Origin of the sequence: Rhizobium redzepovicii (genome assembly GCF_019793435.1) — a bacterium.
GTDB classification, from domain to species: Bacteria; Pseudomonadota; Alphaproteobacteria; order Rhizobiales; family Rhizobiaceae; genus Rhizobium; species Rhizobium redzepovicii.
Genome location: NZ_JAILYH010000006.1, coordinates 111,656 through 225,856, shown reverse-complemented (window position 1 = coordinate 225,856; position 114,201 = coordinate 111,656). Strand labels below are relative to the sequence as shown.

105 protein-coding genes, 4 tRNA genes, 2 pseudogenes and 1 riboswitch (2 of these 112 only partly in view) are annotated in these 114,201 nt (G+C 61.3%); of the genes and pseudogenes, 45 read left to right on the top strand and 66 right to left on the bottom strand.

Going from position 1 to position 114,201, the window contains the following annotated elements; translation table 11 throughout:
- The 13 genes from nuoH to K6N12_RS11720 all read right to left on the bottom strand — a co-directional run.
- On the bottom strand, window positions 1–620 hold the 5' portion of the coding sequence (nuoH, locus tag K6N12_RS11780) for an NADH-quinone oxidoreductase subunit NuoH (protein WP_003587271.1). 424 nt of this gene lie to the left of the window's left edge; 620 of the gene's 1,044 nt are visible here — the first part of the coding sequence; it begins with the start codon at window positions 618–620; its stop codon lies off the left edge, out of view.
- A gap of 12 nt (window positions 621–632) precedes the next feature.
- Entirely contained in the window at window positions 633–2,714 is a 2,082-nt protein-coding gene (gene nuoG, locus K6N12_RS11775; protein ID WP_131711061.1) for an NADH-quinone oxidoreductase subunit NuoG, read from the bottom strand.
- A gap of 223 nt (window positions 2,715–2,937) precedes the next feature.
- Window positions 2,938–3,606, bottom strand: a complete 669-nt coding sequence (locus tag K6N12_RS11770; RefSeq protein WP_097627206.1) for a 5' DNA nuclease — start codon at window positions 3,604–3,606, stop codon at window positions 2,938–2,940.
- Window positions 3,607–3,608: 2 nt separating this feature from the next.
- Window positions 3,609–4,913: an NADH-quinone oxidoreductase subunit NuoF gene (gene nuoF, locus K6N12_RS11765; protein ID WP_003558451.1), complete on the bottom strand. Its 1,305-nt coding sequence runs from the start codon at window positions 4,911–4,913 to the stop codon at window positions 3,609–3,611.
- Between the two features lie 10 nt (window positions 4,914–4,923).
- Window positions 4,924–6,090, bottom strand: a complete 1,167-nt coding sequence (locus K6N12_RS11760; protein WP_097627204.1) for an NADH-quinone oxidoreductase subunit E — start codon at window positions 6,088–6,090, stop codon at window positions 4,924–4,926.
- Window positions 6,091–6,106: 16 nt separating this feature from the next.
- Window positions 6,107–6,379, bottom strand: a complete 273-nt coding sequence (locus K6N12_RS11755) for a hypothetical protein (protein ID WP_097627202.1) — start codon at window positions 6,377–6,379, stop codon at window positions 6,107–6,109.
- A complete protein-coding gene (locus tag K6N12_RS11750) occupies window positions 6,379–7,569 on the bottom strand; it encodes an NADH-quinone oxidoreductase subunit D (protein WP_012557331.1) in 1,191 nt (396 codons plus the stop codon). Before K6N12_RS11750 ends, K6N12_RS11755 begins: the two co-directional genes overlap by 1 nt.
- Before the next feature lie 63 nt (window positions 7,570–7,632).
- The gene (locus K6N12_RS11745; RefSeq protein WP_097627200.1) at window positions 7,633–8,022 is read right to left on the bottom strand and encodes a four helix bundle protein; all 390 of its coding nucleotides are present in this window, start codon (window positions 8,020–8,022) and stop codon (window positions 7,633–7,635) included.
- Window positions 8,023–8,056: 34 nt separating this feature from the next.
- Window positions 8,057–8,659, bottom strand: a complete 603-nt coding sequence (locus tag K6N12_RS11740; protein WP_097627198.1) for an NADH-quinone oxidoreductase subunit C — start codon at window positions 8,657–8,659, stop codon at window positions 8,057–8,059.
- Window positions 8,660–8,677: 18 nt separating this feature from the next.
- Window positions 8,678–9,262, bottom strand: a complete 585-nt coding sequence (locus tag K6N12_RS11735; RefSeq protein WP_097627196.1) for a NuoB/complex I 20 kDa subunit family protein — start codon at window positions 9,260–9,262, stop codon at window positions 8,678–8,680.
- The gene (locus K6N12_RS11730) at window positions 9,253–9,618 is read right to left on the bottom strand and encodes an NADH-quinone oxidoreductase subunit A (RefSeq protein ID WP_007626195.1); all 366 of its coding nucleotides are present in this window, start codon (window positions 9,616–9,618) and stop codon (window positions 9,253–9,255) included. The genes K6N12_RS11735 and K6N12_RS11730 overlap by 10 nt, the downstream gene beginning before the upstream one ends.
- A 247-nt stretch (window positions 9,619–9,865) precedes the next feature.
- Window positions 9,866–9,942: transfer RNA gene (locus K6N12_RS11725), tRNA-Asp, on the bottom strand.
- Between the two features lie 82 nt (window positions 9,943–10,024).
- Window positions 10,025–10,101: transfer RNA gene (locus tag K6N12_RS11720), tRNA-Asp, on the bottom strand.
- 383 nt (window positions 10,102–10,484) lie between these two features.
- Between K6N12_RS11720 and K6N12_RS11715 the strand changes: the two genes are divergently transcribed.
- Window positions 10,485–10,560: transfer RNA gene (locus K6N12_RS11715), tRNA-Val, on the top strand.
- A gap of 771 nt (window positions 10,561–11,331) precedes the next feature.
- On the opposite strand, the gene K6N12_RS11710 is transcribed toward K6N12_RS11715, so the two are convergent.
- Both K6N12_RS11710 and K6N12_RS11705 read right to left on the bottom strand, forming a co-directional pair.
- Window positions 11,332–11,880: a glutathione peroxidase gene (locus K6N12_RS11710; protein WP_012557329.1), complete on the bottom strand. Its 549-nt coding sequence runs from the start codon at window positions 11,878–11,880 to the stop codon at window positions 11,332–11,334.
- Window positions 11,881–12,011: 131 nt separating this feature from the next.
- Complete coding sequence (locus tag K6N12_RS11705; RefSeq protein WP_097627195.1) at window positions 12,012–12,371, bottom strand: hypothetical protein; 360 nt, start codon at window positions 12,369–12,371, stop codon at window positions 12,012–12,014.
- Window positions 12,372–12,534: 163 nt separating this feature from the next.
- Between K6N12_RS11705 and K6N12_RS11700 the strand changes: the two genes are divergently transcribed.
- Window positions 12,535–13,140 (top strand): class I SAM-dependent methyltransferase, encoded by a 606-nt coding sequence (locus tag K6N12_RS11700; RefSeq protein WP_097627193.1) that lies wholly within the window; start codon window positions 12,535–12,537, stop codon window positions 13,138–13,140.
- On the opposite strand, the gene K6N12_RS11695 is transcribed toward K6N12_RS11700, so the two are convergent.
- On the bottom strand, window positions 13,141–13,542 hold the full coding sequence (locus K6N12_RS11695) for a (R)-mandelonitrile lyase (protein ID WP_097627191.1): 402 nt from the start codon (window positions 13,540–13,542) through the stop codon (window positions 13,141–13,143). It abuts the gene before it with no gap.
- A gap of 250 nt (window positions 13,543–13,792) precedes the next feature.
- Here K6N12_RS11695 and K6N12_RS11690 point away from each other — a divergent pair, with 250 nt between their 5' ends.
- The gene (locus K6N12_RS11690) at window positions 13,793–14,779 is read left to right on the top strand and encodes an aldo/keto reductase (protein ID WP_097627189.1); all 987 of its coding nucleotides are present in this window, start codon (window positions 13,793–13,795) and stop codon (window positions 14,777–14,779) included.
- Window positions 14,780–15,036: 257 nt separating this feature from the next.
- Here the strand turns inward: K6N12_RS11690 and K6N12_RS11685 are convergent, their stop codons facing one another.
- The 6 genes from K6N12_RS11685 to clpP form a co-directional block, all read right to left on the bottom strand.
- Entirely contained in the window at window positions 15,037–17,235 is a 2,199-nt protein-coding gene (locus K6N12_RS11685) for an esterase-like activity of phytase family protein (RefSeq protein ID WP_097627283.1), read from the bottom strand.
- A gap of 82 nt (window positions 17,236–17,317) precedes the next feature.
- Window positions 17,318–18,238, bottom strand: coding sequence for a DMT family transporter (locus tag K6N12_RS11680; protein WP_425517716.1), 921 nt, complete (start codon window positions 18,236–18,238; stop codon window positions 17,318–17,320).
- An 84-nt stretch (window positions 18,239–18,322) separates the two neighbouring features.
- Window positions 18,323–18,475: riboswitch (FMN riboswitch) on the bottom strand.
- A 120-nt stretch (window positions 18,476–18,595) separates the two neighbouring features.
- Window positions 18,596–18,871: a DNA-binding protein HupB gene (gene hupB / locus K6N12_RS11675; RefSeq protein ID WP_003573937.1), complete on the bottom strand. Its 276-nt coding sequence runs from the start codon at window positions 18,869–18,871 to the stop codon at window positions 18,596–18,598.
- 206 nt (window positions 18,872–19,077) lie between these two features.
- Window positions 19,078–21,495 (bottom strand): endopeptidase La, encoded by a 2,418-nt coding sequence (lon, locus tag K6N12_RS11670; RefSeq protein WP_097627185.1) that lies wholly within the window; start codon window positions 21,493–21,495, stop codon window positions 19,078–19,080.
- 421 nt (window positions 21,496–21,916) lie between these two features.
- Window positions 21,917–23,194, bottom strand: coding sequence for an ATP-dependent Clp protease ATP-binding subunit ClpX (clpX, locus tag K6N12_RS11665; protein ID WP_003573940.1), 1,278 nt, complete (start codon window positions 23,192–23,194; stop codon window positions 21,917–21,919).
- Window positions 23,195–23,495: 301 nt separating this feature from the next.
- Complete coding sequence (clpP, locus tag K6N12_RS11660) at window positions 23,496–24,125, bottom strand: ATP-dependent Clp endopeptidase proteolytic subunit ClpP (protein ID WP_003573944.1); 630 nt, start codon at window positions 24,123–24,125, stop codon at window positions 23,496–23,498.
- A 416-nt stretch (window positions 24,126–24,541) separates the two neighbouring features.
- Between clpP and K6N12_RS11655 the strand changes: the two genes are divergently transcribed.
- Window positions 24,542–25,795 carry a GGDEF domain-containing protein gene (locus K6N12_RS11655; RefSeq protein ID WP_097627184.1) on the top strand — a complete coding sequence of 418 codons (1,254 nt, stop codon included), beginning with the start codon at window positions 24,542–24,544 and terminating at the stop codon, window positions 25,793–25,795.
- 128 nt (window positions 25,796–25,923) lie between these two features.
- On the top strand, window positions 25,924–27,168 hold the full coding sequence (locus K6N12_RS11650; RefSeq protein WP_097627182.1) for a cytochrome P450: 1,245 nt from the start codon (window positions 25,924–25,926) through the stop codon (window positions 27,166–27,168).
- Window positions 27,169–27,364: 196 nt separating this feature from the next.
- Here the strand turns inward: K6N12_RS11650 and K6N12_RS11645 are convergent, their stop codons facing one another.
- The 4 genes from K6N12_RS11645 to K6N12_RS11630 form a co-directional block, all read right to left on the bottom strand.
- On the bottom strand, window positions 27,365–29,494 hold the full coding sequence (locus tag K6N12_RS11645; protein WP_097627180.1) for a bifunctional diguanylate cyclase/phosphodiesterase: 2,130 nt from the start codon (window positions 29,492–29,494) through the stop codon (window positions 27,365–27,367).
- A 234-nt stretch (window positions 29,495–29,728) separates the two neighbouring features.
- Window positions 29,729–30,073 carry a cupin domain-containing protein gene (locus K6N12_RS11640; protein ID WP_097627178.1) on the bottom strand — a complete coding sequence of 115 codons (345 nt, stop codon included), beginning with the start codon at window positions 30,071–30,073 and terminating at the stop codon, window positions 29,729–29,731.
- A gap of 23 nt (window positions 30,074–30,096) precedes the next feature.
- Window positions 30,097–31,380, bottom strand: coding sequence for an O-acetylhomoserine aminocarboxypropyltransferase (locus K6N12_RS11635; protein ID WP_097627177.1), 1,284 nt, complete (start codon window positions 31,378–31,380; stop codon window positions 30,097–30,099).
- Window positions 31,381–31,523: 143 nt separating this feature from the next.
- Window positions 31,524–31,952: a CoA-binding protein gene (locus K6N12_RS11630; protein WP_097627175.1), complete on the bottom strand. Its 429-nt coding sequence runs from the start codon at window positions 31,950–31,952 to the stop codon at window positions 31,524–31,526.
- Window positions 31,953–32,070: 118 nt separating this feature from the next.
- Here K6N12_RS11630 and K6N12_RS11625 point away from each other — a divergent pair, with 118 nt between their 5' ends.
- Together K6N12_RS11625 and K6N12_RS11620 are read left to right on the top strand one after the other, a co-directional pair.
- A complete protein-coding gene (locus tag K6N12_RS11625) occupies window positions 32,071–32,394 on the top strand; it encodes a hypothetical protein (protein ID WP_097627173.1) in 324 nt (107 codons plus the stop codon).
- A 475-nt stretch (window positions 32,395–32,869) separates the two neighbouring features.
- Complete coding sequence (locus tag K6N12_RS11620; RefSeq protein WP_097627171.1) at window positions 32,870–33,706, top strand: EamA family transporter; 837 nt, start codon at window positions 32,870–32,872, stop codon at window positions 33,704–33,706.
- Here the strand turns inward: K6N12_RS11620 and K6N12_RS11615 are convergent, their stop codons facing one another.
- Both K6N12_RS11615 and K6N12_RS11610 read right to left on the bottom strand, forming a co-directional pair.
- Window positions 33,707–34,531, bottom strand: a complete 825-nt coding sequence (locus tag K6N12_RS11615; protein ID WP_097627169.1) for an enoyl-CoA hydratase — start codon at window positions 34,529–34,531, stop codon at window positions 33,707–33,709. It lies immediately after the preceding gene.
- A gap of 96 nt (window positions 34,532–34,627) precedes the next feature.
- Window positions 34,628–34,858, bottom strand: coding sequence for a DUF1127 domain-containing protein (locus K6N12_RS11610; RefSeq protein WP_097627167.1), 231 nt, complete (start codon window positions 34,856–34,858; stop codon window positions 34,628–34,630).
- Between the two features lie 22 nt (window positions 34,859–34,880).
- Between K6N12_RS11610 and K6N12_RS11605 the strand changes: the two genes are divergently transcribed.
- The 3 genes from K6N12_RS11605 to rpsI all read left to right on the top strand — a co-directional run bounded on the left by K6N12_RS11605 (window position 34,881) and on the right by rpsI (window position 37,093).
- Window positions 34,881–35,831 (top strand): LysR family transcriptional regulator, encoded by a 951-nt coding sequence (locus K6N12_RS11605; protein WP_179867136.1) that lies wholly within the window; start codon window positions 34,881–34,883, stop codon window positions 35,829–35,831.
- A 328-nt stretch (window positions 35,832–36,159) separates the two neighbouring features.
- Entirely contained in the window at window positions 36,160–36,624 is a 465-nt protein-coding gene (gene rplM / locus K6N12_RS11600; RefSeq protein WP_003573970.1) for a 50S ribosomal protein L13, read from the top strand.
- Between the two features lies 1 nt (window position 36,625).
- Entirely contained in the window at window positions 36,626–37,093 is a 468-nt protein-coding gene (gene rpsI / locus K6N12_RS11595; protein WP_003587370.1) for a 30S ribosomal protein S9, read from the top strand.
- Between the two features lie 220 nt (window positions 37,094–37,313).
- On the opposite strand, the gene K6N12_RS11590 is transcribed toward rpsI, so the two are convergent.
- Window positions 37,314–39,284 (bottom strand): acyltransferase family protein, encoded by a 1,971-nt coding sequence (locus tag K6N12_RS11590; protein WP_097627165.1) that lies wholly within the window; start codon window positions 39,282–39,284, stop codon window positions 37,314–37,316.
- A gap of 382 nt (window positions 39,285–39,666) precedes the next feature.
- Here K6N12_RS11590 and cml point away from each other — a divergent pair, with 382 nt between their 5' ends.
- The 4 genes from cml (at window position 39,667) to K6N12_RS11570 (ending at window position 43,868) form a co-directional block, all read left to right on the top strand.
- Window positions 39,667–40,857 (top strand): CmlA/FloR family chloramphenicol efflux MFS transporter, encoded by a 1,191-nt coding sequence (gene cml / locus K6N12_RS11585; protein ID WP_097627163.1) that lies wholly within the window; start codon window positions 39,667–39,669, stop codon window positions 40,855–40,857.
- Between the two features lie 261 nt (window positions 40,858–41,118).
- Window positions 41,119–42,081 (top strand): agmatinase, encoded by a 963-nt coding sequence (gene speB / locus K6N12_RS11580; protein WP_097627161.1) that lies wholly within the window; start codon window positions 41,119–41,121, stop codon window positions 42,079–42,081.
- 58 nt (window positions 42,082–42,139) lie between these two features.
- Window positions 42,140–43,072: an N-acetyl-gamma-glutamyl-phosphate reductase gene (gene argC, locus K6N12_RS11575; RefSeq protein ID WP_097627159.1), complete on the top strand. Its 933-nt coding sequence runs from the start codon at window positions 42,140–42,142 to the stop codon at window positions 43,070–43,072.
- Window positions 43,073–43,076: 4 nt separating this feature from the next.
- A complete protein-coding gene (locus tag K6N12_RS11570) occupies window positions 43,077–43,868 on the top strand; it encodes a sulfite exporter TauE/SafE family protein (protein WP_097627157.1) in 792 nt (263 codons plus the stop codon).
- A gap of 19 nt (window positions 43,869–43,887) precedes the next feature.
- Here K6N12_RS11570 and K6N12_RS11565 read toward each other — a convergent pair whose 3' ends face one another.
- Window positions 43,888–44,991: a COX15/CtaA family protein gene (locus K6N12_RS11565; RefSeq protein ID WP_097627155.1), complete on the bottom strand. Its 1,104-nt coding sequence runs from the start codon at window positions 44,989–44,991 to the stop codon at window positions 43,888–43,890.
- Between the two features lie 115 nt (window positions 44,992–45,106).
- On the opposite strand from K6N12_RS11565, the gene K6N12_RS11560 reads away from it, so the two are divergent.
- Both K6N12_RS11560 and K6N12_RS11555 read left to right on the top strand, forming a co-directional pair.
- A complete protein-coding gene (locus K6N12_RS11560; protein ID WP_003573983.1) occupies window positions 45,107–45,316 on the top strand; it encodes a DUF2842 domain-containing protein in 210 nt (69 codons plus the stop codon).
- A gap of 118 nt (window positions 45,317–45,434) precedes the next feature.
- Window positions 45,435–46,676 carry a GNAT family N-acetyltransferase gene (locus K6N12_RS11555; protein ID WP_097627154.1) on the top strand — a complete coding sequence of 414 codons (1,242 nt, stop codon included), beginning with the start codon at window positions 45,435–45,437 and terminating at the stop codon, window positions 46,674–46,676.
- A 62-nt stretch (window positions 46,677–46,738) separates the two neighbouring features.
- Here the strand turns inward: K6N12_RS11555 and K6N12_RS11550 are convergent, their stop codons facing one another.
- Window positions 46,739–48,913, bottom strand: a complete 2,175-nt coding sequence (locus K6N12_RS11550; protein ID WP_222148810.1) for a GumC family protein — start codon at window positions 48,911–48,913, stop codon at window positions 46,739–46,741.
- 192 nt (window positions 48,914–49,105) lie between these two features.
- Between K6N12_RS11550 and K6N12_RS11545 the strand changes: the two genes are divergently transcribed.
- The 4 genes from K6N12_RS11545 to K6N12_RS11530 are packed head-to-tail and all read left to right on the top strand — an operon-like array spanning window position 49,106 to window position 53,703.
- Window positions 49,106–49,681, top strand: a complete 576-nt coding sequence (locus K6N12_RS11545; RefSeq protein ID WP_003573986.1) for a polysaccharide biosynthesis/export family protein — start codon at window positions 49,106–49,108, stop codon at window positions 49,679–49,681.
- A gap of 3 nt (window positions 49,682–49,684) precedes the next feature.
- A complete protein-coding gene (locus K6N12_RS11540) occupies window positions 49,685–50,854 on the top strand; it encodes a glycosyltransferase family 4 protein (RefSeq protein ID WP_097627150.1) in 1,170 nt (389 codons plus the stop codon).
- A 54-nt stretch (window positions 50,855–50,908) separates the two neighbouring features.
- The gene (locus K6N12_RS11535; protein WP_097627148.1) at window positions 50,909–52,474 is read left to right on the top strand and encodes an undecaprenyl-phosphate glucose phosphotransferase; all 1,566 of its coding nucleotides are present in this window, start codon (window positions 50,909–50,911) and stop codon (window positions 52,472–52,474) included.
- Entirely contained in the window at window positions 52,471–53,703 is a 1,233-nt protein-coding gene (locus tag K6N12_RS11530) for an O-antigen ligase family protein (RefSeq protein WP_222148809.1), read from the top strand. Before K6N12_RS11535 ends, K6N12_RS11530 begins: the two co-directional genes overlap by 4 nt.
- Before the next feature lie 18 nt (window positions 53,704–53,721).
- On the opposite strand, the gene K6N12_RS11525 is transcribed toward K6N12_RS11530, so the two are convergent.
- The 3 genes from K6N12_RS11525 to K6N12_RS11515 all read right to left on the bottom strand — a co-directional run bounded on the left by K6N12_RS11525 (window position 53,722) and on the right by K6N12_RS11515 (window position 56,911).
- A complete protein-coding gene (locus tag K6N12_RS11525) occupies window positions 53,722–54,552 on the bottom strand; it encodes a carbohydrate ABC transporter permease (RefSeq protein WP_097627144.1) in 831 nt (276 codons plus the stop codon).
- Complete coding sequence (locus tag K6N12_RS11520; RefSeq protein ID WP_097627142.1) at window positions 54,552–55,445, bottom strand: carbohydrate ABC transporter permease; 894 nt, start codon at window positions 55,443–55,445, stop codon at window positions 54,552–54,554. The genes K6N12_RS11525 and K6N12_RS11520 overlap by 1 nt, the downstream gene beginning before the upstream one ends.
- 131 nt (window positions 55,446–55,576) lie before the next feature.
- Entirely contained in the window at window positions 55,577–56,911 is a 1,335-nt protein-coding gene (locus K6N12_RS11515) for an extracellular solute-binding protein (RefSeq protein WP_097627140.1), read from the bottom strand.
- Between the two features lie 177 nt (window positions 56,912–57,088).
- Between K6N12_RS11515 and K6N12_RS11510 the strand changes: the two genes are divergently transcribed.
- A complete protein-coding gene (locus tag K6N12_RS11510) occupies window positions 57,089–57,703 on the top strand; it encodes a GNAT family N-acetyltransferase (protein ID WP_097627138.1) in 615 nt (204 codons plus the stop codon).
- A 20-nt stretch (window positions 57,704–57,723) separates the two neighbouring features.
- On the opposite strand, the gene K6N12_RS11505 is transcribed toward K6N12_RS11510, so the two are convergent.
- Window positions 57,724–59,481, bottom strand: coding sequence for a glucosidase family protein (locus tag K6N12_RS11505; RefSeq protein ID WP_097627136.1), 1,758 nt, complete (start codon window positions 59,479–59,481; stop codon window positions 57,724–57,726).
- 360 nt (window positions 59,482–59,841) lie between these two features.
- On the opposite strand from K6N12_RS11505, the gene K6N12_RS11500 reads away from it, so the two are divergent.
- From K6N12_RS11500 to K6N12_RS11490, 3 genes are all read left to right on the top strand, one after another.
- A complete protein-coding gene (locus K6N12_RS11500) occupies window positions 59,842–61,023 on the top strand; it encodes an ROK family transcriptional regulator (protein WP_097627134.1) in 1,182 nt (393 codons plus the stop codon).
- A 49-nt stretch (window positions 61,024–61,072) separates the two neighbouring features.
- Window positions 61,073–61,366 (top strand): helix-turn-helix domain-containing protein, encoded by a 294-nt coding sequence (locus tag K6N12_RS11495; RefSeq protein ID WP_097627132.1) that lies wholly within the window; start codon window positions 61,073–61,075, stop codon window positions 61,364–61,366.
- A 92-nt stretch (window positions 61,367–61,458) separates the two neighbouring features.
- A complete protein-coding gene (locus tag K6N12_RS11490) occupies window positions 61,459–61,608 on the top strand; it encodes a hypothetical protein (RefSeq protein ID WP_097627130.1) in 150 nt (49 codons plus the stop codon).
- A gap of 3 nt (window positions 61,609–61,611) precedes the next feature.
- Here the strand turns inward: K6N12_RS11490 and K6N12_RS11485 are convergent, their stop codons facing one another.
- Window positions 61,612–61,824, bottom strand: coding sequence for a hypothetical protein (locus K6N12_RS11485; RefSeq protein ID WP_029872887.1), 213 nt, complete (start codon window positions 61,822–61,824; stop codon window positions 61,612–61,614).
- A 196-nt stretch (window positions 61,825–62,020) separates the two neighbouring features.
- On the opposite strand from K6N12_RS11485, the gene K6N12_RS11480 reads away from it, so the two are divergent.
- Entirely contained in the window at window positions 62,021–62,254 is a 234-nt protein-coding gene (locus tag K6N12_RS11480; RefSeq protein WP_097627128.1) for a DUF982 domain-containing protein, read from the top strand.
- A 2-nt stretch (window positions 62,255–62,256) separates the two neighbouring features.
- On the opposite strand, the gene K6N12_RS11475 is transcribed toward K6N12_RS11480, so the two are convergent.
- Window positions 62,257–62,475: a hypothetical protein gene (locus K6N12_RS11475; protein WP_165503912.1), complete on the bottom strand. Its 219-nt coding sequence runs from the start codon at window positions 62,473–62,475 to the stop codon at window positions 62,257–62,259.
- 564 nt (window positions 62,476–63,039) lie between these two features.
- On the opposite strand from K6N12_RS11475, the gene K6N12_RS11470 reads away from it, so the two are divergent.
- On the top strand, window positions 63,040–63,672 hold the full coding sequence (locus K6N12_RS11470) for a class I SAM-dependent methyltransferase (protein ID WP_097627127.1): 633 nt from the start codon (window positions 63,040–63,042) through the stop codon (window positions 63,670–63,672).
- Window positions 63,673–63,752: 80 nt separating this feature from the next.
- Here the strand turns inward: K6N12_RS11470 and K6N12_RS11465 are convergent.
- The 7 genes and pseudogenes from K6N12_RS11465 to bcsN all read right to left on the bottom strand — a co-directional run bounded on the left by K6N12_RS11465 (window position 63,753) and on the right by bcsN (window position 73,872).
- A tRNA-Pro gene (locus K6N12_RS11465) sits at window positions 63,753–63,829 on the bottom strand.
- Window positions 63,830–63,925: 96 nt separating this feature from the next.
- Window positions 63,926–64,594, bottom strand: a complete 669-nt coding sequence (locus K6N12_RS11460; RefSeq protein ID WP_097627125.1) for an HAD family hydrolase — start codon at window positions 64,592–64,594, stop codon at window positions 63,926–63,928.
- A 101-nt stretch (window positions 64,595–64,695) separates the two neighbouring features.
- Window positions 64,696–67,101 carry a cellulose synthase gene (locus K6N12_RS11455; RefSeq protein ID WP_097627123.1) on the bottom strand — a complete coding sequence of 802 codons (2,406 nt, stop codon included), beginning with the start codon at window positions 67,099–67,101 and terminating at the stop codon, window positions 64,696–64,698.
- On the bottom strand, window positions 67,098–68,141 hold the full coding sequence (locus K6N12_RS11450; protein WP_097627121.1) for a family 8 glycosyl hydrolase: 1,044 nt from the start codon (window positions 68,139–68,141) through the stop codon (window positions 67,098–67,100). Before K6N12_RS11450 ends, K6N12_RS11455 begins: the two co-directional genes overlap by 4 nt.
- On the bottom strand, window positions 68,138–70,591 hold the full coding sequence (locus tag K6N12_RS11445; protein ID WP_097627119.1) for a cellulose biosynthesis cyclic di-GMP-binding regulatory protein BcsB: 2,454 nt from the start codon (window positions 70,589–70,591) through the stop codon (window positions 68,138–68,140). The genes K6N12_RS11450 and K6N12_RS11445 overlap by 4 nt, the downstream gene beginning before the upstream one ends.
- Window positions 70,588–72,776: pseudogene (gene bcsA / locus K6N12_RS11440) on the bottom strand (UDP-forming cellulose synthase catalytic subunit). Before bcsA ends, K6N12_RS11445 begins: the two are co-directional and overlap by 4 nt.
- A 109-nt stretch (window positions 72,777–72,885) precedes the next feature.
- Complete coding sequence (gene bcsN / locus K6N12_RS11435) at window positions 72,886–73,872, bottom strand: cellulose biosynthesis protein BcsN (RefSeq protein WP_097627117.1); 987 nt, start codon at window positions 73,870–73,872, stop codon at window positions 72,886–72,888.
- A gap of 326 nt (window positions 73,873–74,198) precedes the next feature.
- Here bcsN and K6N12_RS11430 point away from each other — a divergent pair, with 326 nt between their 5' ends.
- Window positions 74,199–74,513: a DUF1236 domain-containing protein gene (locus K6N12_RS11430; protein WP_097627115.1), complete on the top strand. Its 315-nt coding sequence runs from the start codon at window positions 74,199–74,201 to the stop codon at window positions 74,511–74,513.
- A gap of 148 nt (window positions 74,514–74,661) precedes the next feature.
- Here K6N12_RS11430 and K6N12_RS11425 read toward each other — a convergent pair whose 3' ends face one another.
- Window positions 74,662–76,308, bottom strand: coding sequence for an ATP-binding protein (locus tag K6N12_RS11425; protein ID WP_097627113.1), 1,647 nt, complete (start codon window positions 76,306–76,308; stop codon window positions 74,662–74,664).
- Window positions 76,309–76,578: 270 nt separating this feature from the next.
- On the opposite strand from K6N12_RS11425, the gene K6N12_RS11420 reads away from it, so the two are divergent.
- Window positions 76,579–76,926: a response regulator gene (locus K6N12_RS11420; protein WP_097627111.1), complete on the top strand. Its 348-nt coding sequence runs from the start codon at window positions 76,579–76,581 to the stop codon at window positions 76,924–76,926.
- 192 nt (window positions 76,927–77,118) lie between these two features.
- Here K6N12_RS11420 and K6N12_RS11415 read toward each other — a convergent pair whose 3' ends face one another.
- From K6N12_RS11415 to K6N12_RS11390, 6 genes are all read right to left on the bottom strand, one after another.
- Window positions 77,119–77,658, bottom strand: coding sequence for a MerR family transcriptional regulator (locus K6N12_RS11415; RefSeq protein ID WP_097627109.1), 540 nt, complete (start codon window positions 77,656–77,658; stop codon window positions 77,119–77,121).
- Between the two features lie 150 nt (window positions 77,659–77,808).
- A complete protein-coding gene (locus K6N12_RS11410; RefSeq protein WP_003578475.1) occupies window positions 77,809–78,147 on the bottom strand; it encodes an integration host factor subunit alpha in 339 nt (112 codons plus the stop codon).
- A 105-nt stretch (window positions 78,148–78,252) separates the two neighbouring features.
- Complete coding sequence (locus K6N12_RS11405; RefSeq protein WP_037073922.1) at window positions 78,253–79,224, bottom strand: beta-ketoacyl-ACP synthase III; 972 nt, start codon at window positions 79,222–79,224, stop codon at window positions 78,253–78,255.
- Between the two features lie 20 nt (window positions 79,225–79,244).
- Window positions 79,245–80,291: a phosphate acyltransferase PlsX gene (gene plsX, locus K6N12_RS11400; RefSeq protein ID WP_012557284.1), complete on the bottom strand. Its 1,047-nt coding sequence runs from the start codon at window positions 80,289–80,291 to the stop codon at window positions 79,245–79,247.
- A 98-nt stretch (window positions 80,292–80,389) separates the two neighbouring features.
- Window positions 80,390–80,944, bottom strand: a complete 555-nt coding sequence (locus tag K6N12_RS11395; protein ID WP_097627106.1) for a YceD family protein — start codon at window positions 80,942–80,944, stop codon at window positions 80,390–80,392.
- Window positions 80,945–80,954: 10 nt separating this feature from the next.
- Window positions 80,955–81,560: a ubiquinol-cytochrome C chaperone family protein gene (locus K6N12_RS11390; RefSeq protein WP_097627104.1), complete on the bottom strand. Its 606-nt coding sequence runs from the start codon at window positions 81,558–81,560 to the stop codon at window positions 80,955–80,957.
- Between the two features lie 186 nt (window positions 81,561–81,746).
- Between K6N12_RS11390 and K6N12_RS11385 the strand changes: the two genes are divergently transcribed.
- Window positions 81,747–82,280 (top strand): outer membrane protein assembly factor BamE, encoded by a 534-nt coding sequence (locus K6N12_RS11385; RefSeq protein WP_097627102.1) that lies wholly within the window; start codon window positions 81,747–81,749, stop codon window positions 82,278–82,280.
- A gap of 91 nt (window positions 82,281–82,371) precedes the next feature.
- Here the strand turns inward: K6N12_RS11385 and K6N12_RS11380 are convergent, their stop codons facing one another.
- The 4 genes from K6N12_RS11380 to K6N12_RS11365 all read right to left on the bottom strand — a co-directional run bounded on the left by K6N12_RS11380 (window position 82,372) and on the right by K6N12_RS11365 (window position 85,864).
- Window positions 82,372–84,510 carry a sodium-translocating pyrophosphatase gene (locus K6N12_RS11380; protein WP_097627279.1) on the bottom strand — a complete coding sequence of 713 codons (2,139 nt, stop codon included), beginning with the start codon at window positions 84,508–84,510 and terminating at the stop codon, window positions 82,372–82,374.
- A gap of 198 nt (window positions 84,511–84,708) precedes the next feature.
- Window positions 84,709–85,191, bottom strand: coding sequence for a transcription antitermination factor NusB (gene nusB, locus K6N12_RS11375; protein ID WP_054181836.1), 483 nt, complete (start codon window positions 85,189–85,191; stop codon window positions 84,709–84,711).
- Between the two features lie 3 nt (window positions 85,192–85,194).
- Window positions 85,195–85,650 (bottom strand): 6,7-dimethyl-8-ribityllumazine synthase, encoded by a 456-nt coding sequence (locus tag K6N12_RS11370; RefSeq protein ID WP_097627100.1) that lies wholly within the window; start codon window positions 85,648–85,650, stop codon window positions 85,195–85,197.
- A gap of 46 nt (window positions 85,651–85,696) precedes the next feature.
- Window positions 85,697–85,864, bottom strand: coding sequence for a hypothetical protein (locus K6N12_RS11365; protein ID WP_165503913.1), 168 nt, complete (start codon window positions 85,862–85,864; stop codon window positions 85,697–85,699).
- A gap of 130 nt (window positions 85,865–85,994) precedes the next feature.
- Here K6N12_RS11365 and K6N12_RS11360 point away from each other — a divergent pair, with 130 nt between their 5' ends.
- The 9 genes and pseudogenes from K6N12_RS11360 to rfbA all read left to right on the top strand — a co-directional run bounded on the left by K6N12_RS11360 (window position 85,995) and on the right by rfbA (window position 94,339).
- Window positions 85,995–86,354, top strand: coding sequence for a hypothetical protein (locus K6N12_RS11360; RefSeq protein WP_097627098.1), 360 nt, complete (start codon window positions 85,995–85,997; stop codon window positions 86,352–86,354).
- 175 nt (window positions 86,355–86,529) lie between these two features.
- Window positions 86,530–87,048, top strand: coding sequence for a cupin domain-containing protein (locus tag K6N12_RS11355; RefSeq protein ID WP_097627096.1), 519 nt, complete (start codon window positions 86,530–86,532; stop codon window positions 87,046–87,048).
- Window positions 87,049–87,058: 10 nt separating this feature from the next.
- The gene (locus K6N12_RS11350) at window positions 87,059–87,574 is read left to right on the top strand and encodes a GNAT family N-acetyltransferase (RefSeq protein ID WP_097627094.1); all 516 of its coding nucleotides are present in this window, start codon (window positions 87,059–87,061) and stop codon (window positions 87,572–87,574) included.
- Between the two features lie 294 nt (window positions 87,575–87,868).
- Entirely contained in the window at window positions 87,869–88,675 is an 807-nt protein-coding gene (locus tag K6N12_RS11345; protein ID WP_097627092.1) for a hypothetical protein, read from the top strand.
- A gap of 253 nt (window positions 88,676–88,928) precedes the next feature.
- A pseudogene (locus K6N12_RS11340) lies at window positions 88,929–90,940 on the top strand (CgeB family protein).
- A complete protein-coding gene (rfbC, locus tag K6N12_RS11335) occupies window positions 90,930–91,508 on the top strand; it encodes a dTDP-4-dehydrorhamnose 3,5-epimerase (protein ID WP_097627088.1) in 579 nt (192 codons plus the stop codon). The pseudogene K6N12_RS11340 and the gene rfbC overlap by 11 nt, the downstream one beginning before the upstream one ends.
- A 6-nt stretch (window positions 91,509–91,514) precedes the next feature.
- Window positions 91,515–92,570: a dTDP-glucose 4,6-dehydratase gene (gene rfbB, locus K6N12_RS11330; protein ID WP_097627086.1), complete on the top strand. Its 1,056-nt coding sequence runs from the start codon at window positions 91,515–91,517 to the stop codon at window positions 92,568–92,570.
- A gap of 1 nt (window position 92,571) precedes the next feature.
- Window positions 92,572–93,459, top strand: a complete 888-nt coding sequence (gene rfbD / locus K6N12_RS11325) for a dTDP-4-dehydrorhamnose reductase (protein WP_097627084.1) — start codon at window positions 92,572–92,574, stop codon at window positions 93,457–93,459.
- 10 nt (window positions 93,460–93,469) lie between these two features.
- Complete coding sequence (rfbA, locus tag K6N12_RS11320) at window positions 93,470–94,339, top strand: glucose-1-phosphate thymidylyltransferase RfbA (RefSeq protein ID WP_097627082.1); 870 nt, start codon at window positions 93,470–93,472, stop codon at window positions 94,337–94,339.
- A gap of 38 nt (window positions 94,340–94,377) precedes the next feature.
- Here rfbA and K6N12_RS11315 read toward each other — a convergent pair whose 3' ends face one another.
- From K6N12_RS11315 to K6N12_RS11285, 7 genes are all read right to left on the bottom strand, one after another.
- Window positions 94,378–94,989 carry a riboflavin synthase gene (locus tag K6N12_RS11315; protein WP_097627080.1) on the bottom strand — a complete coding sequence of 204 codons (612 nt, stop codon included), beginning with the start codon at window positions 94,987–94,989 and terminating at the stop codon, window positions 94,378–94,380.
- Window positions 94,989–96,203, bottom strand: a complete 1,215-nt coding sequence (gene ribD, locus K6N12_RS11310) for a bifunctional diaminohydroxyphosphoribosylaminopyrimidine deaminase/5-amino-6-(5-phosphoribosylamino)uracil reductase RibD (protein ID WP_131711064.1) — start codon at window positions 96,201–96,203, stop codon at window positions 94,989–94,991. Before ribD ends, K6N12_RS11315 begins: the two co-directional genes overlap by 1 nt.
- Before the next feature lie 3 nt (window positions 96,204–96,206).
- Complete coding sequence (nrdR, locus tag K6N12_RS11305; RefSeq protein WP_003547190.1) at window positions 96,207–96,683, bottom strand: transcriptional regulator NrdR; 477 nt, start codon at window positions 96,681–96,683, stop codon at window positions 96,207–96,209.
- A 9-nt stretch (window positions 96,684–96,692) separates the two neighbouring features.
- The gene (glyA, locus tag K6N12_RS11300) at window positions 96,693–97,991 is read right to left on the bottom strand and encodes a serine hydroxymethyltransferase (protein ID WP_097627076.1); all 1,299 of its coding nucleotides are present in this window, start codon (window positions 97,989–97,991) and stop codon (window positions 96,693–96,695) included.
- A gap of 215 nt (window positions 97,992–98,206) precedes the next feature.
- On the bottom strand, window positions 98,207–99,508 hold the full coding sequence (locus K6N12_RS11295) for a L,D-transpeptidase family protein (RefSeq protein WP_097627074.1): 1,302 nt from the start codon (window positions 99,506–99,508) through the stop codon (window positions 98,207–98,209).
- 444 nt (window positions 99,509–99,952) lie between these two features.
- Window positions 99,953–100,468 carry a transcriptional regulator LdtR gene (gene ldtR, locus K6N12_RS11290; protein WP_003574072.1) on the bottom strand — a complete coding sequence of 172 codons (516 nt, stop codon included), beginning with the start codon at window positions 100,466–100,468 and terminating at the stop codon, window positions 99,953–99,955.
- 129 nt (window positions 100,469–100,597) lie between these two features.
- Complete coding sequence (locus K6N12_RS11285; RefSeq protein ID WP_041671367.1) at window positions 100,598–101,035, bottom strand: DUF6163 family protein; 438 nt, start codon at window positions 101,033–101,035, stop codon at window positions 100,598–100,600.
- 220 nt (window positions 101,036–101,255) lie between these two features.
- On the opposite strand from K6N12_RS11285, the gene hemB reads away from it, so the two are divergent.
- From hemB to K6N12_RS11265, 4 genes are all read left to right on the top strand, one after another.
- Window positions 101,256–102,269 (top strand): porphobilinogen synthase, encoded by a 1,014-nt coding sequence (hemB, locus tag K6N12_RS11280; RefSeq protein WP_012557209.1) that lies wholly within the window; start codon window positions 101,256–101,258, stop codon window positions 102,267–102,269.
- Window positions 102,270–102,449: 180 nt separating this feature from the next.
- On the top strand, window positions 102,450–102,908 hold the full coding sequence (locus K6N12_RS11275; RefSeq protein WP_003574079.1) for an RDD family protein: 459 nt from the start codon (window positions 102,450–102,452) through the stop codon (window positions 102,906–102,908).
- A 204-nt stretch (window positions 102,909–103,112) separates the two neighbouring features.
- Complete coding sequence (locus K6N12_RS11270) at window positions 103,113–103,889, top strand: arginyltransferase (protein WP_097627072.1); 777 nt, start codon at window positions 103,113–103,115, stop codon at window positions 103,887–103,889.
- On the top strand, window positions 103,890–104,771 hold the full coding sequence (locus tag K6N12_RS11265; protein WP_097627070.1) for a DMT family transporter: 882 nt from the start codon (window positions 103,890–103,892) through the stop codon (window positions 104,769–104,771).
- A gap of 10 nt (window positions 104,772–104,781) precedes the next feature.
- On the opposite strand, the gene K6N12_RS11260 is transcribed toward K6N12_RS11265, so the two are convergent.
- Both K6N12_RS11260 and parC read right to left on the bottom strand, forming a co-directional pair.
- Window positions 104,782–105,240 carry an SRPBCC family protein gene (locus tag K6N12_RS11260; RefSeq protein ID WP_012557206.1) on the bottom strand — a complete coding sequence of 153 codons (459 nt, stop codon included), beginning with the start codon at window positions 105,238–105,240 and terminating at the stop codon, window positions 104,782–104,784.
- Between the two features lie 243 nt (window positions 105,241–105,483).
- Complete coding sequence (gene parC / locus K6N12_RS11255; RefSeq protein WP_097627068.1) at window positions 105,484–107,739, bottom strand: DNA topoisomerase IV subunit A; 2,256 nt, start codon at window positions 107,737–107,739, stop codon at window positions 105,484–105,486.
- Between the two features lie 234 nt (window positions 107,740–107,973).
- Between parC and K6N12_RS11250 the strand changes: the two genes are divergently transcribed.
- Complete coding sequence (locus K6N12_RS11250; RefSeq protein WP_097627066.1) at window positions 107,974–109,161, top strand: YdgA family protein; 1,188 nt, start codon at window positions 107,974–107,976, stop codon at window positions 109,159–109,161.
- Between the two features lie 87 nt (window positions 109,162–109,248).
- On the opposite strand, the gene K6N12_RS11245 is transcribed toward K6N12_RS11250, so the two are convergent.
- Entirely contained in the window at window positions 109,249–109,890 is a 642-nt protein-coding gene (locus K6N12_RS11245) for a TetR/AcrR family transcriptional regulator (RefSeq protein ID WP_097627063.1), read from the bottom strand.
- 66 nt (window positions 109,891–109,956) lie between these two features.
- Here K6N12_RS11245 and K6N12_RS11240 point away from each other — a divergent pair, with 66 nt between their 5' ends.
- Window positions 109,957–111,126 (top strand): serine hydrolase domain-containing protein, encoded by a 1,170-nt coding sequence (locus K6N12_RS11240; RefSeq protein WP_131711065.1) that lies wholly within the window; start codon window positions 109,957–109,959, stop codon window positions 111,124–111,126.
- Window positions 111,127–111,194: 68 nt separating this feature from the next.
- Here K6N12_RS11240 and aspS read toward each other — a convergent pair whose 3' ends face one another.
- Window positions 111,195–112,985: an aspartate--tRNA ligase gene (gene aspS / locus K6N12_RS11235; RefSeq protein ID WP_097627059.1), complete on the bottom strand. Its 1,791-nt coding sequence runs from the start codon at window positions 112,983–112,985 to the stop codon at window positions 111,195–111,197.
- Between the two features lie 255 nt (window positions 112,986–113,240).
- Here aspS and K6N12_RS11230 point away from each other — a divergent pair, with 255 nt between their 5' ends.
- Window positions 113,241–114,201, top strand: partial view of a multicopper oxidase family protein gene (locus K6N12_RS11230; protein WP_097627057.1) — the 5' portion only. 431 nt of this gene lie beyond the right edge of the window; the window shows 961 of its 1,392 coding nt (coding positions 1–961); its start codon is at window positions 113,241–113,243; its stop codon lies off the right edge, out of view.

Sequence of the window (114,201 nt, the reverse complement as noted above, 5' to 3'; positions counted from 1 at the left end):
AAGAGCGACAGCCAGTGCCAGTCGAGGAACGACGCCGGCAGGCCGAGCATGGTGCCGAGGCCGGTATGCTGCGCATTGACGATATCGGTCAGGTTCAGCGAACCGACGCAGAGAAGCACGGTGACGATGACGAAGCCGATCGAGACTTCATAGGACACCATCTGTGCGGCCGAACGCAGCGCGCCGAGGAACGGATACTTCGAGTTCGAAGCCCAGCCGCCCATGATGATGCCGTAGACCTCGAGCGAGGAAATCGCGAAGATGTAGAGGATGCCGACATTGATATTGGCAATCACCCAGCCGTCGGCAAGCGGCACCACCGCCCAAGTGGACAGTGCCAGAAGCACCGTCACCAGCGGGGCAAGCAGGAACACCGCCTTGTTGGCGCCGGCCGGAATGATCGGCTCCTTGAAGACGAATTTCAGAAGGTCGGCGAAAGACTGGAAAAGGCCGAAGGGGCCGACGACGTTCGGGCCGCGGCGCAGCTGCACGGCCGCCCAGATCTTGCGGTCGGCGAGCAGAACATAGGCGATGAAGACGAGCAGGCAGACCAGAAGCAGCAGCGACTGACCGATCATGATGATCGCCGGCAAGACATAGGTCGAAAAGAAAGAATCCATAGTCCCCTGCCCTTACTCTGCCGCGACTTTGAAGTTGTTGCGGGCCAATGCCGAGCACTCCGCCATCACTGCCGAGGCCCGCGCTATCGGGTTCGTCAAATAGAAGTCTTTCACCGGCGACGCAAACCCTGACTTGTTCATCTTGCCGGCTTTTTTCGCAACTGCGGCAATTTGGGCGCTATCGGTTTCGGCGATCTCGTCGATGGCGGCGAAATGCGGGAAAGTGGCATAGAGCCGGACGCGCAATTCGCTCAGCGAATCGAAGGGAAGCTTCTTGCCGAGCACGTCGGAAAGGGCGCGGATGATGGCCCAGTCCTCGCGGGCGTCGCCTGGCGCAAAGCCTGCGCGGTTGCCCATCTGGACGCGGCCTTCGGTGTTGACCCAGGTGCCGGACTTTTCAGTATAGGCTGCGGCCGGCAGGATGACGTCGGCATGATGGGCGCCGTTATCACCATGCGAACCGATATAGACGGTGAGCTTGGCCTTCTTGGCGGTGAAATCGAGTTCGTCGGCGCCGAGCAGGAAGAGCACATCCATCGCCGTCAGCATTTCGGCGGCATTGACGCCCTTGGCACCCGGCACGAAGCCGAGGTCGAGGCCGCCGACGCGCGAGGCGGCGGTGTGGAGGACGGCAAAGCCGTTCCAGCCTTCGACGACTGCGCCGACCGAACCGGCAAGCTTGGCGGCGCTGGCGAGAACACCGGCGCCGTCGGTGCGCGACAGCGCGCCCTGGCCGATGATGATCATCGGCTTGGCCGCGTTCTTCAGCACCTCGGCGAAGGCGTGGCCGCCGTCAACCAGATCCTTCAGCGTGTCCGGACCGCCGCCTAGATAGTCATAGCTATAGCGCAGTTCGCCCGGCTCGCCGATGACGCCGATCGGGAACTTGCCGCGGCGCCAGCGCTTGCGAATACGGGCGTTGAGGATGGCTGCCTCGAAACGCGGATTGGCGCCGATGATCAGCAGCGCGTCGGCCTGGTCGATGCCGGAAATGGTCGGGTTGAAGAGGTAGCTTGCACGGCCGAGCGACGGATCGAGTGCCGCCCCATCCTGCCGACAGTCGAGATTAGCGGATCCGAGCGATTTCACCAGTTCGGAAAGCGCATACATTTCCTCGACCGAGGCAAGGTCGCCCGCGATCGCGCCGATCTTGTCGCCCGATGTGGCGCCGACGGCGGCCTTGATGGCGCCGAAGGCTTCAGCCCAGGTGGCGGGCTGCAGGCGGCCGTCGCGGCGGACATAGGGTCGGTCGAGGCGCTGGGTCTTCAGGCCGTCCCAGATGAAGCGGCTCTTGTCGGAGATCCACTCTTCGTTGATCGCCTCGTTGACGCGCGGCAGGACACGCATGACTTCGCGGCCGCGGGTGTCGACGCGGATCGCCGAACCGACGGCATCCATGACGTCGATCGATTCGGTCTTGTTCAATTCCCAGGGACGCGCGGTGAAGGCGAAGGGCTTGGAAGTCAGCGCGCCCACGGGGCAGAGGTCGACGACATTGCCCTGCAGTTCGGAGGTCATTGCCTGTTCGAGATAGGTGGTGATCTCGGCATCTTCGCCGCGGCCGATCAGGCCAAGCTCGGAAATCCCGGCGACCTCGGTGGTGAAGCGGACGCAACGCGTGCAGTGGATGCAGCGGTTCATCACCGTCTTGACCAACGGGCCGATATACTTGTCTTCGACGGCGCGCTTGTCTTCCTGGTAACGCGAGGTGTCGATGCCGAAGGCCATCGCCTGGTCCTGCAGGTCACATTCGCCGCCCTGGTCGCAGATCGGGCAATCGAGCGGATGGTTGATCAGCAGGAATTCCATCACGCCTTCGCGGGCCTTCTTGACCATCGGCGTGTTGGTGAAGACCTCGGGAAGTTCGCCGTTCGGGCCGCCGCGGATGTCGCGTACGCTCATGGCGCAGGAAGCCTGCGGCTTCGGCGGGCCGCCCTTCACCTCGACAAGGCACATGCGGCAATTGCCGGCAACCGACAGGCGCTCATGGAAGCAGAAGCGCGGAACCTCGGCACCGGCATCCTCACACGCCTGCAACAGCGTGAAATGATCCGGAACTTCGATCTCGTTGCCGTCAATCTTCAGTTTTGCCATCGTCGCTCAGTCCTGTTTCCCGTTTGCCTGATGACGGCAAACAAACCTATTTTTGCAACAGTCTCATTGCCAAGCCGGATCTTTCGTCCTGCCGACATCTGATGCCGCCCAAATTCTCTGTCGCGTGTTCCAGGTCCGGAACCCGCATCGGCTTCTGCAGCGTGAGGCCCCCGCCCGTCCGCCGATCTGCCCATTTTTCCGGCCGATTGCACGGCCGGACAGTTCATTTCTTGCGGCGCGCCCGCCCGGCCAGAACTTTCGCCTGGCCGCTCCAGTCGTCGCGACCGATGCGGCCGTTGAAGCCAAGCTCGGCGTCGAGACGGGCGATGTCCTCATCGTTCCAGCCGGCAATTTCGGCGAAGCTGCGAATGCCCCTGGCGTTCAGCACCTGCTCCAGCTTCGGGCCGATGCCGGCGATCAGCTTCAGATCATCGGCCTTTTTCGCTCGCGCGACCGGTTTTGCCTTCTCAGCCGGCTTCGGCTGGCTTGCCGGTACCGGTTCGCTGACCGGCCTGACAACCGTCAATTTCGGCCCTGCCCTCTTCGCGGCCGCCGGCTTGACGACAACCTTCACGGCAGGGCGAATATTCTCCGGACGGATCTCGACGTCGGGCGTGAGTTCGTCCGGCGGCGTATCATCGAGGGCGGCAGCGACCTTGCCGGTCGTTTCCAGCGCGCTCTGGAAGGCGCCGAAGAAGGCGCCCGCCATCTGCGTCGAGAGGCCGAAGCCGATCGCCGTTGCAGCGGCAAAGGCGGCGGCCGGATGCGCCATCAGCGGATGCACGGGCATTGCCCGTGCATTTTCCAGCATCTCGGCGGCGAGACGGCCGAAGCCGGCCGCGAAATCGGCGGCGTCTTCCTTCTTTCCACTCTTCGATGCGTTGTCCGCCATGATTATTCAGCCGCCTCCAGAACCGCGCCATGATCGAGAGCGCTTGCCGTATACTGGTCGATGCGCTTTTCGATCTCGGGACGGAAGTTACGGATCAAACCCTGCACCGGCCATGCGGCGGCATCGCCGAGCGCGCAGATGGTGTGGCCTTCGATCTGCTTGGTCACCTGGAACAGCATGTCGATTTCGCGCTTCTGGGCATTGCCCTTGGCCATGCGCTCCATCACGCGCCACATCCAGCCCGTGCCTTCGCGGCAGGGCGTGCACTGGCCGCAGCTCTCATGCTTGAAGAAGGCGGAGATGCGGGCGATAGCCTTGATGACGTCGGTGGACTTGTCCATGACGATCGCGGCCGCCGTGCCGAAGGAGGAGCCGACGCCACGCAGGCCGTCGAAATCCATCGGGCAGTCGATGATGTCCTTGGCCGGCACGATCGGGCAGGATGCGCCGCCCGGAATGACGGCGAGCAGATTGTCCCAGCCGCCGCGGATGCCGCCGGCATGGCGGTCGACCAGTTCGCGGAAGGTGATGCCCATTTCCTCTTCGACCGTGCACGGCTTGTTGACGTGACCGGAGAGCATGAACAGCTTGGTGCCGACATTGTTTGGGCGGCCGATGGCCGAGAACCAGCCGGCGCCGCGGCGCAGGATCGTCGGGGCAACGGCGATCGATTCGACGTTGTTGACAGTTGTCGGGCAGCCGTAGAGGCCCATATTGGCCGGGAAAGGCGGCTTCAGGCGCGGCTGGCCCTTCTTGCCCTCGAGGCTTTCGAGCAGCGCGGTTTCCTCGCCGCAGATATAGGCGCCTGCGCCGTGATGGACGAAGATGTCCATGTCCCAGCCGAGCTTGTTGTTCTTGCCGAGCAGGCCGTAATCATAACATTCGTCGATCGCCGCCTGCAGCGCTTCGCGCTCGCGGATATATTCGCCGCGCACATAGATGTAGGCGGCATTGGCGCCCATGGCGAAGCTGGCGACGACGCAGCCTTCGATCAGCGTATGCGGATCGTGGCGCATGATATCGCGGTCCTTGCAGGTGCCGGGCTCCGATTCGTCGGCATTGACGACGAGGTAATGCGGGCGGCCGTCGCTTTCCTTCGGCATGAAGGACCATTTCAGGCCCGTGGGAAAGCCGGCGCCGCCGCGGCCGCGAAGGCCCGAGGCCTTCATCTCGTTGATGATCCAGTCGCGGCCCTTTTCGAGGATCTGTTTGGTGCCGTCCCAGTGGCCGCGGCTCATTGCGCCCTTCAGGGACTTGTCCTTGAGGCCGTAGATGTTGGTAAAGATGCGGTCTTTATCTTGTAACATGCTTCACCTCTTACCGCGGCTTCTTGCCGAAGACCTTGATATATTCCGCTTCGCCGCCCTTGGCGAGCGCCTTGGCCTGCTTGACCCAGTCGTCGCGCTCGATGCGGCCGCGGAAGTTCAGGTAGCCGTCGACCCATTCGCGTTCGGCCTTCTTCCAGCCCGCGACCTGCGAGAAGGTGAAGATGCCGATTTCGTTCAGCGTCGCCTCGATCTTCGGGCCGACGCCGGAGATCATCTTCAAGTCATCCGGCGCGGCGGGTTTTTCGATGCCGGCCGGACGGTTCTTGTCGGTGAGCGCAAGCCTTGCCGCCGGGGCGGCTTCGGCCTTGGCGGCAGCCACCGGTGCCGGTTCGGCGGGCGCAGTGCCGGAAACCGGCTGCTGCTCGGCAGCCTTGGCATTCCTGGCAGCCGCCTTCGGCGCCGTTGCCGGCGTCTTCAGGGCGGCGTTGGTTTCGGCATCGGTGCTCTTCGGGCGGGCAGCCTCGGAGGGCGGAACCGGAGCGGCGTCGACCGGAGCCGAAATGCTTTCGGCATCGGCCTTCTTGGCGCGCGTCCTTGTCTTCGGCTCTTCCGTCGTCAGCGAGGTTGGGCCGCCTTCGGGTGCCGAGAAAATCCGGTCGATCTGGGTGCCGGGCCTGATGCTCGCGCCATTGCCGGTGGCAAAGGTATCGATGATTTCTTCGAGACGCGCCGGCGTCAGGTCTTCATAGGTGTCCTTGCCGATCATCACCATCGGGGCGTTGACGCAGGCGCCAAGACATTCGACCTCTTCCCAGGACAGCGTGCCCTCGGCATTGCGCTCGAAGGCGTGGGCGTGGATCTTGCTCTTGCAGACCGACATCAGCGCTTCCGAGCCGCGCAGCATGCAGGGCGTCGTACCGCAGACCTGGACATGGGCGCGGGTGCCGACAGGATGCAGCTGGAACTGCGTATAGAAGGTCGCGACCTCGAGCACCCGGATATAGGCCATATCGAGCATGTCGGCGATCTTTTCGATCGCCGCGCGCGTGACCCAGCCGTCCTGCTCCTGTGCCCGCATCAACAGCGGGATGACCGCCGACTGCTGGCGGCCGGCGGGGTATTTCTGGATCGTCTTGTCCGCCCAGACCGCATTTTCATCGCTGAAAGCGAATGCGGCAGGCTGAAATTGATCTTCGGCTAATCGACGAACGGACATTCTTCCTCACGCCTTGTCAGTTTAGGGTTCCACACCGCGAAGCGGTCAAAGACTGCATTTCGCAGGCATAGGCCGACTGGTCTTTCTGCATAAACACTACGAATTTGCTGCCATTCGGAATGGCAGCCTTGATTTGATAGCCCTTGGACAAAAGATCGCCCATGGACGTTTGCGCCGCCGGCGGCGTCACTTCCTTACGGCCCAGCGGCGTGCCGAGCGTATCGGTCTCCTGGGCCGAAACCCCGGATGCCGCAAGAAGAAGTACGACAGCAAGCGGCAGACGCTGCATCAGCGGTCCACCTCGCCGAAGACAATGTCGAGCGAGCCGAGCACGGCTGCGACGTCGGCAAGCTGGTGGCCGCGGCACATGAAATCCATCGCCTGCAGATGCGCATAACCGGGCGCACGGATCTTGCAACGATAGGGCTTGTTGGAGCCGTCGGAGACAAGATAGACCCCGAACTCGCCCTTCGGCGCTTCGACCGCGGCGTAAACTTCGCCGGCCGGCACGTGGTAGCCTTCGGTATAGAGCTTGAAGTGGTGGATCAGCGCTTCCATCGAGCGCTTCATCTCACCGCGCTTCGGCGGCACGACCTTGCCGTCGATCGACGAGAAGGGACCGGTTTTGGCATCCGACAGCAGACGGTTGACGCATTGCTTCATGATGCGGACCGATTGGCGCATCTCGATCATGCGGATCAGGTAGCGGTCGTAATTGTCGCCGTTCTTGCCGATCGGAATGTCGAATTCGAGATCGGAATAACATTCGTAAGGCTGCGAGCGACGCAGATCCCAGGCAGCGCCCGACCCGCGCACCATGACGCCGGAGAAGCCCCAAGCCCAGCAATCCTCCAGCGAGACGACGCCGATATCGACGTTGCGCTGTTTGAAGATGCGGTTGCCGGTCAACAGATTGTCGATATCGTCGAGCGCCTTCAGGAAGGGATCGCACCAGTCGCCGATATCCTGGACGAGCTGTTCCGGCAGATCCTGATGGACGCCGCCCGGTCGGACATAAGCGGCGTGCATGCGCGAGCCGCTGGCGCGCTCATAAAACACCATCAGCTTTTCACGCTCTTCGAAGCCCCAGAGCGGCGGCGTCAGCGCGCCGACGTCCATAGCCTGCGTCGTGACGTTCAAAAGATGCGAGAGGATGCGGCCGATTTCCGAATAGAGAACGCGGATCAACTGGCCGCGAATCGGGATCTCGATGCCGAGCAGCTTTTCCACCGCCAGCGCATAGGCATGCTCCTGGTTCATCGGCGCGACGTAGTCGAGACGATCGAAATAGGGCACGGCCTGAAGATAGGTCTTGGTTTCGATCAGCTTCTCGGTGCCGCGATGCAACAGGCCGATATGCGGATCAACCCGCTCCACAATTTCGCCGTCAAGCTCCAGGACAAGACGAAGAACGCCATGTGCCGCCGGATGCTGCGGTCCGAAATTGATGTTGAAGTTGCGGACGTTATGTTCGGTCATGGCGATTAACTCGCTTAGAGTGAGTAGTGAATAGTGAGCAGTGATTAGTTTTCATCACTCTCGCTATTCGTCAGCTTTCCTGTGCTGAACGCTTCGGATAAGCGATCCCAGCATCTTTCCAATTTCGTCGCATTGGTCGAGCAATTCGTCCAAGGCCGAGGCTTGAAGAACGCCAATTCTTCCGGCGATGATCAAATGCGTCTCCAACTCTTTCAACGAGCCCTGTGCGATCTTGAGAAATTGGGCAAACGAACCTCGATTTTCTCTTCCGTATCCCTCCGCGATGTTCGCGGCCACGGAAACGGAAGATCGTCTAATCTGGCTGGTCATTCCATAGATCTCTTCGCGCGGGAAGGTTCTCGTCACCTCATAACAAACGACAGACAGCTCGATAGCAAATTGCCAGACTTTCAAATCACGGTAGGAACTTATTTTCCCGTTCGTTACCCAAATATCTGCCCACTATTCACTACCAACTAATCACTACTCACTGCTTCGCCTTCTCATCCCCCGGCAACACATACTCCGTCCCCTCCCAAGGCGACATGAAGTCGAAGTTGCGGAATTCCTGCTTCAACTCGACCGGCTCGTAGACAACGCGTTTGGCGGCGTCGTCGTAGCGGACCTCGACGAAACCGGTCGTCGGGAAGTCCTTGCGCAGCGGATGGCCTTCGAAGCCGTAGTCGGTCAGGATGCGGCGCAGGTCCGGATGGCCGGTGAAGAGCACGCCGTACATGTCCCAGGTTTCGCGCTCGAACCAGTCGGCGCCGGGATGGACGGCGCAGGCCGACGGAACCGGCGTATCCTCGTCGGTTGCGACCTTGACGCGGATGCGCAGATTCTGCTTCGGCGACAGCAGGTGATAGACGACGTCGAAACGCAGCTCGCGCTGCGGCCAGTCAACGCCGCAAATATCGATCAGGTTGACGAAACCGCATTTGGCGTCGTCGCGCAGGAAGGTCAGAAGCGCGATCAGGTTTTCACCCGTCGTCGTCAGCGTCAGCTCGCCATACTTCATCTGCGATGCGGCGATCAGATTGCCGCGCACTTCGCCAAGGTAGGACGCAAGCTCAGTCAGGGCTTCACTCATATGCCTTGTCCTTAACCCTTAGCGTTCGATCGTGCCGGTCCGCCGGATCTTCTTCTGCAGCAGAAGCACGCCGTAGAGCAGCGCCTCTGCCGTGGGGGGACAGCCCGGCACATAGATATCGATCGGCACGATGCGATCGCAGCCGCGCACCACCGAATAGGAATAGTGATAATAGCCGCCGCCATTGGCGCAGGAGCCCATCGAGATGACGTAGCGCGGCTCGGGCATCTGGTCGTAGACCTTGCGCAGAGCGGGCGCCATCTTGTTGGTCAGCGTGCCGGCGACAATCATGACGTCGGACTGGCGCGGCGAAGCGCGGGGCGCAAAACCGAAGCGCTCGACGTCGTAACGCGGCATCGACAGCTGCATCATTTCGACGGCGCAGCAGGCCAGACCGAAGGTCATCCACATCAGCGAGCCGGTACGGGCCCAGTTGATCAGCTCGTCGGTCGAGGTGACGAGGAAACCCTTGTCGGCAAGCTCATTGTTGATCTCGCCGAAAAATGCGTCGTTGCTGCCGATCGGCTTGCCTGTGGCGGGATCGATGATCCCCTTCGGCTGCTGGGCGACGAGCGGCTGATTGCTCACAGGGGTCACTCCCATTCCAGGGCTCCCTTTTTCCATTCATAGATAAAGCCGATGGTCAGCACGAAGAGGAAGACCATCATGGACCAGAAGCCGAACCAGCCGATGGCGCCGAAGGAAACGGCCCAGGGGAAGAGGAAGGCGACTTCGAGGTCGAAGATGATGAAGAGGATCGACACGAGGTAGAAGCGGATGTCGAACTTCATGCGGGCGTCGTCGAACGCGTTGAAGCCGCATTCGTAAGCCGAGAGCTTTTCCGAATCGGGCGCTTTGAAAGCGACGGCGAACGGCGCAATGAGCAGCGCCAGGCCGATAACGAGAGCGATAGCGATGAAGATAGCGATCGGAATATAGGAACTGAGCAGTTCAGTCATCATGTTCATCCCTGCTTGCCGGAGGCGCCAGGCGGCGCATTTGGGCAAATGCCCGGCAAGCGAACGTGCGTTGCAACAAGCCGTGGTTAGCGCAGCCGACGCCCCGGCGCAAGAGATTTACAGAGGCAATTCGACGCGCCGCGCGCGGACATTATCAAGCAGATGCAACGATGTCGCGACAAATCCACACAAACCGATTCAAGCTGCATGCCTGACCCCTGGAAACTGCATGGCTTTCGAAAGAGAATGGCGCGAGTGACGGGGCTCGAACCCGCGACCTCCGGCGTGACAGGCCGGCACTCTAACCGACTGAGCTACACCCGCGCATTGATCGGCCTTTTGCGGCCGCTGGGATGAAGAAACCGGACAAACGACAAATCACATTTGCGTTCTACAAGACTTGAAATGGCGCGAGTGACGGGGCTCGAACCCGCGACCTCCGGCGTGACAGGCCGGCACTCTAACCAACTGAGCTACACCCGCAATTCATTTCAAGCAGTCCGGATGCCTTCGCACCCTCACCAAAACGGCTGCCCGTTTCGATGAGCGGCTAACTACGGGGTTCGTCTTTTAGTGTCAAGCAGGTTTGGAGACAAAACCATGACAGTCGTTTGAATTGTTTCGGCAAGGCCGGCAATTCCCCTACCCACTACGACACTGACGCCCGATCGAAGCCGGCAGCGCGGTCGACGTCGACAGGCCCCCTCCCCTTTATCCACAGCCCGGTGACGCCCGATCGCCATCACAAGGAGCGGGACCGCCACCAAAAAAATCAAAAAATCTTCACAAACACTCTTGCGGTTTTGCCGCGATCCGCATAGATCACGGCCACCAACGCGGCAGGCCGATCCGGCTTCGTCAGCGATGGGCGATTAGCTCAGTTGGTAGAGCGCCTCGTTTACACCGAGGATGTCGGGAGTTCGAGTCTCTCATCGCCCACCATTTTCTCCCTTACGTGCCAAATCGCAGCTTTCGCAGTGGGATGTCTCAGCTGCGTCGTGATGTATTTGGAATTCCAATTGGATCCATTGGCGCGTCCGGCAGGTCGCGATGCGGCGCGGCGTCTGAAATCAGCACTCCACCAGAACGGACTACTCCGGGCGCGGCGCCACCTCCTATTGGGCGAATGGATGGGCGCGGGCAAAAGTGTGAGAATTCACCGCCCGGAAAATCTCCGCGCTTGCTACACCTGGAGGTGTTCCATGAGGACTCTCTGCTCCGCACTGACGCTGTGCATCGCGGTCGCTCTTTATGCGCCAAGCGCCAGATATGTCAGCCTGCCCGGTTACGCCTTCAAAACGAATCCGCAATGCCAGCGCCACGAACCAAAGACGCGGTTTGACAGAAGGTGCGACTGGCCGAGGGTGGGCTTCAAGGACTTTACGCCCCCGCTTGTGACCGTGCTTGGGATCTGAAGCTCAGCCTCTTTACGAATCATCGCAGTCCTGGCGCGTTTTGCAGCCGAAGGGCATTCATGGCTCGGTGACTGCGACAGTGTTTCTGATCGTGGCGAAATGCCTTGGCTCAGACTTCCTACCAGACTCTATATAGCCCTTCGGAATCCCGAAATTGGTTGCGGGATTGAAATCATTGCATGATTTTTTCTGTCGACACCGTGCGAAACGCTGCGGATTTCGGAATCCCGAAGCGGGGAATTTCGGGATTCCGAAGTGGCGTTCTGGAATCGTGACAGCCGGGCTCATCGCCGACCATTCACCCCTTCGCCAGTTCTTTATCCACCGCCGAGACCAGCCGCGAATCATCGGCCGTCACGTCAGGCGCGAATCGGGCGGCAACTTTACCGTCGCGGCCGATCAGGAATTTTTCGAAGTTCCAGAGAATGTCGTCCTCGTCGCCGCCCGATATGCCGTGGGATTTCAGGCGTTCGCGCATCGGGCCGTCACCTGTGGTCTTCACACCGGACTTGGTCAGTTGCCGGTAGAGCGGGTGCTGGGTCTCGCCCTTGACCGAAATCTTCGAGAAAATCGGGAAAGTGACATCGTAGGTGCTGGTGCAGAAGTCGAGGATCTCGGCGTCGGTGCCGGGCTCCTGACCCTTGAAGTCGTTGGCGGGGAAAGCGGCGATGACGAAGCCGCGCTCGCGCTTTTCGCCGTAGAGCTTTTCGAGACCCTCATATTGAACGGTCAGCCCGCATTTGGAGGCGACGTTGACGACCAGGAGCACGCGGCCCTTGTATTCGCTGAGTGTGGTTTCACGACCATCCACTGATTTGACAGGGATATCCAGCACATTGCCTGCCATGGGAACCTCCAAATTGATAAGATATGTCTCGCCAACTTAGCGATATCGCCGCCGTTGTCATCAACGTCGGAATCAACTCGGCGTTAGCAGGACGCCGGTGCGGGCTACGGCCTGCACCGGCGGTCAGCACATCAGGCGGGGGATGTTTCCTTCACGTCGTCGAGCAGGAAGTGCACAACGATATAATCCGTCTTGTAATGGCGACCGCTGTCGGACACGGATTCGACGCTGCCGCCGTCCTTCGGGTGCCAGGAGTGGTAATGGGGGTTGGTGGTGATCAGTGTGATGGCCTTGCCTTCCAGGGCTTCCTCGCCAAGCCGGAAGCGCATCTCGGCCAGCGGCCAGATCCGCTCGTAATCCGCCATGCTGATGCGCGCCTTCAGCGCCTTGCGATTCAGCGGTGCTTCGCCGGCCTCTGCGGGTGCTTCCAACATCACCTCCTCGGCTCCGTTGATGATGGCGTTGAACTCTTCAGGCCACATGCGTCTCATGAAATCGCTCCTCCCGGGGCTCTCGTCAGTCCACAGGTGAAACTTAGCGATTTGTTCGAAAGAAGCAAATTCCCGTCATGTGGTTGTCATCGAGGTCGGCTGCTCCTACGTTCGCCGCAGACCGCATCAGGGCCGTCAGACGCCCGCAATCCCGAGATCAGAGATGAAGACACGTGAAGACAGGCAGGCACTCCGGGCGAGCATGCCGCGCACCCCGCTCAGCGCTCATCATATGGAAAATGCCCGCCTGCTGCCGGATCGCGGCGAGCTGCTCTACCGGATCCCGAACGGCGGCATCGGCGTCGAGGTCGGGGCTGCCTTCGGCGAATATACGGCGGAGATTCTGGAAAAGAATCGCCCAGCGCAGCTCTACCTCATCGATCCCTGGTCGATGGACCGCTACAGCTCCGGGTTCGATACGATCCACACCAAGTTCGCGGCCGAGATCGACGCCGGCCGGCTGCATCTGATGCAGGGTACGTCGCTGGAAAAGCTCGCCGAATTCGAGGACGATTTCCTCGATTGGGCCTATATCGATACCGATCATTCCTTCGAGCTCACCTGGCAGGAACTGCTGCTCTGCGAAAAGAAGGTGAAGCGGACGGGGCGCATCGCCGGGCACGACTTCTGCACCGGCAACACGGTCAAGCCGATCGTCTATGGCGTCGTCGAGGCGGTCACCAAGTTCTGCAAGGATTACGGCTGGCAATTCGAGTTTCTGACGGTCGAATCACATGCGCATTTTTCCTATTGCCTGAAACGGCTCTGATCAGCTTTTGCCGAAATATTGCGCGTCGCTGACCTGTTCCATCCAGTCGACATGCTTGCCGTCCAGCGCCTCGTGAATGGCGATGTGCGTCATCGCCGTATCCTCGCCAGCGCCGTGCCAATGTTTCTCGCCCGGCGAAAACCAGACCGTGTCGCCGGCGCGAATCTCGCGGATTTCCCCGCCCCAGCTCTGGGCGAGGCCCTTGCCAAAAGTGACGATCAGCGTCTGGCCGAGCGGATGCGTGTGCCAGGCGGTGCGGGCGCCGGGCTCGAAAGTAACCGAGGTTGCCTTCACCCGGGCCGGTGCCGGCGGCTCCATCAGCGGGTCCTGGCGAACAGCGCCGGTGAAATAGTCGGCCGGCGGCGTCATCGAGGGGCGAGAGCCGGCGGGTTTGATCTCCATGATCTTTCCTTTTCCATTCCATTGCAGTTGAAGCCTTGTAATCCGACGATATTTCATCGAGGCGACCAATCAAGGCCGGATCGACAATTGCCGCATCCTCGCCCGGCTGATAGGCCAATCTCTTTCATCACCTAAAGCGCGTCACATTGAACTTGGTTGATGCGATGCGCTTTAGTTCTCTGTTTTTACGCATGTCGCTATCCCGGAACCGCTGCACACTTCCGGGCAACATGCATTGGGAGAATTTCTCATGAAACACCATGCTTTCGGCCGCATGCCCTTCACGGTCACCAATGTCGGCTTCGGCGCCTGGCAGATCGGCGGCTCATGGGGCGATATCAGCGAAGCGGATGGACGCGCGGCGCTGAATGCCGCACTCGATGCCGGCATGACCTTCATCGATACAGCCGACGTATATGGCGACGGCCGCTCGGAAAAGATCATCGCCGACGTGCTCAAGACGCGTGGCGGCCAGCGCCCGATGGTCGCCACCAAGGCGGGCCGCCGGCTCAACCCGCATGTCGCCGAAGGTTATACCAAGGCCAATCTCGAAGGCTTCATCGACCGCAGCCTTGAGAATCTTGCCGTCGACAGCCTCGACCTCGTGCAGCTTCACTGCCCGCCGCGCGAGGTGTTTTACCAGCCGGAGGTCTTCGAAGGTCTCGACGCGCTGCAGAAGGCCGGCAAGATCAGGGGTTATGGCGTTAGCGTCGAAAAGGTCGAGGACGGGCTGAAGGCGATCGAATATCCCGGCGTCGTCAGCATCCAGATCATCTACAACATCTTCCGCCAGCGCCCCGACCACCTGTTTTTCCAGGAGGCGCGCCGCAGGAACGTGGCGATCATCGCCCGCGTGCCGTTGGCCAGCGGTCTGCTCTCCGGCAAGATCACCAGGGAAACGCACTTTGCCAGCGACGACCACCGCAATTTCAACCGTCACGGCGAGGCCTTCGACGTCGGCGAGACCTTTGCCGGCGTGCCCTTCGAGGTCGGCCTGCAGGCGGTGGAGGAGGTGCGCAAGCTGGTGCCCACAGGCGCCACCATGGCCGCCTTTGCACTTCGGTGGATCCTGATGGCCGACGCCGTCACCGTCGTCATCCCCGGTGCCCGCAATGGCGAACAGGCGAGAGCCAATGCGGCGGCAGCCGATCTTGCGCCGCTCTCGGCCGATGTCATGGCGGCGACACGCGAGCTCTACGAGCGGCTGATCGCCCCGCATGTGCATCAGCGCTGGTAGGGCTGGAGCTGCTTGTTTTTGAGGGTTGTGGGCTGCCGCTCTACCCCTCCCCATAAGGGGGAGCGACTAGGCGCTGTTGTCCGGCAGCGACCAAAAGCAGAGGTCTTGCTGGCTGTTACCGTTCGACGAATTCATACGATGGAGTTTACGTGAAGCGGTGCGGCATCTTAGCCCCTCCCCTTGTGGGGAGGGGTCTTGGATTCAACGACAGAGGCCGGGCTTTCGCCCGGCCTCTTCCTTTATCTCTTTATCCCAACTCAGTTCGTCGCGTTCAGCTCAACCGGGAAGAACAGCGTCTCGCCGGAGGAATCGCTGACGCCGTCGTTGTCGGTGACGGCGTAGGGCTTGCCTGAGGCGTCGAAGGTGAAGCCTTCGAGCTTGTCGAGCACGTAACCGTTGGTCGTGGTCTTCAGTTCGCCGAGGAAGTCATGGGCTTCGGTTTTCTTGACGACCGGCAGTTCGCCGCCGAGCTTGGCGGGCTTCAGCTCCGCGATCGCCACCTTGTAGAGCTTCTTCAGCTTGGCAGCGTCGCCGACGAGGTTGTCGCGTTCGATGATGTAGACGCTGTCGCCCTGCGCCGAGATTTCAGACAGGCCGACCCAGCCGCTTTCCGTCTTGTCGAGCGGATAGCGCACGGCACCCCATTCCTTCTTCTTCGGATTGTAGGAGACTAGCTTGACGAAGCCCTTCTCGTCGTCACCCCATTCGCGCTGGACAGCCATCCAGAGCGTGGCATCGTCGCCGGTGCCGACAATGGTGACACCTTCGAAGCCGTAGCGGATTTCGTTGGCGGCGAGTTCCTTCGGCAGCGCGATCTCGGCCTTGATATCGCCTTTGGCGTTGACGTTGTAGAGGGCGTGAGGGACGAGACGCTCGCTGTAGCCTTCCGAGGCGAGCCAGAATGAGCCATCGGCGGCCACCGCGATGCCTTCGATGTCGAGCTTCTGGGCCGGGGCGCCGTCGCGCTTGACGATGAGCGCATCGGTGATCACCGCCGGCTTCTTGCTGGCATCGATCGTGTAGATCGTCGGCTGCAAGCCGAGAACGCTGTCGCTGACGGCATAGAGCCTGCCCGGCTTGCCGGGAACGGCAGCGAGACCCGATAGGGCTGCGAAGCCGATCGGATTGCCGTCCTTTTCGGCGGAAACGATCTGAGGATAGGCTTTCTCGCCTTCCGAACGCTCATAGATCATCACATGCGAGCGCGTGCCGCCATCCTTGCCGAGGTCGAGCTCGTTGGCAGTGGCGAAGAGGTTGCGCTGGGGAATGGCGATCCCGCCTTCCGGCGAAATGCCCGATGGCAGCAGCTGCACGAGCTCGGGATCGGCGCCGGTATCTTTAAAGACGCCGACGACCGAGGCGCGCTCGGCGAGCAGGAAGAAATACTGGTCGTCGCCGAACTTGGCGGCTTCGAGGCCTTCTGGCTCGACGCCCTTCGATCCCGAACGGCTTTCCGGATAGTGGCCGATATGGGCGACGGCGCGTTCGAAGGATGCGCCCGATTCGTAGAGAAGCTTGCCCGTCTTGTCGAAGATGGTGAAACCGCGCGAGCCGCCCTGGTAATCGCCTTCGTTGGCGATGACGAGGCGGTTGTCGTCCAGCCACTTCACGGCGTCGGGCTCACGCGGAACGCCCTTCAATTCGCCGGTGAATTTCAGAGCGCCGTCACGCTTGGTGTCGATGCCGGTAAGATCGACGCTGCCGGCGGAGAAATGCGTTTTCACCTCAGCCGTAGTGGCGTCGATGATGACGATCTCGTTGTTTTCCTGCAGCGTCAGTGCGATCTCGTTCAAGCCGTTAAAGGCGACGAATTCCGGCTCCGGATCGTCAGGGGCGACGCCGGCAAGGCCGGTCAGCGCCACGTGCTTGATGGTGGCGCAATCGACGGCACCGTTCTTGAGCTGGAAGACGACCAGATCGCCGGCCGGCATCTGCGGGATCTTGCCGTCATTGACCTCTTCGTCGCGCTCGTTTTCGATCGCGATGGCGCCGAGCGTCTTGTCCCTGTTGAGCGCGATCGAATCCGGCTGGCCGCCGAGATCGCAGGTGTTCTCGATCTTCTTCGTCGCCACGTCGACGATCGCCAGACGGCCCGAGGGCTTGGCCTTGCTTTCGGAGGTATTGACGGCGACCAGCGCCTTGCCGGCGCTCGAGGTGACCGAGGTCGGCTCGCCGTCCATCATCAGCGCGCCGCCTGATTTCGGGGCCTTGGCATCGGTGATGTCGATGAAGCCGATCGCACCGAGCGGGCTATCGCTATAGATCAGCGTGTTGCCGTCGTCGGTCGCGGTGATGATTTCGGCTGAAGTCGCCGAGAGCTTGTCCTTGTCGGCAGGCAGGTTCTGGGCGACCGGGAAGGAGGCGATGCGGTTGAAAACCGGCTCGGCGGCGGCCGGGAAGGCAACGGAAGCGAGAAGCACGGCAGCAAGTGCTGCCTTGCGCGATGAAATGGTCATGAAAATCCCCCATGTGTCGAATAGTCGAAACATGGGTTTTCTGCGGGACTGCCATGACAGAGGCATGACAGCCCCCGCCATTTCACGCGGTTTGCGTCAGGCCGCCCTTTTCCCGGCGCATCTCGTCGCGCATGATGAAAAGCGAGGCGGCAAGGATGAGAGCAGCTCCGAGCCAAAGATAACCGGCCGGCGCATAACCGAAGAACAGCCAGCCGGCCAGCACATTCAACGGCAGCTTCAGATTGTCGAAGGGCTGGACGTAGGCGGCGTCGGCGCTGGCATAGGCAAGGGTCAGCAGGTATTGCGCTACGACCGTCAGCAGGCCGGCCAGCAGGAAGAGAGCAAGCGCGGTGCCCGTCGGCACGGCAAAGCCCGCCGCGAGCGCCAGGCCGCCATTGATCGGCGTCAGCAGCACCAGCAGCCAGACGGTGATCGTCTCGGGCTTTTCGATGCCGGTCAGGCTCTTGGTGATCAGCGACGAGGCGCCCCAGAACAGCGCCGAGAGCACCGGCAGCAGGGCTGCCCAGGTGAAGCTGTCGGACCATGGCTGCAGGATGATCATCGCGCCGGCAAAGCCGACACCGGTCGCCGCCCACCGGACAGGACCGACACGTTCGCCGAGGAACAGGCGGGCGCCGAGAATGATGAAGAAAGGCGAGGTCATGACGAGGGCGATCGCCTGCCAGATCGGCACCGACGCAAGGCCGGAAATCCAGGCCTCGACGCCGAGCGCGGCAAAGATCACGCGCACAATATGCCGCCAGGGATAATCGGTGCGCATTGCCGAAAGGCCTGATTTGCGCAGGAAGGGCAAGGAGAACAGAAATGCGAAAGCATATTGCCAGAAGGCCGCGGAAGCCGAGGGAAAGGCGAGCTTCATCGTCAGCCACTGGGTGACGACGTTGAGGAGCGAGAAGACCACGCCTCCAAGCACCATGAAAGCTGCGCCGGCAAAGGCGCGCGACTGCGACACTGCAAGGGAATTCTGATTCATGTCTTTCATCCGAAACCAGGGACCAACATAAATCAGGACGCAACGAGCGACGGCACGCTGACGCTGGCAGTCTCCTGCCCCGCACGCGGCCATGCTCATTCTCTTCCATCCGGACTTTGACCGTCGGCTCCGGAATCGCACCGGATCTGCTGACCCTTCCCAAGCGACAGCTTGGGAAGGCGCTCGCGGGCTCGGGCCGAGACCCTTACCGCCGGTGGGGAGTTTCACCCCGCCCTGAGAACAGCTCTGTCGTAGAACAATGCGCCGCATGCGGCAAGCGGCGAAAGCAAAAGGGGTCCGGCAAAGCCGAACCCCTCCCAAATCCTGCACAGCCGGTCTCGTTTACGGCTGGCGGATAATCTCAGATCAGCCGTTGACGGCGTCCTTCAGGCCCTTGCCGGGCGTGAACTTCGGCACGTTGCGAGCCGGAATGTCGACTTCAGCGCCCGTCGACGGGTTGCGGCCCTTCGATGCGGCACGATGAGAAACGGTGAAGCTGCCGAACCCTGCGAGGCGGATGTCGCCCTTGTTCTTGAGTTCACCCTGGACAACGTCAAAAACCGCGTCAACAGCGGAAGCCGCGTCAGACTTCGTCAGTCCTGCCTTTTCGGCGACTGCGGACACGAGTTCATTCTTGTTCATGTTTCCACCCCTTTCTAAATGGTACGAAACGACTCAAAAGTAAGCTAGGCGCAGAATAGGTTTCATCAGGCCCGCCGGGAACCCAAAAGCCCTGCAAATCAAGGAAAAGCAAGCGTCTACATGACGTTTTCACAAAAAAGGCTGGCGTTTTCGCCAGCCTTTTTCCGTCTTTTCAGCCAATGGGGCATAAATGTGGCCGAGGCCACTCAATGCGCTATGGTCGCGCCCGTCTCGTCGAGGCCTTCGACCGAGGTGATGACAGGCGTTTCCACCGTGCCGTCCCATTCGATCGGCTCCGGCCGCCGGACCAGCGCATGCTTGATCACCTCGCCCATGCGGGACACCGGGATGATCTCCATGCTGTTCTTCACGTTGTCCGGAATCTCCGCCAGGTCCTTGGCGTTTTCTTCCGGAATCAGCACCTTCTTGATGCCGCCACGAAGCGCTGCGAGCAGCTTTTCCTTGAGACCGCCGATCGGCAGCACACGGCCGCGAAGGGTGATTTCACCGGTCATGGCCACGTGTCTGTTCACCGGGATACCGGTCATGATCGAGACGATGGCGGTCGCCATAGCGACGCCGGCCGAGGGGCCATCCTTCGGCGTCGCGCCTTCCGGCACGTGCACGTGGATGTCGCTCTTGTCGAAGCGCGGCGGCTCGATGCCGAAATCGACAGCGCGCGAGCGGACGTAGGAGGCCGCCGCCGAGATCGATTCCTTCATGACTTCCTTCAGATTGCCGGTGACCGTCATGCGGCCCTTGCCCGGCATCATCACGCCTTCGATGGTCAGCAGTTCGCCGCCGACTTCCGTCCAGGCAAGGCCGGTGACAACGCCGACCTGATCCTCGCCCTCGGCTTCGCCATGGCGGAAGCGCGGAACACCCAGATAGTCGGAGATGTTGGCGGCCGTCACATGCACGGACTTCGTCTTGCCCTTGATGATCTCGGTGACCGCCTTGCGGGCGAGCTTCATCAGTTCACGTTCGAAGCTGCGCACACCGGCTTCACGGGTGTACTGCTGGCTGATCGCCATCAGAGCGTCGTCGCTGACCGAGAATTCTTCCGGCTGCAACGCATGTTCCTTGATGGCCTTCGGCAGCAGATGCCGCTTGGCGATCTCGCGCTTTTCATCTTCGGTGTAGCCGGCGATACGGATGATCTCCATGCGGTCCATCAGCGGCGCAGGGATGTTCAGCGTATTCGCCGTCGTGATGAACATCACGTCCGACAGGTCGTATTCGACTTCCAGGTAATGATCCATGAAGGTCGAGTTCTGCGCCGGATCGAGCACCTCGAGCAGGGCCGAAGACGGATCACCGCGATAGTCCTGGCCGAGCTTGTCGATTTCGTCGAGCAGGAACAGCGGGTTCGACTTCTTCGCCTTCTTCATCGACTGGATGACCTTGCCGGGCATCGAGCCGATATAGGTGCGGCGGTGGCCGCGGATTTCGGCTTCGTCACGAACGCCGCCGAGCGCCATGCGGACATACTCACGGCCGGTCGCCTTGGCGATCGACTGGGCGAGCGAGGTCTTGCCGACACCGGGAGGGCCGACGAGGCACAGGATCGGGCCCTTGATCTTGGTGGCGCGAGCCTGCACGGCCAGATATTCGACGATGCGCTCCTTGACCTTGTCGAGACCGAAGTGATCGGCTTCGAGGATCTTCTCGGCATTGTTGAGATCGGCCTTGATCTTCGACTTCTTGCCCCAGGGGATGCCGAGCAGCCAGTCCAGATAATTGCGCACGACGGTGGCTTCAGCCGACATCGGGCTCATCTGGCGCAGCTTCTTCAGCTCCGCGTCAGCCTTTTCACGGGCCTCCTTGGAGAGCTTGGTCTTGGCGATGCGCTCTTCCAGTTCGCTCATCTCGTCGCGGCCTTCTTCGCCGTCGCCGAGTTCCTTCTGGATCGCCTTCATCTGTTCGTTCAGGTAGTATTCGCGCTGGGTCTTTTCCATCTGGCGCTTGACGCGCGAGCGGATGCGCTTTTCGACCTGCAGGACCGAAATCTCGCCTTCCATGAAGCCGAGGGCCTTTTCGAGGCGGGCCTTGACGCTGGTGGTTTCCAGCATCTCCTGCTTCTCGGTGATCTTGATCGACAGATGCGAAGCGACCGTATCGGCGAGCTTGGAATAGTCGTCGATCTGGCTGGCGGCACCTACCACCTCAGGCGAAATCTTCTTGTTGAGCTTCACATAGCTTTCGAATTCGGAGACGACCGAACGCGACAAGGCTTCCAGCTCGACCGGATCGTCGTGCGGCTCCTCAAGCACATGGCCGAGCGCCTCATAGAAATCTTCGCGGCTGGTATAGGTGTCGATCTCGGCGCGGGCGCGGCCTTCGACCAGAACCTTGACCGTGCCATCGGGCAGCTTCAAGAGCTGCAATACGTTCGCCACGGTGCCGACCTTGTGGATCGCGGAGGGATCCGGATCGTCGTCACTGGCGTTGATCTGCGTCACCAGCATGATCTGCTTGTCGGAACCCATGACCTCTTCGAGCGCACGGATCGACTTTTCCCGTCCGACGAACAGCGGCACGATCATATGCGGGAAAACCACGATGTCGCGCAAAGGCAGAACAGGGTAGGCAGTGCTGCTCGCTACAGACGTTTTCTTCGTCATTTTTAAGTCCTTTCCATCGTCCCGTTACCGGGCTCTCTGCACGGCCGCTTGGGACCGGCCGGCACTCTCACTTGTTGCTACAAGTGGAGGTTCTGACTACGCTTTTCAAGCCACGCTAACGCCCGCGTTCCCCGGATGTGACAGCTTTATTACAACGGAACACCAACACTATGAAGCGCGTGGCTGGACCGGCGCTTACCACTTCCAACCGACTAAAATACAAGCACCGACAATAGGCTTACGGAATCACGGCATCATTGCCAAGCACTCTTCCTTGCACAACATCGGCCCCTTCCCAACATCGGCAAAGTCAATTCCGGTTCCCACCGGCAGAATACTAACAGTGCCTCGGATGGTTTTTCAAATAGAAAGGGGCCCGCCGATGGCAAGCCCCCAAAATAATCGTGCGAAAGCGCAAAGGTTACGCCGAAGCGTTGGCCTTTTCTTCCTGACGATCGGCATAGATGTAAAGCGGGCGGGCCGAACCGCGCACCACTTCCTCGGAGATGACGACTTCGCGCACACCTTCCAGCGTCGGCAATTCGAACATCGTGTCGAGCAGGATCTTCTCCATGATCGAGCGAAGGCCCCGGGCGCCGGTCTTGCGGACGATCGCCTTGCGGGCGATTTCGCGCAGGGCATCCTCGTGGAAGGTCAGTTCCACGTCTTCCATCTCGAACAGGCGCTGATACTGCTTGATCAGCGCGTTCTTCGGCTCCGACAAGATCTGGATCAGCGCATCCTCATCGAGATCCTCCAGCGTCGCCAGAACCGGCAGACGGCCGATGAATTCGGGGATGAGGCCGAACTTGACCAGGTCTTCCGGCTCCAGTTCGCGCAGGACTTCGCCGACGCGGCGGTCGTCCTGGGCCTTGACGGTGGCGCCGAAGCCGATCGAGGTCTTCTCGCCACGTGCGGAGATGATCTTGTCGAGACCGGCGAAGGCGCCGCCGCAGATGAACAGGATGTTGGTCGTGTCGACCTGGAGGAATTCCTGCTGCGGATGCTTGCGGCCGCCCTGCGGCGGAACGGAAGCGACCGTGCCTTCCATGATCTTCAACAGCGCCTGCTGCACGCCCTCGCCCGAGACGTCGCGGGTGATCGACGGATTGTCGGACTTGCGCGAAATCTTGTCGACTTCGTCGATATAGACGATGCCGCGCTGGGCGCGCTCGACATTGTAGTCGGCCGACTGCAGAAGCTTGAGGATGATGTTTTCGACGTCTTCGCCGACGTAACCGGCTTCGGTCAGCGTCGTCGCATCGGCCATGGTGAACGGAACGTCGATGATGCGGGCGAGCGTCTGGGCGAGATAGGTCTTGCCGCAGCCGGTCGGGCCGACCAGCATGATGTTCGACTTCGCCAGCTCGACTTCGCCGTTCTTGGAGGCGTGCGCCAGGCGCTTGTAATGGTTGTGAACGGCGACCGACAAGATCTTCTTCGCCTGCCGCTGGCCGATGACGTATTCGTCGAGGACCTTGATGATGTCCTGGGGCGTCGGAACGCCGTCGCGGGACTTGACCATCGAGGACTTGTTCTCCTCGCGGATGATGTCCATGCACAATTCGACGCATTCATCGCAGATGAAGACGGTCGGTCCGGCAATCAGTTTCCGGACTTCGTGCTGGCTCTTTCCGCAGAACGAACAATAGAGTGTGTTCTTGGAGTCGCCGCCGTTGCTGCCGCTGACCTTGCTCATATCACTTTCCTTCCAGCACGCCGCATTTCAAGGCGAAATCGCGGTCCACTCAATCAGCTCCTGGCGGCACTCCGTCACCGGAGCCTTTGCCGAGAAGGGCTTCAGGGGCTACGAACCGGGCCCAATCGATCATGTCCGGGTTCCGGTGGCAACGAATTCCCCTTCGAATGCCGATGCTATGTCATAAAATTTCAACATAGCATTAATAGCTACTATTAGCGTCTTCGTCGCCAGTTGAAAGCCTTGTTCGATCACAAATGAGATAGAACTGTGGCGACGAAAACACCATCCCAATTAATTACTAGGCCTGTTCGCCTTCCATTTCGAGGCGCGACGTCAGAACCTTGTCGATCACGCCCCAGCCCTGGGCTTCGTCCGCATCCATGAAATGGTCACGATCGAGGGTCTTTTCAACTTCCTCGTAGGTGCGGCCGGTGTGCTTGACATAGACCTCGTTCAGGCGGCGCTTCATCTTCAGGATGTCGCGGGCGTGGCGTTCGATGTCCGAGGCCTGGCCCTGGAAGCCGCCCGACGGCTGATGCACCATGATGCGGGAATTCGGCGTGGCGAAGCGCATATCCTTGTGGCCGGCGGCCAGCAGCAGCGAGCCCATGGATGCGGCCTGGCCGATGCAGAGCGTCGAAACCGCCGGCTTGATGAACTGCATCGTGTCGTAGATCGCCATGCCGGCGGTGACGACGCCGCCCGGCGAATTGATGTAGAGGGCGATTTCTTTCTTCGGGTTTTCGGCCTCGAGGAAGAGAAGCTGGGCGCACACGAGCGTTGCCATATGGTCTTCGACGGCACCGGTCAGGAAGATGATGCGCTCCTTCAACAGACGGGAATAGATGTCGTAGGAGCGTTCACCGCGGTTGGTCTGTTCCACGACCATCGGCACGAGGGCCATTGCGGTATCGACTGGGTTTCTCATGTGCGTCCTTTGTCAACGTCTCGCCGGCCGGCGCCGGGAATCAAAGAAAATGTCTTATCCCTACATAGAGTGTCCGTGCCCTTCTCTTCAAGACACGCATGCGGATAACGTTAAGAAGGCGGGCAAGGTGGCCCTGGCTGTAGCCTCTTTCCAACAAGCGCCTGTTAACGGCGAGCCTATGGCACCGCCTTCCCCGGCTTTTCTCCATGACAGGATGAAGGAATGCTTACTCCATTCGAGAGTGCTCACACACATTTACCCGGCGGAAAGCTTACCGGGAGATATCCGCCAAAAACCATACCGCAGCGCAGCAGCATTAAGGAAGTGGCGAGCTTCCTCGGCAAGGATGCAAGCCAACAGATCGGGGCCGACAGACAAGGCCACCCGATAAGACAGACGGGCAAGGGGTTGCTGCCGTGTTCAATATCGCTACAGGTCTCGCCATCTGGTGTTCGGAGGCCATGACGCTCGCTTTGGTGCTGTTCGTCGCCTGGCGCCACAATGTCCGGAACGAGGCCTATCTCTATTGGGGCCTCGGCTTCCTGCTGACCGGCATCGGTTTTGCGATGATCGCGCTGCGCGACCAGGTCCCCAGCCTGCTGTCGATTGAGATCGGCAATGCCATCGCGCTGCTCGGCCAGAGCGCCTGGGTGGCGGGTTTTCTGGCGCTCGACCGCAAGAAGATCGAATGGTGGGCGCTGCTGCCGCCGGCGATCTGGCTCGCTGGCGTCTTCCTGCCCTGGGTCAACAGCGACTATTCAAACCGGGTGGTGCTCTACAACCTCGCTTCGGCGACAGGGGCGACGGCGCTTGCCCTGGCGGTTTCCGCCGGCGACATGCGCCGCGAGCGCACCCGCGTCAAGCTGATGGGCGTCTTCGTCATCCAGGGCTGCCTGTGCTTCGGCTCAGCGCTGACGATGGCGCTGACGCTGCCAAGCGATATCGAGGCAACCAATCTCGGCGGCGCCTCCGCCATGGCAAGCGCCTTCCTGCTCACCATCGCCTTCGCCTTCACTTGCCGGCTGATCATGGAGCGCTCCGAGCGGCACCTGCGCGCCCTCACGCTCACTGATTCGCTGACGGGTGTGCTCAACCGCCGCGGCCTGCTCGGCTATTTCGACGCCATCCAGGAAAAAGCCCATGACGAGCAACACCAGGTCGCGGTGATGCTCTTCGATCTCGATCATTTCAAGCGCGTCAACGACCGTTTCGGCCACCAGTCCGGCGATGCCGTGCTGACGGCTTTCGCCCGCATGGCCCGCCAGTATATTCCAAACAGCATCTTCGGCCGCATGGGCGGCGAAGAATTCGCAGCCTTCGCCGCGGTCACCGACCAGACCGAAGCTGAGGCGATCGCCGAAGCGATCCGAACCGAATTTTGCCGCCTGCCCGTCAGCACCGGCGAAGCTATCGTTCCGGTCACCGTCAGCATCGGCATCGCGCTCGCCTCCTCGCTCGAAGCCAATATCGACAAGCTGATCTCGGCCGCCGACCGGGCGCTCTATGCCGCAAAGGGCGCTGGCCGCAACTGCACGGTCACCTTCGGCAAAGCCGAGGCCGCAGCCCCGGCCCCGGCAACGCCGAGCACCACCGCCGGCGAACTCGTGCCGACGGTCGACGACCAGGTCGAGGCGCTGCGGCGCATGGGCACGCTGTCGCGGGCCGGCTGACCGGAAAACCGGAGTCAATCCCCACGGTTAGACACGGATCTTAATGCGATCGGCGCGTCGTTTCAGGACGGCTTGCCCTCGCCCCGCCATCTTTCCGAGGCCCGGCAAATCCGCTAAGCCTTCGCGTCATGACGATACCGCCCTTTCTCTCGATCGATTCATCCAACCGCCACGTCTCGCTGGACGCCCGCAATCCGGCCTTCTATGGCGATCCGAATGCCGTCTATGCCGCACTTCACGCCCATTGTCCGACGTTCTACTGGACCGAGCAGAAGCAATGGTTCTTCACGGGTTACGAGCACGTGAACGGTCTGCTGCGCGACCGCCGCTTCGGTCGGCAGATCCTGCATATCGCCAGCCGCGAGGAGCTCGGCCTTGCCGAGCCGATGCCGCACCTTGCCAGTTTCGATCTCTCGGAACGCTATTCCCTGCTCGAACTCGAACCGCCGGAGCACACGCGGCTGCGCACGCTGGTCAACCGCGCCTTCGTCTCCCGCCATGTCGAGAAGATGAAGCCGGAGCTTGCCGAGCTTGCCAACCGGCTGATCGACGGATTCGCCGACAAGCGCGAGGTCGAGCTGCTCTCGGCCTTTGCCGACATCATTCCGGTGACGATGATCGCCCGGATGATCGGCATTCCAGAGGAGATGGGGCCGCAGCTGCTTGCCTGGTCGCACGCCTATGTCCGCATGTACATGTTCGGCCGCACGCGCGAGCAGGAGGATGAGGCCGAACGGGCGGCGAAGGAATTTTCCGACTACGTCAGAACAGTGATCGCCGAGCGCCGCGCCGAGCCGCGCGACGACCTGCTGACCCACATGATCCATACCGAGCACAAGGGACAGTATCTCACCGAGGAAGAGCTGATCTCGACGACGATCGTGCTGCTCAATGCCGGGCACGAGGCGACCGTGCACCAGATCGGCAATTCCGTGCGCACCATCCTCGAAAGCGGCTCAGATCCGGCTGCGCTCTTCCGTGACGAGGCGACGACCGAGCGCACCGTCGAGGAAACCCTGCGCATCTGCGCGCCGGTCCACATCTTCCAGCGCTGGGCGCTGGAGCCCGCCGAAATCGACGGCGTCTCCTTCCAGCGCGGCGACAAGGTCAGCCTCGTCCTCGCCGCCGCCAATCTCGATCCGGCGAAATTCACCGATCCCCTCGCCTTCCGGCCCGACCGCAACGAGGCGGCGAACCTCTCCTTCGGCGCCGGCATCCATTTCTGCATCGGCGCGCCGCTGGCGCGGCTGGAACTCAACATCGTGCTGCCGATCCTCTTCGAGCGGCTTTCCGGTCTGAAGCTGGCGAAGACGCCTGTGGTCAAGGATGTCTATCATTTCCACGGGCTTGACCGGCTGGATCTGCAGTGGTGATCCACCCCTGACAGATCAGCCGTAGCGGCCGGTGATACCGCAGCCTCAGCCTTTTGATTGAAAACGCGGATTGACAAAACTTATCGAGACAGCCGCCGCATGACCCGGCGACGGCCATGCCTGAAAATGTGGCAATCGATGCGGAAAGTGCTGGTTGGTACGCCTGATCGGAGCATATGCCACGAAATCCACGGCGTCAGGCGGCCGACTGTTCTTCCAGCTTGCTGGATATGTCGCGTGCCGACATCGGTCTGCCGATCAGATACCCCTGAAGCTGATCGCAGCCGGCCTCTCGCAAGATCGCAGCCTGGCGGCTGTTCTCGATGCCTTCAGCGGTCACGGGAATTTGCAGGGCGGTGGCAAGCGAAATGGTCGCCCGAAGAACATCGGCGCCATTGGCGCCTTCATCGAGAGCGGACACAAGCGAGCGGTCGATCTTCATGCGATCGAACCCGAACTGCCGCAATGCGCCAATGCTGGCATAACCGCAGCCAAAGTCATCAAGCGCGAATTTTATGCCGACGCGCTTGAGCTGGTCTATCGACCGCCGAGCCTGATCCGGATTCGTCATCAGGACGCCTTCGGTAATCTCCAAGGTCAGGCGCTTTGGATCGAAGTCGAGCTCCTGCAGGACCGAAATCACTTCGGCGGCAAATTCCGGATTGCAGAGCTGGATTGGCGAGACGTTCACAGACAATGCCAGATCGGGCCAGCTCCTGGCATGCTCGATCGATGTTCTCAGCATGTGAACGCCCAGCGCATCGATGAGGCCGCACCGCTCGGCGAGAGGAATGAAAATCTCCGGGCTGATGTTTCCTGTCGACGTTCGCCAGCGCGCCAGCGCTTCCAAACCGGTGACAGCGCCTGTCGTCGCAGAGACGAGAGGCTGAAAAACGGCCTCGATCGCACCACTGCCGATGGCGCCTTTCAAAAGGCCTTCCAGTTCGGCGACCCGCTGGCGCTCCTCGTCCAGCTCGGGGTCGTATTCGATCGCTTGGCCTCGGCCATTGGCCTTGGCGCGATAGAGGGCCATGTCCGCTCTGCGGAGAAGCTCCAAGGGCTCGATGTCTGCGTCGCCCGCGGCAGCTCCGATGCTTGCGCCGACTTCGATCGTCCGGCCGTCGATTTTGAAGGGCTCGGCAAACAGCGCCAGAATGGTCTTCTCCATATCTTCGCAGGTGGCGGACCCAACATGCACCAGCGCAAATTCATCGCCTCCCAGCCGCGCCGCGGCAACGACTTCGGGGTGGCAGGCCGTCAGCGCGTTCGAGACCAGCCGGATCAAATCATCGCCGACCGCGTGCCCCCAGGCATCGTTGACGGCCTTGAAACCATCGAGGTCGACCAGATAAAGCCGTGGCGGCGAAGAGCCCGAACTCTCGAACTCTTCCAACAGGTTGAGAAGACCATGTCTGTTCAACAGGCCGCTCAGGCTGTCATGGCTCGCTTCGAAAAGCGCTGCTTGCGCCAATTGGCGCAGGCGCCGCGCCTCGGACGCGCCGACCATCAGCACGCCGATCAGGAACAGCGCAAGGATGGCGACGGCGGCCGCGACATAGGGCGTCACCTGCTGAAACACGGTGCTTCCCGGCGCCTTGCTCGGCCAGACGAGATAGCCGATGACGGCCCCCTTCATGTCTGTAATCGGCGTGTTCAGAAATTCCGGCCTGGGCTTCGTCTCAAGGTGTAAGCCCTCCAGTTCATGTTCGTTCGAGAGTGCGTCGAGAACCTCGGGCGAAAATTCCTTGTAAAAGGTCAGTGTGCTGAGCTTCGGAAGCTCGGTGGCGGCCTCGTATGGCTGGATCGCCTGCGATGCGAGCAGGGCGATGCCGCTTTCGGTCTTGATGAAATTGACCACCGGCGCCCGCGCGGGATCGGCAGCTACTCTGATCTGCCGATAAAAGCCTTCGCCGAAAAAGGCGCTCGGCTCGAAGGGCTTGCCTTTGGCATAGGCGGAGACGATCGAAGAGCGGTCGGGGCCGATGACGACCGCACCGTCATACAGCGCGTAATCCTCGCTGGTCTTTCCCCAATTTTCATAGGCCCAAGCGGCCGCGGTCGGAGACGAGGCTGCACTATAGGCATCGTCCCAAATGGCATTGTCAGTCGTCGTCCCGCTCAGGCGCGCCACAAAGGCTCCGATTGCCGCACGGGCGGCGCGCGTGGCCCTGGCATCATCGATCTCATTCGCCGACCGGGTCATCGTGACGACGACATGCGCCATCAAGCCGGTCAGGATGAGGGCGACGACAAGGAAACAGACCGTCGTCGCGATGATGGAAGACGTTTGGGTGCGAACGTGCCTACCTGCAAGAGTCGACGACATGCAAATTCCGCAAAATGTTAATTGCAAGGCCATGTCTGGGGGACGGCAGGAGACATCATGTCCGCTATGCGCTGCAGACAAGATATAGCATTTTGACAATGTAGGGCGGATTAATGGGATTGGTTAAAAGCTTTCTATCCGGCAAAGAGGCGCACGCATTTGAGGAAAAACGGGCCGCCCTCGCCGCAAATCGGGACAGGCCCGCCGTCAACGGCGGCGATTTACCGGCGCTACTTAGACCTTGATCACATAATCCTTGCGAGTCGTTTCAACGACTTCCCACGTCCCTTTGAAGCCGGGTCTTAAGATCATCCGGTCGCCGATCTTCAGATGAATCGGCTCGCCGCCATCCTCGGTCACGATCGAATGGCCGGACAGCAGGCTGAAATATTCCCATTCCTCATAGACGATCCGCCATTTGCCCGGCGTCGCCTCCCAGATGCCGGAATAGAGCCCGCCTGCGGCTTCCTCCAGGTTCCAGCTGCGGAATTGCGGATCGCCGGAGATGATCCGGCCGGGCTCCGGGGCGCCGAACTCCGGTTCGACGCCGTCAATGCGGAAGTGAATGAAATTTGCCATGGTCGTCACGGACCTCTCCGATGTCAGATTTTCGAGAGCGCCTGTTCGAGATCGGCGATGATGTCCTTGACGTCCTCGATGCCGACGGAAAGGCGCACCACGTCGGGCCCGGCGCCGGCGGCGATCTTCTGCTCGTCGCTCAACTGCCGGTGCGTCGTCGAGGCCGGATGGATGACCAGCGAGCGGGTGTCGCCGATATTGGCAAGATGGGAGAAGAGCTGCAGCCCCTCGACCAGCGTCTTGCCTGCCTCGTAGCCGCCCTCGACGCCGAAGGTGAAGACGGAACCGGCGCCTTTCGGCGAATAGCGTTGCTGCAGGACGTGGTTCGGGTCGTCGTCGAGGCCGGCATAATTGACCCAGGCGATCTTGCTGTGCGCCTTCAGCCACTTTGCGACGGCGATCGCATTGTCGCTGTGGCGCTGCATGCGCAGCGGCAGCGTCTCGATGCCGGTCAGGATCAGGAAGGCATTGAAGGGCGAGATTGCCGGGCCAAGATCGCGCAGGCCGAGCACGCGGGCAGCGATCGCAAAGGCGAAATTGCCGAAGGTCGCGTGCAGGACCATGCCGTTATATTCCGGCCGCGGGCTCGACAGCATCGGGTAGTTGCCGGATTTCGACCAGTCGAAAGTGCCGCCGTCGACGATGAGGCCGCCCATGGAATTGCCGTGACCGCCGAGAAATTTCGTCAGCGAATGCACGACGATATCGGCACCGTGCTCGATCGGGCGGATCAGATAAGGGGTTGCCATCGTATTGTCGACGATCAGCGGCAGGCCGTTGCGATGGGCGACATCGGCGATGGCGGCGATATCGACGAAGGTGCCGCCGGGATTGGCCAGGCTTTCGATGAAGATGCCGCGCGTCTTGTCATCGATCTGGCTTTCGAAGCTTGCCGGGTCGGCGGGATCGGCCCAGCGCACCTGCCAGCCGAAATTCTCGAAGGCGTGGCCGAACTGGTTGATCGAGCCGCCATAGAGCCTGTTGGCGGCGATGAAATTCTCGCCGGGGCGCATGATGGTGTGGAAGACGATCATCTGCGCCGCATGGCCGGAGGCGACGGCAAGGGCTGCCGTGCCGCCTTCGAGCGCTGCGACGCGCTCCTCGAGCACGGCCTGCGTCGGGTTCATGATGCGGGTGTAGATGTTGCCGAAGGCCTGCAGGCCGAAGAGGGCGGCGGCATGATCGGAATCATCGAAGACAAAGGCGGTCGTCTGATAGATCGGCGTGACCCGCGCGCCGGTCGCCGGGTCGGGCTGGGCGCCGGCATGGATCGCCAACGTGTTGAATCCCGGATCGTTCTTGGCCATGTCGTCCTCCAGTTGTTGCTGACGGGCAGGATCATAGCCTGTCGCTAACGAAAGTTAATCGCGATCCGTTTCAACCCATAGGCGTTCGGTGGAAAATCCGTCTCAGCCGACAGCGACTCAAGCAACGAGAGCAGCCAACGAGGTCAGGCGATGAGACGGGGATATTCGATCGCCGGGCAGCGGTTCATCACCACCTTGATTCCGGCCGCTTCCGCCTTTGCCGCGGCCGCGTCGTCACGCACGCCGAGCTGGGCCCAGATGATCTGCGGCAGCGGCCTCAGCGCTAAGGCCTCCTCGACCACCCCATCCAGATATTCGGCGGCGCGGAAAACGTCGACCATGTCGATCGGCACGGGAATGTCGGCGAGCCGGGCATAGACGGTGCGACCTTGGATCTGCTTGCCCGCCTGCCCCGGATTGACGGGGATGACTTCGTAGCCGCGCGACAGCAGATAACCCATGACGCCGTTGCTCGGCCGGGCCGGATTGGGCGAAGCGCCGGTCAGCGCGATGGTCTTTACCGAATGCAGGATTCCGGTGAGATAATCATCCGTATAGCTGTCGTGGTTCATGTCCGCTTCTCCACTTGCAAAGCCGATTGGCATGGCCCGCAGGTTTTTTTGCATTTCCGTGAAACCGGCTGCACGCCTTTCCCGTATATATGAACAGGATACTCCTGAGGATGATTCGATGAAAAAAATCGCTCTTGCCCTCATTTTCGTGCTCGCCGCATCGCCGGCGCTGGCGATCTCGCGCCACAATCCGCTTGCCATGAGCTGTGCCAGCGTGCGCGCCGCCATTCACAATCAGGGTGCGGTCATCTTCCGTTACCAGTCTCCCCGCGGACTGCAGCTTTACGATCGCTATGTCCGCAACAGCAATTATTGCGATGCCACCGACTATGCGGAATGGACGCATATCCCCTCGAAAGACGATCCGCGCTGTCCCGTCCTGAACTGCCAGAACATCGACAACCTTGACGGGATGCTGTTCGTTCCGCATTATCAACTTTGATGGTTTCGCCGTCCTGACCGCCGCAGGAACTATGCGTCTTTCGCGTTTGCGAAAGGCGCGCATTCAATCCCGCGCTGCGATATTTCGAAAGTTACACAATCAGAAGCTTTAAAATCCCAGTATGTCAAAGTTATAGAATAATATCTATATTTCAGCATCATAGAATAGTCGGTTACCGGGTTCCCGCAAATGGTTTCTTCTTTTGTTCCCGATACTATCGGGCTCCGTTCCCGTATCCATTAGAAACATCTCATAGTTGAAAGGATCGCCTGGATTGAACGCATGTCGCGCGCACGTAAAAATTGCCTCGAAGCGCCGCAATTGTGCCCGTGCCGAAAGAATGCTATTCGACACATCAACACGTCCGCGACCGCTGCCGTGTATTTTCGTGCAAATCCCAGTTGTCTTTTCAGGAATTTGAAACGTCCAAGGCGAGGCGTTTCCAGCGTCTCTCATCTTTTCCGGATTTACTCCCTTGCCGCTCGACGTCATCCTGCTCGTTCTCTTCGGCGCATTGCTGCATGCGACATGGAACGCCATCGTCAAGGCAGGAAGCGATAAATCCCTCGATGCGGCATTGATCTCGGCCGGCGGCGCGGTTTCAACTCTACCGTTCCTGGCATTCCTGCCGCTGCCGCAAGCCTCTGCCTGGCCGTTCATCGGCGCTTCGGCCATCCTGCAATTCGCCTATTTCCAGCTGGTCGCCGCCGCCTACCGGGCCGGCGATATCGGTCTCGTCTATCCGTTGATGCGCGGCTGCGCACCGCTGCTGATCGCCGCGACAAGCGGTTTCATCCTGAAGGAAAATCTTTCCGGCGGCGCCCTGGCCGGCACAATGACGATCTGCGCCGGTGTGCTGACGCTTGCTCTTGAGGCTCGGCGCGGCAGCAGCCGCGCCGTCATGCTCTCGCTTGCCAATGCCTGCGTCATCGCCAGCTACACCTATGTCGACGGCATCGGCGCGCGGCTTTCCGGCAATGCGGTCTCCTACACATTGTGGATGTCGCTGCTGCCGCCGGTGCTGCTGTTTTCCTGGGCGGTTTCGCAACGCGGCACCATCGCCGTGGCGCGTCACGTCCGTTGCAACTGGTGGCGCGGCCTGATCGGCGGCGCCGGCTCGATCGCGTCTTACGGGCTGGCCCTCTGGGCTATGACGAAAGTCCCGGTCGCAACCGTTGCCGCCCTGCGCGAAACCGCAATCCTCTTTGCGCTGGTGATCTCGATTACTGTCTTCAAGGAAAAAGCCAGTGTCTGGCGCTACGCCGCCGGCGTCGTCATCGCCATCGGCGGACTGGTTCTGAAACTGGCGTGATCACTCGCCGGTCCATTCCGGGGCGCGCTTGCCGAGGAAGGCGCCGATCCCCTCCTCAGCATCCTGCGTCAGCATATTGCCGACCATCACTTTGGCGGCATAATCATAGGCTGCCTCGACCGGCAGTTCGATCTGCCGGTAGAACGCTTCCTTACCGATCTTCAGGGTCAGAGACGACTTGCTGGCGATCACGCCGGCATATTTGGCAACGACCTGCGCCAGATACTGCTTCGGCACGATGCGGTTGACGAGACCGAAATCCTTAGCTGTGGAGGCGTCGATCGTCTCGCCGGTCAACAGCATCTCCATCGCCTGCTTGCGATGCGCGGCCCGGGTAACAGCGACCATCGGCGTCGAACAGAACAGGCCGATATTGACGCCCGGCGTGCAGAATGTCGACGTATCCGTGCAGATCGCCAGATCGCAGGAGGCAACGAGCTGGCAGCCGGCCGCCGTCGCCAGCCCGTCGACCTCGGCGATGACCGGCTTCGGCAGATTCGCGATTTTCAGCATCAGATCGGCGCAGAGCCGGAAGGCCTTGTCGAAGAAACCGGCTCCCTGATCTTCATCGGCACGATGGGCGGTGAGTTCCTTGAGATCGTGGCCGGCGGAAAAGACATTGCCGGTCGAGGCGATGACGAGGACGCGCACGCTCGCGTCCGATCCGGCCTTGTCGAGTTCGGCCATCAGCGCTTCGAGAAGCGCGATCGACAGCGCATTGGCCGGCGGGTTGTTGAGCACGAGACGCAGCACGCCGTCGCGCAACGAGCGGAGCAGTAATCCCTCCGCCCTGCCTGCGTCCGGGAAGGATACGATTTCGGCCATGATGCTGCTCCCTGCGCTCGATTTCCAGACGGACGTATTGCCACAAGGCGCCGGCAATTTCGAGCAGGATCAGCGCTTTCCGCTGAGCCGCAGCCGTTACGACCAGAACCAGGACTTTGCTGTCTCGGCCCTCGCCTGCGCACGGGTCAGGCCGACATCGCGAAGTTCGTCCTCGGTGAGATCGCACAGTATGCGGCGACTGCGGCGCTTTTCCAGCCGATGTTCGACCGCCGCCAGCAGCCGCCGGCCCCAGCGCGCCGTTGCGCGAAATTTCGATCGAACGATATCGTGCGGCGTCTCTAGTCTCTCACTCAATTCCAGGGCCATCTCGTCTTCCTTTCTTCGATGGATGAAAGATGCGCTGGAGAATGCCGCGAAGGAAGCTTATGGATATTATGAGAGGCATAAGGATTTCTTTGGCATGGCGCTAAAGTTGGATCAGCTCGCAACCTTCGTCCACGTTGCCGATCTCGGCAGTTTCACGGCGGCCGCCGACAAGGAAGGGCTGACGCAGCCGGCCGTCAGCCTGCAGGTCAAGGGGCTCGAACAGCGGCTCGGCGTCCGGCTGATCGAGCGCGTCGGACGGCGGGCGCAGCCGACCGCGGCAGGCCTCGATCTGTTGGCGCACGCAAGGCGGCTGCTGCAGGACGCGGCCGCCGCGGAGGAAGCGATGATGCCGCACAGGGATGGCGCCAGCGGTCGCGTGCGCATCGGCAGTGGCGGCACCGCGTCGATCCACCTGCTTCCTCGGGCCATCTCCGCCGCCCGCAAATCCATGCCAGGCCTCGAAATCACCGTCCATATCGGCAATGCCGACGACGTCTTGCGCGATCTGGAGGCCAACAGCCTCGATATCGCCGTCATCGCGCTACCGGCCTCGGGTCGGAACCTTGAGATCGAACCGTTCTACGAGGAGGAATTGCTGGCGGTCGCGCCCGCCGGCAGCCGCATGCCCGACGGCGGACCGGACGCCGCTTTCATGCGCGACAGGACGCTCTTGCTTTACGAGGGCGGCAATACGAGACGGGCAATCGACGCATGGCTGGCCGCACCGGACACCCGGATCCGGCCGGCCATGGAGTTCGGCAGCATCGAGGCGATCAAGGAACTGGTGGCTGTCGGGCTCGGCTGGTCGATCCTGCCGGGGCTGGCGGTGCAGCGCGACCGCGCCGGCCTGGTGACGACATCATCGCTGCAGCCGAAGCTCACGCGCCGCCTCGGCATGGTTCTGCGGCGGGACAAACATCTGACCCGCGGCCTTCGCGAAATGATGAAATGCCTGCGCGCGTTCGAGGGTTAGCGGCTGCTTTCGACCGCGGCACGCTCCTTAAAGTCCGGCAGGCTCAAGCCCGCCACGGGCGACGTGAAAACGTCCGATGCACCGGCCTTCAGTCAACAAAAGTGAGGTAACATAATACCATATATCTAACTTATTGTTTTTGCTGGTTCTTTTTTCCAGACGTCGGGAAAGTCGATGTTGACCCCCTATCACATTGCCTTTATACACCGCGCAGAACGCAGCCTGTCCGGGCTGCTTTCTTTTTGGCATGCCGCAAGCCTGTCAATCCAAGCAACAAGAAACGCCCTTCAAGCCCTCGGGCCAGGGGTCTCAAAAGAGAGTATTCACTATGGCAACCTTCTCCCAGAAGCCTGCAGAGGTGGAGAAGAAGTGGGTGATCATCGACGCCGAAGGGCTGGTCGTTGGCCGTCTCGCTTCCATCATCGCTATGCGCCTGCGCGGCAAGCACAAGGCAACCTTCACGCCCCACGTTGACGACGGCGACAACGTCATCGTCATCAATGCCGACAAGGTCGTTTTCACCGGCAAGAAGTATTCCGACAAGGTCTACTACTGGCACACCGGCTTTGCCGGCGGCATCAAGGAACGCACCGCTCGCCAGATCATCGAAGGCCGCTTCCCGGAGCGCGTCCTCGAAAAGGCCGTCGAACGCATGGTTCCCCGCGGCCCGCTTGGCCGTCGCCAGATGAAGAACCTGCGCGTCTACGCCGGCTCCAACCATCCCCATGAAGCCCAGCAGCCGGTCGCCCTCGACGTTGCCGTGCTCAACAAAAAGAATGTAAGGAGCGCCTGATATGGCTGACCTCTCCTCCCTGAAGGATCTCGGCACGGCTACCGAAGCTGCTGCTCCGGCCCACGTCCGCAAGGTCGATTCGCTCGGCCGCTCCTACGCAACCGGCAAGCGTAAGAACGCCGTCGCCCGCGTCTGGGTCAAGCCGGGCTCCGGCAAGATCATCGTCAACGGCAAGGAATTCGCGGAATATTTCGCCCGTCCGGTGCTGCAGATGATCCTGCGCCAGCCGATCGTTGCAGCTGCCCGTGACGGCCAGTTCGACATCGTCGCAACCGTCGCCGGCGGCGGTCTCTCCGGCCAGGCCGGTGCCGTTCGCCACGGTCTCTCCAAGGCGCTCACCTACTTCGAACCGGGCCTTCGCTCGGTCCTGAAGAAGGGCGGCTTCCTGACCCGCGACAGCCGCGTCGTCGAACGCAAGAAGTACGGCAAGGCAAAGGCCCGCCGCTCGTTCCAGTTCTCCAAGCGTTAATCGCTTCGGACAGACGGAATTTTACGAAGGCCGGGGCAACCCGGCCTTTTTGTTTTGCAATCGGTTAAAAGGGCAGAACCACTGCCGCGCGCGCTCTTCAGAACGCCAAAACACCGCGGTTCCGCGGTAACGGTATCGGTCAAACAAGAACAGTAGCAGCGCGTCTGAAAGATAGCGACGCGCTTTAATTCGCCCCAGGCGACGTGCATCGCGACGTGCATCAGTCGGAAGAAAGGGCGGCCACGCCGTTTCCATCCATTATGTCGTCTTGCCTGAGAGCGACCAGGATTTCGTCGGCGACGGCTTCCGCACCCGCCGAGGTGAAATGCACCTTGTCGGAAATGAAGGTCTTGCCGTCCCGCGCCAGATCGCACCGGCCCGCCTCTCTCCCACAGAAAATCTTGGCCGGATCGACGCGTAGGACATGCCTGTCTTTGGGATCGTCGAGATAGGCGTAGGAAGGCGACGATTGCTGGAGAAATTCATCCTGGGCGATCGTGATCGTCGGCGCCGGGGTGCCCTTGTGCATCAGCTTCGCGACCTTGGCGGCGATCTCCGTGTCGCCGCGCGGATGAGGATAGACGATGATGACGCGGATGCCGGCCGATGTCAGCGCGCCGACGGTTTTGTCGAACGCATCCCTCAGCCTCTGTCCCACGTCTGATGTCGCGACTTCTTCGCCATTGAAGATGTACCGGGATTGCTCGAAAAAGATCTTCCAGGAGGCGGCGAGGAAGACCGTTTTCACCTTGCTCTTGACGAGATATTCGATCGCTGCAGCGTTGAAGGCGCCGCAGTCGCGCGCCTGGTGGGGAACCATCGAGACGTCGGCGACCGGCGCACAGAAGCTGTGGGTGATCTGCTGCAGGCCAATATTCATTCCGTCCAGGCGCTTGGTCAGCGCCGGTGTCAGCGACGAGGCCAGCGAATCTCCGAGGATGGCGTAAGTCTGGGCGTGGCTGCCGTTAAATATGCAGTTCTCGATCGGCATCGCATCCCAGCCCGACGAGCCCTCGAGCAGGCAGGTCTTGCTCCAATCATTGTCCGCCATGAATTCCTTGATCGGCGCCGGCAGCCGCCAGGGAATGCCGCGCGTGTCGTGGCCGTAGATGCCGAAGGTGATGAAGGCTGCAAGCACCAGGGATACGGATGCGACCAGGCTGCGGGTGGACGGCAGCAATCGGCGCTCGCCGCGGCGGAACGGCTGCTCGACGAAACGCCAGGAGAGATAGGCGAGCATAAGAGAAAGGCAGGCGAGAGCGCCCATCACGATCAGCGGGGGCGGATCGATACTGCGGATCCGCGCAAAGGCAAAAAGCGGCTGGTGCCAGAGATAGGCGCTGTAGCTGATCTGCCCGATCATGGTGAAAACGCGGGTCGAAAGCAGTGCCGACACCCAGGTTCCCTGTCGTGCATAGAGCAGCACGAGCATCGCGCCGATCACGGGAACCACGGCGAGCGTGGAGGGAATGGGCGAGGTTTCGTCGAAATAAAAGACGGAAAAGGCGATCATGCCGAACCCCAGCAGCGACAACGGATCGCTGCCGCGCTTCTGCCCCTTCGACTGCACCAAGCTGCAGATCGATCCGGCCAGAAATTCCCAGGCCCGCGAGGGCAGGAAATAGAAATTGGCCGAGGGAAAAACCCGCGAGGCCCACTCGCTGTAGACAAGGCTGGCACACGCGATCGCAACCAAGACCGCAACCATCCAACTCGGCTTGCGCTTCCACATCACCATGACGAGCAGCGGAAAGAACATGTAATACTGCTCTTCGACGGCGAGGCTCCAGATGTGGAGCAGCGGCACCTCTCCGGCCTCCGGGGCGAAATAGCCGCTCTTGAACCAGAACAGGAAATTGGCGCCGGAAAGACTGGTGGCAATCAGGCTGTCGGAGAAGGCGCGAAACTCCTCCGGCATGACCCAGAGCCAGGCGAAGGGCAGACAGCACAGGACGACGAGAAACAGGGCCGGCAGGAGCCGGCGAGCGCGGCGCTCATAGAATGCCGCCAGCGAGAAGGTGCCGTCGCGCATCTCCTCAAGGATGATCGAGGTGATCAAAAAGCCGCTGATCACGAAGAAAACGTCGACACCGATGAAGCCGCCGCTGAAGAAACTGAAGCCCGCATGAAACAGAATGACAGGCATCACCGCGGCCGCCCGTAGGCCGTCAATCTCTCTTCGGTAAATCACTGTAAATATTCCTGAAATATAATGTTTTTGCTGACTGTGCGGACCGAATCTGCAACCCGGACTTGCATAGGCAATCGCCAATTTTTCTGCAAGTATGAATTTTATAAAAAATTTGACTAAACCATCGCTTTTATCGGTATCGGCGGCGCGGGAGGAAGAGCGTTCTGTTGCCGAGCCCCGGCTACGCTGCTAGACAAGGGGCAAATGGCATCGCGAATGAGCGGAGCCGCAGTCCGGGGCGCATGATGAGAACAACCAAGTCCGCAGACAAATAGGCCGCAACAACCCTGCCCTGTTGTTGCGGCGTCTGTCCGGCCAATCCCCGATCCTGACGAAAAGACAGATCGCCGCCGAATGAAATCATTTGAGCGGTCTCTTTCCCATGTCTTATTCCAAAATCCAGCGCTGGACCTATTCCGTGCCGGCAGCCTTGCTGCTGATGGCGCCTTTCGACATCCTGGCCTCGCTTGCCATGGACATCTATCTGCCGGTCGTGCCGACGATGCCCGAGGCGCTCGGCACCTCGCCTGAGGTCATCCAACTGACCCTCAGCCTCTACATGCTAGTGCTCGGTGCCGGGCAGATCGTCTTCGGTCCAGTCTCCGATATCGTCGGGCGGCGGCCCGTTCTGCTCGGCGGGGCGGCACTCTTCGCCACTGGCTCACTCTTGCTTGCCGAAACATCATCGGCACCCCTCTTCATGATCCTGCGATTGCTGCAAGCCATCGGCGCCTCAGCGGCGCTGGTCGCCACCTTCGCAACTGTACGCGACGTTTACGCCGAGCGCCCGGAAAGCAGCGTGATCTATAGCCTGCTCGGTTCCATACTGTCCTTCGTGCCCGCATTCGGGCCGATCGTCGGAGCGATGATTGCGGATCTCTACGGGTGGCGAGCCATCTTCGTCGTCATCGGCCTGCTTTCGGTCGCCGCAACTCTCAACGCCGGGATGCGGTGGCATGAAACCCGCCCCACCACGGCGGCGGCGACCATCTCGTTCCAGCCAATTCTCGCGAGCTTTCCCTTCTGGGTCTACACAACCGGCTTCAGTGCGGCGATGGGGGCCTTCTTCGTCTTCTTCTCGACCGCGCCTCGCATCCTGATCGATCAAGCCGGGTTTTCCAGCATCACCTTCAGCTTCATTTTTGCCTCGGTGGCTTTAGTGATGATCGTGACGGCGCGCTTTGCCAAACGCTTCGTCACGCGCTGGGGCATCGCAGGCAGCCTCGCCAGAGGCATGGCGATGCTGCTTCTCGGCGCCGGGATGCTTGCCGCCGGAGAGGTGTTTCTGCAGGCACCCCTCATCGGCTTCGTCCTGCCGATGTGGATCATCGCGATCGGCATCGTCTTTGCGACCGCGGTCACCGCCAATGGTGCGCTCAAGGCGTTCGACGATACCGCCGGTACGGCGGTGGCGCTCTATTTCTGCATCGAAAGCCTCCTGGTCGGCGTTCCCGGCACCTTGTTCGTCGTATTGCTCGGCGGCGACACCGCCTGGCCGCTGGCAGCTTATGCCGCGGTGACGGCGCTGATCACCCTCGCCGGACTGCGGCGGCTTTCGTGCAAGACAGCCTGACGAACTTGCTGCTGAATGGCGGCCGCTCGAAAGCCAGGAGCGGCTGCCAGGCGAAGCATCGCTTGAAATCTCGACCCACCTCGCCTACCCCTTTCCTGCCCCGAAAGGAAACATCGGTTGCTTTCGGGAGATCAGGCAAACCTGACCGTCCGGAGCAGCCTATTTCGTCGCCCGGCGGTTTGGTCGTGACCGGTGACCGGCCGATATAAGGCCGACATCGAACGCGACTATGGTTTAGCGCCCATAGAGAAGGAGCCCCTCTTGGCGAACAAATCCATCGATCATGCCTTTACGGCGACCAGCCTCACTTCCGCCGCCAGCGATCCGACCTTTGCCGGCGCGCTGTCCTTCATGCGCCGCCGCTTCACCAAGGAGCTTGCCGGCGTCGACGTTGCCGTCTGGGGTATTCCCTTCGATGCGGCAACCTCGAACAGGCCGGGCACACGCTTCGGGCCGCAGGCAATCCGCCGCGCTTCGGCGATCTTCGACAATGATGCGCAATATCCGTTCAACCGTGATCTTTTCGCCGAGATGGCGGTGATCGACTACGGCGATTGCCTGCTCGACTACGGCAATCACCAGGATACGCCCGATGCCATCGAACGGCAGGCGAATATCATCCTCGACAGCGGCGCCTTCCTGCTGACGCTCGGCGGCGATCACTACGTCACCTGGCCGCTGCTGAAAGCCCATGCGGCAAAACACGGCGCCCTCGCCCTTGTGCAGTTCGACGCCCACCAGGACACCTGGTTCGACGAGGACCGGCGGATCGACCACGGCTCCTTCGTGGCGCGGGCCGCCCGCGAGGGCATCATCGATCCCGACCGCTCGATCCAGATCGGCATCCGCACCCATGCGCCGGAGGATTGCGGCGTCAATATCCTCTACGGCCATCAGGTCGAGGAGATGAGTGCGGGCGATATCGCCTCGGCGATCATCTCGCATACGCGCGGCGCGCCTGCCTATCTCACCTTCGATATCGATTGCCTCGATCCGGCCTTTGCGCCGGGCACCGGCACGCCGGTTGCCGGCGGACCGTCGAGCGCCAAGATCCTCTCGGTGCTGCAGCGCCTGCACCAGCTCGATATCCGCGGCGCCGATATCGTCGAGGTGTCGCCGCCTTACGATCATGCCGATATCACCGCCATTGCGGGGGCAACGGTGGCGATGTATATGCTGGGGCTTCATGCCGAACGACGCGCCATCGCCGTGTCACAAGGCTGACCTATTATCCCAAAATGAATCCGGAAACCTTCTGAACCCATTGAAAGCGCAGGTTAACATGGCACCGAAAATCTTCATCGACGGCGAACACGGCACGACGGGTCTGCAGATCCGCACGCGCATGGCCGGCCGCCGCGATGTCGAGCTTCTGTCCATTCCAGAGGCCGAGCGGCGCAACGCCGCCATGCGCGAGGACATGCTGAACAGCGCCGATATCGCCATTCTCTGCCTGCCCGACGATGCATCGAAGGAAGCGGTTCAGATGGTCTCGGCCAACAACAATGTCCGCGTCATCGACACGTCGACCGCCTTCCGCGTCAATCCCGGCTGGGCCTACGGCTTTGCCGAAATGGACGGCGCGCAGGCTGACAGGATCAAGGCCGCGCGTTTCGTCGCCAATCCCGGCTGCTACCCCACCGGCGCAATCGGCCTGATCCGGCCGCTGCGCGCCGCCGGGATTCTGCCGGACGGCTACCCGGTCGCGGTCAATGCGGTTTCCGGCTATACCGGCGGCGGCAAGCAGATGATCGCCCAGATGGAAAATCCGGATCACCCGGATGCGATCACCGCGCCGCATTTCGTCTACGGCCTGCCGCTCACCCATAAACATGTGCCCGAAATGACCGTGCACGGGTTGCTCGATCGCGCGCCGATCTTCTCGCCGTCGGTCGGCAAGTTCGCGCAGGGCATGATCGTGCAGGTGCCGCTGCATCTCGGCGACCTCGCCGAGGGCACGACGATGGAAAGCATTCATGCCGCCCTCGCCGCCCATTATGCCGGCCAGGAGATCGTCACCGTCGTGCCGCTTGCCGAAAGCAAGACGCTGCCCCGCGTCAACGCCGTCGAGCTCGAAGGCAAGGACACGATGAAGCTCTTCGTCTTCGGCACGCCGAGCGGTTCCCAGGTCAATCTGGTGGCGCTGCTCGACAATCTCGGCAAGGGCGCCTCGGGTGCCGCCGTGCAGAACATGGACCTGATGCTCGCTTCCTGACGCCATGACGCTGGATGCGCTTTTCGCCGGCGTGCACGTCTGGTTTGCCGCCGCCCTGCCCGACCATGGGATCTATGCGCTGATGGCGTTTGCCTTCATCGCCGGGCTTGCCCGCGGCTTTTCGGGCTTCGGCGCCGCATTGATCTTCATTCCGCTCGCCGGCGCGATCGTCGGGCCGAAGCTGGTTTCGCCGATCCTGCTCGTCATCGACGGCATTGCCACATTGGGTATGATCCCGCCCGCCTGGCGCGGCGCCAACCGGCCCGAGGTCTTCGTCATGGCGGCCGGGGCCGCACTCGGCGTGCCGGCCGGCACGGCGATGCTGGCACTGCTCGACCCGCTGCTCCTACGCTGGAGCATCACCATCATCGCCATCGGCCTGCTTACGCTTCTCGCATCGGGATGGCGCTATCACGGCGCGCCTTCGGCTCCGCTCAGCAGCGGCGTCGGCCTGATCGCTGGGCCTTTCAGCGGCGCCGCGCAGCTTGGCGGCCCGCCTGTCGTCGCCTACTGGCTTGGCGGCAAGAGCGACTTCACGCGCGTCAGAGCGAATGTCGTGCTCTATTTCTCGATCTCATCCGTCTTCAGCGCCATCAGCTATTACGTCGGCGGATTGTTCGTGCCTGCGGTCTTCGCGCTGACCGCCGTCATCCTGCCAAGTTACGCGGTCGGGCTCTACGGCGGCTCGAAACTGTTCGGGCTCGCCGAGGAGCGGACCTTCCGCATCGCCTGCTACATCCTGATCGCCACCGCCACGATCATCGGCATGCCGCTGCTCGATGGGGTGCTGCGCTAGACTGGCTTACGACACCGCTTCACCCGCGCTCCGCGATGGCGGTGGCGTGCGGATATTCGCCATAAAAACCGCGCCAGTTGGCGATGGCGAAACCGAAAACCACCAGGGCGCCGGCCTGATGCAGCAGGCCCCAGTGTAGCGGCACCTGCAGCAGCAGCGTGGCGATGCCTATTGCCGCCTGCAGCGTCACCAGTGAGAAAAGCACGACGGCGCGGCGGGCATGCGTGGTCCAGGCTGCGGCGCGAAGCGCGATCACCATGTTGATCAACGTCAACGCGAAGAGCGTATAGGCGCCGATGCGGTGGATGAACTGCACCGTCTTCGGGTTCTCGAAGGCATTGATCCAGAAGGGCTGCTGGATCAAGAGATCCGACGGGATGACCGCGCCGTCCATCAGCGGCCAGGTGTTGTAGGAAAAACCGGCGTCTAGCCCCGCCACCAGCGCGCCGAGATAGATCTGGAACAGCGCGAAAATGGCGATCGCGGCGGCAAATCCGCGCGAGCTGCGTGTCGGCGCCGGATCGTTGGAATGCGGTGAGAGCCCGCGCATGATCCACATGCAGCCGGCAAAGATCAGGCAGGCCATAATCAAATGCGTCGCCAGCCTATACTGGCTGACGTCGGTGCGGACGGACAGCCCTGAGGACACCATCCACCATCCGATGAAACCCTGCAGGCCGCCAAGCGCCAGGATGCCGACGAGCGGCCAGCGCAGGCCCTTCTCGATCCGCCCCGTCAGCCAGAAAAAGAGGAGCGGCAACGCGAAGATCACGCCGATGCCGCGGGCGATCAGCCGGTGGGCCCATTCCCACCAGAAGATACCCTTGAACTCGTCGACGGTCATGGAATTGTTCAATTGCTGAAATTCCGGAATGCGCTGGTAGAGGCGGAATTCCTCCTCCCATTCGGCGGCCGACAACGGCGGGATGACGCCATGGATCGGCTTCCACTCGGTAATGGACAGGCCGGAATTGGTCAGCCGCGTGGCGCCGCCGACGAGCACGAGACAGAAGAGCGCCAAAAGCACGAAACCCAGCCAGAAGCGCAAGGCGCGGCGGTCGCGGTTCTGCTTGCGCACTTCGCTCAGGATCGCCTGTTCCGTGGTCGGGTTTGCGACGGCCATGATGTCTCCTTCTATCCGGCAGTTGATTTGCCCCAGCGGCTCATGCAAAACAAGCCCCGAACCTTTGCGGCATGCCGTCGCGCCGGTCCGCCCCGTCCCTGCCGAGAGATAATTGATGCCCGTCCGCCTCCGCAAATTCATCGGCACGATCCTCATCATCGTGCTCGTTCTGGTCTATGCGCTGGTGGCGAACACGATCGCGGTGGCAACGCTCGGCAACGCGCCCTGGTGGGGGCACCTGCTCTATTTCCTGCTCACCGGCCTGCTCTGGGTTCTGCCGGCGATGGTAATCATCAAATGGATGGCCGGGCCGCGGCAGCAATAGGCCATTAACGGCCGAATAACCGTGATAGGCGGAAAACCTCGCCCATGGCGTGCGAGTAAACCAAATATACGTCCTGCATTCCTACCTTCCCGTTCAGCATTCTTGACCGGAGAAAACCGTGCAGACGCAAAAGCTCGATGTTCATGAACAGCCGTCGGAGGACGGGGCGCTGGCCCAAACGACCATTTCGCGCCTGCGCCAGCTCAGCATGAAACTCGCCATGGCCGAAGTCGACATCAGCGTTTTCGACGCGATGCAGCCGCTGGAGGACGACTGGCGGGTGCTAGAGCGCGACAATCTCCAGTCGCTGCATCAGAGCTATGACTGGTGCGCCGCCTGGGTGAGCGCGTTTCAGCGGCCGCTGGCGATCCTCAAAGGCACCCATGCCGGTGAGACGGCTTTCATTCTGCCGGTCGAAATCGTCAAGTCGCGGGGGCTTGGCGTGGCGAAGTTCATCGCCGCCGATCACAGCAATATCAATACCGGCCTGTTTTCCCGAAATTTTGCCGAAAGCGGCGGCAGCATCGACGCCGAGAAGTTCGCAGGGCAGCTTCGGCACGCCTTGAAGGGCCGGGCCGATCTGCTGCTGCTGCAGAATATTCCGCTGGAATGGCGGGGAAGACAGACCCCGCTCACCGGGCTGCCGATGGTGCAGAACCAGAATCACGCCTATCAGCTGCCGTTCTTTCCGGCTTTCGAGGAGACGCTGAAGCAGCTCAACGCCAAGAACCGGCGCAAGAAATTCCGCGTTCAGTCGAAACGCCTCGAGGCGGCCGGCGGCTTCGAATACCTTGCCCCCGAGGAATCGGAGGAACAGCACCGGCTGCTCGACATCTTCTTCCGGCTGAAGAGCGCCCGTTTCGCCAGCCTCGGCCTGCCCGACGTCTTTGCAGACAAGGAAACGCAGGCCTTCCTGCACGGTTTGATCGACAAGCGGGGTGACGGCAGGCAATATTTCGGGCTGCAGATGCATGTGCTGCGGCTCAAGGGAGAGAATGAGGGTCGGGTCGCCGCGATTTCAGGGATTTCGCGCAAGGGCGACCATATCATCTGCCAGTTCGGCGCGATCGATGAGGAGCTGGTGCCGGATACGAGTCCCGGCGAATTCCTCTATTGGCAGACCATCTCGGGATTGCATGGCAAGGGGGTGGCGCTGTTCGATTTCGGACTCGGCGACCAGACCTACAAGCGATCCTGGGCGCCTGTGGAGACTGCGCATTACGACGTGGTGCTGCCGGTCTCGCCGTTCGGCGTTCTCGCCGGCGCCGCGCACCGTATCGTCACCCGCGGCAAGGCCCATATCAAGGCCCGACCGAAGCTCTATAAATTCACGCAGAGCATCCGCGCACGGATCGGCTAAGCGGTGTTTATGTTACGCGTGTCGTTACCGCAAAACCGCTGAACACTTTTGCGCGACATGCATTAGGCAGCCCGGCCGAGCGTCTGCTCAGCCCCTTCCCCGCCCGACATCAGCACGACGCGCTCGTAGCCGGCAGCCTGGAATTCCGTCATCAGGGTCACGAAGATCGTTTCCTCGATCTCCGGTAGGGAGAGAATGATCTCGACATCGCGGCTGCGGGTCAGCCGCGAGACGCCGGCGACATCGGCCGAACCGCATTCGACCACCACGAGGTCGTAGGCGGCGGCAAGCGCATCGAGCAGCAGCGACAGCCGGTCGACACCGCGCATGGCCCGGCGCACGTCGCTCTGGCCCTGGGGGATCACATGGGCTAGGGAAAGACGATCGCTGTGGATCGTGTCGCCGAAGGCGGCCTCGCCGCAGAGCAGATCGGTGACGCCGGGAGCAGCCTGGTCCTCGGCCATCAGCTCCGTGGGGTAACCGGAACCGGTCATATCGATCAGGATGACGCGGCGGCCGGCGTCGGCGAGCATGCGGGTCAGCAAAACTGTTGCCGCGGAGCCATTGTCACCGGTCGGAGATATTGCGATAGCCAGCGGCGCACGGCTGCCCGTGAGATAATCGGCAACGGAGGCGACGGAGAATTCATTGTCGTCTTCCGGCAGCTTCTCGGCGGCCTCGGTGTCTTCGATCACGTCCTTTTCGTCTTCATCCCCGACAATGGCGAGCATGCTCGGCTGGATGGGCTTTCTGACGGCAGAGACAACCGGAGCGGCCTGCGGCGCAACCCTCTCCTCGACGAGAGTTTCCGCCTCGATGGTCTCGGGGGCCGCATCGACGGGACGGAGCGCCCGGCCGCTGAAGAGTTCGGCCAGCATGGTGACGATGGCGCTCAGGATCAGAGTGGCGACCGCAGCGACAACGACGATCGGCACCACCTTCGGGAAATAGGGATCGACCGGCTCGATGGCCTTGGAAACGATACGGGCATCCGCCGGGCTCGAATTGCTGTCGGCGCGGGAAGCGGCCTCGCGGTAGCGCACCAGATAGGTTTCGAGCAGCTGGCGCTGGGCGGTCGCCTCACGCTCCAGCGCATTGAGGCCGACCTCGTCCTCGCCGGCGCGGGCGCTGTTGGCCTGCACCGTGTCCGACTGGCGCTCGAGCTCGCTTGCCCTTAGATCCGCAACCTTGGATTCGTTCTCGATGCTCGTCAGGATCTTTTGCGTCTCCTGGCGGATCTGGGTGCGGATATCGGCGAGCTGGGCGCGCAGGCTTTTCAGCCGTGGATGGTTGTTGAGAAGGCTGGTCTGCAGATCCGAGATTTGCGACTGCAGACCGGATTCCGTCGCTTTCAGCCGCTGGATCGCCTGGGACGACATGATGTCAGGCAGCGTGTCGGAGGCTTCGCCCGAAGACAGCGCATTGCGTACCGCCTGCGCCCTCGCCTCGGCATTGGCCTTGTCGCCGCGCACGCGGGTCAGCTCCGCCGAAATATCGTTCAGCTGCTGGGCGGGAAAGGTGGTCGTGCCGTTCGTCTGCAGCAGCCCGTGCGAGGTGCGGTATTCGGCGACCTTCTTTTCGGCTTCGCTGACCTTGCGGCGTAGGCCCTCGATCTCCGGCTCCAGCCAGCGCGTCGCTTCCGAATTGGAATCAAGCTTGGCGCCGCTCTGGGTCGAAAGATAGACATTGGCCATGGCGTTCGGAATGGCGGCCGCGAGCTTCGGGTCCTTCAAGGTGAAACTGATGCCGATGACGCGTGAACCTGGCACCTGGTACACCTGCAGGCGTTCGACGAAAGCGTCGATCACCCGCTCTTCCGGCGGGTTCTCCATCGGGTTCTTCTTCAGATGCAGCTTCACCATGATACTGCTCATCGCCGAGCCGTTGGCGGCATCGTCGAATTCCGGCAGGTTATAAAGCTTCAGGTCGTTGATGACCTTCTTGAGGAGATCGGCCGATTGCAGCAGTTGCACTTGGCTGGCGATATTCAGCTCATCCATCAGCGGGCCAGCGCCGGCGTCGTTGACTTGCTGGGTGCTGGCGAAGGCCGGCGCCCGGGGTTCGATCAGGATGCGTGTTTCGCTGCGATATTGCGGCGACATAATCTTGGCGCCTGTAAAGGCGATGCCCGCCCCCGCAAGCGTAATCGCCAAAATCCTGAGCCGCCGCGCCCAGACGGCGCGGACCAACTGGCCGAGGTCGATGTCCACATCCTGATCACGCGCTACGCCGGACATGCTCTTACTCCACAACAAATGTGCCGCAAGCGTAAACGACCATGGTAACTCAACGGTTAATGGCAATCTTGCCGAGTAATAAGCGACGGCCGATGAAAGGAACTCAGGAAATTGCAAGCGGCCTTTACCGAGCATTAACCCTAACGGATTGATAACGGCTCTACCGAGTTCATTTTCTGTGAGCACAAACGGATGTCTGTCGTCCAGCCCAAGATCCTTTTGGCCCTGAGCCTTGCAGCCATGACGGCGGCATTGGGCGGTTGCACGACATACAAGCCGGCACCGAAGGCGTTCAACGAGGCGACCATCCAGCCCTATACGCTTGATAGCGGCGATCGGCTGCGCGTTACCGTCTTCGACCAGCAGAGCCTAACCAACACCTATACCGTGGATCAGGCCGGTTATATCGCCTTCCCCCTCATCGGCCAAGTCCCTGCCCGCGGCCGAACCCTGCAGCAACTCTCGGGCCAGATCGCCCAGAAACTGCAGCAGGGCTATCTTCGCGATCCTGATGTTACCATCGATGTCGATCGCTACCGTTCGATCTTCCTCATGGGCGAAGTCGGCCAACCCGGCCAGTATGCCTATGTCCCCGGCATGACCGTGCAGAACGCCATTGCGGTCGCTGGCGGCTTTACCAGCCGCGCCAACCAGAGCATGGTCGACGTCACCCGCAAGATCAACGGACAGGTGCTGACCGGCCGCATCAACATATCCGGGCCGATCATCGCCGGCGACACGATCTACGTTCGCGAACGGCTTTTCTGAGCGATGACAATACAGAAGCCGCTCCGCATCCTCCATTGCTTCAGGTCGCCGGTCGGCGGAATTTTCCGCCATGTCCGCGATCTCGTCGAGGAGCACAGCAAGGCCGGTCATCAAGTCGGCATCCTCTGCGACAGCTCGACCGGCGGCGAGTATGAGGACAGCCTGTTCGACGATATCCGTCCCTATCTCTCGCTCGGCCTGACACGCGTGCCGATCCGGCGTTCGATCAGCCCGTCCGACCTTGCGACGATGTGGGATACATACAAGAAAATTAAAAGTTTGCGGCCGGATGTGCTGCACGGACACGGCGCCAAGGGCGGCGTGCTCGCGCGACTTGCCGGCTCAGCGTTGCGGGTGAACAGGTATCGCGTAGCCCGCCTCTATACCGCGCATGGCGGAAGCCTGCATTATTCGCGTTCCTCGCTCAGCGGACAATTCGTCCTGAGGATGGAGCGCCTGCAGGAATATTTCACCGATGCGCTGGTCTTCATCTGCGAATACGAGCGCGACACCTATGCGCGCAAGGTGGGCAAGCCGCGGACGAAGACCAGACTGATCTATAACGGCATCGCCGAGCGCGATTTCGAGCCGATCCCCACCCGCTCGGATGCCGTGCACTTCATCTATGTGGGTATGCTCCGGGACCTCAAGGGTCCCGATCTGTTTGTCGATGCCTTTGCCAAGACCGAGCGGCTGCTCGGCCGGCCGCTGTCGGCGCTGATGATCGGTGACGGACCGGATCGCGACCGCTACCGCGAGATGATGGTCGAGCGTGGCCTCGGCAAGCGCATCGGCATGCTGCCGGCGATGCGGGTCCACGAAGCCTTCTCCATGGCGCAGAACCTCGTCGTTCCCTCGCGCGCCGAAGCCATGCCCTATATCGTGCTCGAGGGGCTCGGGGCCGGCAAGACGATCATCGCCAGCCGGGTCGGCGGCATTCCCGAGGTGCTCGGCGCCGACAGCGCAGCCCTTGTGGAGGCCGGAAATTCCGATGATCTTGCCCGCGTCATGGCGGAAACGCTGAGCACGCCCGACTGGCACGCCAAGACGATGCCGAAGCCCGAGGCGGTAAAGGCGGTGTTTTCCTCGGCCATCATGGCGCGCGATGTCCTGAAATTGTACCATGAGCTCGTCGATCCGGCCGCTGGCCGAGCAATGCCCGCCGCCCCGTAAATATTTCTTAGGGGCTTTCTGGTAATTCGCTTGGTGACAACGAGCGAAAGCCCCATGAACAAGCTGGAAAAAGGCGATCAATTCGACGTGGAAGCACTGCGCAAGCAGGTCTCCGACATCGAGGTGCGCGGCGACGCGGGTCAGGAAAAACCGTCCGACCCGACAGAAATTAATCCCTATGCCCGGCAGATCGCCGAACAGTTCCGTGACGGAACCAAGTCGCCGGTGATCATCATCGGGCAATTGCGGCTGCTGGAATTCCTGGCGCTCTTTGCGATCGCCCTGATCGCCCATTATTTTTGGCCCGGTGACGGCTACGATTCATCGCTGGTGCGGACCGGCATGGCGGCGATCGCCTCGGCCTTGACCGTTATCGGCCTGCAGCTTGGCGACACCTACACCATTCCGGCACTTCGGGCCAAGCTGCGGCTGATCCCGCGCATCCTGGGGTCGTGGATGACCGCACTCCTCCTGACGGTCGGCCTGTTCGCGCTGGTTCGCGGCAGCACATGGGCGATGGTCGTCGGCGCCTATCTGCCCTGGTTTACGGCTGGCGCACTCTTCCTTGCGGCCGAGCGTTTCCTCGTCGCCTACGGCATCCGCAACTGGGCGCGCAACGGCATCATGGAGCGTCGCGCCGTCATCGTCGGCGGCGGCGAGCCGGCCAAGGAGCTGATCCGCATCCTCGAACAGCAGGATGACAACGACATCCGCATCTGCGGCATCTTCGACGATCGCGGCGAGAAGCGTTCGCCGATCATGGTTGCCGGTTATCCGAAGCTCGGCACCGTGGCTGAACTCGTCGAATTCGTGCGATTGACGCGCATCGACATGCTGATCATCGCTCTGCCGCTTTCGGCCGAGGCGCGTATATACGACCTTTTGAAGAAGCTTTGGGTTCTGCCGGTCGATATCCGCCTTGCTGCGCATGCCAACCGGCTGCGCTTCCGGCCGCGCGCCTATTCGCACGTCGGCAGGGTGCCGATGCTCGACATTTTCAAGATGCCGATCCGCGACTGGGACTCCGTTGCCAAGCGTGGCTTCGACATCTTCTTCACCGTGATCGCGCTGGCGCTGCTCTGGCCGCTGATGGTCGCGACCGCCATCGCCATCAAGGCGACCTCCGAAGGCCCCGTCTTCTTCATGCAGAAGCGCCACGGATTCAACAATGAAATCATCAACGTCTTCAAGTTCCGCTCGATGTACACCAACATGGCCGACCCCACGGGCAAGGCCGCGGTGACCAAGGGCGATCCGCGTGTCACCCGCGTCGGCCGCTTCATCCGCAAGACCTCGATCGACGAATTGCCACAGCTTTTCAACGTGCTGCGGGGCGAACTCTCTCTGGTTGGCCCGCGCCCACATGCCGTTCTCGCCCAGGCCCGCGACCGCGCCTTCGGCGATGTCGTCGAGGGTTATTTCGCCCGCCACCGCGTCAAGCCCGGCGTCACCGGCTGGGCGCAGATCAACGGCTGGCGCGGCGAAGTGGACAATGACGAGAAGATCAAGTTCCGCACCGCCTACGACCTCTATTACATCGAGAACTGGTCACTCTGGTTCGATCTGAAGATCCTGTTCCTGACGCCGATCCGGCTGCTCGACACGGAAAACGCCTATTGAGCGCGATCGAGGCGACATATCCCCGTGTCGCCCAGCCGCAGCGGATGACGCTGCGCCTGATCGGCTCGGCCTTTGTCGCCTTCGGTGTTTTCCTCTCCGGTTTCGTGATCGACGAGCCGGCGCCCTACGAGCTCTGGATGGCTGGACTGATCGGCCTCTGGTTTATCCTGGGCCTCAGGATTTCGCGCGGCGTCGCACCGCTGCTTGCCCTGCTGCTCACCTTCAACATCGGCGGCATGCTGTCGCTGACGCAGATGAAAGATCTGGCGACCGGGCCGATGTATATCGCGGTCTCGACCTTTTTGGCGCTGACGGCGGTCTTCTACGCGGCGATCATCGAGGACAGCCACAAGCGGCTGCCGCTAATCTTCAACGCGTGGACCTTCGCCGCCGTCTCCACCTCCGCGCTCGGCATACTCGGTTATTTCCACGCCTTTCCGGGCGCTGAAATCTTCACCCTCTATGACCGCGCCAAGGGCGCCTTCCAGGACCCGAACGTCTTCGGCCCCTTCCTGGTGCCGCCATCGCTTTATCTCGTCCACGGCATCCTCGTCGGCGACCTGAAGAGATCGCCGCTGAAGGCTCTCGCTCTGCTGGTGCTTGCACTCGGCATCTTCCTGTCCTTTTCGCGCGCCGCCTGGGGGCTCTTCGCGCTCGGCGTGGCGCTCCTGATCTTCATCATGCTGCTCAAGGAGCGCAGCGGCGCCTTTCGCCTCAGAGTTCTGGGGCTGTCGCTGGCGGCGATCATCATGCTGGTCGCCTCGCTGCTGGTGGCGTTGCAGATCCCGAAGGTCGCCGAACTGTTTTCGGCGCGCGCTCAGCTGGTGCAGCAATATGACGGCGAACATCTCGGCCGCTTCGAGCGCCACCGGATCGGCTTCACCATGATGATGGAGCGCCCGCTCGGCATCGGCCCGCTGGTGTTCGGCACGATGTTTCCCGAGGACGAGCACAATATCTGGCTGAAATCGCTGACCACCTATGGCTGGCTCGGCTTCGCCACCTATGTCGGCATGCTTGTCTGGACGCTGGCGCTCGGCTTCCGATACCTGCTGCTCGACCGGCCGTGGCAGCCCTTCCTGATGATCGCCTGGATCTCTGTTCTCGGCCACGCCACCATCGGCAACGTCATCGATATCGATCACTGGCGCCATGTCTATCTGCTGCTCGGCACGGTCTGGGGCTGCGCGGCGCTCGAGGTGCGCCACAAGCGCGGCCGTGGGCCATAGCTGCGAGCACATCGCTGCCTATTTCGTCGCGCCTGCCGTCAAGCCGGCGATGAACCGCCGCTGGAAAACCAGATAGGTCAGAATGAGCGGGAAAATGACGATCACCGCGCCGGCGGTCAGGACCGGCGTATTGACGGTGTAACGCCCCTGGAAAAACAGCATGCCGAGGGGCAGCGTCCGATAGGCGTCGTCATTGACCAGGATGAACGGAATGAGAAACTCGTTCCAGGTCCAGATGAACAAGAACAGCGCCAGCGTCGACATTGCCGGTATCATCAGCGGGATAACGATCTTGCGCAGGATATAGAAGCGTCCGGCGCCATCAAGCACCGCGGCTTCGAGAACTTCCTCCGGCAATTGCTGCATCGCGCTGGCAAGGAAGATCGTCGAGAAGGGTATCGACATCGCGATCTGCGGTATGATGAGAGCCGCATAGGTATTGATCAGCCCGAGATAGCGCATCTCATAATAAAGCGGGATGATGAAGGCCTCCGCCGGCACCATCATGCCGAGCGTCAGGATCGCAAACAGCGTGCGCCGGAGCGGAAACGACAGGTAGGCGAAGGCAAAACCGGTCAACAGGCCCAAGAAGACGCTTGCGGCAACGACGGGTATGACGACGACGATCGAGTTCCAGAAGTAAATGTTGAAATGCCCGGCATTCCAGGCATCGACGTAATTTTCGAAATGCGGATAGGCCGGAAGGGCGAATGCGCCCTTCAGAACGTCAGCCTTGCTTTTTATCGAGGTCAGCAGCAGCAGCAGGAACGGGGTGATCGTTACGAAAGCGAGAAGCCAGAGCACAATGCGAAGGAAGAGCGCGGCGGGGTAGTTGGACGAGCGGCCCATCAAGCCATTCCTTTGCTTCTTGAGCCCACCAGCCGGTGAATTGCATAGTTGATTGCGAATGTCAGCAAGGCGCCGACAATGGCGATGGCGGCCGCTGCGCCGAACCGATTGAGCTCAAAGCCGAGCTGATACATGTAGATATTCGGCACGAGCGTCGCGTTGGCGGGTCCACCCCGGGTCATCGTGAAAATCAGGTCGAAGCTTTTGATCGAGGCTATAACCGTCAGAAGCAAAACCACCCTGATCTCGGGCATGAGAAGCGGCAGCGTTATCCAGAAAAAGGTCTTTCGCGGCGACGCGCCGTCGACCTTGGCGGCGTCGAAAAGAGACGGGTCGATGCGCTGGATTCCGGTGAGGAAGATGACCATGCAAAAGCCGAAGAAATACCAGGTGGCAACGATCCCGACCGCGGGAAGCACGAAATTGAAATCTCCGAGCCAGGGTAACGCGAACCGGCTCAATCCTATCGCTCGCAGAAACTGATTGAACGGGCCGAATGCAGGATTGTAGAGCCATGCCCAGATGATGCCCAACACGGCGGTTGGCATGATGTAAGGCAGGAACAGGAAGGTTCTGAGGGCGAGTTGTTCGCGTTGCTTCAGATTCCACACGCAGGCGGCAAGCGTTATGCCGAGCACGAGCGGCAGGACGCAGTAGAAGATCATCAGCTCGGCATTGTTGCGCAAGGCAATGTAAAAACGGCTATCGGAAAAGAGATCGGCGTAATTGCCGAGGCCGACCCATCTCGGCATCGTCAAGCCGTCCCAACTGGTCAGGCTCAAACCCAAGGCCGCGACGATCGGCCCAAAGACAAAAGCCGTATAAAGCAGCAATCCCGGCAATAAATAGATGAAATTGGTCTGTTGCGAGCCATCCAGTGCGGAGCGTTTCATCCAGTACTCCATGAAGCCAAAGCTCTGGTCATCGTGCGGCAAGTCGTCAGCTCGCAGCGCTCATTTTAGCGTGGTGGATAGGACGCCGGCCGGACCGCCTAGTGCGCGGTCGTGACCGGCGTCCGCACTTCCTATTTCTTATCCTTCAAATAGGCCTGATAGTCCTTGTCCATGGCATCGACAAAGGCTTCGGGCGTAATCTTGCCGGACAGGAGAAGTGGCGTGTTGTCGTCGATTGTCTTCAGCATCGTCGGGCTCGACCAATCGGGGTAATGGCCGAGCGCATCGTTGGCGTTGAGTGTCTTCCACATTTCGATGCCGGAGGTCAGGAGCGGCGTGAGCTTGGGCTTGGCATCCGCCGGGAGCGATGTTGCAGGAAGATAGCCTGCAGCGGCCCAGCTTTCGGCGGCCTTTTCGGACACCATATAGTCGATGTACTCGCCGGCCAGGTCCTGTTTCGCCTTGTCTTTGGCAAGGCTGGTTATCGCCCAGGCAAGATCGACGCCGCCGACGCTCATGGGCTTGGAAACGCCCTTAGGAGCGGGAATGGCCATGAAGCCGATATCCGGATTGTTTTGCATGTCGCCGAAGTACCAGGTTCCGGAGATCAGGAATGCGCCCTGTCCTGATATGAACAGCTGGACGGCGTCGTCACCCGATATGCCCTCGAAACCGGGGTAGAAATAGCCGCCCTGCGCCCATTGCTGCACGAGTTTGGCCGATTCGATGTTGCCCTTTGTGTTCCAAGAGCCGCCCTTGCCGTAGATCAGGTCGTCAAGCTCGGCGCGATTGGCCGCGTCAATATGCGCTTGATCGATAGCGCCGATCATGTGCAGGGCAAGATGCTGCTTGGCGGAGCCCATCATGAAGGGCGCAACGCCTTTTTCCTTCAGCTTGTCGAGGTCGGCCAAAAGCTCCTCGAAGGTCTGCGGCAGCGCCACGCCGGCGTCGTCGAGGATCTTCTTATTGTAGTAAAGGCCGACGATCTCGCCGAGACCTGATATGCCGTAGGTCTTACCGACCCCGAATTTCGCCCCCTCCCAGCGGTCTCTGGCCAGCACGGAATCGGACTGCCGCTTATCCCAGCCATATTTCTGAATGTACTCGTCGACCGGCAGGAGCAAGCCTTCCTTGACCATCGCGCCCATGTCGCCGGCGCCCTGGTTGACCTTGGTGATGACAGGGCCATCGCCCGCCGAAACTGCAAGTTTCAGCGTCAGCTTCATGTCATCGAAAGTGCGCGCAGTGCGTTTGATCGTGACACCGGGATGCGCGGCTTCGAAATCCTTATTCAGTTGCTCGATGACCGCGCTCTGGCCTTCGAAGGTCTGGTCATCCCACACGGCCAGATCGTCGGCCCGGGCGGCGGAAAGGCCGAAACTCACAAGCGCCGCGCCGGCGAGCGCGACAGCTGCTTTCAATCGGTATGCCGGCAGTATGCTGATCGATCTCACGGTTCTGTTCATCTGCTCCACCTCATTTGGTTTATTCTCCACTCCCCGTCCGGGCCTCGCACCTGGCGCCGGCCGAACGTTTTCTTTCCCCAGAGCTTTGCCTGGTTGGCGAATCTGGGGTAATCGTCACTGCATCGGCCCCTCTCGCGATCCAGAATGACAAAGCGCCACGCAGGAGGTGGCAAAACGATGGACAGCAACTGCTTCATCCGCCCGGCGATTGAAGCCGATATCGACGCTCTTTTCGACATCTGCCTGAAAACCGCCAATGGCGGCGAAGATGCCAGCGCGCTTTACAGCGACCCGCATCTGCCCGGTTACATCTGGTCGGTACCCTACCTCAAATTTGCCAGAGACTTTGCCTTTGTTCTGGTTCAGGGCAACCGGCCGGTCGGCTATGTCGTCGGGACGCCCGATACTGTCGGGTTCGACAAAGATCTGAAAGCAGACTGGTGGCCGTTCGTCCGACAGCAGGTCGCCGGGCTGACGCCCAACCGTCCGCGCGATGCCGACGTGCTCGAACGAATTCAAAATCCGCGCAGCGGAACGACGTGGCTTCAAGACGACTACCCGGCGCATCTTCACATCAACATTCTTCCCGGACTTCAGGCCGGCGGCTGGGGGCGCAGGATGATCAGCACCGAGCTTGAAGCGCTCCGCAATCACGGAGTCGGAGCGGTGCATCTCGGTGTCGATCCGAACAACGAACGCGCCAGAGGTTTCTACCGTCATCTTGGCTTTTCCGAACTCGAACGCGATGGCTCCGTCGCCTTCGCCATGCGGATTGATAAGAGACCCGAGTAGAACCGACCGAGCCGTCATGCTCATGAGATTGGCTCCGCATTTGCGGCGTCAAGCCCATATTTCAAAACGACTGCCGCCGGCATGGCGCTCCAGCCCTGAAGCAGCGAGCCGCGCCCATAGGGCGGCGAGAAATATTCCACCGCACCGATCCAGCCATTGTCGAGACAGGTTTCCCACCAGCGCGTCAGGGCGTAACGCGCCCCTCCAAGTCCGTGGCGAAGGCGTTCTTCGGCATAGGCGCCATCCCAATAGGGCCAGTCCGAGCCATTGTGGTAGCGGTAGGGAAACGCCGTCTTGGATCGCAGATCGCTTGGCCGCTTGAAGGGCGGATAGGCGCACATTACACCCCAGCTGCCATAGGGCTGCTCGTGATTGTTGCGCGTTTCCAGCTGGCTTTCAAAGGCTCTCAGCAAGCCAATGGCCTGCTGTTTTGAAATTGCGCCGAACCGCGACAAGGTCAGGCTGTCGAGAGCCAGATGATCCTCGACAAAAGCGCCAGGCGTTCCATAGTCGACATATCCTCCCGTTGCCGGGACGAAGAGCTTGGCCTCGATCTCCTGGCGGGCCAGATTTGCGGTCCTGCCCGCGCGTTCGGCAAGAGCCGGATCCAGACCGTCGCCAAGCCTTGCCACCGCATCCATGGCGCCGATGAAAAGACCGAGATCATAAGAGACCAGGCCCTCGCGATAGACGTTGTCGGCCCAATCCCGATCGTTACGTGGCTTTACCGGCAGGACGCTGTCGGGGCCGGCCAGGCTGAGATAGCGGTCGACGATTGCCCGAACGATCGGCCAGTGCAGCTGCGCCTCGGCGAGGTCCTTCGTGGCCCTGACGTAGTCGTCGATGAACAGGATGAAAAAAAGCGGGCTGTCGAAGTGGTCGCTCCACCAGTCTTGCGGACGGTTGTGGTATTCCGGGACCGCCTTTTTGTGGGTTTTGGGATTGGCCTTGCTGTCTTCGACAAAGCGCTGCCACGCCTCCGATTGCGCAGGCCCGGTCAAGATCACCCCGCTCGGGGCTTCTCCATCCGGCTGCACCCCCTTGGCAAGCAGCCGGATCTCGTCGCGCACCGCCTCCGGTGCGAGCGTCAAAAGCGGCTGCATCGTCCAATAGCCGTCGCGGTAATAGGTCCGCGCCGGGGCACTGTAGGCCTGCCCCGCGGCAAGACCGGCGAAGGCGCCGTTTTCGTCGCGCCTGATGCTGGAAAGCGCGGCATGGATGCCCTGGCTGACCATGCTGCGCATCAGCGGGTCGGCGTCGGGCGCCAGATCGCAACGCGCGACATATTCGGCGGCTTCGGCAACGATCGCTTCGCTGGCGAGGCTGAGAGCCCTCTCGGCTTCGTCTCTGGAGGCGCCGACGGCAATCCGCAAATCGGAACCGAGAACGTCCACGATGAGGACACCCCAGCCCATTTCGGCAGTCTGCCGATGGGGGCCCCGAGTAACCTTCGCGCTCGCGCCGTCCCCATCCGGCTCATGCCACCAGGCGCAACGACGCGCCGGATATACGCCCTGAAGGCGTGCGCCGCTGATCAACATCACCGGCAGCGACTGCGCGACGAATATGCCGCCCTGCCTGGAGACCATTCGGTTCGGCGCATAGGTATAAGGGCCAGCGATGGCGGAAAACCTCACGCGCCCCAGACTGCCGGCGCCCCAGAGGGCGAGATCAGCATATCCGTCCGGATGAACATCGGCCTGAAGGCGCGGCGCCATTATAGGCAGTAAAACGCCTTGTTCGGCGGAAAGCTGTCCATCGGTCGAGGGCTTTATCATCGATAATCCCCCCACAGCGAAGTTGAAGAGGCTGCAGAACGCGAAAGAGAGCAATAGAGGGACAAGCCGGGGCCTGCTCCTCTTCGGGCGACCTTGGCGAGCGCGCGGCTATCCAGACAATGCGGGTGGCGCATACTTGTCCTCGACCCTCTTTATTTCGCCGTGCATTTCATTGCACGTTGATATCAGCCTACAGGCGACCTCCCATTTGTCAAGGACATAGACAAATCTCCACCTTGGGTGTACTGAAATCCGCTTATATGACGAAGTTGAGCCGAAGCCCTCCTTTCTACGAGGGTTTCGGGTCAATATCGACCCCTGATTAGGTATATGCTCCGAACTAACTGGAAGAGCTAGCCGATGGCACTGACACTTTCTGCCACGCAGACGCCCATCGCACGAAAAATCTCAACTCATGCCGTGATCCGGACCGTGTTGGCGAGCGGCTCGATTTCCCGCGCCGACATTGCCAAGCTGACCGGCCTTTCGAAACAGACGATTTCCGATGTCGTGCGCGACCTCGAGGATGATGGATGGTTGAAACCTGTCGGCCAGACCGATGGCCGCCCGGGCCGCAATGCGATTACGTATGAACTCAACGCCAGGGCGGGTCTTGCGGTCTCCATCGATCTCGGCGGCACCAAGATCGCTGCGGCGATCTGCGATCTGCTAGGTAACATCATAGCCGAAACCAAAGTGGCCACCGACCCCCGCGGCGGAATGCATCTCGTCAATCAATTCAGCGATCTCATCGTCGAACTCTTGCTTGCAGCCGGAACGACTGCCGACAAGCTCCGTCTCGTCGTTCTGGGCAGTCCCGGCGTGCTCGATCCGGCCACCGGCCATATCAATGTGGCGCCGAATATCCCCGGCATCGACGCGATCAATCTGCGGCAGGTCTTCTCCGACAGAATGGGCATTCCGGTGATCGTCGAAAATGACGTCAACCTCGCCGCGCAAGGCGAGAAATGGCGGGGACACGGTGTCGAAACCGGCAATTTTGCCTTCGTCGCGCTCGGAACGGGCGTCGGCATGGGCATCATCGCCAATGGCGCACTGCTGCGTGGCGCGCGTGGCGCGGCCGGCGAGATCGCCTATCTCCCGATCGGCGGCGATGTTTTCGATCCCGGCGGGTTTACGCTCGGGACCTTCGAGAGTGCAGTCGGCAGCGTCGCGATGTTACGCCGCTACACCGGCTTCGGCGGGCGCAACGCTGCCACCGTGGCCGATCTCTTCAACGCCTTCAATGCAGGCGATGCCAGCGCCGTCGCCGCAATCGAAGAGACGGCAAGGCTAGTGGCGCTCGCCATTGCCGCCATCGGAGCAACTCTCGATCCCGAACTGGTGATCACCGGCGGCAGCATCGGCGCAAGACCGGAATTGGTAAACGCCATCCGGGGTTTCCTGCCGCGCTGCACGCCTTATCCGCCGCGCATCGAGATCAGCCGGTTTGGGAACCGGGCCGCCCTCATGGGAGGCATGGGGGTCGCGGTCGAGCGCATGCACGACGATCTGTTCGGCGTGAAATTGAAGGATACTTGATCGGCCTGCGCCACTTGAGAACTGCGGTAAATGCGCTAGATTTTCCGCCATGATAACAGCGACACAGATACGCGGCGCGCGCGCCATGATCGGGATGAGTATCGAAGAGCTCGCCGCCGCAACCGGCCTGCCTGTGGAGACCGTGACGGCGCTGGAAAACGGCGAATTTGCGGGCGAGCCGCACGCGCTGTTCGATGTGCGCAGCACGCTGGAGGCGCACGGCATCATCTTCCTGTCGAGCGGCAATCAGGATGAAGGCGGCCCCGGCATCCGGTTGCGTGCGCGCACCGTCAGCGACGACGGTATCCGGCCGGAAAACCTCAACGCCGCAAACGACGATTAGGCCGGCGCGGGCTCAATTCATCCTGTTGGTTGCGGAACCAATCCGACACTTGGCCGTTTCCGCTGTCCTATCAGATATTTGAGGGCAGTCATTTGAACAGCAGGAATGGTCTCTACGTTCTCATCGGCGTTCTCGTCGTCACCGTCATCGGCCTCGGTACTTATATCTACCGTGAGGAAAGCAAGCCGCAGGGGATTGAGATGAGCATCGGCAAGAACGGTGTCTCGATCGAGCAGAACTGAACGTCAGAGGTAGGTCTTTGCCAGGTCGGCGAGTTTGCCGCCGTCCTTCACGCCCTGCCTGTAGAGCTGAATGATGACCGCACCGATGCGCTCGGCCTCGGGTGTCGTCCTGGCGAGGCCGCGTTCATCGCAGACCTTGTCGAGCACCTGCGAAAGCAGATCGAGATCTTCCGAAAACAGCGGCAAATCATGCGGATGAATTGATGACCGTAACATCACGCCGCATTCCCTCCGAGGGCAAACGCATCCACGCTTGCATCGCCGGCCGCCCTCCGCAACCGACAGAAATGATTATGCGCGACGGCTTGAATTTTAGCAACTGCGCAAATTTCCACGAAACAAAATCCGGGAACAAATTTTCGTCCCGCGCGTTTTGACGCCGCCCTGTGGCAATAATCAGTGAGTGCAGACGTTGAGTGAAATACGCTTCCCCTCCCCCATCCGGGTGTTTTCTCCAGAGAGCAGCCTGATCGTGTCCACCGTCTGGGAAGCCGTCGAATATCTCAAACAATGGCCGAGCAAGCGTGGGCGTCACTATCGCGTCGCGCGCCAGCATTGCCTGGACGCGCTCGACGGGCTGCGCAGCCCGCGCGCCGCACAGGCTTCCTTCATCACAGCGGCGAAGACGGCGGGATTGCTGCTGTGAGATCAGCTGCTGTGGCGGCTGGCGGCGGCGAGCTGGGGGTGAATGGAGCCTTCCATAATCACCTTGGCGGTCACCTCGATCACCTGCTCCTCGGCAAGTTCAGCAAGCGCGAGGGCGACATCGCCCTCCGACCAGCCAGCCTTAACGGCCTCCTCGGACAAAGCCTGGAATGCGCCGGCGAGGGCTTGCCTGCAAGTGAGATTCTGCTTCATTTCCGCCATGCGCTCGCACTAGGCTATTTGTGACAGGGACGCTTTTAATCTACACATATTCGCATGAAAGCGAAGAGGTTTCACGTTTTTTAGATTCGAAATTGCGTATCTCATACTTAATCTTGGTATAACCTTAACAAAAGGCAACAAATAACAGCTCCGTAACTCAAAGCGTACCAAAAAGAACTAATAGATTTATTTGATTCCACACCCACAAAGGGTATTTCATAGCGTTATTTACTGCAAATGGTCGCAATATCGAAGTCGAAACGACGACTGGGTACCCGTCCCGGCAAAGTGAAATCCGATTTGCGCCACGTTTCATCATCTTCCCTGCACCCTGTCAATCGGCTTCAGGATCTCCCATCGGCGAGCGCCGGCGCTCTTCGTTCGTGAGATGACGGCTAGCCTAGCCGAATGCGCATATCCGCCAACCGCCATCCTCAGCTGCCGCGAGCGCCTCCTGCGCTAATCACTTTAATACCACAACGACACCACACTGCCGTCAAACTCCGCCGTACGATTGTGTTGCGTATTATTGGGTTGGCGGGCTCATTTTCTCCAGGAGGTAAAATGTCTATCGAACTAGACGCGACGACCTATGTGCATGCTAAACCGGCGACGGCCCATTCCTATATTCTGCCGGCCGTAGTCGATGTTCTTGAGAACAGTTTTCAGGAGGCAAAAGAAACATCGGTCTTCGACCTCGGTTGCGGTGCCGGCGGTGCTGCGGCCGTGCTTGCAGGAAAGGGCTATGATGTCACCGGTGTCGATCCCTCCGAGGACGGTATCGCAAAAGCGAGAACGGCCCATCCGGATCTGCCGCTGGAAATCGGCTCCGGTTACGAAGATCTCTCCAGCCGGTACGGGACCTTCGATGCGGTGATCAGCCTCGAGGTGGTGGAGCACGTTTATGATCCCAAGGCGTTCTCGGCCACCATGTACGATCTGGTGAGGCCCGGCGGCATCGCGGTCATGTCGACGCCTTTTCACGGTTACTGGAAAAATCTGGCCTTGGCCGTCAGCGGCAAGATGGACGATCATTTCATGCCCCTCAAGGACCATGGCCATATCAAATTCTGGTCTCCGGAAACGCTGAGCACGCTGCTGCATGAAACAGGTTTCGAAGACGTCGACTTCGAATATGTCGGGAGGATTCCGCTGCTGGCAAAATCGATGATCGCGATTGCCCAGAAACCGCACTGAAGATCAACCGTTTTCCGCAATGGCCGCGAGAGCGCCGCCATACGAAACGTGATGTTCTGACTGGATTTCAAGGGGATAAATGGTCGGGGCGACTGGACTCGAACCAGCGACCCCTTGACCCCCAGTCAAGTGCGCTACCGGGCTGCGCTACGCCCCGACCTGCCGAAACGGCTTGCTTCGTTTAGTTTTTCGGCGCGTGCAATGCAAGCGGAAAAACTCGCCTCCCACAAAAAGAGGCGGTTTGTCTAATTGATCAGATCGCCGCGAGCGTCAGCCGGCCTTCGGCGGTATGGCGGGGCTGCCATGCCTGGTAGTTGGCGATCGAGAAATGTGGGGTCTCGAAGGGGGTGGCGTGGGTTTCGGTAATGACGGTCACGTCGGCACCGGCGGCTTCGCCGGCGAGGATGCCGGCGACGGCGTCTTCGAAGACCAGGCATTTCGCGGGATCGACGCCAAGACGGCTGGCGCCGAGCAGATAGCCTTCGGGGCTGGGCTTGCCCGATTTGACCTCCTGGCCGCTGACGATGACCTTCGGCATCGGGATGCCGGCGGCGGCCATGCGGCGCCTGGCAAGCTCGATCGGCGCCGAGGTGACGATCGCCCATTTGCCGTCGGCAATGGCGGAGAGGAAGCGGATGGCGCCGGGGATTTCGACGATGCCGGAGACATCCTCCATCTCCTCGACGAGCAGCAAGTCCGCCTCATGGGCCGGATCGACGCCGGGAAGGCCGAGCCCGCGGATGACGTCGGAGGCGCGAATGCCGTGGATGGTCTTCAGAAAGACCTCCGGTTCGAAGCCATGGCGCCTTGCCCATTCGCTCCAGACGCGTTCGACGACGGCGATGGAATTCAACAGCGTCCCGTCCATGTCGAAAAGGAAGGCGTCATAGGATCTGTCGAGGATATCGTGGAGAGCGGGCACGGGGCGTTCCTTGCGGGTGCGAGGCCGGGGCGACCCCTGCACAGGCGAGTAGCGGAGAGCGGCGGCGGCGTCAACGCTAGTCGTTGACGTCGACGTCAACGCTAGTCGTTGACGTCGGGATGGGTGACGTTGCGAACGTCGGCCAGACCGCGGGCAGCGTCGCGGCTGCCGGTCGCGGCAGCGGCTTCGAAGATACGGGTCGCATCGCCATACATTTTGAGATTGAGGTAGCAATAGCCGCGCAGAACCATCAGGTCGATGCGTTCCTGCTGTAGCTGGGCGCGCTGATCGAGATAGATCAGGGTCTCGCGATAACGCCCGGCATCGAAGGCCGAAAGCGCGCGGTCGGCGAGGATCGCCACCTGCAGCTCAGCGGCGCGCTGGCGGTTCTGCGGCGCCTTGGTGGCGGCAACGGCGGCGTTGCTGGAAAGGCCGGCGCGCAGATAGGCAAGGCTCTGGCCGTAGGCTGCGTCTTCACGGTCTTTGCGGACCGGGCTCTGCAATGCCGCCTCGAAGGCCGAGATGGCCTCCATCGGCCGATTGATATCCATCAGGCACCAGCCGCGCGACAGCGCATTGGCCGGGCTGAGCTGACCCGCATCGAAGGTCGTCGAGCAGCCGCGTGTCTGGCGCGAACCGCGCGCAACGGTCACCGTCTGCATCGCCGGCCTTGCCGGGCGAACGGCCACATCGGGCTCCGGCTGCAGCGGGGTGCGGCGTTCGGCCGGAAGCGGCTCGGCCGCCGTGGCAGGGCGTTGCACCGGCTGCGTCGGCTGAACCGGCTGCTGCGGGGCAAGCGTGCCCTTCTCCGGCGGCACCGCGCCCCCATTCGGCATCAGCGATGAGGTGTCTTCGAGATTGATGATCCGGGCCGACCGTCCGGCCCAGGCGCGCTGAAGCTCGAGCACACCCTTGCGGTCACCCAGTTGCTCGCGGGTGACGACAAGGCCATAGGCCGACGGTTCGTCATCGGGCTTCCAGACGAGTGCGGTCTCGAACCAGCGCGCGGCGGTCTGGAACTGGTTGAGCGAGCGGGCATACCAGCCGAATTGCTGCGCCGTCGGCACGTATTTCCGGGCGATAACTTCGGCGGCGATGCGATGCAGCACGTCTTCGGCGAGATCGGCCGGGGGCTGCAGCGCCATCAGATTGGCGGTCGCGGCGAGATAGGTGGCGCTCGCATCGTCGGAATCCGCACGCCAGCGGAACATCACGTCCTCGGCTTCCTGAGGCGCCTTGCGGGCGATCAGCGCCAGCGCCAGCCCCTGCGAAGCGGCGGCCGTATCCTCCTTGGCGCGGGCGGCGCGGAACCACTTCTCCGCCTCAGGATCGTTGTTGCGGCGAAGCTGGTACCAGCCGAGCAGCAGCGCATCCGAGGCAAGCCCCTCGGTCCCGGCGAGTTTTTCGAGGCGGGCGACATATTCGGGCGCGATGGCGAGCTTCGGATCGTCATTGCCTTCGGCCATGAAGCGCCGGGCGAGATTGTCGCGGATCGCGTCGAATTCCTTGCTGCCGTCGGCAGCGGGCTTCTCCAGCGCCAGCAGCGCCTGCATCGGCTGGTAGGCAAGCAGTGTCGAGGCCTTTTCCACAGTCGCCTGCCGCTCGGCCGGATTGGGGCAGTTCTTCAGGATATAGCTGTAGGCGTCCTGGCCGCGCTGCTGCCTCTTCGTCTGGATGAAGGCTTCGGCGACACGCCAAAGGACGTCGACCTCGCTGCAGGTGAGCAGGCTCGGCGTTGTGGCTGCGATATCGACCACCGTCGCATATTGCTTGAGGTCGGAAGCATTGATGAGGCGGGCGCGGTCCTCGGCGACAGCGAGCCGCTCGAGCAGATCGGCCGGCGGCTGCCATCCGGCATCGGCTGCCTGACGGTCGGCGAGCGCCCTGCGCAGCTCGGCGTATCGGCCATCGGAATAAAGCTGCCACATGGCCTCGAGCTGTTTGTCGCCGTTCTGCGGCACGGCGAGCGGATCGGCCGGCGGAACCCAGTTCGGGTAGAGCGCCTGAAGGCGAGAGATCTCGGCCTGCAGGCGCACTTTGTCGCCGCGGCTGGCGAAATAACGAAGCGCGCTTTCATCGACAGCAGGCTGCGTCGGGGCGACGGCCTGCTGCGGCGCTGGAGGCTCGGACACGATAGCAGGCGTGACCGGGGACGGAGAAGCCGTCGGCTGAGGCGTGGGTTCTGGCGCGGATGGGGGCGCAGATTGAGGCGCGGCTGATTGCGGCGGTTCTGGCTGCTGCGCGACGGCATTCGGATCTGAAGTATCCGATGCCGATGGCGGCGGGGACGTGATCGCCTCGATCTTGTCGGCGACGAGTTGCGCATTGAATTCGGAATTGCCGGCAGCATCGTTCGGCTTGATACGGCCCATCATCATCAGTTCCGGCGCCGGCTTGCCGGCAGAGCCAAGGCCGAACCTTTCCTGCAGAGCGGCACGGTCCTTCAGTCCGGTGACAAGGCTTGCCACCACCACTGCCGCTGAAACCGCCACGAGAGAAGACTTCACAGACACTCCGGATGCTTCTCCCCGATATAGGCCAGCCCCAGCAGTTGAAGGGTGGACGGATAATAGAGCGCAGGGGCAAACTGCAGCGCCGAACTCGGCAGCCTGGTCCCATCGACAACACAGGCCACAACATCGTTAACAATTCGATAACCGGGGTCCGACAGCACGGTCTTCGGCCGGCCGGTGGTCAGATCGATCGTGGCGGGAACGCCGTCTTGCGACATCCCCTTTTGCAGGCGGACGAGCAGTGCCTTATCGGTGATGCCGCCGCGGGCGAGATATAGCGGGATGCGGATGGCGTTGTAGCCGAATTCGGCGTCGAACCCCTCTGCCGGCCGCGGCTTGTCGTGCAGGCTCACCCATTCGGCAGGAAGCTTGCGCGGGCCGAACTGCATCGTCTTCAACAGTTCCACGCCATCGTCCGACAGTTTTTTCCAGGCATCCGACGGCGCGAGCGCTGCCATCACCGGGATCGCCTCATAAATCCAGTAGGACGGGTTGACGACCGGACCATCGTCGCGGTCGCTGCCGGTAAACCCTTCGGTTCCCGGCATCAGCAAGGTGCGGCCCTGCGAGCTGCCGACGGTTTCGGCAAGCAGCGCCTGCGCCATGCGGGAGGCAGCGAGGATATAATCTTCACGTTTCCATGCCGTGCCGGCAAGCGCCAAAGCATAGGCGATCAGCATGTCGCCGTCGGTGGCATTGTTGGTGTCGGCCACGTGCGGCTTGACGTTCGGATCCCATTTCCAAACGGCCAGGCCGTCGTCGCGCAGCAGCAGCTCGGTGCGGGTAAAATACCAGATCTGCTCGAAATCGGCGGGGCTTGCCGAGAGATAGGCGAGCAGCAGGCCGTAGCCCTGCCCTTCGCTGTGGCTGATGTTGCCGTTGCCGTTGTCAACGATGCGGCCGCTCGGATCGAGAAACTTCGCCTTGTAGGCCGACCAGGCGTCGGCATTAATCATCGCCTGCTGCGCGGTAGCCGGCAGGCCCGGTGCAACCGCGACAGAGGCCGCCAGCAGAAGCGCGCGCCACCGCCTCATTTCGACCGGCCCAGCTTCTTCAGCATCGTCGACGTGGTGACGCCGATCAGGAGCACGAAGACGACCAGCAGCGAGGCATAAGAGAGGATATTCGTCGACAACCAGTTGGCGGCGATCAGGCGATAGTTGGCGATCGACCAGGGCGTCGACGGCACGAAATCGAAACGGGTGACGGGCAACGCCTCGATCTTGCCGGTCTTGCTGGAATAGGTGGTGATGTGGCCCGACAACTGCGGCCAGTTCAGCTGCGAGGTCAGAACCTCGACCCCTTCACGCAGATCCTTCGCCGATGGCGCCGCCACCACGGTCCAGGAGCCCGCTCCCGCGGGGCTGGAGCCCTGGGCCACCAGAAGCGAAGCGGTGTTGGGCGGCGTAAAGATTTCCTCGGCGCCCGGCACGAATTGCAGCGAGCTGCGGGAAATATCGAAATTGCGCCACAGCCACTCGCGGAAGGCAATCATCCGGGTGCGAAAGACACCGCCGCTGACCTTGGAATTCCATTCCTCGAAGGCCGTACCGGTGTCGACGACGCCCGTCTGCGCATCCGTCACCGGACGCCATGAGGCCTGGCTCGCCGTTGCTATATTGGTCTGCGACAGCGCAGTTGTCGGCATCTGCGAGATCGAGCCGATGAAGATCGCGTCACGATCTCCGATCGTATTCGGCGAGGCAACGGTTTCCACGGGGATCGGATGGCCGGCCATGATCGCCATCTGGCCGAGCAGGGTCGCGGCGGCCGAAAGCGTGTCGGCGTCGACGCGGTCGATGAACAGCGGCATCGGTTCGGTGGCCCGGCCATAGGGATAGGCGGTGCCGGCCATGGCGGCCAGATTCGGCCGCTGACCGACGCGGGCGAAATCCGGCATCTGCAGCTCTGAGGTATCGAACAGGGCAAAGCGGGGATTGGCGCCGGCTGTCGCGCCAGGCGCGCAAGCCGCATCGTCCTTGGTCATCAGGATCGCCTCGATCGCCACCGTATTCAGGCCGGGCTTGACGTGCCGCATCGTCACGCGGATCGGCAGATGGCGCAGAATGCCGCCTGTTGTCGTGGTGATCGGCACGGTGGAGGCGATATTGTCGTTGACGTAGATATCGATGTGGCTGCCGGGCAGGACGTTGTCGGTATAGGCGGCGTCGAGCAGCACCTTCGCCTCGCCATAGGCATTGGCATAAAAATCCGCCGGCACGGCGATGTTGAAGCTGGTCCGCAACCGCCGGCCGGAAAATTCGGTGGTCTTCACGCCGAGCTGAGACAAAGCGATGTTGGTATCGGAAAAGACCAGCGGCGCGTTCGGCGCGCTCCAGCGTTCGGTGGTCAGCACGTCGCGGCGGATATCTGCGGATCTGTCGGTCGGGGAGACGATGGTATCGATCGCCGATGAGACTGCCGGCCAGGACGGGCCGCTGATCAGAAGCACCGGTGAGCCGCTGCGCGGATCGGTGACGAAAGCGGCGAGTGCCGCACTTTCGGCGCCGGGCGGCAGGCCCGGAAAGAGCGGCCGCAGTTCCGCCGCGGTACCGACGAGCACACTGAGCTTACCCGGCCCGCCGGCCGGAAGCGAAGCAGTGCTGAAGGCAAAGACCTGGTTCGGCATGCTGCTCAGCACGGAGAGGCCCTGCGCCAGCCGCAGTAGCGGCTTGGTGGTGCCCGGCTGCTCCAGCGCCGGGACGACGATGTCGAACTCGGTCTTGCCGGCGCCGTCGACGCCGATGGCGCGGATCGCATCGGCGCTCGCCGGCTCTGCGGCATCGCTGCCGGCAAAGCTCAGATAGGTTCCGGCCGGATCGATATTCGACCACAATTCATAGGTCGACTGGATGCTGCAATCGGTGCGGTGGCGCTGGGCGGCTTCGAAGGTAACGACATTGGCGCCCGGCTGCAGCAGGCCTGGCGGAACCGCGAAGGTGACGGCCGACGGGCCGTCCGGCGAGCCGACGCGCTGCTGGCCGATCGGGCGATTGTTGAGATAGACGGTCAGCGCCGAGGCCTCAGGCGCGACGACGATCGAATTCTGGTAGGCGAAGGTGAAGCTCGCCTTTGCGGCCGCCTGTTCCTGCGTCAGGTAGACGGACCATGACCGCCGATCATATTCACCGCTGAGACCGAGCTTCGAAAAGGGAACGACATAGCGACGGATACTGTTGGGGCGCTGAACCGGAGCCGTATTCGCCGCCGCGGCCGGCTGCAGCGCCGGCTGAACGGCGATTGCCGGGGGAACCGGTGTAGGAGCAGGAGCAGGTGTCGCCTGGGGTGCCGGTGCCGGCAATACGGTAACCGGGGGCGTGACGGGAACCGGCGCAGCCGCTGCCGGCGGAGCCGGCGGTGTCTGTCTCGGGGCAACGGCGGCGCCGGGCGGACGCTCCCCGGACATGTCGAAGGGTGCCGTCTGCGCCTGGGCGAAGGCGGAGGCATTCAGCAGGAAAAGCGAGGCAGCGACGATGCTTCTCATCCGGCGTTGACCTTTGCGGCCTGCTGCTGGGCTTCGCGTTCCGGCCGCATACTGCGGAAGAAATAAACGAGGCCGCGGCTCGTCTGGTAGAACGACAGACCGAGGAACCAAATGGTGCCGCGGATCAGGCCCGGATTGCGGCGGCGCGAGGCCTGGAACTCGGTCCACTGGCCCGAGTTGGCAAACATCAGGTCTGCGATCAGGCGGTGGTCGAGCGCGCTTTTCGGCACGTACTGGCAGCCGACATTGCTGATGTCGCCCGACGGCTCGATGTTGCGGACGATCAGCGGCAGGGTTTCCAGTTCCGCACCGCTATAGGGCCGGAAGCGGATTTCACCGAGGGCACCGACCAGCATCTCGTCGAGTTGCTTGTTGAAGATGTGGAGCCTGGCGCCATGGACCGAGACGTCCTCGATCGAGGCGGTATACCACTTGCCGTTGGCGCCGAATTCGCAGCGCCGGTTGACGCGGACGCGGCGGGACAAGGCGCGCTCGCCGCGCTCGGACACGACACCAAGCGCGCAGCCGGCCATGATCAGGTTGATGAGGTTCCAGCCGCCGACGACAAGGGTGACGTCGGCCTTATAGGGCTCGGCATAGATTCTATAGATGGTGATGACGAGCGCGATGATCTGCACCGCAAAGATGACGAAGAACGGGCGGCTGATCTCGGACAGGCGGCTGACGGCGATCGATTCGTCCTTGGCGGTGACCTTGAAGGTCGGCTTCCTCGGATTGAGCATGACGGAGATGACCGCCGGCAGCAGATGCACAGTCTGAACATATTCGTAGAGTTCGGAAATCCATGGCCAGCGGAACGACCCGTAGAGGTAGTTCTGCATCATCAGGTTCACCAGCATGTAGGCAAGCGTATAGGCAAGGAACTCGCCGCCGGAGGCTGTGAAGATTTCCAGATCGAAGAACAGGTAGAAGAGCGGTGCAAACAAGAAGATCGTGCGCGGGAACGGGAAGAGCCAGAACAGCGTGGAGGACATGTAGCAGAGGCGCTGCGGGATCGACAGGCCGCGTTTCAGCAGCGGGAAGCGGAAGCGCAGGATCTGCATCATGCCCTGCGCCCAGCGGCTGCGCTGGCCGATGAAGCTTGCGAAGGTGGCGGGCTGCAGGCCGGCGATCAGCGGCTTGTCGACATAGATGCTGTTCCAGCCGCTGCCGTGGAGCGCTAAGGCCGTCTCGCAATCCTCGGTGATGCTGATGCCGGAAAAGCCGTTCTGGGAGTCGAGCGCCCTGCGGCTCAGGACCGCCGCCGAACCGCAGAAGAAGGCGGCGTTCCATTTGTCGAGGCCGCGCTGGATGATGCCGTAGAACATTTCGTTCTCGCTCGGCATCTTGTCGAAGGTGCGCAGGTTGCGCTCCAGCGGATCGGGATTGATGAAGAAGTGCGGAGTCTGAACAAGGAAAAGCTTCGGGTCGTCTTCGAAGTAGCCGACGGTCTCGAGCAGGAAATCGCGGGCCGGCGCGTGGTCGGCATCGAAGACGGCGATGAGTTCGCCAGTCGAATGTTTCATGCCGTTATTCAGATTGCCGGCCTTGGCGTGCTCGTTTCGGTCGCGCGTGAGATAGCTGACGTCGAGGTCTTCGCAGAGCTTCTTCAGATATGGCGGGCAGCGGCGGCCTGGGCTTCGAGCAGCTTGCCGGAATTTCGCTTCTGCAGGGTGCCGCCATCGTCGAGCAGCCAGACATGCAGCTTTTCGGCCGGATAATCCATGGCCTTGGCGGCCGCCAGCGTGTTGCCGAGAAGCCCGGCATCCTCGTTATAGGACGGAACGAAGACATCGACATGCGGCAAACGCCCGGGATTGGCGGCGCGCGAGGGGCGCGGCGGCAGCGGTGTGGCGACGATGAACAGGCTCAGCGCCAGCATCGCGACGCTGTACATTTCGGCGAGATAGAGCAGCAGGCCGGGAATGAAATTCTCAGGCTGGTTTACCGGCGGCAGGGTGTTGGTGGTGCGCCAGTAGACATAGCGCAGCACGATCGAGGTGCCGAAGGCGAGCGCCACCAGGCGCCAGGTCCCCTCGCCCTTCAAGACCTTGATCAGCGCCATCACCGTCACCACCGTGATGCTGGTGATGAGCTGGGTCTGCAAGTTGACCGGCAGCGTGATCAGCACGATCAAGCAGAGCGAAACCACGGCCCATATGAAGACACTGCGGGCTTTGCGCATCGACGTTCCTTCGAAATTGCTCAACCGGACACCATCGGCGCTCCGGGCATGCTCACTAGAACGGGCATGATGTCGTCCGAAAACCGCTCACACTTTTCGGCATCATGCTCTATCTCCGGCAGGCGGCCGTCATGGCCGCGTCGCCTATGCAGTCTGGCGAAGGCACGGTGACGCCGATCGCCCTTGCGGATTGTTCGACCGGCTGTTCGGGCGGCGCGGCTGCCGCATCCGGCATCACCCTCGCCTGCGGCGCCTCGCCGGGCAGCGGCACGCGCGGGCCGATGGGCGCGGGCATCGGTGCGGCGCCCGGTGCCGGGGTCGAAGCGTTGCGGGGCAGAACCGCCCGCGGCCGGCTGATAATCGCGGGCGCCGGCTCGTAGCCGATCGGCATCGGGCTGGCGCGATAGCCGCCCTGGTCAGGATAGATCGGCGCGCCCGTGCGGCCGAGCGCAACGTCGGCCGGCGGCGGATTGCCGTAGGGATTCCAGATCACCCCGTCGAAAGTGCCCGATATGGTATAGCCATAGACGATGCCGAGCAGTTGGCGTTCGCTGGCATTCGCGTCGCAGAGACGCAGGCGCAGCTGGATCATGCCGAAATTGCGCGCCTGGGTGTTGGCATTGACGCTCGAGCGGATCTGCTGCCAGGCATAGATGCAGGTGTCGCCGCCACGGCTGCGGCCGGAGGCGTAACCAAAAGGGCCATAGCTGTTCTGCAGAAAGGTCGCCGACGTCGCCATGGGCACGCCGGGGGCGGAGCGCGCCACTTCGCGGGCAATGCCGCTCTCATTGATCATGCTGAAGCCGGCATTGCCGGTGCCGGGGTTGGCCCCGGACGCGCCGAAAAATTGGACCTTCAGGAAGTTCTGGCCGGGCACGGAGGATGAGGTAAACAAGGAAACCGTCTGCTCGACGCCGTTGCCACGCTTGCGTTCGACCACGCTGACGATCGACGGGCCGCCCGGCGGCGGCAGGACCAGCGCCTTCTCGGGCGCCACGGTCTCCGGCCCGGAGGGCTGGCGGACACCGCCTGTCGACGTGCAGCCGGCCATCATGCCCGCCACTGCCACCAGCGATATCGTCATCCGCAAACGCATGTCTTGAGCCGCCGCAATCGTCTTTCCAGATATCCATCCGCAAACCGAAACGCGACGGACCTTCGAATCAACGACCACGCGGCCGTTCACAGGGTATAAATCGCCAACATGGTTAACGAAGCGTAAACGGCCGACCCTTGATGCCGTTAAACGAACCCGCGCTGACCGTGATTCGGACAGCTCAACCGTATGGTGCATAAATTGATTTAGCAACACCTTAACTGCGCTGATGGCGACTGTCTTGTGCCACGATGAAAGGCCGGCGGGGAACTATGCCGCATGGCCAGCGTTGCCTCGGTGTCCAAAGTTAAAAAGGAGAACATCCCATGCGCAAGATCATGCTGGCTGCGGCCGCCATGCTGACCATCAGTTCCACCGCCTTCGCGCAGAGCACCGTCATCGTCACCGATCCCGCACCGACCGGCTCCGTCGTGTTGCCAGGCGAAGTTCGCACCTATGTCATGGAGCAAAATACGCCGTCCGTCGTCTATGACGGCGATATCGCCGTCGGCGCGACGCTGCCCGATACCGTCGAAGTGCACACCGTGCCGAATATGGACGGTTATGGCTATACCGTCGTCAACGAGCGACGCGTCATCGTCGAGCCGAAGACGCACCGCGTGATCCAGGTCATCGAATAAGGCGATCGGGGACAGAGGACATGTTGCCGCCTGGAACAGGATGATTTTAGGCTCGGTTGGCCTAAAATCCAAATCCTGTTTTAAATTAAAGAGTTAGAGCATGATGTCATGAGAAAGCCGCTCACACTTTTCGGCATCATGCTCGGCTTCACGTGCTCTCATCTTCCATTTTCGCCGGCACATTCAGAAGTTCGCGGATCTTGTGGGCTAGCTGCTCCAGGCTGAAGGGCTTGGCGAGCAGGGAGACGCCATGATCGAGCACCCCGTTATGGACGATGGCATTACGGGTATAACCGGTGGTGTAGAGGATGCGGATCGCCGGCCATTTTTCCTGGACGATATCGGCAAGCTGGCGTCCGCTCATTTGCGGCATGACGATATCGGTGAAGATCAGGTCGACCTCCCGATTTTCTTCCAGAAGCAGAAGCGCCTCCATGCCGCTTGCCGCCTGCAGCACGGTGTAACCGAGCTCATGCAGGCTTTCGGCGGTCATGATGCGGACGTTCTCATCATCTTCCACCACCAGGATCGTATCGTTGACGCTGCCTTGGGGAATAGGCTGGGCGCCAGCCGCATTCAACCTGGCGCTCATCGCGCCGACATGCCGGGGGAGATAGATCTTCACCGTCGTACCCCTGTCGATCTCCGAATAGATCTTGATGTGGCCGCCGCTCTGCTTGATGTAGCCGTAAACCTGGCTGAGGCCGAGACCGGTGCCCTTGCCGGGTCCCTTGGTTGTGTAGAAAGGGTCGAATGCACGCTCGATCACGTCAGGCGACATGCCGGTGCCGGTGTCGGTCATGCTGACCATCACATATTGCCCGGCATCGACCTCCGAATGCATGCGGGAATACCGCTCGTCGAGTTCGGTATTGGCGGTCTCGATGGTCAAATGTCCGCCGCCGGGCATGGCGTCGCGGGCGTTGACGGCAAGGTTCAAAATAGCGTTCTCAAGCTGGCTCAAATCGGCAAAACTCGGCCAAAGGCCGCCGGCAAGCACGGTCTCGATCCGGATCTGCTCGCCGAGTGTACGCCGCAACAGCTCGGACATGCCGCCGACGAGCTTATTGAGATCGATCACCTCAGGGGCGAGCGGCTGCTGGCGCGAGAAAGCGAGCAGACGCGCGGTCAGGACCGCGGCACGCTGAGCGCCGTCTTTGGCATTCTGGATGGAGTTCAGCACGCGGGGATCCTCATGCCCGGTCATGCGTCGCTGGGCAAGATCGAGGTTGCCGATGATGATCGCCAGCATGTTGTTGAAATCATGGGCGACGCCGCCTGTGAGCTGACCGATCGTCTCCATCTTCTGCAGCTGGCGCACCTGCGCCTGTGCCGCGGCATTCTCTTCCATCTCGTGCCTGAGTTCGGCGGTGCGCTGGACAACCGTCTGTTCGAGGCGCGTGTTGAAACCGTTGAGCTCGTTGCGGAGGCGGCTCTGCCGGCGATGCGCGATGATGATCATCTCCATCAGCCCGATGATGATCGCCGCATTGATGAGATAGGTCGACAGCCCAACCCATTGGCCGGCGCTGACCGGCCAGAAGATATTGTGCGGCTCGACGAAAAACTGCTGGACAATGAAAGCGGCAAGTATCGCCGCGACGAGGCCCGGCCCCGCGCCGCCAATGAAACTCGCCAGCAATATCGCCGGGAGGAAGCTCAGAAAGGGAAAGCCGGAAAGATAGTCGCTGGCGGCAAGCCGCAGAAGAAACGTCAGGCCAACGAAGGCAACGGCCAGCGGATATGTATAACCCGGCCTGTGACGCAGCCAATCCGTGGCACTCAGCAAATCCATTCCAGACCCCTCCTTACGGCGCTGCGCCTTATCAGACGCGCAAAGAGCGCCGTAACACTTTGAATTGCTGCAGAGTTTTATCCCAAAATCGATTCCGATTGAAGGAATTATGCAGTTGCCGTTGCGCAGGCGGCGTCCCAGCTTTTACACATGGAATTTCACCCGGCAATATGCTGTTTCTCGCACTGCCGGGCACGACGGCTTGACGAGACATGCCAGGAGTCCACATAAATCCGCATGCCCGGCAAGGGGAAATGGGTGGACGCGAACATGAAAGACATATTCATCGTCGAAGACGATGCGCTGATTGCCATGCTGCTCGAGGACATGCTCGCCGATCTCGGCTACCGGGTTTGCGCCAGCGCGCCCGATCTCGAACGGGCGCTGGCAGCCGCCAGGGATACTGAATTCGACGCTGCAATTCTCGACGTCTCGCTTGCCGGGCAGAGCTCGCTGCCGGTCGCAAACCTGCTCGACGAACGCGGCAAACCCTATATCTATGCAACGGGATACGGCGCCGCCCCTGCCGGCAGCAGCCCGAGCACATTGCCGGTGCTGCAAAAACCCTTCCAGCTCAGCGAACTCGAACAGGCGATGAAGCGGCTTACCGAAGTCTAAAGCGCGTCGCGATCTTTCAGATTCGCTCCTTGCGCTTTGTGTCTTTGTTTTACGCATGTCGTTGCGGCAAAAGCGCTTCGCGCTTTGCTTGGGAAACCGCTGTACACTTTTGCGCGACATGCTTTGAAGCGTCTCGCCCGGAGCCGTGCGGCGATCCCGGGATAACGACATGCATAAGAATAAGAGTTCCGGTCAGCGCACCTGATCGAGCAGACGCTTGCATTCCAGCAGGTCGTAGAGCGCCTCCTGCAGCAGCGCCCTGTCTTCCTTGCCAACGCTCGACTTGCCGATCGAGACTTCCTGCTCGTCCTCGCCAGCCACAAAATTGAAGAAGCGGCGGGTAATCGGCGGCTTGGCGCGGCCGACAATCTGGTCTTCGTCGGCCATGCCGACGCGCGGTTCCCCGGCGGTCGCCTCCTGCACGCCCGAGGCAAGCGCCTCGACGCTGGCGAGATCGCCGTGGCCGACCGATATGACGAACTTGTTGCCGTTGGTTTTCAGAAGCTTCTGCACACCCTTGATCGTATAGCCGTGATCATAGAGCAAATGCCGGATGCCCTTGAGAAGATCCACATCCTCGGGCCGGTAGTAGCGACGGCCGCCGCCGCGCTTCATCGGCTTTATCTGCGGAAAACGCGTTTCCCAGAAGCGCAGCACATGCTGCGGCAGATCAAGATCGTCTGCGACTTCGCTAATGGTGCGAAAGGCATCGGGGCTCTTGTCCAACGTCATACTGCTACGCGACCTCGTGGCTCGATCTTACGGCGACTCATCGTATTTCAACGGTTTGGCGCCGACAATTCAAGTCATGTCTCGACGTTGCGCACAACGCAGGACGGTGCGAAGGGAGAAAATCGCCGTTTCGAAACGGGAAGCCGATGATCAGGAGGCCGGATTCTGCGGCTTCAGCTTGACCTTGCGGGCGACATGCGCCTTGAGGATGCGCGTCTTCAGCACGTTCGACGCCTTGAAGGTCATGACCCGGCGGGGAGAAATCGGAACCTCTTCGCCGGTCTTCGGGTTGCGGCCGATCCGCTCGTTCTTGTCGCGCACCTGGAAGGTGGCGAAGGAGGACAGCTTGACGGTTTCACCACGCACGATGGCGTTGCAAACTTCGTCGATGACGGTTTCCACAAGTTCCGCAGATTCGGTCCGGGAAAGCCCGACCTTGCGGAAAACCGATTCCGCCAGGTCTGCTCGCGTCACTGTTTTTCCAGTCATGGTTTCCCCGCCCATTTCAAATATTTTGTGAAATCGCGCAAAGAGTATTTGTCTTGCGCCTTACGGTCAAGCTCTTGTTCGCCGCCAGTTTTTTTGGATTCGTGCCTACCAGCGCAGCAGAACGGCGCCCCAGGTGAAGCCGCCGCCCATCGCTTCGAGCATCACCAGGTCGCCCTTCTTGATGCGGCCGTCGCCGGCAGCGGTCGCAAGCGCGAGCGGGATCGAGGCCGCCGAGGTATTGCCGTGTAGATCGACGGTGATGACGACCTTCGCCGCATCGATGTTCAGCTTCTTGGCCGAACCGTCGATAATGCGCCGATTGGCCTGATGCGGCACCAGCCAGTCGAGATCCTCGGCGGTGGTCCCGGTCGAATCGAAGGCAGCCTGGATGACATCGGTGATCATGCCGACGGCGTATTTGAAGACCTCGCGGCCTTCCATGCGCAGCTTGCCGACGGTACCCGTCGTCGATGGCCCGCCATCGACATAGAGCTTTTCCTTGTGCGAGCCGTCGGAGCGCAGATGCGCCGTCAACACGCCACGATCGGCAACGGTGCCCTCGCCTTCGGTCGCTTCAAGCACGATCGCACCGGCGCCGTCGCCGAACAGCACGCAGGTGGTACGGTCGTTCCAGTCGAGAATGCGTGAAAAGGTTTCAGCGCCGATGACGAGAACGCGCTTGGCTAGGCCGCCGCGGATGTAGGCATCCGCCGTCGTGACAGCATAGACGAAACCGGTGCAGACGGCCTGGACGTCGAAGGCGAAGCCGTGGCTCATGCCGAGGCGGTTCTGGATGTTGACCGAGGTTGCCGGAAAGGTGTTATCAGGCGTCGAGGTGGCGCAGATGATCAGATCGATATCGGCCGGCGTCAGGCCGCCATTGGCAAGGGCAGCTCGCGCGGCGGCCTCGCCGAGCGAGGCCGTCGTCTCGTCATCGCCGGCGACATAACGCTGGCGGATGCCGGTGCGCTGGACAATCCATTCGTCCGACGTGTCGACGATCGCTTCCATGTCACCATTGGTCATCACGCGCTTCGGAAGTGCGGCTCCAAACCCGCGAACCACTGAACGGATCATATTCGATTGAACCCCATTGCTCATGCAGCTTCCGGGCCCATTGGGGGCAGCCGCTTGGCATGATATTTCTTAAGATCGTTTTCTATTTTCTGATTGAGGCCGTTCTTGGCCATGTCGTAGCCGACTTCGATGGCTGCGGCGATGCCTTCGGCATTTGCCCCGCCATGGCTCTTGATGACGATGCCGTTCAGGCCGAGAAACACACCGCCATTGACCTTGCTCGGATCGAGCTTCTCGCGAAGCATGTCGAAGGCGCTTTTGGCGAAGAGGTAGCCGATGCGGGCGAGCAGCGTGCGCGACATGGCAGCACGCAGATATTCGCCGATCTGCTTGGCGGTGCCTTCGGCGGTTTTCAGCGCGATATTGCCTGAAAACCCTTCGGTGACGACGACATCGACCGTGCCCTTGCCGAGGTCATTGCCCTCGACGAAGCCGGAATATTCGAGCGAATCGATATTCGCCTCGCGCAACAGCCGGCCGGCCTCCTTGACCTCTTCCTGGCCTTTCATCTCCTCGACGCCGACATTTAGCAGGCCGACCGTCGGCCGTTCGACCTCGAACAGCGCCCGCGCCATGGCGCCGCCCATCAGCGCAAAATCCATCAGCTGCTGCGCATCTGCGCCGATCGTCGCACCGACGTCGAGCACGATGCTCTCGCCTTTCAGCGTCGGCCAGATCGCGGCGATCGCTGGGCGCTCGATATTGGCCATGGTGCGCAGACAGAACTTCGCCATTGCCATCAGCGCGCCGGTATTGCCGGCCGAGACCGCGACATCGGCCTCCCCCGTCTTCACCGCCTCGATCGAGCGCCACATGGTGGAGATATAGCGGCCGCGGCGCAGCGCCTGGCTCGGCTTCTCACTCATGCTGACGGCAAGCTCGCAGTCGTGAAAGACCGATTTTTCCTTGAGCTTCGGAAACTTGGCGAGAACCGGATCGCACTGTTCCTTGAGACCGTAGAAAACGAAGGAAATATCCGGATGCCGGTCGAGCGCCTTGGCGGCGCCGGGGATGACAACCTGGGGACCAAAGTCGCCACCCATGAGGTCGAGAGATATTCTGATCACGCGTCCCTGATCCTTCTTTTCGCCGAGGGCGAAATTTCGGCCAAAATACCGGTTTTGGCGTCGCTTACAACTGAATTATGTCAAATGCCAGAGGCGCTTCAGTCCTTTTTCCAATCCTTGAGGGCCGCGAAAGCCGAAGGCTTTTTGTCCTCCTCGCCGCTATCTTCGATATGGCCGGCGAATTCGATGCCCCCCTTGCGCGGATAAGGATCGATCGCCAGAGCGGCGAATTCGGCAACCACCTCGCCGGCATCAATCGTATCGCCGACAAAGGTCTCGGGCAGATCGGGACCGTCGGGATCGAGCAACATCTCGCCGGTATCATTGCCAGCCTGGCGGGCAAGCTTGGAACCCTCCGGCACGAAGATCTGCTCGAAGCTCTCGTCGATGGCGGATTCGACCGGCTCCAGCGTCACCACGCAGGATTGGACGATCTTCGCCTTCACGCGGCCCTTGATGCGCACGCCGTCACGCTTCCAGCGGGCAATCTGCAGATCGGCGCTGAGATCATCGACGGAGACGACGTTCCAGCTCTCGGCAAGCGCCGTCAACTCGTTTGCGTCGGCCTCGACATGAACCTCGACGGGGTTGGCCGAGATATGGCCTACCTTGACTCGATAGGAGAAGGGAACATCGTCCCGATCGTTCTTCATGATTTCCTCCTCAGGCGACAGGTGGGCGGGCGACCGGCGGCAGCGTCGCCGAACCGGTGGCGATCTCCTCTTCGGCAAGCGCCGACAAATGCGCTTCCGCGGCCATCATCCAATGGGCCAGGCCGGACATATCGGCCGGCACCGGGCTTTCCGGATAGATATTGCGCGCGAGGGCGAGCGCGAGCGCTTCGGCATCGCCGGTGTCCATCGCCTTCGAATAGGCTTCGAGCCGGCCGTAAAACATGCCGGCGAGCTTCTTCATGCGCTTCGGCACGCTGTTGTCACCGATGCCGAGTTCGCGGATCGAATAGTCGATATCCTGGAAGAAGGCGTCAACGATTTCCTGGGCGATCTCCTGGCCGCTGGTGGCGGAGCTGCGCGTGCGGCGAAAAAACAGAATCATGGCGATCGACAGCATCTCGAAACGGCCCATGACCGTATCCGGCACATTGAGCCGCTCATAAATCTCTGGCATGCGGGCGCCCGCCGTCAGCACCGCATATTGCCTGTCGACGATTGCCTGATTGTTGTTTTTCTTGCGGAACAGCCCGAAGATCATTGTTTTTTCCGGAAATGCCTCATTCTTCACGCTGGCCGGCCTCTGGCCTTGTTGCATGATTTCGAAAGCTGGTTTACCGAAGCAGGCGCGAATTGCAATGCCGATCGTGGCCAGTTTCGGGACGACGCCCTCGATGCGTCAGCGAAGCAAATCGGGATAGTCGACCCGGAATGGCCACAATGGTTTTGCAGGAGGTAAAGCGTGCAAGGCCCAAATGGCTGCTATCGATACTTTAGGGAGTAGATGTCGTTGAAGAAACGGTATTTCAAGTCTGACGTGAAACTCTTCAGCAGTGCGGCCATTGCCCTTATAATCGCCTCCACATCCGTTCTTTCCGGTTGCCAGACCGGCACCGTGCTCAATGGCGGATATGTCGCCGACCAGCAGTCGCTGAACCTCGTTCCGGAGGGCTCGAGCCGCGAGCAGGTGCTGCTTTCACTCGGCACCCCGTCGACGACGGCGACCTTCGACGGCGAAGTCTTCTATTACATCTCACAGCGGCGCACGCGCTCGGTCGCGTTCCAGAAGCTGAAGGTCGTCGACCAGAGCGTCCTGGCGATCTATTTCGACAAGGACGGCGTCGTCAGCCGCCGCGCCAACTACGCGCTTCAGGACGGCAAGGTGTTCGACACGATCGGACGCGTCACGCCGACCGGCGGCAAGGAACTCACCTTCCTGCAGCAGATGCTTTCCGGCGGCAGCGCTGCGAGTGCTGCCCGCAGCCTGTTCGGCGGCGGCGCCGGCGGCACGCCACAGAATCCGAGCAGCCTGCGCTGATCAGCTACAGACCTCCGATAAAAAACCCGCCTTCCGGCGGGTTTTTTGTTGTCAGGTATGGCACCGCGGCGAACCGCGGTGCTTGGATGTATCAACCGGCGAGAACAGCGAGCAGCAACAGCGCGACGATGTTGGTGATCTTGATCGCCGGGTTGACGGCGGGGCCGGCCGTGTCCTTGTAGGGATCCCCGACGGTGTCGCCGGTGACCGACGCCTTGTGCGCATCCGAGCCCTTCATGTGACGTACGCCGTCCTTGTCGACGAACCCGTCCTCGAAGCTCTTCTTGGCATTGTCCCAAGCGCCGCCGCCCGATGTCATCGAGATGGCGACGAAGAGGCCGTTGATGATGACGCCCAGCAGCGATGCGCCGAGAGCGGCGAAGGCCGAGGCCTTGGAGCCGGAGATGAGCAGCACGCCGAAATAAACGACGATCGGCGCCAGCACCGGCAGCAGCGACGGCACGAGCATCTCGCGGATGGCGGCCTTGGTTAGAAGGTCGACCGCCTTGCCGTAGTCCGGCTTCTCCGTGCCCTGCATGATGCCGGGCTTTTCCTTGAATTGACGGCGCACCTCTTCGACGATCGAACCGGCGGCGCGGCCGACGGCGGTCATGGCGATGCCGCCGAAGAGATAGGGGATTAGGCCGCCGAACAGCAGACCGGCGACGACATAGGGGTTCGACAATTCGAACGAGATTTCGCCGATATTGGCGAAATAGGGATACTGGTCGCCATGCGCCGCAAAATACCGCAGGTCGTTGGCGTAAGCGGCAAAGAGCACCAGCGCGCCGAGACCGGCCGAGCCGATCGCGTAACCCTTGGTCACCGCCTTGGTGGTGTTGCCGACGGCGTCGAGCGCGTCGGTCGACTTGCGCACCTCAGGCGGCAAATGCGCCATTTCGGCGATGCCGCCGGCATTGTCGGTGACCGGGCCGAAGGCGTCGAGGGCGACGATCATGCCGGCAAGGCCGAGCATGGCGGTAACCGCGATGCCGGTGCCGAAAAGGCCTCCGAGCTGGTAAGTGGCAAGAATGCCGCCGACGATGACGATGGCCGGCAGGGCGGTCGATTCCAGCGAGACCGCCAGGCCCTGGATGACATTGGTGCCATGACCGGTGACCGAGGCCTGAGCGATCGAAACGACAGGACGCTTGCCGGTGCCGGTGTAGTATTCGGTGATGACGACGATCAGCGCGGTGACGACCAGGCCGACAAGCCCGCAGACGAACAGGTTCGTGCCGGTCACGTCGGCGCCGGCGACTGTGCCGAGCGAGCCCCAGCCGACCGTCAGCGAGGTGGCGGCGCCGAGACCGACGATCGACAGCAGGCCGGTGACAATGAGCCCCTTGTAGAGCGCGCCCATGATCGAGCCGTTCGAACCGAGCTTGACGAAAAAGGTGCCGATGATCGAGGTGATGATGCAGGCGCCGCAGATCGCCAGCGGATAGATCATCGCCGACTGGAGGATCGGGGCGCCGGCAAAGAAGATTGCGGCGAGAACCATGGTGGCGACGACGGAGACCGCATAGGTCTCGAAAAGGTCGGCGGCCATACCGGCGCAATCGCCGACATTGTCGCCGACGTTATCGGCAATCGTTGCCGGGTTGCGCGGATCGTCCTCGGGAATGCCGGCTTCCACCTTGCCGACGAGGTCGCCGCCGACGTCGGCGCCCTTGGTGAAGATGCCACCACCGAGACGGGCGAAGATCGAAATCAGCGAAGCGCCGAAGCCAAGCGCCACCAGCGCATCGATGACTTCGCGCGAGCCGCTCTCATGGCCGAGGCCGAAGGTCAAAATCGTATAGTAGATGGAGACGCCGAGCAGTGCGAGGCCCGCCACCAGCATGCCGGTGATCGCACCTGACTTGAAGGCGATGTCGAGGCCGGCGGAGAGGCTGGCGGAGGCCGCCTGGGCGGTGCGCACATTGGCGCGGACGGAGACATGCATGCCGATGAAGCCGGCAGCCCCGGAAAGCACGGCGCCGATCAGGAAGCCGATGGCGGCCGTGGCGGAAAGAAGCAGCCAGGCTGCGATGAAAACAACGACGCCAACAAGGGCAATGGTTCTGTACTGGCGGGTCAGATAGGCCTGAGCGCCTTCGCGGATATAACCCGCGATCTCCTGCATGCGGCTATTGCCCTGATCGGCGGCAAGCACCGACCGGGTTGCCCAGGCGGCATAGACCACCGAGAGCAGACCGCATGCGATTACGCATAAAAGAATCGTCATTTCGCTCTTTCCTCCCATAGGCCGGAGCTCACTCCTTCTCCGGCAGATACGCCGCCGAATCGCCTTCCTCTCCACAGAAATGCCACAGCTAAGCGGTGCGGAGATTGCGTGGTCGATCACGTGGCGTCAAGACCGCAACGAGCGAAAACCGTTGCAGTGCGAAGAAAGACTTAGGGAGATTGTTTGGCGGCTAAAGACTTACTTCTTCGTGTCGCCGCGAACCTGCTTTGCAATGCGGTCGAGCACCGCATTGACGAGCTTCGGCTCGTCGTCATCAAAGAAGGCCTGGGCGATCTCGACATATTCGGTGACGATGACCGCCACCGGGACGTCCTTGCGGTCGGTGATCTCGAAGACGCCGGCGCGCAGGATGGCGCGCACGGTGCTGTCGAGGCGCGACAGGGCCCAGTCATCCTGCAGGGCTGCGGCGATCAGCGGATCGAGACGGGTCTGATCGCGCACGACGCCGGAGACGATGGAACGGAACCAGCCGGCATCGGCCTTCAGATAGGTCGCGCCGTCGAGTTCCTGGCCGAGACGGTGCGCCTCGTATTCGGCGACGATTTCCAGAACGCCGGTCCCGCCGACATCCATCTGATACAGTGCCTGAACGGCAGCAAGACGGGCAGCGCCCCGCTGGTTTGCAGTCTTGACCGGCCGTTCCGTCTTGTCGTCATTCATTCGTTATGCACCCAGTTTCTGCTTCAGCTCGATCATCGTCAGAGCGGCGCGAGCGGCAAATCCGCCCTTGTCCTTGTCCGAGCGGCGCGCACGCACCCATGCCTGTTCGTCGTTCTCGACGGTCAGAATGCCGTTGCCGATGGCAAGGGACTCGCTGACCGCAAGATCCATCAAAGCGCGCGAGGATTCGTTCGACACGATATCGAAATGATAGGTCTCGCCGCGAATGACCATGCCGAGCGCGACATAGCCATCATAATGCGTTCCGCCATTGTCGTCTCCATCGAGCGACATGGCAATCGCCGCCGGAATTTCCAGTGCGCCGGGAACGGTGACGACCTCGAAAGTGGCGCCGGCCTGTTCCAGTGCGAAGGTCGCGCCTTCGAGCAGGGCGTCGGCCATGTCGTCGTAGAAGCGGGCCTCAACGATCAAAATATGGGGAGCGGTCTCTCTCGGCATGGTTCACCTTCGTTTTGTGGGGCGTTTTCCACTCGGCAGCCCGCGGTCAAAACATGCCTTCACCAGAATGGCAAGCACTTTCGCCCGATGCCGCAAACGCCAAAGAAGAAATATCCGCAAGGGGATAGCCGCGCCGCGCCTGCACTGCTCGGCACGCTTCTCGAAGCGGTATTTCCGGATGCCTGGAAAACGGCAATTCGAAGGCGGATTTCATGAACAATTCTTAATGGCTTTTCAGTGTGTTAGCATATTGAATCGCGAGGAAGAGAGTGCCAATTCCATGGCGTGACAGACGATCCCCTGCAACGACAGTCGACCGTCAAAGCAGATGAAAGGATACAATCATGAACCGCGTTGTCACCATCAGCATCGCTGCAGCCCTCTCCTCCCTCGTATTTGCCGGCGTCAGCCGAGCCGAAAGCCTCGGTATGAACACCGCCCAGGGCATCGAGCAGACACTCCGGACCTTCCACGGCAATGATTTCAACGTCGAGCAGGTCCATAACTGGCGCAACCTCGACGACGAGGATACCGGGCCGCGCTCGGCGCCGGAACGTTCCGGCCAGGCCGTGCACGCCATTCAGGCCTCGATCGACGCCAACAGGTCACTTGCCCACCGGCTCAACAACGAGGGCGTCGACGTCCGCAACATCGTAAATGCCGAACAGGCAGCCGACGGAAGTCTGACCTTCTACGTCCGTTGACGCTTCAGCGCATCGCGGCCCCTTCGGTGCGCGGCGCTCAAAGCATGGGCGGCGGTCTCCTCTCCGCCCATGCCTTTCTCTGCCATGCCTTTTCTCTGTCATGCCGGGATTTTCCAGAAAACCATTGAATTTTCCCGGGCGATGATGGCTTCTCTTCCTGCAACAGGAGGACATCATGGCCAGGGAATCGAAGGCGGTGATCAATATCGCCGATCTCAAGCTCGACCACTGGAAACAGGGCGCGCTCTATGAAAGCGTCGACACTTCGTTCGGCACCCTTCTTGGCCTGACCGGCCTCGGCATCAGCTACAACGAGGTGCCGCCGGGGAAATCCGGCTGCCCCTTCCACAACCACCATGTCGAAGACGAGCTTTTCTACGTGATTTCAGGCACCGGCGAATACCGCTTCGGCGGCGAGCGCCATGCGATCAAGGCGGGTGACACGCTCGGCGCCCCGGCCGGCGGCCCGGAAACGGCGCACCAGATCATCAACACCGGCACGGCTCCACTCGTCTATCTCGGCATATCGACAATGGCGAAGACCGAGATCGTCGAATATCCGGATTCCGGAAAGTTTCTTGCCAAAACAAACAGGGCCAAAACAAACGAGGAAGGTTCCGAACCTTCGCGCTTCCGCCATATCGGCCGGCCGGAAAGCGATCTCGACTATTGGGACGGCGAACCCGGCGCTTGAAGGAACCGAGATGACCGATATTCCAACCCTCGAAACCGAGCGGCTGACGCTCCGCCCGCACCGCCTCGACGATTTTGAGGCGCATGCGGCACTCTGGGCGGACGAGGACGTCGTTCACTTCATCACCGGCATCCCATCGACGCGAGAGCAGAGCTGGAGCCGGATGCTTCGGATTGCCGGCATGTGGCACCATATGGGTTTCGGCTTTCTGGCAATCGAGGAACAGGCCAGCGGCCGGTTCATCGGCGAAGCGGGCTTCATGGAATCCCGCCGCGAGATGGAACCCTCGATCGAGGGGACGATGGAACTCGGATGGGCGCTGATGCCTTCGGTACACGGCCGCGGTTACGCCACCGAGGCGCTGACCGCGCTGATCGGCTGGGGGCAAACGCATTTCCCCGGAAAGCCGATGAGCTGCATCATCAGCCCGGAGAACCAGGCCTCGTTGAGGGTCGCAGCCAAACTCGGTTTTCGCGAGATCACGCGCACGCAGTATAACGGCGAGATCATTCAGTTTTCGCGTTAGCGAATTCCGCCAAGCGGGCAACGCAGCGCGCGTAAGCGGCGCTTGCTGACATTTGCCGATATCGGCAAGCAAACCCAAGCTAACGGGTATCGACGACCTCAGCTTGCGTCCCCGGATGGGTCCAAGCCTCGCACCTGCTACGCGCAAGGAACGCGCTTTAGAGTCACTGACAAGAGGCAGAAGCGCTTGGAATACCGACGTCCGCCACCTTGACACAACTAAGCATTGACGGGCGAGCTGCGTGGTAATTGCAGCCGGCAGAAACTCCCGATCTATCAGAGGCTGATCACAAATATGACCATTTTCATCATCTGCCATAAGGATTTGCCGAGCTATCCTCCGCCCGAGGGCTCGAAAATCATATGGCTCAACTCTAAACTACCTTCGGAAAACAGGGGAATGGATGTCATTGCCGGCTATGATTTTTTCAGCGAGCCGGAGGAGCTTCACGCGAAATTGTCAGGATCTCTGGGAACGATCGTAGTCGCGAAAGTCGTTTCGGAAGAAGCAGCAAAACCTCGTACCATTACTATCTGGCAGTATCGAAAATTCTTGACACGGCTCAAAATCGGAACGCCGAACCCCGATTATCCCGGGATGAACACAGCAACATCGGAAGAAACAGAAATCACAAGACCAGAGGATCCGGCGTTTTTTTCAGAAAGTTTCTTTCTGCCTCGGCCGCTAAATCTCCATAACATATCTCAACACTACGCACGCTTTCACAATATTGTTGACTTCTTGAGATATACAGCGTGTGCGATCGAAACAAATACTTTAGCGCAAGCCGAAGCTTTGCAGTTTTTCAATTCCAGCACTTTCGTTCCTGGTGGCATTGAACTCGGCACGTATCCGACGGACTGGTGGCTGGATACTTTTGTCCGCATGGTGGCGCCGTCTTTTGAATTTGCGAAACGATATCAACCGTTTCAAGCCGATGACCCCGTGCAGAAACGTGCGATCTCATTCTGCCAGGAGCGTCTGGGAAGCTATCTTCTCGTCAAGCGGATAGCCGAACTCTATGGCAATACCCTACCCGGGTCCCTGTTCGGGGATATTGCGACGGTATCGAATGACGGGGTCTACAGGAGCGGCGTATAAGCGAGGCTCCCAATTGCAAACGCAACATCGCAACTTTTTGCGATACTGGCAGCAGAAGCGGCTGAGCCAATAAGGCTGACTAGATAAAACTGACCACGGTAGTCGAGTGCCCTCACCCCACCCCAGCCGGAACAGCGACAGTTCTGCAAACAGTGTGGCGCAAGCTTCACCTCAAATAGTAGCACCAAACAGGCTCAAATTGCCGTCCTGCAGATTTCCATGCAGACGGTAGCCTTTCGCGAAGGACAATACCTTGACGATCAATCAGCCCATTCCTTCTTTGCCGGCCGGCCTTCCTGATCTGGCGCTTCTCACGGAGAAAGCTGCCGGCACGGGATCGGTCATCATCTATCAGCCCTATCTCGACGCTTCGCAGCGCAGCCAGCTCGATACGGCTGCCATGCCGCTCGACATCTCGTTCAATACGCAGGCTACGACCCGCGAATATGAACTCTTCCTCACCCTGCATCAGCATCACGAGGCGATCGGCCTCGGTGACGACGTGTTCTGGGGGCTGCTCTCCAGCAAATTCGAGATGAAGTCGGTGACAAGCTTCCCGTCCTTTGTGACGGAGGCGGAAAAAGCCAGAGCAGAAGGAGCGGACGCCTATCTTTACAATCCGTTGATCGGCCACGCGGCGATCTACAGCAACGTCTGGGAACATTCGCTGCTTGGCGGTCACCCCGGCATGGAGCCGATCTTTCTGCATATCCAGGAGCTCGGCTATCCTATCGCGCCGCCGCAGGACAAGATTGCCTTCATGTTCTGCAACTATTTCTGCGGCAACCGAAAATTCTGGTCCGGCTATTTCGCCTTTTGCGAACGCATTCTTGAATCGCTGGAAAACCAAGCGCGCGCCGGCACGGCGGCGGGTGCTGCCTATGCCGGTACGGCTAATTATTCACGCGATGCCAACGCGAAAATGCGCCCCTTCGTGATCGAGCGCTTGCTCGGACTTTATGTCCAACAGGCTATCGCCTCCGGACTGAAGATCGCCGCCTTCGTGCCCACCCTTGCCGATTTCGAATGGAAGTTCGGTGTCCGCCTCGGCCGGATGCTGCATGGCCTCCTCGCCGCCAAGGAAGCGTTTTTGCAGAGCCGTGACGAGGCTCTCCTGACCGCATGGCAGCAAGGCCGCCAACCGCTCATCAAGCAGCCGCATCTGATCTGGGGGGCTGATGATCCGCCCGGCTGGATGCCGCGAGGCCAATTTATCGGCGGCCGCGAATTGATGCGCGCCTATGCCCGGCAGACCTCTGGTTCTTCTCCGGTACCGCCGCTGCCGGGCCGGACGGGAAGGCCCGCCATACCGGCCGCGCCGAAGATCGAGCAGCCGCTGCGCAATTCATTGCAGCCCTTTGCCGGCGGATGGCAGGCACACAAGGACCGTCATTGCATCTGGATCGTGACGCCCGAAAACTACAATCACAGCCATGCCTTCGACGAAGTCGCGCTCGGCCTGCAGGGCGCCTTCGAGGAACTCGGCGGCTCGGCACCGATCGTCCGCGACATGAACGCATTCGCCGGCCGTGCGCCGATCATTTATGGCGGCAATCTTCTCGCCGCCGAAATCGTCAGCCATCTGCCAAAGGACAGCGTCGTCATCAATCTCGAGCAGGTGTCCGAAGAAAGCAGCTGGATCAATTCGCGCTACACCTCGGTCCTGAAGTCGCTTCCGGTTCTGGATTACAGCCCGCGCAATCGGGAAAATCTCGCCGCCAAGGGAATCGATCACGCCGGCGTGCTCGAAATCGGCTATAGCCGGTGCCTCAGCCAGATAAGCCACGCCACCGTCAAAGATATCGACGTGCTCTTCTACGGCTCGATGAACGAACGCCGCCACCATATCCTGAAGACGCTGAAGGACGGCGGGCTCAAGGTCGCCCATCTCTTCAATATCTATGGAGCGGAACGCGATGCGGCGATTGCCCGCTCCAAGATCGTGATCAACATCCATCATTATGCCAGCGGCGTCTTCGAGATCGTACGCATTTCATATCTGCTCGCCAATCGCGTTTGCGTGCTGACGGAAGGCGACATCCGCGATCCAGACCTCCAGTCCTTCATCGGCGGCTTGGCAATCGAGCCGTATGACAACATGATCGAGCGCTGCTACAAGCTGATCGCAGATGCCGACGAGCGCGATGCCATTGCAACGACAGGCCTTGCAGCCATGCAGAGCCGCTCGCAGGCTGACATGCTGATGAGCGTCATGAAGGCAGGCGCCTGATGAAGGCCGCAGAAAAGGTATGTCATGCGCATTGAGACCGCAGCCATCGAGGGCATTGTTGCGATCACGCCGCCACGCTTCGGCGATCACCGCGGCTACTTCTCCGAGGTATTCAAGGATGCCTGGTTCCGGGAAAATGTGGCCGACGTCACGTTCGTCCAGGACAATGAATCGCTTTCGGCACAGGCCGGAACCGTCCGGGGGCTGCATTTCCAGATCCCGCCCTTCGCACAGGGCAAGCTGGTGCGGTGCCTTGCCGGCCGGATCATCGATGTCGTCGTCGATATCCGCGAGGGATCGCCGAGCTTCGGCAAATGGCTCTCTCAGGAGCTCGCGCCGGAGACCGGCAAGCAGCTCTGGATACCGGCCGGTTTCGCACACGGATTCGCAACGATCGAGCCGAACAGCGTCATCAGCTACAAGGTAACCGCACCCTACAGCCCGCAGCATGATCGCGGCATCGCGTGGAACGATCCGGCGATCGGCATTCGCTGGCCCTTCGATGAGAAAGACATGGTATCATCCGACAAGGACAAGACGTTGCCGCGGCTCGCCGATCTGCCAGGTCATTTTTCCTATTCAACACAGCAACCCCAGGATTGATCGACGATGCGCATACTGGTCACGGGCGGAGCGGGCTTCATCGGATCGGCATTGGTGCGCCACCTCGTCAACGAGATCGGCGCCGAGGTGCTGAATGTCGACACGCTGACCTATGCCGGCAATCTGGCATCGCTGAAATCCGTCGAAGCGGCGCCGAACTACCAGTTCCTGCGCGCCGACATCTGCGACAACGTCGGGATGCAGGAAGCATTCGCGTCCTTCCGCCCTGATATCGTCATGCATCTCGCGGCAGAGAGCCATGTCGACCGCTCGATCTCGGGCGCAGCCGATTTCATTCAGACCAACATCGTCGGCACATTCAGCCTGCTGGACGCCGCACGGCACTATTGGGATGGGCTTGACGCTCGCCGCAAGAGCGCCTTCCGTTTTCTGCATGTCTCGACGGACGAGGTCTACGGTTCGCTCGGCGACGAGGGCCTCTTCGAGGAGACGACGCCCTACGATCCGTCCTCGCCCTACTCCGCCTCCAAGGCCGCGAGCGACCATCTGGCGATCGCCTGGCACCGCACCTATGGCCTGCCCGTCGTTGTCTCCAATTGCTCCAACAATTACGGCCCGTTCCATTTCCCTGAGAAGCTCATTCCGCTGATGATCCTGAACGCACTGGAGGGCAAGCCTCTTCCCATTTACGGCAATGGCTCGAATGTCCGCGACTGGCTCTACGTCGAAGACCACGCCCGCGCCCTCTTCACAATCGCATCCAGAGGGCGCCCCGGCGAAAAATACAATGTGGGCGGCCGCAATGAGCGTAGGAACATTGATGTCGTTCATCGCATCTGCGCCATTCTCGACGGCGTCTACAGTGACAAGGCACCGCATGCGCATCTGATCACCAACGTCACCGACCGCCCCGGACACGACGCACGCTATGCGATCGATGCCTCGAAACTCGAAAGCGAACTCGGCTGGAAGGCGCAAGAGACCTTCGAAACCGGCATCGAGAAGACCGTGCACTGGTATTTGGAAAACGAATGGTGGTGGAGGCCGCTGCGCGAAAAAGTCTACTCCGGCGAACGCCTCGGCGTTTTCAAGGGGCGATAAGATGCGCATTGCCGTGACCGGCAAACACGGCCAGGTCGTTCAGTCGCTGCTCAGACGCGGTGCCGAAACGGGCGTCGAAATCAACACAGTCGGGCGCCCGGAAATGGATCTTTCGGATCCTGCAAGCGTCGCAGCCGCCTTCTCGGCTCTGCGGCCGGATGTGATCGTCTCGGCCGCCGCCTATACGGCGGTCGACAAGGCCGAGAGCGAAGCCGAGCTTGCTTTTTCCGTCAATGCAGCCGGTGCCGGGGCAGTTGCCGAGGCTGCCGCGCGGATCGGGGTCCCGGTCATCCACATTTCGACCGACTACGTCTTCAGCGGCGACAAGGCCTCCGCATATTGCGAAGAGGATGCGACGGCGCCGATCTCCGTCTATGGGCGTTCGAAACTCGCGGGCGAGAAGGCCGTCGCGGCGGCGAATCCGAACCACGTCATCTTGCGCACTGCCTGGGTCTATTCACCCTTTGGCGCCAATTTCATGAAAACGATGTTGCGGCTTTCCGAGACGCGCGATCTTCTTCGCGTCGTCGCCGATCAGAGGGGATGCCCGACCTCGGCACTCGACATCGCCGCCGCGATTCTTGCGATTGCAACCCGTATCGTCGCGGACCCCGCGCCATCGCTCCGCGGCACCTTTCACCTGACCGGCAGCGGCGAAGCAAGCTGGGCGGATTTCGCCGAAGCGATATTCGCTGAGCTTTCCAAATCCGGCGGTAGAAACGTCGGCGTCGAACGCATCCCGACGGCGGACTATCCGACGCCGGCAAAGCGTCCCGCCAATTCACGCCTCAATGGCGAGAAGCTCGCCGGAACCTATGGACTCCGGCTCCCGGAGTGGAAGAAATCCATGACGATTGTCATGCAAGACCTTTTGAACAAGGGTCTTTAAGGAGATAGGCATGAAGGGAATTATTCTCGCCGGCGGTACGGGCTCACGTCTGCATCCGATCACCCAGGCCGTCTCGAAACAGTTGATGCCGGTCTACGACAAACCGATGATCTACTATCCGCTGACGACGCTCATGCTCGCCGGCATCAGGGAGCTGCTGATCATCACCACGCCTCACGACGTCGAAGCCTTCAAGCGTCTTCTCGGCGACGGCTCGCAATGGGGAATTTCGCTGAGCTATGCCGTACAGGCGAGCCCGGACGGCCTCGCCCAGGCCTTCATCATCGGCGCCGACTTCGTGCACGGCGACAGCTCGGCACTCGTTCTCGGCGACAATATCTTCTACGGGCACGGACTGCCGGAAATCATGAAATCCGGCACAGGTCGGCGGGAAGGCGCAACGGTGTTTGCCTATCACGTCACCGATCCGGAACGTTATGGCGTCGTGGGCTTCGACGAAAAGATGAATGCGCAGTCGATCGAGGAGAAACCGAAGGAGCCAAAATCGAACTGGGCGGTGACCGGCCTCTATTTCTACGACCAGCAGGTGGTCGATATCGCCGCGAACCTGAAGCCGTCACCGCGCGGCGAACTGGAAATCACCGATGTCAACCGCACCTATCTTGAGCGCGGCCAGCTTTTCGTGGAGCTGATGGGCCGGGGCTATGCCTGGCTCGACACCGGCACGCCGGATAGTCTGCATGATGCCGCAGGTTTCGTCAGCACGCTGGAGAAACGCCAGGGCTTCAAGATCGCCTGTCCCGAAGAAGTCGCCTGGCGCATGGGTTACATCTCGCAGGACGACCTCGCCAAGCTCGCAGAGAAGCTCGGCAAGAGCGCTTACGGCCAGTATCTGACGAAGCTGTCCCCGGATTGGTGAGTGACTTGTGACCCCGGAAACCGGTACAGGTTTTCGATTCAGGTGCTCGGGAATTCCGCCAGCCGGGCGGCGTAACGCGCCATGGTGTCGACTTCGAAATTGACGAAATCGCCGGCCTTGCGCTCGCCCCAGGTGGTGACCTCGAGCGTGTGGCGGATGAGCAGGACGTCGAAATCCGTCCCGTCGACCGCGTTGACGGTCAGCGAGGTGCCGTCGAGGGCGATCGAACCCTTGGGGGCGACGAATTTCGCCAGATGCTCGGGCGCGCGCAGCCGGTAACGGGTGGCGTCGCCTTCCGATGTCACCGAGAGGATTTCGGCCTTGCCGTCGACATGGCCGGAAACGATGTGGCCGCCGAGTTCATCGCCGATTTTCAGCGACCGTTCGAGATTGATGCGGCTGCCTTCCCGCCAAGCGCCGATCGTCGTCAACCGCAGCGCCTCTTCCCAGGCCTCGACCTCGAACCAGCGGCCATTGCTGCCCTCGGCCGGCAGACCCGTCACGGTCAGGCATATGCCGGAATGCGAAATCGAGGCGCCCATGTCGATCGTTGAGGGATCGTAGGCGGTGGCGACCCGCAACCGGATGCCTTCCTTCAGCGGAGAAACTGATTCGACCGTGCCGACATCGGTGACTATTCCGGTAAACATCAAAGCCCTCTTTCGTATTCGTCCAGGCGATCTTCGCCGAACATCTGCGTGCCCGTGTGGGCAAAACCCGATGGTATGTCGGTTGTATCAAGCGGCGATTCAATACCGCCCTCGCCGATGACGACAGGCGCCTGGTAAAGCTGGATGCGGTCGACGAGACCGGCCTCGAGGAAAAGCCGGGCGGTCTTGGCGCCGCCCTCGACCAGAAGTGAGGAAATGCCGCGTGTTGCCAAGGCCGGCAGCAGGATTTCCGGATGATAGGGATTGCAATAGACGATCTCGACACCGGTGGCTTCGAGAGCGATGCGGCGGGAGTCCAGGTCCGTAGCGGCGTCGGAGAGTGTGGCACCCCCCTCTGTCCTGCCGGACATCTCCCCCACAAGGGGGGAGATTGGCTGGGGGGTAGCTCCCAGGACAGAAGGGTGTGACCCTTCCTCTGACCCTAACGGCGAAATCTCTTCACTCGCCACCACGATCACCGGCACATCCCGCGCCGTCTGAACCAGCTTGCTCGTCAGCGGCAATGCCAGGGAGGGATCGAGCACGATGCGGATGGGGGACTGCGCTTCAAGGCCTGGTGTGCGCACCGTCAGCAGCGGGTTGTCGGAAATTGCGGTACCGATGCCGACGAGGATCGCGTCGGTTTCGGCGCGCAGCGCCTGAACCTCGGCGCGGGCCTCCGGGCCGGTTATCGCCACCTGGCCCTCCCCTTGGCGGCCGATCATGCCATCGGCGGAAACGGCAAGCTTGAGAGTCACATAAGGGCGGTTCTTCGTCTGGCGGGTGAGATAGCCGGCAAGCGAACGCCGGCCGTCGGCCTCCAGCACGCCTGCATCCACCTCGATGCCGGCTTCACGCAGCATGGCGATGCCGCGGCCGGAGACGCGCGGGTCGGGATCGGTGACGCTGATGACGACGCGGGCGACACCATAGGCGAGCAGCGCCTCGGCGCAGGGTGGGGTCTTGCCGTGATGCGAGCAGGGTTCGAGTGTCACATAGGCGGTGGCGCCGCGAGCAGCATCGCCCGCTTCGGCGAGCGCCTGCGGCTCGGCATGCGGGCGGCCGCCGACGGCGGTGACCGCCTGGCCGACGACGACGCCGTCCTTGACGATCAGACAGCCGACGGAGGGGTTGGTGGCGGTGCGGCCGAGATGCCGGCGCGACAGGCGGATTGCCGCCGCCATGAAACTCTCGTCATGCGACGTGACGCTCATGGCTCACCTGTCCAGCGGGTCGCGGGCGATCTTGGCGTTGATTTCGGAAATGACCTTTTCGAAATCCTCGGCAAGCGAGAAATCCCGATAGACGGAGGCGTAGCGCACAAAGCCGACATCGTCGAGGCTCTTCATCGCTTCGAGCACCTGCAAGCCGATCTGCTCGGAGGAGATTTCGGTTTCGCCCGAGCTTTCAAGCCGGCGGACGATGCCGGACACGGCGCGCTCGATGCGGTCACGCTCGACAGGGCGTTTGCGCAGAGCCACTTCGAAGGAGCGCACCAGCTTGTCGCGATCAAAGGGAACCTTGCGGCCGGTCTTCTTGATGACCATCAGCTCGCGCAGTTGCACGCGCTCGAAGGTCGTGAAGCGGCCGCCGCAATCCGGACAGATACGCCGCCGGCGGATGGACGTATTGTCCTCCGCCGGACGCGAATCTTTAACCTGTGTATCTTCCGAACCGCAATAGGGGCAGCGCATCGCTACTCCTTATCCCATGTAGTCATACATTGGGAAGCGGTCAGTGAGGTTGACCACCTTGCCACGTACGGCGGCTTCGACGGCGGCATTGCCTTCATCGGAATTGGCAACCTTCAGGCCGTCGAGAACCTCGACGATCAGATTGCCGATTTCGCGGAATTCGGCTTCCTTGAAGCCGCGGGTCGTGCCGGCCGGCGCGCCGAGGCGCACACCGGAGGTGACGAAGGGCTTTTCCGGGTCGAAGGGAATGCCGTTCTTGTTGCAGGTGACGTAGGCGCGGCCAAGAGCTGCCTCGGCGCGTTTGCCGGTGGCGTTCTTCTTGCGCAGGTCGACCAGCATCAGATGGTTGTCGGTGCCGCCGGAGACGACGTCGAGACCACCTGCGATCAGCGTTTCGGCCAGTGCCTTGGCGTTCTTGACGACCTGGGCGGCGTAATCCTTGAACTCGGGCCGCAGCGCCTCACCGAAAGCGACAGCCTTGGCGGCGATGATGTGCATCAGCGGACCACCCTGCAGACCGGGGAAAACAGCCGAATTGAACTTCTTCGCCAAATCCTCTTCATTGGTGAGGATGACGCCGCCGCGCGGGCCGCGCAGCGACTTGTGGGTCGTGGTCGTCGCAACATGGCAATGCGGGAACGGCGACGGATGCTGGCCACCGGCGACGAGGCCGGCGATGTGAGCCATGTCGACCATCAGATAGGCACCAACAGAATCGGCGATCTCGCGGAAGCGCTTCCAGTCCCAGATGCGGGAATAGGCGGTGCCGCCGGCGATGATGAGCTTCGGCTTCTGCTCTTCGGCCTTGCGGGCGACTTCATCCATGTCGAGCAGGTTGTCGCCTTCGCGCACGCCGTAGGAGACGACGTTGAACCACTTGCCGGACATGTTGACCGGCGAACCATGCGTGAGGTGGCCGCCCGAATTCAGGTCGAGGCCCATGAAGGTGTCGCCGGGCTGCAGCAGCGCCAGGAACACGGCCTGGTTCATCTGCGAACCCGAATTCGGCTGGACGTTGGCGAAATTGACGCCGAACAGCTTCTTGGCGCGCTCGATCGCCAGCTCCTCGGCGATATCGACGAACTGGCAGCCGCCGTAGTAACGCTTGCCGGGATAACCCTCGGCATATTTGTTGGTCATGATGGAGCCCTGGGCTTCCAGCACGGCGCGGGAGACGATGTTCTCGGAAGCGATCAGTTCGATCTCGTGCCGTTGGCGACCGAGTTCCTTTCCGATCGCACCGAAAATCTCGGGATCGACGTCCGCAAGCGAGCGATTGAAGAAGGACTCGGTGGAAGCATTGGTCATGGCGGGCTCCTCAACTGGAATGCGCTGAGGTATTAGCCTTCCGCCGTGGCAAGGGCAATACGGAGAACGACATTTGCTGAGCAAAGCGCGCGCTCCTGTCATTTTGCGACAGCGCAGCGCTGAGGACCGGCGGTCACGTCACCGGGTGCCCTCCCCGGCATAAAAAAACCGCGCCGGGAAGGCGCGGTTTGAAGATGCGATGCAGAGGCCGCCGTTTATTGGACCGGCTGTTCCATGCCGGCCGTGGTATCGAGCGCCAGCTCGGCATTGCCGTCCATCTGATAGATGTCGTCGCGGAACTGGACGATGCCGTCGGGCATGCCCCAGGCGGAGATGTAGACGAAATAGACCGGAACTTCCGTGGCGAGTTTGACCGGCGTGTTGACGCCGGATGCGATCACCTGCTCCATCTGCTGGCGGTTCCAGCCGGGGGTCTCGCGCAAGAGCCAGTTCGACAAGTCGCGCACGTTCTGGACGCGGACGCAGCCAGACGACTCGAAGCGCATCAGCTTGTTGAACAGGCCCTGCTGCGGCGTGTCGTGCATGTACTCGCCGTTCTTGTTGTAGAAGTTGATCTTCGTCGACGCCATGGCGTTGGTCTTGCCGGGGTCCTGGCGGAACATCAGGTTCGGTGCCTCGCCGTTCCAGTCGATGGTCTCGGGGGCAACTTCGTTGCCCTTGCCGTCGATCAGGCGGATGGCGTTCTTTTCGAGATAGGTCGGATCCTTGCGCATCAGCGGCATGATGTCCTTCTCGACGATCGAGCGCGGCGAGGTCCAGTAGGGGTTGAGGATGACCTCGTAGATCTTCGAATTGACGAGATGTGTCGGACGGCTGAGACGACCGACAACAGCGGTGTGGCGCGTCGCGACAGTGCCATCCTCGACAGCCTCGACATAGGCAGCCGGGATGTTGACCATCACGTGGCGGCGGCCGAGATCCTCGGGGAAAGTCTGCAGGCGGACGATATTGGTGTTCAACTGCTGCAGGCGGACATCGGCGGGGATGTTCATCGCCTTCAGCGTGAATTCGCCGAGCACACCATCGGACGGCAGGCCGTGGCGGGCCTGGAAACGCTTGACCGCACCATCGACATAGGAATCGAAGGCGCTCGACATGCCGGCCTCGCGCGGCAGGTCGCCGGTGATCGCCAGGCGCTGGCGCAGCGCCTGAACGGCGGGATGGCTGACGCCGAGCTGCAGCTTCTGGTCACCGGGATTGACCTCCGGCCAGCCGCCGGCGGCCGCGATCTGCTGATACTGCATGACCGCCTGCTGGGCGCTAGCGACCGATTGGGGGCCGAGGATCGGCGTATTGGAAACGACGGCGCTTGCCGTGCGCGAAGCCGCCTTGGCGTCAAACTGGTCGTCCCAGTTGCCGCGGCGCGGCGCGTTGATCAGCGTATCGATCGCCGATTGCGCGAAGGCCGGCGCGGCAATCGCGCTAACGCCAACCGTTGCCGCGGACGCAAGGAAAGCGCGGCGCGAGAGAGCTTCATTTCCGTTTTTCTTCGACATAGTCCCAACCACTGAATGCGGCGATAAAGAGAAGCCGCGGCTCTTTGCGATATCACTGCGCTCTGACGCAGATCTCTGTGCATTTGTTGTCCCGGCAGATCAAAACTTTCCGCTTGCCCCATCACAAGATTGCGATGCGACAGCCTGACCATTTTTGATCGGTCCCTTGAAAGCGCCGGTTGTTAAGCCTTCCGCTGCCACACCAATATGGCCAATTCGTGTTGCCGTGCCGGAAGGCGGAATATCCGGCTACCGGAAACACGACACAACAAACCATATGACGGGCTAAACCGTGCCGGTTAATAACGGCTAAAAAACGGCTTGGATACGGGAGATAATGCTTGTCTGCCTTGCGTTGCAAAGATGCCACGCGTTGCCAACGGCAAAACCGGACGCGCAGGGAACACGTCCGGTTTTCTGCAACCCTGAAGGAGGTCGAGGGTCTCAGAGGCGATACATGATCGAGTCGTTCCAGAAGCGGTCGAGGCGCTGGAGCAGCTTGTTCATCTGGGTGAACTCGTCGGTGCCGATGCCGCCGACCTTGTCGATTGAGGTGATGTGGCGTTCGTAGAGTTTAGCCACCGTTTCGGCAATGTCCTGGCCGGTTTCGGTCAGGCTGATGCGGACGGAACGGCGGTCGATGCGCGAGCGCTGGTGGTTGATGAAGCCGAGGTCGACCAGCTTCTTGACGTTGTAGGAAACGTTGGAGCCGAGATAGTAGCCCCGCGAGCGCAGCTCGCCGGCGGTCAGTTCGGAATTGCCGATGTTGAAAAGGAGCAGCGCCTGGATGGCGTTGACGTCGCTGCGACCCTGACGGTCGAACTCGTCCTTGATGACGTCGAGAAGACGGCGGTGAAGACGTTCAACAAGATGAAGGGATTCCATGTAAAGATCACGGATGCCCTGGTCCTGCTGGTCACGGAAGTTCGATACCGCCTGCGGCTTGATTTTCGTGTTCATATTGACTGCCTCACTGTTTGTTTGGCGGTGTCGTTTTCTTCCCGCCTTGAGTGAGACCCTATCGAATACATATAAAATTCGACTTAAACCGCAGGCTTAACGGAGCCTTACTGGAAACCCCACGTTGTCTCAGGGTAAATCAACACTTACCTGGCGGCGGTGCCGGCGTTTTTCCAGCCAGAGCAGCAGGCGGAAAATCAGGTAGACGACGGCGACCATCACGTGCAGCAGGATGATCAGTTTGTTGGCTCCGAAAATATTGGGCAGTAGGCCGTACATCAGGATTTGCCCGCCGGCGGCCAGCACCCAGATGACCGGCCCCCAGGAGACGGTGAGCCAAAGGCCGAGGGAGGCGACGGGAAAAAGCACGGCGAGACTGGTGCTCGCCACCTTCCACGGCAGGCTCAAAAGGTCGAAGCGGCCGGCGCCGACCAGCGAATAGCCGACGAGCATCGCCCAATATTGCAGGCCGAACCAGAAGCAGGAAACGGCGACCAGTCTCAGGAAAAGAATGAAGAGTATATCCGCCAGCGTGCGTTTCGGTATCGTCGGAGAATCGGTTTCCATAGCGCAGACATCGGTTCGGGGTTGCATCTTCATACGAGCGCCGCGCCTCTGACGACGCGCTGAAGATGCTCTATCACATCGCGCTCGCGCGTAACGCCGAAAATCGATTTCGGGCTTTACGCCTCAAGTTTTTCCGCCGCGGCCAATCGTCCGGTTTGGATTTTTCGGGGGTCATGATAATGAGCGCTCCGATAAATGGAATGGGCCAGGGGCAGATATCATGCAGGATAGGACGCATCTCGTCGACGACATCACCGGCCATCGCCGCATGCGGCGCAACCGCAAGGCGGAATGGACACGCCGGTTGGTGCAGGAGAACCGGCTGACGGTCGACGACCTGATCTGGCCGATCTTCATCGTGCCCGGCTCCGGCATCGTCGATCCGATCCCGGCCATGCCGGGCGTCAACCGCATGAGCATCGACAAGGCCGTCGAGGCAGCACGCGAAGCGGCCGGCCTCGGCATTCCAGCGCTCGCGACCTTTCCGAATATCGAGATGGAACTGCGCGACGAAACGGGCTCGAACAGCCTCGAAGCCAATAATCTGATCAATAAGGCGACGTCGGCGATCAAGAAGGCGGTGCCCAATATCGGCGTCATCACCGACGTCGCGCTCGATCCCTTCACCAGCCATGGCCATGACGGCATTTTGAGAGGCAGCGAGATCGTCAACGACGAGACGGTCGATCAGGTGGCGCGTGCCGCCGTGATGCAGGCGGATGCCGGCGCCGACATCATTGCGCCGTCCGAGATGATGGACGGGCGCATCGGCGCAATCCGCATGGCGCTTGATGCAGCCGGCCACCAGAGCGTCGGCATCATGAGCTATGCGACGAAATTCGCTTCCGCCTTCTATGGCCCCTATCGCGAGGCGATCTCGACGGGCGGGCTGCTGAAGGGTGACAAGAAGACCTATTATATCGACCCGGCCAACGGCACCGAGGCGATCCGCGATGCGGCCCTCGACGTCGAGGAAGGTGCTGATATGCTGATGGTCAAGCCCGGCCTGCCCTATCTCGACATCTGCTGGCGGATGAAGGAGGCCTTCGGCCTGCCGACCTTCGCCTACCAGGTTTCCGGCGAATATTCGCAGATCAAGGCAGCGGCGATGAATGGCTGGATCGACGGCGAGCGGGCGATGCTCGAAACGCTGCTGTCATTCAAGCGGGCGGGATGCGACGGCATCCTCACCTATTTCGCGGTCGAGGTGGCGAAAGTCCTCGCGAAGCGGTGATTGCGAGCATGATGCCGAAAAGTGTATGCGGTTTTCGGGTGACATCATGCTCTATTTCTTCGATTTAGATGCGGATGTTTCAGGTCGGATCGGCCTGAAACATCCGCAGCCAGGAAGAATTATTGTATTTTGTTCTGCCGATACCATATCTGCGGCATCGCTTTTCCGCAGGAGATTGAGATGAGCTACAACCCCAATCCGCTTTATGCCGCACCGGAGGACTGGCGCGCCTATAGCGGCGTGTTGAGCCGCCGTGTCTTCGCCTTCATCCTCGACTATTTGATCGTGCTGCTGCTCTGCATCCCCGCGGGGATCGTGCTGTTCTTCCTGTCGATCGTCACGCTCGGGCTTGGCTTCCTGCTCTACCCTGCACTCTTCGTCATCGTCGCCGGCATCTATTTCGGCCTGACTGTCGGCGGGCGGAGCCAGGCCTCGCTCGGCATGCGCGCGATGGGCATCGCCATCGTGCGCGTCGACGGTCGGCCGATGGATTTCCTGACGGCGATCGTGCATCTGGCGCTGTTCTGGATCCTCAACTCGGTTCTGACGCCGCTGATCCTGCTTGCCGGCCTGTTTACCGAGCGCAGCCGCCTCATCCACGACCTGCTGGTCGGGACAGCGACGGTTCGCACCGCCTAAGCGATGGCTCAAGACCACGGCTAAACCATTCAGCGGAGACGAAATAAAGTCTCCGCTTTCTCTTTGCCGGGGCCGCCACTGCTCCATATTTAAAATTAGAAGACCGATATGAAGGGCAAGAACCGCCCCGCTGTTGACGTTTTTTATTCTTAGGTCATGCTGTCAAGAAACGGCACGGTCTCGACAAGGAAATTTCCGCGACAGATGAATACGCAGACAACGCCATCTCCGCAGTTTTATCTGACGGCTCCGGCTGCGTGTCCGTATCTGCCGCATGAGATGGAGCGTAAGGTGTTCACCCATCTGGTCGGCCCGCGCGCCGCCGAGATGAACGACATCCTGACCCAGGGCGGTTTCCGCCGCTCCCAGAATATCGCCTACCGCCCGGCCTGCGAATCCTGTCGCGCCTGCGTTTCCGTGCGTATTCTCGCCCAGGAATTCGAGCCGACGAAATCGATGAAACGGGTGCTTGCCGCCAATTCCGACGTCATTGCCACCGAATTCACGGCCCAGCCTTCGAGCGAGCAATATTCGCTTTTCCGCCGCTATCTCGATTTTCGCCACCAGCAGGGCGGCATGTCCGACATGACAGTGCTCGACTATGCAATCATGGTTGAGGACACGCATGTGAACACGCGAATTGTCGAGTACCGGCGGCGTGAAGAAGGCTCCGGGCTGGAACAGCGGCCGAAGGGCGAGCTGCTTGCCGCCGCGCTGACCGACACGATGAGCGATGGGCTGTCGATGGTCTATTCCTATTTCAATCCCGATCTCGAGCGGCGGTCACTCGGCACCTTCATGATTCTCGACCATGTCAGGCGCGCGAAAGCGCTGGGCCTGCCGCATGTCTATCTCGGCTACTGGGTTCAAGGGTCGCGAAAAATGGACTATAAGACGCGCTTCCAGCCGCAGGAGCACCTGACACCGCGCGGCTGGGAACGTTTCGATCCCTTGTCCATGCCCGAAAGCCCCCACGACTGAATGTCCACCGCTCTTTCCGATCATCGGAAGGGCCTGCTGCTGACGGCGATCGGCGGGCTGGCGCTTTCCATGGATATTCCGCTCGTCCGCCTTGGCGGCGGCGACATCTGGTCGATCCTGGGCATGCGAAGCGCAGCCACGGTTGTCGCCACGCTCGTCATCCTTGCAGCAATGCGCGTTGCCTCGGGTAAATGGCCGGTGCTCGTTCCGGGGCGAGCCGGCCTGCTCGCCGGTCTGCTCTACGGCCTCTCATCCCTCACTTTCGTGCTGGCCGTCTTCAATACGACCACAGCCAATGTCGTCTTCATCGTCGCCTTCAACCCGATGTTCGGGGCGCTCCTTTCCTGGACTTTCCTCAAGGAGAAGCCGCAGGCCGCGACGCTGATCGCCATGCTGTTCATGATCCTCGGCGTCGGATTGATCGTGCGCGAAGGGCTTTCCAGCGGTCATTTTTTCGGCGATGCCATGGCGCTTCTCAGCGCGTTTATTCTTGCCGCAGCTATTACAATCGGGCGCGCCTCGCGCCGGGATATGGGCTTCGTGCCGCTGCTTGCCGCTATCCTGCCGGCCGTGCTCGGCCTCGCGCAAGCTCTGCCCTCAGGGCTTTCCATCGCCGATCCCGGCTGGATTCTCGTCAACGGCGCCATCGTCATGCCGGTCGCCTTCTGGTGCCTCGCGACCGGGCCGCGTTACCTCTCCGCCCCCGAGGTCGGCATGTTCTATCTGCTCGAAACAGTGCTCGCCCCAATCTGGGTCTGGCTGATCTTTTCGGAAACGCCGGCGACGATGACACTCGTCGGCGGCGGCATCCTGATAGCGGCGATCGCCGGGCATTGCTTCTGGATGGTGCACGGCAGAAGCATCAGGCCATTGGCGGGATAGGCGTTGTCGCTCAACCGGTAGCCTTCATCTGCTGCTGTTCCAACTCCCTGCCAAGTCCTTCGAGCACGTGCGCCCAGCCTTGCCGGGTTTTTTCCTCGTGTTCGGCCCATTCGGCGCACATTTCGTGGGTCAGCGTCAGGCGGCTGCCGCCGCCGAGCGGTTCGATGTCGATTTCGACTCGGTCGCAATTGTGGTCGTGGTCCTCGACGGAAAAGCTGAAGACCATGCGTTGCGGGCGCTTCAATTCCAGGAAGACGCCCTGGTGAAAGGCGTCGCCGGTGGGACGGCGGTCGACGATGAAGAAACGGCCGCCGACATGCGGATCGATATCGGCGCGGATGACATGACCGTCATCGGTGGCAAACAGAAAGCGGCGGGCGATTTCGGGGTTGAGCCAGGCGTCGTACACGACAGCAGGCGGAACCCTGTAGGTATGGCTGACATGCAATTTGATGGTGCTGGCGGGCATCGATTTTCCTCCGGTAACGGCGCGCGCCTGCTCCAAGCGCGCGGCCCACAGCCGTTCCGTCCGCCCACAGACCGGCCTTCTCTTGTTTTGGATAACAGCGAAGAGATAGAGAAGTTCCGGCGCCCGCCAAGAGACGAGCACGGAATTTTTATATCGCTAGCCCGGAACCGCTGCGCGCTTGCGGGCGACAAAGTTAGAGCATGATGTCGCCCGAAAACCGCTCACACTTTTCGGCATCACGCATTAACCGGCGAATTTGCCGCTGCGCGGAAAACCCTTCGGCACGGTGCGGCCGGCGGTGGCGCGGTCGGCCAGCCATTCCGCAAGCTCGTCCTTGTTCTTCGTGAAGGTGCGGCCGGCGCTGTCTTCCCAGACGAGGCCGCCCGATATTGCGAAGCAGCGGACGTCGGAAATGCCGCCATCCTTGTAACGCTGCAGGCGCACGCCCTTGCCGCGCGACATTTCCGGCACCTGTGCCAGCGGGAACACCAGCAGCTTGCGGTTTTCGCCGACGACGGCGACATGGTCGCCGCTGACGGGCACGAGCAGCTGCGTCTCCTCGGGCAGCGCGACGTTCATGATCTGCTTGCCCTTGCGCGTATTGGCGACCAGCTCGGCCTCCGGAACGACGAAGCCGTTGCCGGCTGTCGAGACGATCAGCTGCTTGCGCGACGGATCGTGGACGAAAGCCGTCAGCACCGCCTGGTCGTTGTCCATGTCGACCATGATGCGCAGCGGCTCGCCATGGCCGCGACCGCCCGGCAGCTTGTCGCCGCCAAGGGTGAAGGCCTTGCCGCCTGTCGTGACGATCAGGATCTTGTCCGTCGTCTGCGCCGGAAAGGCTATCTTCAGGCCGTCGCCCTCCTTGAAGGTCAGCGTCGCCGTATCGGCGATATGGCCCTTCAGCGCTCGGATCCAGCCCTTTTCGGATATGACGACGGTGATCGGTTCTTTCTCGATCATCGCCTGCTGGATTGCTTCCTCGTCGGCCTCGGGTGCGTCGGCAAACTGGGTGCGGCGGCGGCCGACCTCGGTCGCCTTGGCGAATTTCTTCTTCACTTCGCCGATTTCCCAGGCGACCGTCTGCCACTGCTTGTCGTCGGAGGCAAGCAGCGCTTCGATCTCGCCCTTTTCCTTGGTGAGTTCGTCGAATTCCTTGCGGATCTCGAACTCTTCCAGCTTGCGCAAGGCGCGCAGCCGCATGTTGAGGATCGCCTCGACCTGAATGTCGGTGAGATCCCAGCGCGCCATCATCACAGGCTTCGGCTCATCCTCCTCGCGGATGATCCTGATCACCTCGTCGATGTTGAGATAGGCGATCAGAAGGCCGCCGAGGATTTCGAGACGCCTGTCGATCGCGGCCAGTCGGAAGCGCGAGCGGCGCTGCAGCACCTCGCGGCGGTGATCCAGCCACTCCTTCAGCACTTCGTTCAGCGCCATGACCCGCGGGATGCGGCCCATGGACAGCACGTTCATGTTGAGCGGGAAGCGGCTTTCGAGCTCCGTCAGCTTGAACATCGATTCCATCAGGATCGTCGGATCGACGCTGCGGGTCTTCGGCACCAGGACGACACGGATGTCCTCGGCCGATTCATCGCGGATGTCCTCCAAGAGCGGCAGTTTGCGGGCGATCAGCAGCTCGGCGATCTTCTCGATCAGCCGCGACTTCTGCACCTGGAAGGGAATTTCGGTGATGACGATCTGGTAGCCGCCGCGGCCGAGATCCTCGGTTTGCCACTTCGCCCGCACGCGGAAGCCACCGCGGCCGGTGCGATAGCTCTCGATGATGCTGTCGCGGCTGTCGATGATGATGCCGCCCGTGGGGAAATCCGGGCCGGGAATGAATTCGACGAGCTTTTCGACGGTCGCATCCGGATGCTTGATCAGATGCAGCGCGGCGTCGCAAAGCTCGTGGGCATTGTGCGACGGGATCGAGGTCGCCATGCCGACGGCGATGCCGGAGGAGCCGTTGGCGAGCAGGTTCGGGAAGGCGCCGGGAAGGACGGTCGGCTCGGAATTCGATTCGTCGTAGGTGTCGCGGAAATCGACGGCATCCTGATCGATGCCTTCAAGCAGCAGTTCGGAGACCGCCGTCATCTTCGATTCGGTGTAACGCATGGCGGCGGGGCTGTCGCCATCGATATTGCCGAAATTGCCCTGGCCGTTGACCAGCGTGTAGCGTTGCGAGAAGTCCTGGGCGAGACGGGCAAGCGCATCATAGATCGACTGGTCGCCGTGCGGATGGTAGTTACCCATCACCTCGCCGACGATCTTGGCGCATTTCCTGAAGGCCGACGTCGGCCTCAGCCCCATCTCGTTCATCGCGTAGACGATGCGGCGATGAACGGGCTTCAGCCCGTCGCGCACGTCAGGCAAAGCACGGTGCATGATGGTCGACAGCGCATAGGCGAGATAGCGCTGCTCGAGCGCCGCCTTGAGGTCGACCGGTTGGATGTGATCGTCGTCTCCGCCGGACGGCGGCAAAATCTCTTGTCCCATAGGTTCTGACTAGCCCAGAAGAGGCTGGCGGGCAAGGAATCCAGGCCATTGCAGCTGTGGATGAAGTCTTGGCACCGACATCAAAGGATGAGACAAACGTTCGGCCGCAATTTGGACTTCGTTTGCCGTTCCTTTCAACGGAAATTTAGAAGTCCGCAAATATAAAGCGGGCCCAATCCGTAGTAGCGTAACTGCAGATTTCCAACCGCCACACGCCACCAGAGGAATCACCCCATGAATTTTTACCGGACAACGCGGCTGATGCTGTCGGGCGCCGCCTTTTTCTCGCTCGCCGGCTCGGCGTTCGCTCTCGACGGCACCGATCTCTTGAAGAAGATCAATGCCGCCTATGCCGCCCAGGGTGGGACGATTGCGGCTGACAGCGTCGATATCGACGGCACGACCGTCACGTTGAAGAATGTCACCGTCAAGCCGACCGGCGGCGAAAGCCTGCCCATCGGCGAAATTACCCTTTCCGGCGTCGAAGAAGACGAGGACGGCGGCTATTATATCGAAGAAGCCGCCTTCCCCGACATCAACAAGACGCAAGACGGCGTCACCGTGACGGCGCAGGAACTGACGCTCGGCGGCATCTCCGTGCCGGCAACGCCGGGCGGCGACACGCTCGACACCATGATGCTCTATGAGACCGCGCATATTGGCCCGGTGAAGGTGGTCAAGGACGGTGCGGAAGTGTTCTCGCTGCTCGAAAGCAACATGAACCTGACGCTGCGCGAAGACGAATCCGGCTTCGATTTCGACGGCGCCTTCAAAAGCATGAAGGCCGATCTGACCAAGACCGAAGATGCGCAGAGCAAGGATGCGATCGAGAAGCTCGCCCTGCAGCACGTCCAGGGCGACATCACCATGAAGGGCGCCTGGGAACTCGCCCCCGGCACGGTCGACATTTCGGAATTCGCCTTCGACTTCACCAACGTCGGCAAACTGAACCTCGGCTTCAAGATTTCGGGCTACACGATGGCCTTCATGAAATCGATGCAGGATGCGATGAAGGAATCCGAAACCAACCCGAACAAGGAGCAGTCGCAGCAGGCGCTCGGCCTCGCCATGCTCGGCCTGATGCAGCAGCTTTCCTTCGAAGCGGCGCAGGTGCGTTTCGACGATGCCTCGATCACCAAGCGTGCGCTTGATTACGCTGGCTCGCAGCAGAACATGTCGGGCAAGCAGATGGCGGATTCGCTGAAGGCGATGACGCCGATCATGCTGGCGCAGCTCAACATCCCGGAACTGCAGAACGCCGTTTCGGCTGCGGTCAACACCTTCCTCGACGACCCGAAGAGCCTGACCGTCAAGGCCGCTCCTGCAAAGCCGGTGCCCTTCCCGACGATCGTCGGTGCTGCCATGGGCGCTCCGAACACGTTGCCGCAAGTGCTCGGCGTCAAGGTTTCGGCCAACGACTGATCGCTTTACTCTTGCGGTGAAAGGCCCAGCAATGTGTGACTGACTCCAATAGTCGGTGTCAGTCACGGATTGCCGGGCCTTTTCGATTCAAACGCGGTGTCGGGCGAGTTCTGAGATGGCGAGGCTTGCGATATCGAGCAACTCCTCGAGCGATGCGCCGTCCCTTGCCTGCACGGACATGCCCTGCACGATAGCGCCGAGGAATCGCGCCAACGCACGCGGATTCGTCTCCGCGCTTATATCGCCCTCGCGGATACCACGCTCGATCCTTGCCGCAAAAGTATCCAGCGACCGACGGCGCAGCGCCGCGACATGGTCGGCGATCATGTCGTTCTCGCTGGCGCAATTCAACGCAGCCGTCGAAATCATGCAGCCTTTCGGATGTTCCGGTGCCGAAAATATCGCCGCCGACCCCTGCAATATCCGTTCGAAGGCAGAGACGGTGTCGATCGGCTCGCCGAGCGCGGAAAAGGTACCGGCGCCCAGCGCTCTATATTGCTCCAACGCCGCGCGGTAGAGATCGGCCTTCGAGCGAAAGGCGGCATAGAGGCTTTGCGGCGTAATGCCCATGGCGGTCGTGAGATCGGCGATCGAGGCGCCTTCGTATCCATGCGCCCAGAAGGTCTCGCGGGCGGCCGCGAGAACCGTCTCGCGATCGAAGGCGGGCGGGCGGCCGCGGCGGCGCGCCGAAAGATTTTTCATCTCTGGACTATTTTTCACAACGATCACTCTAGATATTCCGCCTGATCCATCTAATTCAGGAATGGTCATTGTGATTATAGAAGGTTTGATCTGATGAGTCTTCCCCTCGAAACGACACGTGCCAACAAGAATTCCCTGCTTTCCGCGGGCGTCGACGCGGCAATTGCAGATGCGCTTGACGACAGGCGCCTGGTCGGAGCGGTCGTGCTCGTCGCCCGCGACGGAGAAATCATCCACCGCCGAGCAGCAGGCCTCGCCGACCGCGAAAACGGCCTGGCAATGCGCGAGAATACGATCTTCAGGCTTGCCTCTATCACCAAGCCCATCGTCACCATCGCCGCGATGCGGCTCGTCGAGCAGGCGAGAATCGACCTTGGCGACGCGGCGACCAGATGGCTGCCGGAATTCCGACCAAAGCTGCCCGACGGCAGCGAGGCGACCATTCGTATCCGCCACCTGCTGACCCATACATCAGGCCTCGGCTACAGCTTCTCAGAAGAGGACGACGGTCCCTACATCCGCGCCGGCATTTCCGACGGGCTCGACCAGCCGGGACTGGCGCTCACTGAGAATCTCAGGCGGATCGCCAGTGTGCCCTTGCGTTTCGCACCGGGCAGCGACTGGCAATATTCCCTTGCTATGGATGTTATCGGCGGCGTCATCGAGGCGGAAACCGGCGTGCCGTTGGCTGAGGCCGTCGCCGAACTGGTGACAAGACCACTCGGGCTTGCCGACACGGCGTTTTCGGTTCGTGACCGCAGCCGGCTCGCCGCCGCCTATATGAACGCTTCACCCGAACCGGCGCTGATGGGCGAAAATGCGCTGGTGATGTCGCTGATGGGTCCGATCCGCTTCGCCCCAGACCGCATCTTCGATCCCGCCTCCTATCATTCGGGCGGCGCCGGCATGGCGGGAACGGCTGATGACGTTCTGGCCGTACTTGAAACCATCCGCAGGGGCGGTGCACCGCTGCTCTCGAGCGACACCGTTGCGATGATGATGACCGACCAGTCCGGCGGGCACCGCCAGCGGTATGAACCCGGCTCGGGCTTCGGCTTCGGCTGGTCCGTCATCACCGATCCGGCCGAGGCAGGCGTCCCCTTCCCCAGAGGCACGGTGAAATGGGGCGGCGTCTACGGCCACAGCTGGTTCATCGATCCGGTCAACGGAGTGACCGTCGTTGCGCTGACGAACACGACGCTGGAGGGCATGTGGGGCAAGTTCACGGTCGATCTGCGCGAGGCGATCTACGCGGCCTTGTGAGCGACAGCAAAAAGCCCGACGACACCTGAACGGTCGCCGGGCCTTTCACATTCGGGATCGGACGATCCTCAGTCCTTCTTGACCGGCGGGATCGGCCGGATCGAAAGCTCGCGCAGCTGCGTCGGGGTTGCCGGGCTCGGGGCGCCCATCAGCAGATCCTGGGCCTGCTGGTTCATCGGGAACAGCGAGATTTCGCGCAGGTTTTTGGCGCCGACGAGCAGCATGACGATGCGGTCGATACCGAAAGCGGCACCACCGTGCGGCGGCGCGCCGTACTGGAAGGCGCGGTATAGGCCGCCGAAGCGATCCTCGACATCCTGCTGGCTGAGACCGACCTTCTCGAAGGCGGCGACCATGGTTTCCGGCGACTGGTTGCGGATCGAGCCCGAGGCGATTTCGAAGCCGTTGCAGACGGCGTCATACTGGAAAGCCTTGATCGTCAACGGATCCTGGTTCTGCAACGCGTCCAGGCCGCCCTGCGGCATCGAGAACGGGTTGTGGGCGAAGTCGACTTTCTTGTCTTCCTCGCTCCATTCGAAGAAGGGGAAATCGACGATCCAGCACAGTTCGAAGCGGTCGCGGTCAACGAGGTTCAGTTCCTCGCCGGCCTTGGTGCGCGCCTCGCCGGCAAACTTGTAGAACTTTTCCGGTTCGCCGGCGACGAAGAAGCAGGCGTCACCATCGCCGAGACCAAGCTGGGTGCGGATCGCATCGGTGCGCTCCTCGCCGATGTTCTTGGCAAGCGGGCCGGCACCTTCGAGCTTGTCGTTTTCACTGCGCCAGAAAATATAGCCGAGGCCCGGCTGGCCCTGGCTCTGTGCCCAGGCATTCATGCGATCGCAGAAGGCGCGCGAGCCACCGGTCTTGGCCGGGATCGCCCAGATCTGGACCTTTGGGTTCGAGGCGATCATACCGGCGAAGACCTTGAAGCCGGAACCGGCGAAATGCTCGGTCACCGCTTCCATGACGATCGGGTTGCGCAGGTCCGGCTTGTCCGAACCATATTTGCGGATCGCTTCGTCATAGGGGATGCGCGGCCACTCCTTGGTGACCGGCTTGCCTTCGGCGAACTCCTCGAACACGCTTGTCATCAGCGGGCCCATCGTGTTCCAGACGTCCTCCTGGGTGACGAAGCTCATTTCGAGGTCGAGCTGGTAGAATTCACCCGGCAGGCGGTCGGCGCGCGGGTCTTCATCGCGGAAGCACGGCGCGATCTGGAAGTAGCGGTCGAAGCCGGCGACCATCAGCAGTTGCTTGTACTGCTGCGGCGCCTGCGGCAGCGCGTAGAATGTGCCGGGATGGATGCGCGACGGCACGAGGAAGTCGCGCGCGCCTTCCGGCGAGGAGGCCGTCAGGATCGGAGTCGTATATTCGGTGAAGCCGACATTGCCCATTTCGCGGCGCATGGCCGAGATCACCTGGGTGCGCTTGACAATGTTCTTATGCAGCGTTTCGCGGCGGAGATCGAGGAAGCGGTATTTGAGGCGGACGTCTTCCGGATAGTCCGGCTCGCCGAACACCGGAAGCGGCAATTCCTTGGCAGCGGAGAGCACTTCGATCTCCTGGGCGTAGAGCTCGATTTCGCCGGTCGCCATCGCCTTGTTGACGGTATCTTCGGTGCGGGCCTTGACGAGGCCGTCGATGCGGATGACCCATTCGCCGCGCACGGTCTCGGCCATCTTGAAGGCCGGGCTGTCCGGATCGGCGACGACCTGGGTGATGCCATAATGGTCGCGAAGGTCGATGAAGAGAACGCCGCCATGGTCGCGGACGCGATGGACCCAGCCGGAGATACGGACGGTCGAGCCGACATCCGTCTTGCGGAGGGCGGCGCATGTGTGGCTGCGATAGCGATGCATGATCTCAAATCCTGGAATGTGGCTTAAGACGGCAGCAAGGGTTCAAAGACCCTCAAGCGCCGACAAGAAAATCGGGCGGAAAAGCGCATGGACGCTCCGATTTGTCAAGGCTTGGCGCGTGCCGCCCACGCGTTTGGCACGCGTTTGTGGCAACGCAGCGGCCCGTATGCTGCGGCAGTTTGGCCGCGCTTCGCGTATTGATGAAGAAGCTGGTCAACTTTAAAAGGATCGGCATTCTCACTGTGGAGCGCCCGCATGCCCCTCCTGACCCGTCGCAATCTTCTCAAGGCATCCGTCGTGGCGGGCGCCTATGGCGTCGGCCTCGGCATTGCCGGCAAATTCGGGCCTGCCGAGGCGGCTCCCGAGCCGCAGTTGCTGACGGCTGTCAAGACCGAGGCGATGCTGACCGAGATCGGACCGACCCGGGAGATCATGAGCTGGGGCCATGACGGCATGCCGCCGGTTCTCAGGATGACGAAGGGACGCCCCTATGCGGCGCGGCTGAAAAACGGGCTCGACGAGCCGACGACGATCCACTGGCATGGGCTTCGCATCGATAACCGCATGGACGGCGTGCCCTTCATGACGCAGCCCTATGTCTATACCGGCGACAGCTTCGACTATGCCTTCACGCCGCCGGATGCCGGCACCTTCTGGTATCATCCGCATTGCAATACGCTGACGCAGATGGGGCACGGCATGACCGGGGTCCTCGTCGTCGAAGATCCGGCCGACCCTGAATTCGATGCAGAGGTTGTCCTGAACCTGCGCGACTGGCGGCTCGGCGGCGACGGACAGTTCATCGCCCCTTTCCGGCCGCGTGACGCCGCGAAGTCGGGCACCTACGGCACAGTGCGCACCGCCAACTGGCATCGGGAGCCGCAATATGACGCGCCGGCCGGCGGGCTGGTGCGGCTGCGCATCGCGGTCACCGACGTGACGCGGATCTTCTCGCTGAAGGTTGAAGGCGCCGATACGACCGTCATCGCCATCGACGGCAATCCGGTGCCGAAGCGTTTTCCCCTCGACCTGCTGCAGATCGGTCCGGGCCAGCGGCTCGATCTTGCCGTGCGCATGCCGGATAGAGAAGGCGCTGTCGCGACGCTCGAGGATATCCGCGGCACGACACCGAAGACGATCGCCAGCCTGCGTGCCACCGGGCCGTCGCTGAAGCGTGAGGTCGGTGATCTCGGGCCGCTTGCCGAAAATCCGGTGG

Coding starts and splice junctions, on each gene's coding strand:
- hemB (WP_012557209.1), top strand. CDS start 101,256: ATGCAGGATAGGACGCATCTCGTCGACGACATCACCGGCCATCGCCGC.
- K6N12_RS11390 (WP_097627104.1), bottom strand. CDS start 81,560: ATGCAACAAGGCCAGAGGCCGGCCAGCGTGAAGAATGAGGCATTTCCG.
- ribD (WP_131711064.1), bottom strand. CDS start 96,203: ATGAGCGTCACGTCGCATGACGAGAGTTTCATGGCGGCGGCAATCCGC.
- K6N12_RS11240 (WP_131711065.1), top strand. CDS start 109,957: ATGAGTCTTCCCCTCGAAACGACACGTGCCAACAAGAATTCCCTGCTT.
- K6N12_RS11770 (WP_097627206.1), bottom strand. CDS start 3,606: ATGGCGGACAACGCATCGAAGAGTGGAAAGAAGGAAGACGCCGCCGAT.
- K6N12_RS11685 (WP_097627283.1), bottom strand. CDS start 17,235: ATGACCATTTCATCGCGCAAGGCAGCACTTGCTGCCGTGCTTCTCGCT.
- nrdR (WP_003547190.1), bottom strand. CDS start 96,683: ATGCGCTGCCCCTATTGCGGTTCGGAAGATACACAGGTTAAAGATTCG.
- K6N12_RS11510 (WP_097627138.1), top strand. CDS start 57,089: ATGGACAGCAACTGCTTCATCCGCCCGGCGATTGAAGCCGATATCGAC.
- K6N12_RS11260 (WP_012557206.1), bottom strand. CDS start 105,240: ATGCCCGCCAGCACCATCAAATTGCATGTCAGCCATACCTACAGGGTT.
- nusB (WP_054181836.1), bottom strand. CDS start 85,191: ATGAATGACGACAAGACGGAACGGCCGGTCAAGACTGCAAACCAGCGG.
- K6N12_RS11485 (WP_029872887.1), bottom strand. CDS start 61,824: ATGTTACGGTCATCAATTCATCCGCATGATTTGCCGCTGTTTTCGGAA.
- rpsI (WP_003587370.1), top strand. CDS start 36,626: ATGGCTGACCTCTCCTCCCTGAAGGATCTCGGCACGGCTACCGAAGCT.
- K6N12_RS11700 (WP_097627193.1), top strand. CDS start 12,535: ATGAAGACACGTGAAGACAGGCAGGCACTCCGGGCGAGCATGCCGCGC.
- K6N12_RS11650 (WP_097627182.1), top strand. CDS start 25,924: ATGACGATACCGCCCTTTCTCTCGATCGATTCATCCAACCGCCACGTC.
- K6N12_RS11360 (WP_097627098.1), top strand. CDS start 85,995: ATGAACCGCGTTGTCACCATCAGCATCGCTGCAGCCCTCTCCTCCCTC.
- glyA (WP_097627076.1), bottom strand. CDS start 97,991: ATGACCAATGCTTCCACCGAGTCCTTCTTCAATCGCTCGCTTGCGGAC.
- K6N12_RS11370 (WP_097627100.1), bottom strand. CDS start 85,650: ATGCCGAGAGAGACCGCTCCCCATATTTTGATCGTTGAGGCCCGCTTC.
- K6N12_RS11450 (WP_097627121.1), bottom strand. CDS start 68,141: ATGAGGCGGTGGCGCGCGCTTCTGCTGGCGGCCTCTGTCGCGGTTGCA.
- K6N12_RS11405 (WP_037073922.1), bottom strand. CDS start 79,224: ATGATCCGTTCAGTGGTTCGCGGGTTTGGAGCCGCACTTCCGAAGCGC.
- K6N12_RS11345 (WP_097627092.1), top strand. CDS start 87,869: ATGACCATTTTCATCATCTGCCATAAGGATTTGCCGAGCTATCCTCCG.
- rfbC (WP_097627088.1), top strand. CDS start 90,930: ATGCGCATTGAGACCGCAGCCATCGAGGGCATTGTTGCGATCACGCCG.
- K6N12_RS11640 (WP_097627178.1), bottom strand. CDS start 30,073: ATGGCAAATTTCATTCACTTCCGCATTGACGGCGTCGAACCGGAGTTC.
- clpP (WP_003573944.1), bottom strand. CDS start 24,125: ATGAGAAACCCAGTCGATACCGCAATGGCCCTCGTGCCGATGGTCGTG.
- K6N12_RS11395 (WP_097627106.1), bottom strand. CDS start 80,944: ATGAAGAACGATCGGGACGATGTTCCCTTCTCCTATCGAGTCAAGGTA.
- K6N12_RS11380 (WP_097627279.1), bottom strand. CDS start 84,510: ATGACGATTCTTTTATGCGTAATCGCATGCGGTCTGCTCTCGGTGGTC.
- rplM (WP_003573970.1), top strand. CDS start 36,160: ATGGCAACCTTCTCCCAGAAGCCTGCAGAGGTGGAGAAGAAGTGGGTG.
- K6N12_RS11410 (WP_003578475.1), bottom strand. CDS start 78,147: ATGACTGGAAAAACAGTGACGCGAGCAGACCTGGCGGAATCGGTTTTC.
- clpX (WP_003573940.1), bottom strand. CDS start 23,194: ATGAGCAAGGTCAGCGGCAGCAACGGCGGCGACTCCAAGAACACACTC.
- K6N12_RS11705 (WP_097627195.1), bottom strand. CDS start 12,371: ATGAGACGCATGTGGCCTGAAGAGTTCAACGCCATCATCAACGGAGCC.
- K6N12_RS11430 (WP_097627115.1), top strand. CDS start 74,199: ATGCGCAAGATCATGCTGGCTGCGGCCGCCATGCTGACCATCAGTTCC.
- K6N12_RS11365 (WP_165503913.1), bottom strand. CDS start 85,864: ATGAAATCCGCCTTCGAATTGCCGTTTTCCAGGCATCCGGAAATACCG.
- K6N12_RS11415 (WP_097627109.1), bottom strand. CDS start 77,658: ATGACGTTGGACAAGAGCCCCGATGCCTTTCGCACCATTAGCGAAGTC.
- K6N12_RS11695 (WP_097627191.1), bottom strand. CDS start 13,542: ATGGAGATCAAACCCGCCGGCTCTCGCCCCTCGATGACGCCGCCGGCC.
- K6N12_RS11315 (WP_097627080.1), bottom strand. CDS start 94,989: ATGTTTACCGGAATAGTCACCGATGTCGGCACGGTCGAATCAGTTTCT.
- K6N12_RS11730 (WP_007626195.1), bottom strand. CDS start 9,618: ATGACTGAACTGCTCAGTTCCTATATTCCGATCGCTATCTTCATCGCT.
- cml (WP_097627163.1), top strand. CDS start 39,667: ATGTCTTATTCCAAAATCCAGCGCTGGACCTATTCCGTGCCGGCAGCC.
- rfbB (WP_097627086.1), top strand. CDS start 91,515: ATGCGCATACTGGTCACGGGCGGAGCGGGCTTCATCGGATCGGCATTG.
- K6N12_RS11270 (WP_097627072.1), top strand. CDS start 103,113: ATGAATACGCAGACAACGCCATCTCCGCAGTTTTATCTGACGGCTCCG.
- K6N12_RS11500 (WP_097627134.1), top strand. CDS start 59,842: ATGGCACTGACACTTTCTGCCACGCAGACGCCCATCGCACGAAAAATC.
- K6N12_RS11560 (WP_003573983.1), top strand. CDS start 45,107: ATGCCCGTCCGCCTCCGCAAATTCATCGGCACGATCCTCATCATCGTG.
- K6N12_RS11680 (WP_425517716.1), bottom strand. CDS start 18,238: ATGAAAGACATGAATCAGAATTCCCTTGCAGTGTCGCAGTCGCGCGCC.
- K6N12_RS11350 (WP_097627094.1), top strand. CDS start 87,059: ATGACCGATATTCCAACCCTCGAAACCGAGCGGCTGACGCTCCGCCCG.
- K6N12_RS11645 (WP_097627180.1), bottom strand. CDS start 29,494: ATGTCGTCGACTCTTGCAGGTAGGCACGTTCGCACCCAAACGTCTTCC.
- K6N12_RS11625 (WP_097627173.1), top strand. CDS start 32,071: ATGAAAAAAATCGCTCTTGCCCTCATTTTCGTGCTCGCCGCATCGCCG.
- K6N12_RS11565 (WP_097627155.1), bottom strand. CDS start 44,991: ATGGCCGTCGCAAACCCGACCACGGAACAGGCGATCCTGAGCGAAGTG.
- nuoF (WP_003558451.1), bottom strand. CDS start 4,913: ATGTTACAAGATAAAGACCGCATCTTTACCAACATCTACGGCCTCAAG.
- K6N12_RS11735 (WP_097627196.1), bottom strand. CDS start 9,262: ATGGGAGTGACCCCTGTGAGCAATCAGCCGCTCGTCGCCCAGCAGCCG.
- K6N12_RS11690 (WP_097627189.1), top strand. CDS start 13,793: ATGAAACACCATGCTTTCGGCCGCATGCCCTTCACGGTCACCAATGTC.
- K6N12_RS11550 (WP_222148810.1), bottom strand. CDS start 48,913: ATGTCCGGCGTAGCGCGTGATCAGGATGTGGACATCGACCTCGGCCAG.
- K6N12_RS11710 (WP_012557329.1), bottom strand. CDS start 11,880: ATGGCAGGCAATGTGCTGGATATCCCTGTCAAATCAGTGGATGGTCGT.
- K6N12_RS11540 (WP_097627150.1), top strand. CDS start 49,685: ATGACAATACAGAAGCCGCTCCGCATCCTCCATTGCTTCAGGTCGCCG.
- argC (WP_097627159.1), top strand. CDS start 42,140: ATGGCACCGAAAATCTTCATCGACGGCGAACACGGCACGACGGGTCTG.
- K6N12_RS11605 (WP_179867136.1), top strand. CDS start 34,881: ATGAAAGATGCGCTGGAGAATGCCGCGAAGGAAGCTTATGGATATTAT.
- K6N12_RS11740 (WP_097627198.1), bottom strand. CDS start 8,659: ATGAGTGAAGCCCTGACTGAGCTTGCGTCCTACCTTGGCGAAGTGCGC.
- K6N12_RS11285 (WP_041671367.1), bottom strand. CDS start 101,035: ATGGAAACCGATTCTCCGACGATACCGAAACGCACGCTGGCGGATATA.
- ldtR (WP_003574072.1), bottom strand. CDS start 100,468: ATGAACACGAAAATCAAGCCGCAGGCGGTATCGAACTTCCGTGACCAG.
- K6N12_RS11760 (WP_097627204.1), bottom strand. CDS start 6,090: ATGTCCGTTCGTCGATTAGCCGAAGATCAATTTCAGCCTGCCGCATTC.
- K6N12_RS11355 (WP_097627096.1), top strand. CDS start 86,530: ATGGCCAGGGAATCGAAGGCGGTGATCAATATCGCCGATCTCAAGCTC.
- K6N12_RS11750 (WP_012557331.1), bottom strand. CDS start 7,569: ATGACCGAACATAACGTCCGCAACTTCAACATCAATTTCGGACCGCAG.
- K6N12_RS11475 (WP_165503912.1), bottom strand. CDS start 62,475: ATGGCGGAAATGAAGCAGAATCTCACTTGCAGGCAAGCCCTCGCCGGC.
- K6N12_RS11515 (WP_097627140.1), bottom strand. CDS start 56,911: ATGAACAGAACCGTGAGATCGATCAGCATACTGCCGGCATACCGATTG.
- K6N12_RS11250 (WP_097627066.1), top strand. CDS start 107,974: ATGAATTTTTACCGGACAACGCGGCTGATGCTGTCGGGCGCCGCCTTT.
- rfbD (WP_097627084.1), top strand. CDS start 92,572: ATGCGCATTGCCGTGACCGGCAAACACGGCCAGGTCGTTCAGTCGCTG.
- rfbA (WP_097627082.1), top strand. CDS start 93,470: ATGAAGGGAATTATTCTCGCCGGCGGTACGGGCTCACGTCTGCATCCG.
- K6N12_RS11265 (WP_097627070.1), top strand. CDS start 103,890: ATGTCCACCGCTCTTTCCGATCATCGGAAGGGCCTGCTGCTGACGGCG.
- K6N12_RS11570 (WP_097627157.1), top strand. CDS start 43,077: ATGACGCTGGATGCGCTTTTCGCCGGCGTGCACGTCTGGTTTGCCGCC.
- K6N12_RS11470 (WP_097627127.1), top strand. CDS start 63,040: ATGTCTATCGAACTAGACGCGACGACCTATGTGCATGCTAAACCGGCG.
- bcsN (WP_097627117.1), bottom strand. CDS start 73,872: ATGCGTTTGCGGATGACGATATCGCTGGTGGCAGTGGCGGGCATGATG.
- K6N12_RS11755 (WP_097627202.1), bottom strand. CDS start 6,379: ATGCAGCGTCTGCCGCTTGCTGTCGTACTTCTTCTTGCGGCATCCGGG.
- K6N12_RS11525 (WP_097627144.1), bottom strand. CDS start 54,552: ATGGGCCGCTCGTCCAACTACCCCGCCGCGCTCTTCCTTCGCATTGTG.
- K6N12_RS11385 (WP_097627102.1), top strand. CDS start 81,747: ATGTCGTTGAAGAAACGGTATTTCAAGTCTGACGTGAAACTCTTCAGC.
- K6N12_RS11420 (WP_097627111.1), top strand. CDS start 76,579: ATGAAAGACATATTCATCGTCGAAGACGATGCGCTGATTGCCATGCTG.
- K6N12_RS11275 (WP_003574079.1), top strand. CDS start 102,450: ATGAGCTACAACCCCAATCCGCTTTATGCCGCACCGGAGGACTGGCGC.
- K6N12_RS11615 (WP_097627169.1), bottom strand. CDS start 34,531: ATGGCCGAAATCGTATCCTTCCCGGACGCAGGCAGGGCGGAGGGATTA.
- K6N12_RS11445 (WP_097627119.1), bottom strand. CDS start 70,591: ATGAGAAGCATCGTCGCTGCCTCGCTTTTCCTGCTGAATGCCTCCGCC.
- K6N12_RS11545 (WP_003573986.1), top strand. CDS start 49,106: ATGTCTGTCGTCCAGCCCAAGATCCTTTTGGCCCTGAGCCTTGCAGCC.
- aspS (WP_097627059.1), bottom strand. CDS start 112,985: ATGCATCGCTATCGCAGCCACACATGCGCCGCCCTCCGCAAGACGGAT.
- K6N12_RS11630 (WP_097627175.1), bottom strand. CDS start 31,952: ATGAACCACGACAGCTATACGGATGATTATCTCACCGGAATCCTGCAT.
- K6N12_RS11535 (WP_097627148.1), top strand. CDS start 50,909: ATGAACAAGCTGGAAAAAGGCGATCAATTCGACGTGGAAGCACTGCGC.
- parC (WP_097627068.1), bottom strand. CDS start 107,739: ATGGGACAAGAGATTTTGCCGCCGTCCGGCGGAGACGACGATCACATC.
- K6N12_RS11425 (WP_097627113.1), bottom strand. CDS start 76,308: ATGGATTTGCTGAGTGCCACGGATTGGCTGCGTCACAGGCCGGGTTAT.
- lon (WP_097627185.1), bottom strand. CDS start 21,495: ATGACGAAGAAAACGTCTGTAGCGAGCAGCACTGCCTACCCTGTTCTG.
- K6N12_RS11520 (WP_097627142.1), bottom strand. CDS start 55,445: ATGAAACGCTCCGCACTGGATGGCTCGCAACAGACCAATTTCATCTAT.
- K6N12_RS11505 (WP_097627136.1), bottom strand. CDS start 59,481: ATGATAAAGCCCTCGACCGATGGACAGCTTTCCGCCGAACAAGGCGTT.
- K6N12_RS11635 (WP_097627177.1), bottom strand. CDS start 31,380: ATGGCCAAGAACGATCCGGGATTCAACACGTTGGCGATCCATGCCGGC.
- K6N12_RS11610 (WP_097627167.1), bottom strand. CDS start 34,858: ATGGCCCTGGAATTGAGTGAGAGACTAGAGACGCCGCACGATATCGTT.
- nuoG (WP_131711061.1), bottom strand. CDS start 2,714: ATGGCAAAACTGAAGATTGACGGCAACGAGATCGAAGTTCCGGATCAT.
- K6N12_RS11295 (WP_097627074.1), bottom strand. CDS start 99,508: ATGTCGAAGAAAAACGGAAATGAAGCTCTCTCGCGCCGCGCTTTCCTT.
- hupB (WP_003573937.1), bottom strand. CDS start 18,871: ATGAACAAGAATGAACTCGTGTCCGCAGTCGCCGAAAAGGCAGGACTG.
- K6N12_RS11495 (WP_097627132.1), top strand. CDS start 61,073: ATGATAACAGCGACACAGATACGCGGCGCGCGCGCCATGATCGGGATG.